Origin of the sequence: Pseudomonas sp. NPDC012596 (assembly GCF_042902325.1) — a bacterium.
Classification (GTDB): domain Bacteria; phylum Pseudomonadota; class Gammaproteobacteria; order Pseudomonadales; family Pseudomonadaceae; genus Aquipseudomonas.
The window spans coordinates 1-112,249 of the sequence record NZ_JBIBEB010000011.1 but is presented as its reverse complement, the minus strand read 5'-3'; the positions used below and the strand labels follow the sequence as shown (position 1 = coordinate 112,249).

The following is a 112,249-nucleotide window of genomic DNA, read 5'->3' as shown; positions in this document are numbered from 1 at the left end:
TTTGCAGCCGGTGCCGTCGGTTATCTGCATGAGGTTCTGGTTCTGCAGGACAACAGCGCGGCCGTAGTCGGATGTGGGAGCAGCGGCTACTGCTGCGTTGGGTGCAGGGGTAGCCGGGGCGGCAGGCGCTGCTGCGGGGGCTTGGGCAACGGGGGCTGGCGCGGGCTCTGCGACGACGGCTGGGGCTGGAGCTGGAGCTGGGGCCGGAGCAGGAGCAGGAGCAGCCTCTACTTTCGCGGGCGCGGCTTCTGCGACAGCCGGGGCGGGATCAGGGGCCGGTACCGGTGCCGCGGCAGCAGGTGCTGGCGCCACAGCAGGTGCAGCAGGTGCAGGTGCAGGTTCCGGCGCGACAGGCGCGGCAGCCAGGGTCACCAGGCCAAGGTTGGAGGCATTGCCTGAACCGCTGGCGTAGAGGGCACCTTTGGCGTCAACTGCCTTCCAGCTCACCTTGGCCGTCGAGCAGTCCTTGGCGAACACGAACGGCAGCTTGGTCAGCAGGCCGGACAGCAAATCCTGGTTGTCCCACACCGGACGCGTGATGGTCAGCTCAACCTCGGGTTTGCACCAGGTGGTGGCATCCCCGGGCACTTCGACCTTGATGTTTTCTTTCTTCGAGAAGGCCAGCTCGTGAGCGAACGCCTGCGGTACCAGACCGCAAGCGCCGAACACTGCCAGCGCGAGCGCGTGCTTTTTCATGGAGTTCCTCAGATCAGTTCCCAGGTGCCGTTGGCTTGTTTGCAGAAGGTGTTCTGCTCCTGCTCGGTCTGGCCGGTTTTCGACTTCAAGCTGACGGTGACCGGCCGGCAAGCGGCCTCGGCGGCAACTGTCTCGGTCGGCAGCGACTGGATCGAATCAAGGTCGAAGCCTTGGGTTTCCTTGTTCGCGGCAACATCCAGGTCGTCCAGGTTGATGGCCGGAGCGGCGCGCTTGGCGATGGCCTGAGCCTTGGGCTCGACGTAGTTCTTGTGCACGTAGCCAACCGTCACGCCCTTGCGGCCCACCAGAATCCAGTCACCGGTGGAGCCCACGGCGGTGAACTCGGTGTGGCTCTTCAGGCTGCCGACTTTTTCGCCACTGGCGTTGGGTGCGGCGCGCACGTTCAGGTTGTCGCTGATGGTGACGTAAGGCTCGTTGATCAGCTTCATCGATGGCACCGCCTGAATCTTCGGCGCACGTTTCACCTCGACCTTCTTGGTCTGGGTGTATTCCTTGCCCGGGGTGATCTGCGCCGTGGCACCGGAGTGATCGGACTTCCAGGTCACCGGCTGGGCGCTGGCGGTGGTCGGCTGGCTCAGCACTTCCTGGGTGCGCAGCGCCAGCGCCTGCTGGTCCTTTTCATCGAGCATGTGGCCGATGCGGTTGCCGACGTAGGCGCCGATACCGCCGGCGATCAGTGCTGCGGCGATCTTGCCGTTGCCACTGCCCATGGTCGAGCCGATGGCTACACCGGCCAGGCCACCGATCACGGTGCCCGCTTGCTCTTTGCTGATCCCGAGCTGTGCACAGGCGGTGGTCGTGGCGATGGCGACCGCCAAGAGGGATGCGACGAATTTCTTACGCAAGTGGAGCACTCCATTTCCGGTGGGTCACTCTGCTCAAGGCAGAGGCCTGGTTTGTGTGTAAAGGATCGACAGGCGCACGCGCGCCGCAGCCGATGGCAGGCCGCAGAGGTCGAGGCTGTTTGAGGGGCATCAAGAGGATGGCGGCACTGGCCGGGTTCAACGGCTGGGCGTTGAACAGGGTTTCACCCTGCAAGCCGAGGGCGTTGAGCGAAGCCAGTACGACGGGGAGCATCCAACCAATCCATGTCAGAAAAGGGTCATCGTCCAGCGCGCGTATTCATTACGGCGGGGCCTGGACGAGAGTGGCGTTTTGCCGCCGCATTGTAACGCAAGGTTACATCGGCAATACAAGGCAAAAAATTGGATTTGGAAGGGGGAAGTGGTAGCGCGTCCTACATTTTTAACTCAGATTTTTCCCATTCCTTGTAGTCCATTTCCGAATCATACTGCTGCCGCTGCCAAACCATTGCGACTGGAAAGATTGCGGCCTAGGCTCGGTCCGTCGTTGCCAAATCAACGACCGGCTTTGACAGGCTGACTATTCAAGTTTCCGTTGCAGCGCTTCATGGCAGCTGTGCATGGGGCACATTCGTGTGCGCCGGGTTCTTGGGTAACCGGTCTGTCAATCCATGTACAGCTGCCTCCATTCGTTTGACAGCGTTGCCAGGCGGCTCCACTTACCCAGGAGCTATCATGCGCAAAATAGTCCCCGATCCACCCTACTCCCTCGATTCCTCGTACATGCTGCAGGACACCCTGGTCCAGACCTCGGAATACGTCACCTGTGCTTTGTCCGTCGCCCGCCAATCGGTGCAACTGAAACCCACCTCCCCCAGCTCGATCGTGATGCAGGCGGTCATCCATGAAATGGAAGTTGCCCATGCACTGGTGGAATCGGCGCTGACGCAGCTGCAGCGCCAAGTGCAGTTGCCGGCTGAACCTAGATCGTTGCACTAAGGCTCAGATGATGGGCTGCTCATGCCGGCCTCTTCGCGGGGCAAGCCCGCTCCCACAGGTCCTGCGGCGCCACCCCCGCAACCTGTGGGAGCGGGCTTGCCCCGCGAAGAGGCCGGCCCAGGCAACAGAAAATCCGGGAGAAAAAACAATGACCACAGATGACACCCAGCGCCACACCACAGTTGGCAAAACCCGCTTCTACCAGGCAGAAGGCCAGACCCAACCCCTGTTCCGCATCGAACCCGGCATTCCCTGCCAAGCCGCCCGCGAACAGGCATCTGAACTCATGGGCTATGTGCGAGACATGACCTTGACCGGCGTGATGGAGAGAGATGAGAAGCTGATCTGGGCTGCACACTACTTAAGCGCAATGGCCAAGGCGCTGCTGGATGATGCAGAGCTGGGGATGACGACTAAACCCCATTAGTCAGCAAGCCATGGGCAGCAGGCAGCCCCAACTTTGCAAGGCCATAATTTTTATGAACTTTCGCGAAAAAAGGCGTCTCGAAACCGCCGTTGACCTTTTCTTGTACATGTCATGGAGACATTTCGCGAATGTTCACTGCAAAAATGTTGCGTCACGCCTGCGCTCTAGCCCTGCTCGGTTCTCCCTTGGCAGCCATGGCCGCCCCGAGCACCGATCCCCTGTTCACCTTCGGCCTCCTGGGCTCCTACGACAACTTCAAGTTCGAAGGCGGCAGCGACTCCGACAAGGAGCATTTGGGCCAAGGCGGCGTGTTCGCCAACTTCGGTAACAAGATGACCGCTGAATCCGGTTTCGTTTACCAGGTAGGCGCCGAAGCCAAGTACGCCAAGAAGAACGACAACAAACTCAAAGAAGCCCAGGCTGACCTCGACCTGGGCTGGCGTGCCGCGCTGGATGCACGCAACTTCGTAGACATCATCGTCGGCGGTGGCTATAGCTGGACCCGCTTCGAGCCCGAGATCAACGACCTGGATACCAGGCTGACCTACAAGTCGCCGTTCGCCAAGGCAGCACTTGGGTACAACCACCAATTCGATGCGTCGACCCTGCGGGTGGAAGTCGGTGCCCGCCACACCATCGATGGCCGCGCACGCCTGAAGGTCGACGACTTCGGCAGCGACAGTGTCGATATGAAAGACCGCACCAACCCCTACGCAGAAGTCACGCTGCTGATGAACCAACAGGGCGGCATGCCGATCCAGGCGGGCGTTTACTACACCCGCACCGAGTACAAGCTCGATGGGGACTCGCCTGTTGCCGACAACACCAAGCTCAAGCGTGACGAGTTTGGCGTGAAGCTGGGCCTGGCGTTCTAAGCGGGCCTGCACGCCGCGCAGTTGGCGGTGGCCTGCATAGGGCCCCGCCGCATCACGCGGCCTGGACTGTCGCCAAAACGAAAAAGCCCCTGGAAACTTTCGCTTCCAGGGGCTTCATCATGTATGGCGGAGAGATAGGGATTTGAACCCTAGGTACTGTTGCCAGTACAACGGATTTCGAATCCGTCCCGTTCGACCACTCCGGCATCTCTCCAATGCCGCGCATCATACCAGCGAATTCTGAAAACGCAAACCTTTATTTTCAAAAAAAACGCGTGGTATCAGGCGCTTGCGTGAACAGGCCGCTTACAGCGGCACGCCCAGGCGCTTGGCAACTTCTTCGTAGGCTTCGATCACGTCGCCCAGGCCCTGACGGAAGCGGTCCTTGTCCATCTTCTTGCGGGTTTCCTTGTCCCACAGGCGGCAGCCGTCCGGGCTGAACTCGTCGCCAAGGACGATTTGGCCGTGGAACACGCCGAACTCCAGCTTGAAGTCGACCAGCAGCAGGCCGGCGTCATCAAACAGCTTGTTCAGCACTTCGTTGACCTTCAGCGACAGCTTCTTCATCTCTGCCAGCTGCTCGGCGGTGCCCCAGCCGAAGGCGACAACGTGCGATTCGTTGATGAACGGGTCGCCCTTCTCGTCGTTCTTCAGGAACAGCTCGAAGGTGGACGGCTCGAGCTTGATGCCCTCTTCCACGCCCAGGCGCTTGACCAGGCTGCCGGCGGCATAGTTACGCACCACGCACTCGACCGGGATCATGTCCAGCTTCTTGACCAGGCACTCGTTGTCGCCCAGCAGCTTGTCGAACTGGGTCGGCACGCCGGCTTCTTCGAGTTTCTGCATGATGAAGGCGTTGAACTTGTTGTTCACCATGCCTTTGCGGTCGAGTTGTTCGATGCGCTTGCCGTCGAACGCCGAGGTGTCGTTACGGAACAGCAGGATCAAGCGGTCGGCGTCGTCGGTCTTGTAAACCGATTTGGCCTTGCCGCGGTAGAGTTCTTCGCGTTTTTCCATGATTGGGCTCCGCTTGCTTGAGTGGTTGGGCTAGGCGATTTCGCGCCAGTCGAGCCCGTGTTCCTGATTCGCCAGCTGGAGCCAGTCCGGGTCGCACCCAAGGGTGTCGACGAAGCACTGGCGGGCCAGATGTGGCAGGTTGTTCTTGCTACTGAGGTGGGCCAGCACCAGGTGCTGCAGGTTGCTCCAGCCCAACTCGTTCACCAGGGTTGCAGCCTGGTGGTTGTTCAAATGGCCTTGCATGCCACCAACCCGCTGCTTGAGAAAGCGTGGGTAGTGCCCGCGCGCCAGCAGGTCGCGGCAATGGTTGGCCTCGATCAGCAGTGCGTCCAGGCCCTGGTAGCGTTCCAGCAGCAGCGCGTCGTACGAGCCCAGGTCGGTGAGCATGCCAAAGCGCCGGCGGCCGTCACTGATGACGTACTGCAGCGGCTCGTAGGCATCGTGCTCGACCCGCGCCGCGCTCACTTGCAGGCTACCGATGCGCAGGCTGTCGCCACAGGCGAGAAAACCGGCCACCTCCACCGGCTTGCGCAGGCCGCGCAAGGTCCCTTGGCTGAGGTAGACCGGTACATTGTAGCGCCGCGACAGCAAGCCCACCCCATGCACGTGGTCGGCATGTTCGTGGGTGACCAGCACCGCGCTCAGTTGCGCCGCCGACACCCCGAGCAGCGCCAGGCGCCGCTCGGTTTCACGCAGGGAGAACCCGCAATCGACCAGGATGTACGTGTCACCACTGGCGATCAGCGTGCCATTTCCCTGGCTGCCGCTTCCAAGTACCGCGAAGCGCACTTAACCCAGGTGGTCCTGAATGGCACTCAGCACGCGGCGAGCGACATCGGCCGGGGCCACGGTGTTGATGTTTTTCTCGACGGTAACCTGCACGCTCTCGCCGACCTTGCTCAGGCGCACCTGATAACGCTCGGCACGGGCTTCACGCTCTTCCTTGGTCGGCGCACTGCCGAACATGCGGCTGAAGAAGCCAGGCTCGTTCTGCTTGTCGTCAGGTTTTTCCGACAGGTTGATGTAGTACAGGCCCAAGCTGCGGTTGATGTCCTCGACGCGCCATTCGCCGCCCTGCTCCAGAGCGCGGCCCACGCCGGACCAGGCACGGTCCAGGTCGGAGCCGAGGAACAGCACCGGGTTGCCGCTGCCGTCTTCGCTCAGGCTGACGCGGCTCGGCGCATCGAAATCGCGCGCGGCCAGCAGCGAGACCGAACCGCCCTTCTCGGCGCTGCGGTTCATGCTGGCGAGCATTTCGTCGACCAGCAGCGCATCGGCGCCGGTGTTCGCGGAGGTGGACGGGAACGCCGTGTCGGCGGTGCTGCCGGCCGGGCGCTCGACGCTGACGATGTACACCTCGGAGGTGTTGCGCTGCACGCCAGGCTCCATGCGCACACGTACGCGCACTTCGCTGTCACCGCTGCTGGCGGTGCTCGCCAGGCGCTGGCCGAGCGAGGCCGACAGTTCGTCGAAACGCTGCCAGCTGGTGCTGAATTCGCCGGTTTGCGGGCGCTCTTCGACGATGCGGAAGCCGTTGTCCTCGAAGAACTGATGCGCCACAGGCCAGACTTCGGCCGGCGAACGCTGGGCCAGCACCCAACGGCTGCTGCCGCTGCGCTGCAGGCTGAAGTCGCTGACTTCGGCACCGCCGGTCAGGGGTTGCGGGCGCGGCACTTCGAACTCGCCCTTGGCGTTGTCGTCGGCGACGTTACGTGGGATCGGCAGCAGCGGGTCAAGGCGCTTGACGTTGCTGGCGTCCTGCGGCAGCTGCATTGGCGCGGTGGGGTGCGCCTGCAGGTAATCGCTGCCGCGGTCGCGGAAATAGCCATCCTCGCCCCACAGCCAGCCACACCCACTGGTGCTGGAAATGATCAGGGCGAGCGCGGAAAGACCAGCCAGTCGCTTCATGCGGTGTACTTCCTCTTAAACCAGTACGCCGGACTGGCGCAAGGCAGTACGGACTTTTTCGTGACAGCCTTCGCTCAGCCAGGTCAGCGGCAGGCGAATACCCTTGTGCATCAGGCCCATTTCAACGAGCGCGAACTTAACCGGGATCGGGTTGGCTTCGCAGAACAGGTCTTTGTGCAGCGGCATGAGTGTTTCGTTGATTGCGCGGGCCTTCTCGGCATTGCCCTCAAGGGCGGCCTCGCACAGGTCGGCCATTTCGCGCGGGGCGACGTTGGCAGTAACGGAGATGTTGCCTTTGCCGCCCATCAGGATCAGCTCGACGGCAGTCGGGTCATCGCCAGACAGCACGATGAAGTCTTTGCTGACGCCATCGAGGATGGCCTTGGCCCGCACCAGGTCGCCGGTGGCTTCCTTGATGCCGATGATGTTCGGCACGCTCGACAGGCGGATCACGGTCTCGGCCTGCATGTCGCAGGAGGTGCGGCCGGGTACGTTGTAGAGGATCTGCGGGATGTCGACGGCTTCGGCGATGTGCTTGAAGTGCTGGTACAAGCCCTCTTGGGTCGGCTTGTTGTAGTACGGCACTACCAGCAGGCAGGCGTCGGCGCCAGCGTTCTTGGCGTTCTGAGTCAGGTGCACGGCTTCGGCAGTGGAGTTTGCACCGGTACCGGCGATTACCGGCACATTACGCTTGCTGCGCTTGACGCGCTCGACGACGTGCTTGATGACCAGGATGTGCTCTTCGACATCCAGCGTGGCGGACTCACCGGTGGTGCCGACAGCGACGATCGCGTGGGTGCCATTTTCCAGGTGGAAGTCTACAAGTTTGTCGAGGCTGTCCCAATCAAGACGCCCTTGTGCATCCATGGGTGTGACCAATGCCACCATACTGCCCGCAATCATGTAACTGCTCCTGCCGGAAAAAGAGAGCGGTAATGGTACTGGGGGCATCGACCTTGCACAAGCGAAGCAGGCGGGCGGAGCATTCCCCTCGGCGCCTTATTTCGCTACCCTTGCCCCTTTGATCGGTGCAGCGCGGCCCGCCGGGCCGTCGACCTTGCTCCCCGGCCAGCGTCCACGTCCTCGCATGCGAGCCCCGGGCCCTGCCGACAGGAGGCTTTCGCCCGTCCTGTGCCGACCGCTCATCGCTTTAGGAATGCTGCATGTCCACCCCCACCGTCCGCGAACAATTCCTTGTCATCAGTGCCTTGGGCCCCAACCCGATGGAGCTGGCCAACGTCCTCAGCCGCGCTGCCTTCGAAAACCGCTGCGCGGTCGTCACTTCGCGCCTGAGCCGCCATGGCGAGACCAGCGCCCTGGTATTGCAGGTAGGCGGCAGCTGGGATGCCCTGGCCCGCTTCGAGTCCACCCTCCCGGGCCTTGGCAAGAAGCACGGCCTGACCCTGGACGTGGTGCGCAGCGCCGACCAGGAAGTACGCCCGCAGGCCCTGCCATACGTGGCCTACGTCAGCGCCGCCTACCGCCCGGACATCATCAACGAGCTATGCCAGTTCTTCCTTGACCACCGTGTCGAGCTCGAAGCCATGACCTGCGATACCTACCTGGCGCCGCAAACCGGCAGCAGCATGCTCAATGCCCAGTTCACCGTGATCCTGCCGGCCGGCACCCAGATCAGCTGGCTGCGCGACCAGTTCCTCGACTTTGCCGACGCCCTCAACCTGGACGCGCTGATCGAACCTTGGCGCCCACAGAACCCTGTGTAAGGAATGCACCCATGGCAGTAGCACTCGACCAACCCGTCGCCGACTTCCAGGCCCAGGCCACCAGCGGCCAGTCCGTTAGCCTGGCCGAGCTCAAGGGCCGCCAGGTGGTGGTGTACTTCTACCCCAAGGACAGCACACCAGGCTGCACCACCCAAGGCCAGGGTTTCCGCGACCAGCATGCGGCCTTTGCGGCGGCCAACACCGTGGTGTTCGGCGTGTCGCGTGACGGCCTCAAGTCGCACGAGAACTTCAAGGCCAAGCAGGGCTTCCCGTTCGAGCTGATCAGCGACAAGGACGAGGCGCTGTGCCAGCTGTTCGATGTGATCAAGCTGAAAAAGCTGTATGGCAAGGAATACATGGGCGTAGACCGCAGCACCTTCCTGATCGACAAGGACGGTGTGTTGCGCCAGGAATGGCGTGGCGTGAAAGTGCCGGGGCATGTGGATGCCGTGCTGGCAGCCGCTCAGGCGCTGAACAAGGCTTGAGAATGACTGGGGCCGCTTTGCGCCCCATCGCCGGCAAGCCGGCTCCCACACTGTTCGGTGTTGCACCGCGGTTGTGGGAGCCGGCTTGCCGATGATGGGGCGCAAAGCGGCCCCGGTTTCATTCAGAGAATCGGTGAAACACTTGGCTCCTGCCGCGGCCAGGCATCCAGCACCGCCTTGATCAGCGTTGCCAGCGGGATGGCGAAGAAGATCCCCCAGAAGCCCCACAACCCACCGAACAGCAACACCGCGCAAATGATCGCCACCGGATGCAGGCTCACTGCCTCGGAGAACAGCAGCGGCACCAGCACGTTGCCATCCAGCGCCTGGATGATCGCGTACACCGTCATCAGGTAGATGAACTGGTCACCCCAGCCCCACTGGAACAGCGCGATCAGCGTCACCGGCACGGTCACCACCACCGCCCCTACATACGGCACCACCACCGACAGCCCCACCAGCAAAGCCAGCAGCGCGGCATAGTTGAGCCCCAGGCTGATGAAGGCAATGTAGGTGGCAATCCCGCAGATCAGGATCTCGATGCCCTTGCCACGGATGTAGTTGGCAATCTGCCGGTTCATTTCGCTGCCTACCCTGTTGAGCAACGTGCGCTGGCGCGGCAGGTAACCGCTGACCCAGCGGCCGATCAGCTCGCGGTCCTTGAGGAAGAAGAACACCAGGATCGGCACCAGCACCAGGTAGATCATGGCGCTCACCAGCAGCGGCAGGCTCGACAGCGAGAAGGTCAGCGCCCACTGGCCAAACTTGCCGATTTCGCCACGCACCGACTCGATGGCATGCAGCACCTGCTCGTCCGACACCAGGTGCGGGTAGCGCTCGGGCAGCAGCAACAGCAACGACTGCCATTTGCCGAGCATGCCCGGCAGTTCGTTGAACAGGGTGATCAGCTGGTGCCAGAGCAGCGGCACCAGCACCAGCAGGAACACCGCCAGCGCCCCCATGAACAGGGTGAACACCAGCACCACGGCCAGCCGCGTCGGCACGCGAATCCGCTCCAGGGCATTGACCAGCCCCTGCATCAGGAACGCCAGCACCATACCGGCCAGCACCGGCGCGAGCATGCCGCCGAGGGTAAGCACCGCGGTAAAGGCCAGGAACAGCAGGACCGCCAACACCACGGCTTCCTCATCGGAGAAGTAGCGGTGTATCCAGTCGCGAAGCACTTTGAACATTGACGATCCTTGGTTGGACTCAGGCCTTGCGCAGCCAGTAGGTATAGGTGCCGGCCTCGGCCGTTTCCTGCAGCAGCGTATGACCGGCCAGCTGGGCGAAAGTGCGGAAGTCGCGCTGGGAGCCGGCATCGGTGGCGATCACCTTGAGCACCGCGCCACTGGCCAGGCGGTTGAGTTCCATCTTCGCCTTGAGCAGCGGCAGCGGGCAGTTCAGCCCGCTGGCGTCGAGTTCGGCGTCGCAGGTCAGGGTGTCACTCATCAGGGGTTCTCCACGCGTGGGGCAGACGTCTTTGGTAACAGGGCAGCTAGGATACCGCCACTGGTCGTCTACGTGCGAGCGGGCTACAGTAGGCGCTTTGACCCGACGCGAGCTTCGTGCATGAATCTACTGCGCCCTACCCTGCTGACGCTGGCCTGCCTGATGGCCCTCCCCGGCCATGCTGACGACCTGCCATCACTGGGCGACGCCAGTTCTGCGATCGTCTCGCCGCAACAGGAGCACCAGCTCGGGCGCGCCTGGCTCAGCCTGCTGCGCGGCCAGGTCAACCAGTTGAACGACCCACAGCTCAAGGACTACGTCGAAACCACCGTGTACCGGTTGGCCGAAACCAGCCAGCTGCAGGACCGGCGCCTGGAATTCATCCTCATCGACAGCCGTGAACTCAACGCCTTCGCAGCCCCCGGCGGCATCGTCGGGGTAAACGGTGGGCTGTTCCTCAATGCCCGCACCGAAGGCGAGTATGCCTCGGTGCTGGCGCACGAACTGGCGCACTTGTCGCAACGCCACTTCGCCCGCGGCGTCGAGGCCCAGCAACGCATGCAGCTGCCGATGATGGCGGCTTTGCTCGCGGGTATCGTGCTGGCTGCCGGCGGCGCCGGCGATGCGGGTATCGGGATGATTGCCGGCACCCAGGCGGCGGCCATCCAGGAACAGCGGCGCTTCTCGCGGCAGAACGAACAGGAGGCCGACCGCATCGGCATCCAGAACCTGGAAAAGGCCGGTTACGACCCTCGCAACATGCCCACCATGTTCGAACGCCTGGCGCAGCAGTACCGCTACGGCGCCAAGCCGCCGGAATTTCTGCTGACTCACCCGGTGACCGAATCACGTATTGCCGACACCCGCAACCGTGCCGAGCAGGCGCCCAAGGGCGGCGTCGAGGACAGCCAGCGCTACCAGCTGATTCGCGCTCGCGTGGCCCTTACCTATGAAGAAACGCCAGGCCTGGCCGCCAAACGCTTTCGCACCCAGCTCGATGACGACCCTAAACTCGACCCTGCTCGCTACGGCCTGGCCCTGGCGCAGATCAAGGGTGGCCAGCTGAACGAAGCGCGCGAAAACCTCAAGCCGTTGCTGGCAAAGGCCCCCAACGACATCACCTACAACCTGGCGCAGATCGACCTGGACATCACCAACAACCGCCTGGCAGACGCGCAGCAACGGGCCGAGCGCATGCAGGGCTTGTATCCGGGCAACTACCCGCTGAAACAGGTACGCGCCGATTTGCTGGTCAAGCAGAACAAGCCCGCCGAGGCCGAAAAGGTGTTGAACGACCTGCTCAAGAGCCGGCCTGATGACCCGGACGTGTGGTACGACATGGCCGAGGTGCGGGGGCTGTCGGGCAATACCATTGGCCTGCACCGGGCGCGAGCCGAGTACTTCACCTTGGTTGGGGATTTTGACCAGGCGATCCAGCAGCTGGATTACGCCAAGCGCCGCGCGGGCAGCAACTTCCCGCTGGCGTCACAGATCGACCAGCGCCAGCGCGAGATCCTCGAGCAGCAGCGGATGGTCAGGGAAATGATGGGGCGTTAAGGGCCCTTCGCGGGCAAGCCCGCTCCCACAGGGCCCGCGTGATACCTGTAGGAGCGGGCTTGCCCGCGAAGACGTCGGCGCGGACCAACGTCAGGCGTTACCAGACAACTTCAGCCGAGCCGCCTGGGTAAAGTCCAGCATCCGGTTCAAAGGCTTGATCGCCTTCGGCACCAGCGCCGGGTCGACAAAGATTTCATTGGTGCCTTTACGCAGGCAATCCAGCACCCGCTCCAGGGTGTTCATCGCCATCCACGGGCAGTGCGCACAGCTGCGGCACGCCGCGCCGTTGCCGGCGGTCGGGGCTTCGACGAATTCCTTGTCCGGGCACAGCTGCTGCATCTTGTAGAAGATGCCGCGGTCGGTGGCGACAATGAAGGTCTTGTTCGGCAGCGTCTGCGCGGCCTTGATCAGCTGGCTGGTGGAGCCCACCGCATCGGCCAGGTCGATCACCGACTCCGGGGATTCGGGGTGGACCAGGATGGCGGCATCCGGGTACAGCGCTTTCATGTCGGCCAACTGGCGCGACTTGAACTCTTCGTGGACGATGCAGGCACCGTCCCACAGCAGCATGTCGGCACCGGTCTGCTTCTGGATATAACGGCCCAGGTGCTGGTCCGGCCCCCAGATGATGGTCTCGCCGTTGTCCATCAGGCTTTCGACGATCTCCAGCGCGCAGCTGGAGGTCACCACCCAGTCGGCACGGGCTTTGACCGCCGCCGAGGTGTTGGCATAGACCACGACGGTGCGCTCGGGGTGTTGGTCGCAGAAGGCCGAGAACTCTTCGACCGGGCAACCCAGGTCGAGCGAGCAGGTGGCCTCCAGTGTCGGCATCAGCACACGCTTTTCGGGGGTGAGGATCTTGGCGGTTTCGCCCATGAAGCGCACACCGGCGACGATTACCGTCTGGGCGGGGTGGTTCTTGCCGAAGCGGGCCATTTCCAGCGAGTCGGACACGCAGCCGCCGGTCTCTTCGGCCAGCGCCTGGATAACCGGGTCACAGTAGTAGTGGGCAACCAGCACGGCATTCTGCGCCTTCAGCTCGGCAGCGATGGCCGCACGGTATTCGGCCTCCTGCTCGGCTGTCAGCGGGTTGGGCTGCTTGGCGTCGAGGTGGGCCTGTACCAACAGGCGTTCGGAAATCTGGGTCATGATCGCTGGACCTGCAGGCGCGCGTGCGCATCAAATCGAGTGTATCACCCGGCCCTGGCAGATCGGCTAAGGGTGCCGGACGGCAGGCATGCCGCCACGGCCCTCTGCGGGCGCGGATTATTATCGGACGCCGAAGGCTACAGACAATCAAGGGATTTCTAAAGCGGTTTTTATGTGGCCTGTATCGGCCTCATCGCCGGCAAGCCGGCTCCTACAGGTACAACACCATTCTCAAGGCAGTGTTGTACCTGTAGGAGCCGGCTTGCCGGCGATGAGGCCGGTACAGGCTCGATCAATCAGCCCTGCGGCTGCATCGCAGCAAAGTGCGCAGCCAGGATCATGGCGAACTCCTCGACGGTCATCTTCTTGCCGTTGAAGTCGACCATACCATCGGCATAGTGCAAGCTCGACACCACATCATCACCCTGCACCGTGGCCATGCCGCTCTGCAGCGCCATCATGCCGACCATCTCACCGGCCTGGCTGGACTGCATGGCAATCGCCTGGGCATCGCTCTGGCCTTCCAGCAGGGCCTGCAAGGTCGCCAGGTCACCGATCATCGGTTTGGACAACGACAGCTTGCTCTTCACCTGGGTAATCAGCTGCTTGCTCAGCTGGTCTGGCGGCAGGTCGAAAGACGTCGGGCTGGCAAAGTCCATCGACAGGTTGAAGCGGCTCTCGCCATTGGCAGTCTTGAACGACAGGTTCTCCACCGCCACCTGCGGCTTGGACGCCAGCAGTTGCTTGAGGTCGCCCTGGAACTTGGCCTTCTCCGCTTCACCCATCTGGATTTGCGGCAACGGCTGGCCGGCAGCGGCGGCCTGCTGAAACTCCGGCATATGCGCCTGGTACCACTGCGACAGCGATTGCAAGGCCGGGGCGTTGATCGACTTGATACTCACCGCCATCTGCCCGCTGCCTACCGCGCGCCCATCCCAGGTGATGTCCGCCACCTTGTAATCCACGCGCCCGCCCACGGTGTCGGGGCCGTCCAGCGTTTGCAGCGCGTTTTGCTCCAAGCCTTTGAGCAGCAGCACCTGCTGCTTGGGCCCGAGCGTTACCTTGGCTTCAGCCAAACGTAAATCCACATTACCGACATAGATCGCGTCGTGCTGGGTGGATGCCAGGTTGCCGCCGACTTCCAGGCCCTTCAACTCGAACGTGGCCGGGGGGTGATCGTCGCCCACCAGCTTCATCTCGAAGCGGTCGGCAGTACCCTGAAATTTCGACGCCTTGCCTTCGTTGTCGCCGCTTATCGCCAGGCGCATACCCGAGAAATCAAGGGTGCTGCCGTTGTCCTCGGTCAGCTTGACCGGCGCAAACAGGATATTGCCATCGACATTGCCGCCAAAGCCCAGGCTGGTCTGCGAGGTAATCGGGGCCTTGTCGCCCGCTGCGGCGAACCACGGCGCGGTGAAGTCGTCCTTGTCCAGCGCACTGTTACTGGCCGCCAGCACCGGCATCAGCTTGAACGCTTTGACCCGCGACCAGGGGAATGGGCCGTGCTCGATCTGGTCGGTGACGCCCACCTCGAAGTTGACCGTCTGGCCATCGGACAAGTGGATGTCGCTGGCTTTGACGCGGTAGTGCGCGGTGCTGGTGAAGAAGTGCTGCTCCAGCGAGGCCACTTCGATGGTCATGTTGCCACCCACACCGACCAGGGCCTTCTTCAGCTGGGCATTGGCACGGCTGACGGAGTGTTCCAGCTCCGCAGGCAGTTGCTTGCCGGTGTACCAGGCGCCAGCGGTGGTGACGACGGCGATGGCGATGGCCAGGCCGGAGAGGATGCCTACTGATTTCTTCATGAATTGAACCGATTGATGTCCATATGGGAGGGTGGGCAGCCAGCGGGCCGCGCGGGTGCAAAATAGTATCACCACGGCTTTGGCCAAGTGCTCGCCACCGAGGCGAATTCGCATATTTAGGAAGCATCCGACACGCCAAGACGAAACGCCCTATTCGTAAAATTTTACGAACATTCACATCCATCGAAATCGCAAAAAACCGCGCATAAAGCGAACAAAACGGCCTTTAAATCGATAAATATTTCAATTTAGTAACATCTTGTCATGTTTAACTTGACACCCACCTACCCATCGTTTTTTATTTTCACCACCTTGCCCAGCGCCACTCCACGAAGAAGAACAGACGCGCCGACATGACGCCTCACCGCCCCTGCCCGCACGCTCCACCTTCCTAGCCCCGGCTCTGCCAGCTCGACAGCGGCGCATCGCCTGCGCCTATCTCTGCTCCAACAATAAAATACAGGTGAACACATGGAGCCCACCCGCTCGCCCTTGTCGCATGCGCATACCCCCTCGCCCGCCGTTCACGCTCAGCAGGAGCCATGCCAGCATGCAGCCTGATCACAGCGCCACCGGCAACGGCCAACTCCGTAAAACCCTGCGCCTCTGGCACGTGATCATCATCGGCCTCGCCTACCTGACGCCGATGACCGTGTTCGACACCTTCGGCATCGTTTCCGGGATTACCGCAGGCCACGTGCCCAGCGCGTACCTGCTGGCGCTGGCCGGCATCCTGTTCACTGCAGTGAGCTATGGCACCCTGGTGCGCCGCTTCCCGCAGTCCGGCTCGGCCTACACCTACACCCAACGCGCGATCAACCCGCATGTGGGCTTTCTGGTCGGCTGGTCGTCGCTGCTCGATTACCTGCTGCTGCCAATGGTCAATGCCCTGCTGGCAAAACTGTACCTGTCGGCGATGTTCCCCGAAGTGCCGGCGTGGATCTGGGTAGCCGCCTTCGTCACGCTGATCAGCCTGATCAACATGCGCAGCGTCAACCTGGTCGCGCACTTCAACCTGCTGTTCGTGGCGGTGCAGGTGGCGATCATCGCCGTGTTCATCTACCTGTGCGTGCGCGGCCTGGACCACGGTGAAGGCCTGGGCACGGCGTGGAGCCTGCAACCGTTCGGCGACGGCCAGACCCAACTGAGCGCCCTGGCCGCCGGTGCGACCATCCTGTGCTTCTCGTTCCTGGGCTTCGACGCGGTCACCTGCCTGTCGGAAGAAACCCGCGACCCGAGCAAGACCATCCCGCGGGCGATCTTCCTCACTGCGCTGATCGGCGGCCTGGTGTTCATCACCGTGTCGTACTTCATCCAGGCTTACTTCCCGACCATGTCGCGCTTCCACGACCAGGAAGCCGCCCTGCCGGAAATCGCCCTGTATGTGGGCGGCAAGCTGTTCCAGTCGGTCTTCATCGCCTGCACCGTGATCAACACCATCGCGTCGGGCCTGGCCTCGCAGACCAGCGTCTCGCGCCTGCTGTACGTGATGGGCCGCGACAAAGTGATCCCGGCCGGCATCTTTGCCCGCCTGCACCCGCGCTACAAAACCCCGGTCATGAACATTGCGGTCGTCGGGGTGATTTCGCTGTCGGCGATCTTCTTCGACCTGGTCACCGCCACCTCGATCATCAACTTCGGTGCACTGGTGGCGTTCAGCTTCGTCAACCTGTCGGTGATCAACCATTGCTACCTGCGTGAAGGGAATCGCCGGGGCCTGATGAACAAGCTGAAGTACCTGGTGCTGCCGACCATCGGCTTTTGCATCATCGTCTCGCTGTGGCTTGACCTGAACGAGCATTCATTGATGTTCGGTGGTATCTGGGCGGCGCTGGGCCTGGCGTACCTGGCCTGGCTGACCAAAGCCTTCACCGCCGCGCCACCAAAGTATGTCGCTGAATGACCACCGCTGAATGACCCTTGCTGCCGACAACGCCCGCGCCTGAACGCGGGCGTTGTTCATGATCGAAAAGGAAAAGCCCACATGCCGCTGCGTCGCCTCTCCATCCAGTGGAAGATCACCCTGCTCGCCGGCCTCTGCCTGCTGGCCATCGTCGCCCTGCTGGTGGCCACCTCGCTGGCCCAGGCGCAGCGCAGTGCAGCCCTGGTCAGCCAGGCCAACAGCGAAATGCTCGAACACAGCGCGCGCCTGCGTCTGCAGGCCCATGCCGAAACCCAGGCACTGCGTATCCAGCGCTACTTCATGGACGCCTACCAGTACGCCAACGGTTTTGCCCGCCTGGTGCAGGTGCTCAAGGCGCAAGGCGGCAACGACCTGCGTGCCGAACTGACCCGTCAGGCCCGCGCCAGCCTGGCCGGCAACCCGGATGTGATCGGCCTGTACCTGGTGTTTCAGCACAACGCGCTGGACCAGCAGGACAGCCAGTTCGTCGCCCAGCAAGCCCTGGGCAGCAACGACAGCGGGCGCTTCTCGCTGTACTGGTCGCAACCCTCCCCCGGCACCCTGGAGCGCGAGGCGATGCCTGAGTCGATGCTCGCTGACAGCACGGTAGGTGCCAACGGTGCGGCGCAGAACCGTTGGCTGACCTGCCCGCAGGAAACCGCCAAGGCCTGCGCGCTGGAGCCGTACCTCGACGAGGTCAATGGCCGCCAGGTACTGATGACCAGCATCGCCCTGCCCCTGCTGGAAAACGGCAAGGTGGTGGGCGTGGTCGGCCTGGATATCGGCCTGGACAACCTGCAGCAACTGAGCCTGGAGGGCCGGCAGGAACTGTTCGACGGCCAGGGCGAGGTCAGCATCGTCAGCAATAGCGGCCTGCTCGCCGGGCACAGCCGCGATGCCAGCAAGCTGGCCAGGCCACTGGCCAACGACGTGGCGCAGGGCCTACTGCGTGTCGGCCGCCCGTTCGCGCCAATCCCCGGCGCGGCGCCCTGGCAGGTGCTGCTGGAGCTGCCAGAGGCCGTGCTGCAAGCGCCTGCCGCGGCCCTGAACCAGCGCCTGGACGAACACAACCAGGGCGCCAACCTGACCAGCCTGCTGATCGGCCTGAGCGCTGCCGTGGTTGGCCTGCTGCTGGTGTGGCTGACCGCGCGCGGGGTAACCCGGCCGATCCTGGCCGTGGCCGCACGCCTTGAAGACATCGCCAGCGGCGAAGGTGACCTGACCCGCCGCCTGGACTACGCCCGCCAGGACGAACTAGGCCAGCTGAGCGGCTGGTTCAACCGCTTCCTCGACAAGCTGCAACCGGTGATCGCCCAGGTCAAAGGTTCGCTGCATGAAGCCCGCGGCACCGCCGACCAGTCTGCAGCCATTGCCAGCCAGACCAGCAACGGCATGCAGCAGCAACAGCGCGAGATCGAACAGGTTGCCACGGCTGCCAACGAGATGAGCGCTACCGCCCAGGATGTCGCCCATAACGCGGCGCAAGCGGCCCAGGCCGCACGGGGCGCCGACCAGGCCAGCCGTGAGGGCCTGCAGTTGATCGCCAGTACCCGCCAGGCCATCGACAACCTGGCGGTGGGGATGAATGCCGCCATGGACGAGGCCCGCGCCTTGGAGAACCGCAGCGAGCAGATCGGTTCGGTGCTCGAGGTCATCCGTGCGATTGCCGAGCAGACCAACCTGCTGGCACTCAATGCCGCCATCGAAGCCGCCCGCGCAGGTGAGGCCGGGCGCGGTTTTGCCGTGGTCGCCGACGAGGTACGCAGCCTGGCCCAGCGCACCCAGGTGTCGGTGGAAGAGATTCGGCAGGTGATCGAAGGCCTGCAGCAAGGCACCCAGGATGTGGTGGGTGCCATGCATGAAGGCCAGCGCCAGGCACAGGCCAGCGCAACACGCATGGAGCAGGCGCTGCCGGCGCTGCAGCGGATCGCAGAAGCGGTGGCGGTGATCAGCGACATGAACCTGCAGATCGCTTCGGCGGCCGAAGAACAGAGCGCGGTGGCTGAAGAAGTGAACCGTAACGTGGCTGGCATTCGCGATGTGACAGAATCGCTGTCGGGCCAGGCGGATGAGTCGGCGCGGATCAGCCAGGCGCTGAACCGGCTGGCCAATCAGCAGCAAGCATTGATGGAGCAGTTTCGCGTCTAGTCTGCACTGGCCCTATCGCCGGCAAGCCGGCTCTCATAGAACAAACGCTAACTTACTGATTTGCCGGGGATCCTGTAGGAGCGGCTTCAGCCGCGAACACCGGCGAAGCCGGTGCCATCCACCGCAGCGCCTGCTTCGCGGCTGAAGCCGCTCCTACAGGGTATGCGGCGCGCTCGCGGGCTTTGTTCTCTGCGCGACAGCGCAGCCCGGAGGGCTGGGTAATCTCCCGCAGGAAACCACAGCCTTCAAGGCCGGCGTTGTACCTGTGGGAGCCGGCTTGCCGGCGATAGGGCCAGTACAGTCACCCCACCTTTAGAAAGAGTTTTACCCATGGATAGACCAAACAAATCACCCTTCTTCGACATCACCAGCGAACAGGGCCTGCTACGCACCTCGATCGCCGTCACTCTATTCATCGCCACCATCGGCATCGCCTTCGGCCTGGCCTCCGGGTCGTTTTCGATCATCTTCGACGGCGTCTACTCGCTGGTCGATGCCAGCATGAGCGGCCTGTCGCTGGTGGTGGTCAAGCTGATCACCTCGCACGCCACCAGCCTGCAACTGTCGCGCAAGCTGCGTGAACGCTTCACCATGGGCTTCTGGCACCTCGAGCCGATGGTGCTCGCGCTCAACGGCATCCTGCTCAGCGGCGTTGCCCTCTACGCCCTGATCAACGCCGTCAGCAGCGTGCTCGAAGGCGGCCGCCACCTGGAGTTCGGGATTGCCATGGTGTACGCGGTACTGACCGTGATCGCCTGCGCGACCATCGCCGTGGTCGAGGCCCGCGCCAACCGCAAGTTGAACTCGGACTTCGTGCGCATGGACGTCAAGGGCTGGGTGATGTCGGCCAGCATCACCGCGGCCTTGCTGATCGCCTTCTGCTTCGGCTTTGCCGTGCAGGGTACGCAGTGGGAATGGGTGTCGCCGTACATCGACCCAGCGGTGCTGGCGCTGGTGTGCCTGGTGATCATTCCGCTGCCGCTGTCGGTGGTGCGCCAGGCCATGTCGGAAATCTTCCTGGTGACCCCCAACGACCTCAAGCAGCACGTCGATAACGTCGCCCAGCAGTTCGTCCTCAAGCACGGCCTGCAGTCGTACAAGGCCTACGTGGCCAAGGTTGGGCGCTCGCGGGAGATCGAGCTGTACTTCATCGTGCCGGCCTATATGCCTGCGCGGTCCATCGCGCACTGGGACGCCTTGCGCGACGAAATTGGCGATGCGGTCGGCGGCGAGGGCCCGGACCGCTGGATCACTGTGGTTTTCACCGGCGACCCGGCCTGGGCGCAGTGACCTACCGGCCCAGCTCGCCCAGGTCGGCGGCCAGCTGCAGCCGGGCGGTGTACCAGTCCACCACCGACCCGACCCGCCGCTGCTGCGCGGCGGCCAGGTCGTTCTGGGCATTGAGCAGCTCGATGATGCTGCCGACGCCAGCCTTGTAGCGCCCCAATGCCACCCGGTGCGACTGGCTGGCACTGGCGACCAGGCGCCGGCTGATGGTCAATGCCTGGGTCCGCGCCGCCAAGGCCTGACGGCTGCGCCAGACGCTCAGGGCGATGGTCCGCTCGGCGGTACGCACGTCCTGTTCACGCGCCCCGGCCTCCTCCTCGGCGGCACGCGCTCGGCGCCGGGAGAGAAAGCCGTCGAAGATCGGTACGCTGACCTGCACACCGACCGTCCAGGTTTCGATCTGTTGGCGTGAAGCCACCTGGTCGACCGGTGTGTCGTCATGCCGGTAATTGCTGTACAGCGATACCGTCGGGCGCCCCTGGGCCCGCTCCGCCTCTGCCCTGGCCAGGCTGGATGACCACTGGGCACGCGCTGTTTCAACGGACGGATGGTTTTGCCGCGCCTGCTCCATCAGTGCATCCACGCTCTGCATGAAGCGTTGCTCCTCGCCGTTCGGTTCATCCAGCGCCTCCAGCCGCAGCGGCGCCGAAGGCGAGAGGTTGACCGCGCTCGCCAGCGCACCCTCGGCAGTGGCCAGGTCGCCTTCGGCCAGCACCCGTTCAAGCTGCGCCTGCTCGTAGGTGGTCTGCGCCTGCAGGCGGTCGGCCTGCTCGCCTGCGCCCGCCTGGTGCTTGGCCGTGGTGACCCGCAGGCTGTCTGCAGCCAAGGCTTCGATGCTTTGCCGCGCCTGCAGCAACGCGCGGCTGGCCTGCACCTGGTAGAACGCCTTGCTGGTATTGAGCACCACCGCCTGGATCTTCTCCACCCGGCTGCTGCTGGCTGCGTTCAACAGTTGCCGGGCGCTTTCCACCCTCGCCTCGCGCAAGCCGAAGTCATACAGCACCCAGTTGAGGCTCAGGCCGTAGCCGCTGGTACGGGCATTCAGGCTGGAGTCTGCCTCAGGAAAACCGTCGTAGCGCGTCTTGCGGTTGGCCCTGCCGCTGCTGGCCACGCCTTGCAAAGTGGGCCAGTACGCCGAGCGCTCGGCCTCCATGCTGGCCTGGCTGCTCAATTGCGTGCGCCAGGCTGCCGCGACCTCAGGGTCTGCGCACAGCGCCATGGCCACGGCCCGCGCCAGTGCCAGCGCTTCATCAGGGCGCAATGGCCCGGGGCAGGCCTGAAGCGGCTGCTCGGCCACGCAGTGCATGCTCAGCAGGGCAAGCCCGGCTGCCAGCGCCCATTGCCTGATCATGGCGCGGCGCCCGGCTCACGGCTGTCACTCGTCACCCTGCCATCGGCCAATACCAGCACGCGCTGCGCCGAACGGATGGTGTCCGGCCGATGGGCAACGATCACCCGGGTGATGTTCAACGCCTGCAGGGCCTGGTTGACCGCAGCTTCGCGCTGGATGTCCAGGTGGCTGGTCGCCTCGTCGAGAAACAACAGCCGCGGCCGACGGTACAGCGCACGGGCCAGCAGGATGCGCTGCTTCTGCCCACCGGACAGCACCGTGCCCATGTCGCCGACCAGGGTGTTGTAACCCATGGGCATGCGCGCGACATCGTCATGCACCGCTGCCATGCGGGCGCACTGTTCGACCCAGGCCTGGTCGGCATCGTTGGCGAAGAAGCTGATGTTGTCGCCGATCGAACCTGCAAACAGCACATCGTCCTGCAACACCGTGGCACTGATACGCCGCAGCCGGTCGACGGTCGCCGCATCGATCGGCTCGTCGTCCAGCAGCACCTGCCCGTCGACAGGGGGCAAAATGCCGAGCATCACATTGAGCAACGTGGTCTTGCCGCAGCCTGAAGGTCCGACGATGGCCACCGACTCGCCCGGCTCGATCACCAGGGACACCCCGTCGAGTACCCAGGGCTCGTGATCGGAATAGCGAAAGCGCAGTTGGCGCACTTCCAGGCGCGGCACTCGGTCGGTGGCAGGCACAAGTGCCGGCGCCGATTGTGGCTCTGCTGTTTCCAGCACGATATCCGCCAGCCGCTCGCCATGCAGGCGCAGCATGATCACATCCACCAGCTTGTCGATAAGGCCGGCGACGCGGCTGTTGAACTGGTCCTTGTAGGCATTGAAGGCGATCAGCATGCCAGCACTGAACACGCCGTCGATCACCTGCCTGGCACCGAGCCAGAGCACCAGCAGGGTGACGCTGCCGAACAGCAGGCCATTGAAGGCGCGGTACAGCAACTGCAGTTTCTGCGGCTGCAGGCCAGCATTGATTTCGTCCACCAGCAAGCCGCTCCAGGCCGTGGCACGCTGCTCCTGGTGGGCGAACAGCTTGAGCGTACGCACGCCACGCATCGTCTCGAGGAAGTAACTTTGCTGCTTGGCGGCGCGCACCAGTTCGTCTTCGCTGGCCCGCCGCAACGGCCCGAACCAGGCCCAGCGCGCCAGCGCATAAAGCACCATGGCGGTAACGGCGATCATCGCCAGCGGCGGGCTGTAGACGAACATCAACACCAGCGTTACCACAGTCATCACCCCATCAAGCAACGCCTCGATGAATGAGGTGGTCAGTGTGCGCTGGATCGCCTTGAGCGAGCCGAAACGCGAAATGATGTCGCCCAGGTGCCGCCGTTCGAAGTACGCCACCGGCAGGCGCACCAGGTGGTTGAAGACATTGATCTGCCACTGGCTGCCGAGCAGTGTGCCCAGATACATCAGCGCCCAGGAGCGGCCCAGCGACAACACCTGCTGGGCAACCAGCAGCAGGCCGAAGCCCAGCGCCAGCACCGCCAGCAGGTCGAGGTCGGCGCTGACCAGTACTTTGTCGATGACTGTCTGCAGAAAGAACGGCGCAAGGATCATGCACAGCTCCAGCGCCATGCCCAGCAGCAGCACGTGCCCGAGCACCCCGCCGAAGCCCTGGACCTTGCCCAGCAGCCGGCGCAGGGAAACCTGGCTTTTCACTTCGCCTGGCTGAAAGTCACTGTGTGGCCAAAGCTCCAGGGCAATACCGGTAAACGAAGCCGACACCTCGGCAAGGCTCAGCTTGCGTATGCCCCGGGCCGGGTCGTGCAGCACCACGCCGCGTGGGCCGACCTCCTTGAGCACGACGAAGTGGTTGAATTCCCAGTGCAGGATGCAGGGCAACCGCAGCTGCGCCAGCGCCTCCAGCTCCAGGCGCAGCGGCCGCGTAGCCAGGCCAAGCTGGCCAGCCATGGCCATCAGTTGCTTGAGCGTTGCGCCCTTCATTGACGGCGACAGCTTGTGCCGCAGCGAATGCATGTCATGCACCTGGCCATGGTAAGCGGCGATCATCGCCAGGCAGGCCTGGCCACACTCTGCGGCCTCGACCTGAAGCATCACGGGCAGCTTGCGGCCCATGCCGAAGCTAAGGGACTGGGAGATGGTCACAGGCGTTTTCCTATGCCGCGCAAGGGTTCGAGCAGCCATTCGTAGAGCGGCAGGTTTTCCAGCATGATGTCGGCGTCCAGTTGCATGCCGGAGCGCAACCGCTCTTCCCTGCCCCTGGCAAACAGGCTCTGCCGGTCGAGTGAGACCTTGACCCGATACAACGGCCCCTGCTCGCGCAAGGCATCGGTGGCGGCGCCCACGGTCATGATCTCGTCGGCCGGCAACGCACTGCGCGATACCGAGGCGACAGTGCCGCGGGCGAGGCCGAAGTGCTGGTAGGGGTAGGCCTGGTAACGCAGCAACACTTCATGCCCGGGGCGCACGAAGCCCGCCGAACGGCTTGGTACGTACAGCTCGGCATAGAGCGGGCTGTCTTGCGGCACCAGGCTGAACAGCGGGCGGCTGACATCGGCGCGTGAACCATTGACCACGCCCATGGCCGTCACCTCACCGGCAGCTGGCGCGGTAATCACCACCTGGCGCTTGACCTCGCTCTCGAGCAGGTTGCTTTCGCTGTCGATCAACCGGCGCTCCAGGTCGGCCAGCTGTTTGGTCTGGTTGTAGGGCAGCTCGGCGATTTCGGCGCGCAATGCAGCGCTGTCGTTGCGCAGTGCCAGCAGTGAGCGGTGCAGCTCCTCGGCGCGCAGGCGCATCTCCAACACGGCGTCCTGCTTGGCCTGCAGCAGGTCACGGGAGACAAAATCCTGACGTTGCAATTCGGCATACCGTTCGGCGATGCCTTGCGCCAACGCCAGGCGCTGGCGCGTCAGCGCGATCTGCGCGGTAACCTTTTCCTGTTCGCCCTGCAGCATGCTCAAACGGCGCTGCTTGCCCTCACGCTCCTGCTGGTGGAGCACGCGGGTCTCGGCCATCTCGTCAGCCAGGCTGCTGTTGCGCCGCGCGATCAGGCGGCTGATGGCAACCTGGTTGGCGCCAGCGTCGCCGCTTTGGGTATCGCTGACCAGCGTCAGCAAGGTCGCCCCAGCCTGGACGTGCTGGCCATCACTGACCAGCAAACCCTGAACCACCCCGACCTGGGGTGCGAACACCTTGATCAGGCCGCCCTCGGGCACCAGCACCCCAGTCACGGCTTCGCGCCGGGTATAACTTGCAAACGTCAGGAACAGCACCAGCACCACACAAAACAGCAGCGCGCAGGCACTGGCCACCCGCAACGATGGCGGCGATATCAAGATGACGCTGCCCAGGTCTTTCTGCGCCCCTGATTGCAGTGCTTCCTTTCGAAATAGCATTCCCTGGCCTACGGTGCTGGCAGATGCGAAGTGGCCTCGCTGCAGATCCGGCTGCGAGGCACCGCCAGCCTAAACAAGCTGGCCTGCGCTAACACTAGTACAGATGTGCTAGCCGAGCTGCGCACCGCGCAGTGGCACCTGGACATTAGGCCACCCGTTCTATTGCCCCTCGGTACTGTACGTCCACATGATTCCTCAAGCCCATTGCCTGGGCTTCCCCATGACGGAACAACAAAACTGGAACGAGGACGCAATCATGAACACCGCATCGAGTGCCCTGCGCGCGCTGAATGATCAGGAACTGGATCAAGTCAGTGGCGGCCTGTCAGCCTTTGGCTATTACGTGGACGTCGACCTGGTCAATTATGGCGACGGCGAAAAGGTCCATGTGAGCTGGGGCGAGGAAGGGGGCTCCTACAACTACGTCGAAGTCAACGTCGGCTGCTGATCGGCCAATGGCTGATTACCGAGAGGGCACAAGGCATGAACTGCACGACGCATACAACCCGAACGCTTGGCGAAGAGGAACTGCAACAGGTCAGCGGTGGGGCTTCACTGTTTGGCTACTTTGTCGAAGTCGACACGGTCAACTATGGCAATGGCGACAGCCTGGTAGTGAGCTGGGGGAAAGAGGGCGAATCCTGGGACTACGCCGAATTTGAATTGGGAACCAACAAACCGGAGTGATCCAGGCCGCACGTTCTGCCAACCCAGAACGACAAAGCCCGCCACCGTTTCCGGTAGCGGGCTTTGACTTGTTGCGTATGGTGGGTCGTGTAGGATTCGAACCTACGACCAATTGGTTAAAAGCCAACTGCTCTACCAACTGAGCTAACGACCCGTTGGATGGCGCGTATAATACTGATTTCTAACGAGAAATCAACACCCCATCAAAACTTTTTTCAAAAATACCGCGTCGGGTCGTCTACGCCGGCGGCCTTGAAGCCGTCAGCGCGCAAGCGGCAGCTGTCACACTTGCCACAGGCGCGGCCTTGATCATCGGCCTGGTAGCACGAAACGGTAAGGCTGTAGTCAACGCCACGGGCCAGACCGGCCTGCACGATCTGCGCCTTGCTCAGGTTCTGCAAGGGTGCCTGGATACGGAAGCCCTGCCCCTCGACACCGGCCTTGGTCGCAAGGTTTGCCATGCGCTCGAACGCCTCGACGAACTCCGGGCGGCAATCGGGGTAGCCGGAATAGTCGACGGCATTGACCCCGATGAAGATGTCACGGGCTTCCAGCACTTCTGCCCAGCCCAGGGCCAAGGACAGGAATACCGTGTTGCGTGCCGGCACGTAGGTTACCGGGATGCCCTCGCCTGGGGTTTCCGGCACATCGATGCTGCTGTCGGTCAGGGCCGAGCCGCCGATACCATCGAGGTTCAGGCCGATCACCTTGTGCTCGACAACGCCCAGGTCGCGGGCGACGCGTGCGGCGGCGTCCAGCTCGGCACGGTGGCGTTGGCCATAGTCGAAGCTCATGGTGTAGCAGCTGTAGCCTTCGGCCTTAGCCATGGCTACGACGGTGGCCGAATCGAGGCCGCCAGACAGCAGGATTACCGCGCGTTTCTCAGTCATGTGCTTTTACTCTCAATCAACGTCCGGGTTCATCGTTCCACAGCAGCTTGTGCAACTGCAGCTGGAAACGCACGGGCAGGTTGTCGGCAACGATCCAGTCGGCCAGGTCGCTTGCGCTCACCTGGTGATGGCTTGGCGAAAACAGCACCTCACCGGCGCGCTCGGCCAGGTTGTACTGGATGAGCTTGGAGACGGCCCAGTCATAGTCCTCCCGCGAACAGATGACGAACTTGACCTGGTCATTGCGGGTCAGCTGCTCGATGTTCTCGTAGCGGTTGCGGTGGGACTCTTCGGACCCTGGGGTCTTGAGGTCGACCACACGGCTGACGCGCACATCGGTGCCCGAGATATCCAGGGCACCACTGGTTTCCAGCGAAACCTCGTAACCGGCATCGCACAGGCGCTGCAGCAGCGGCAAGGCATTGGGCTGGGCCAGCGGCTCGCCACCCGTCACGCAGACAAAGCGAGGCTTGAAGCCAGCCACCTGCTCCATGATCGAATCGAGGGTGCGGATAGTGCCGCCGGTGAAGGCATAGGCACTGTCGCAGTACTGGCAGCGCAGGGGGCAACCGGTCAGGCGCACGAAAACCGTGGGCAGCCCAGCCGTTCGTGTTTCACCCTGCAAAGAGTAAAAGACTTCGGTGATGCGTAATGTGTCTTGCATGATCGCCACGGGCGAGACAGCTGAACAGGCTGTCCGCCTCCGTCAGGCACTGTCGCGGACTCGACATGGCGTTATCCGCGGCAGCGTGTTTAAGAAAAGGGCAGTGATTCTAACGAAAAAACCCGCGACTGGCGCGGGTTTCTTTCGAACGGTGCTGCTTAGAGCTTCTGCAGGTCGCGTTGCGCCAGTTGCGCGGCAGAGGTGCCGGGGTACTGGGTGATGACCTGCTGCAGGATGCCTTTGACCTTGTCGGTGTGGCCCATACGGCGCTCGACATCGGCCAGCTTGTACAGCGAATCCGGCACCTTGCTGTGTTTCGGGTACTTCTGGCTGACCTGGGCAAAGGCCTGGCTGGCGGCTGGCAGGTCGCCCTTGGCCAGGTTCACTTCACCCAGCCAGTACTGCGCGTTGCCGGCGTACTGGCTGTTTGGGTACTTGCGCAGGAAGGCGTTGAACGCCTGGCTGGCCTTGGCGAAGTCCTTCTGCTTGATCAGGTCGAAAGCCGCGTCGTAATAGAGCTTCTCTTTCGCCGGATCACCCGGTTCGCTGTTGGCGGCCGGTTGTTGCGCAGCAGCGCCAGCGGCGCCTGCTGCTGCACCGGCGGCGGCATCGGGTGCACCACCGGTGGGGGAATTGTCGGGGGTCGCGGCAGGCGCGCCACCACTGTTGATGCGACGGTCCAGGTCCTGGTATCGCTCCAGGTTTTCCTGCTTCATGCGCGACACATCGTTTTGCAGCTCTTCGATGATGCCTTGCTGGCGGGAAAGCTGGTCCTGCATCTGTTGCAGCTGCATGAACAGCTGGCCCTGTGCTGAGGCAGGGGTCGAAGCCCCTGCCCCGGCATAGGCGCCGCTCGTGCCATAACCCGAAGGTGGATACCCACCTGCGTTGTCATCTACTACAGGAACCGCAGCCCACGCTGAAAGCGGAAGGCTGAGTGCGAGGACGGTTACAACACGACGGCACATTCGCATGGGAACTTACTTACGCAGTTCTACGCGACGGTTCTGAGCCCAGGACTGCTCGTCGTTGCCGGTGGCAACTGGACGCTCTTCGCCGTAGGAGACCAGTTCCAGCTGAGCAGGGGAAACACCCTGCAGAACCAGGTAACGCTGAACGGCTTTGGCACGACGCTCACCCAGAGCCATGTTGTACTCGCGGGTGCCGCGCTCGTCAGTGTTGCCTTCCAGAACAACACGGTTGCCGTTGGACTTCAGGTCCTTGGCGTGAACGTCCAGAGCGCGCATGGCTTCTGGCTTCAGGTCCGAGCTGTCGTATTCGAAGTAGAAGGTGGTGATTGCGCGCAGGGCGGCTTCTTCGCTCAGGGAGCCGTCGACAGCGCCAGTGTTGGCACCGTAGCCAGCGTTCGGGTCAACAGCGCCTTCACCAGCATTGTCACCGCCCTTCGAGGAGCAACCTACAGCTACAGCCATGGCCAGAGCCAGCGCAGCAAATTTACCAAACTTCAGCATTTCCATCGTGAAACTCCTAATGAAACCCCAGTGTGTTAAGCAAAACGTATTACGCCGCAATCAGTTCAGGTAAGGGGACCAGGACGGTTCTCTGACTTCGCCTTGAGCGGTAGGAAGTGGGAGCCTCACGCGGCCATTAAGCGACACGAGCATCAAGACTCCCCGGCCCTGCTGGCGGGTGGCGTAGATTAGCATGGTGCCGTTTGGCGCAACAGTGGGAGACTCATCAAGACTTGTTTCCGTGAGAATCTTTACACTTCCGCGCTGCAAGTCCTGTGCCGCCACTTTGAAGTTGGTGAAACCCTGCTGGCGATGGATCATTACCAGGGTCTTTTCGTCCGCCGACAGTTTGGGGTTGGCGTTGTAGTTACCGACGAAAGTCACGCGCTCTGCACTACCACCGCTGACCGACTGTTTGTAGATCTGCGGCTTGCCGCCACGGTCGGAGGTGAAGTACAGGGTGTTGCCATCCTTGCCCCAGAACGGTTCGGTATTGATACCCGGGCCGGCAGTGACACGGCTGATCTGGCGCGAGGCCACGTTCATGACATAGATGTCCGGGTTGCCGTCTTTCGACAGCACGAATGCCAGGCGCGAACCATCAGGCGACCAGGCCGGCGCACCGTTCAGGCCTTCGAAGTTGGTGACCTGCTCGCGGCGACCGGTATCGATGTGCTGAACGAAGATGCGCGGGCGCTTCTGCTCGAACGAGACATAGGCGATACGCTTGCCATCCGGCGCGAAGCGCGGCGACAGGATCGGCTCGCGCGACTGCAGCAGGGTCACTGCGCGCGCACCGTCGTAGTCCGAACGCTGCAGGGTGTAGCGGGTGTTGTTGGTCGAGAAGCGCTCGGCAGTCACGTACAGCATGCGGGTGGAGAACGCACCCTTGATGCCGGTGAGCTTCTCGAACGACTGGTCGGCAATATAGTGCGACATGTCGCGCAGCTGGTCGGCGGTGCCGGCGACGCTACCGGTCAGCACTTGCTGCTCGGTGGCGACGTTGAACAGCGCGTACTGCACCTGCAGGCGGCCACCCGACGGGGTGATGCTGCCGACCATCACATACTGGGCGCCCAGGGCTTTCCAGTCACGGAAGATGACTTCGCTGGCCTGGGAAGGCTGGCTGATCATGTTCTGCCGCGGGATCGGCGAGTAGTAGCCGGAGTTGCGCAGGTCGTTGCCGATGATATCGGCCATGTCTTCTGGCAGCACACTGCCACCCTGCACACCGAACGGCACTACCGCGATGGGCGTGGCCCGATCGCTGCCGCTGGTGACCAGGATGTTCTTTTCGTCTGCCATGGCCATGCCTGCCACGCAGCACAGCATGACCAGCAGTCCTCGAAGGAGTGTAATCACAACGCTAGATCCTCAGGAGTAAATGTCATCTTGAACGAACGATACCTGTTGAAATCGCTCGGCTTCATACCCTGCATTTCGGTCAGACGACCGATGTTCTTCATTGCTGCCACCGCCGAACTGTCAAACGGGCCGTCGCCACTGGAGCGCAACACACTGACATTGGTAATGGTGCCATCCGGCAGCATGTTGACCTGCAGGACTACCGTCATGCCTTTACGCGCAGAAGGTGGACGCGCCCAGCCTTCAGCCGCGCGCATACGGATCAGGTCGTCGAAATCGCCGGCCACCTGGTCTCCTTGCTCGTCGGCCAGGGCCTGCTGCCGCTCGGTGGTGTCGGACAACAGCTCGGCCAGGGCCTGAGCTTTCTTGTCTTCCGCCGACTTGCGAGCCGCTTCCTGTGCCTTCTTTTTCTGGGCATCTGCCGCGGCCTTTTTCTTGGCCTCTTCAGCTGCCTTCTTCTTCGCATCCTCGGCCGCCGCTTTTTTCTTGGCGTCTTCGGCTGCTTTCTTCTTGGCCTCCTCGGCCGCCTTTTTCTTGGCGTCCTCGGCGGCTTGTTTCTTGGCTTCTTCCTCGGCCTGCTTCTTGGCCTCTTCCTCAGCCTTCTTCTTGGCGATGTCGGCCTGCTGCTTTTCAGCCGCCTTCTTCGCTTCGTCAGCCTTCTTGGCTTCGGCGGCTTTTTTGGCCTCGGTGGCCTTGGCAGCTTCCTCGGCTTTTTTGGCCTCGGCAGCTTCGCGGGCCTCCTCGGCCTTTTGAGCGGCGTCGGCTTTCTTTTGTTCCGCAGCCTTCACGGCTTCCTGCTCGACCTTCTTCTGCTCCAGCTGCTCGACTTCCGTCTGGCGCGAGGCGGTTTTCTTCGCTTCCCCGGCAATCTTCTGATTGGTCTGGGTAGTCGCCTGGCTCTTGGACTTGAGCTGATACAGGGTAGCCTGAACGATCGGCTTGGAAGGCGGCAATTCTGGCGTCATGGCAAAACTGACGAACAGCATTGCGAACACCAGTACATGCAGGCCGATGGCCCAGACACTGGGCCAGAAGTAGCTTTCCGAGGCGGATGGCTCTCGCTGTTGCATCAGGGCGCCTCGGTAATCAGGCCAACGTTACCGACACCGGCCTTCTGCAACCCGCCCATGGCGCCCATGACGGCGCCGTAGTCGACAGCCTTGTCGCCACGAATGAAGACCTGGGTCTGCTTGCCCTGGTCGCGACCGGCGGCAATGATCTTGGTCACCGCGTTGGTCATGTCGGGCAAGGTCATGGCCTTGTCCATCTGCTTGTCGGTATCGACTTCGCTGCCGAGGTTCCAGTAATAGGTCTTGTCGGCCTTGATGGAGATGGTAAGGATCTGGACGTTGTTGTCCTGCGGCAAGGCTTCGCTGGAAACCTTGGGCAGGTCGACCTTCACGCCCTGGTTGAGCATGGGAGCCGTCACCATGAAGATGACCAGCAGTACCAGCATCACGTCGATGTAGGGCACCACGTTCATCTCGGCGACCGGCTTGCGTTTGTGGCGAACTCGGGCCATGGGCTTCTACCTGATTACTCTTCGCTGGTGTGCACTTTGCGGTGCAGGATCGCCTGGAACTCGTCGGCGAAGGTGTAGTAACGACCGATCAGCACTTCACTGCGTGCGGCGAAACGGTTGTAGGCGATGACCGCCGGGATTGCCGCGAACAGGCCGATGGCCGTGGCGATCAGCGCTTCGGCGATACCCGGAGCAACGGTGGCCAGGGTGGCCTGCTGAGCACTGGCCAGGCCGCGGAAGGAGTTCATGATGCCCCATACGGTACCGAACAGGCCGATGTACGGGCTGGTCGAACCGACGGTGGCAAGGAACGGCAGGCTCTGCTCGAGCTTTTCTTCCTCACGGGAGATCGCCACGCGCATGGCCCGGCCTACGCCTTCCATGACTGCGTCCGGGTCCACGCCCGGCTGCTGACGCAGACGCGAGAACTCTTTAAAGCCGGCACGGAAGACCTGCTCCACGCCCGAATCCGGGTCTGGGTTGCTGCCTGCCTGACGATACAGCTTCGACAGGTCGATGCCCGACCAGAAGCGCTCTTCAAAGGCATCCAGCGCACGACGACCGGCGCGCAGCATGGTGCTGCGCTGGAAGATCATGATCCATGAGGTGACCGAGGCGGCCACGAGGATCAGCATTACCAGCTGTACCACCACGCTGGCATTGCTGACCAGACTCCACATGGAGGTATGGTCGACGACGTTAGCTTCCACGCTTATTCTCCTGCATTCGATTGAGTACCCGAGCCGTCCGCCATAAAGGCGTCGCGCAGCTGGGGGGGTATGGCTCGGGGTTTGAAAGTGTCGGCGCGCACGGCGGCCACCAGGAACTGCCCCTCGCAGAGCAGTGTTTCATCCTTTTCCCGCCAGACCTGCTGTACGAAACGCAGGCTGGCGCGATTGAGTTCAAGTACTTGCGCGGTTACCCGCAGCTCATCGTCCAGCCGCGCCGGCGCGTGATAGCGCGCCTCGCTGGAATGGACGACGAACAACAGGTTCTCGCCGGCCAGCTGCTGCTGGGAAAACCCCAGGTGTCGCAGCCGCTCGGTGCGCGCGCGCTCCATGAATTTCAGGTAGTTGACGTAATACACCACGCCACCGGCGTCGGTATCCTCGTAATAGACGCGACAACGGTGTGCGAAAGATTCCAGGCCATTTTGCGCGCGCATACTCTAGTGCTTACTCCTCAGCTTGCCAATCCGCTGCGGCAACTGTTTTTTCTTCATTAATGTCTTATTGCCAGCAACCCTGAGGCATGCCAGCGGTAGGACCACGAAAAGCGGGTTTCGATCTGTCATTCATCGCCTGCTTCGGAAAAATCTGCCCCCTCGCCCAGGCGCCCGGGAACATTCAGACCAAAGTGCAGGTAGGCGTGCCGGGTGACCACGCGCCCGCGAGGGGTGCGCATGATATAGCCCTGCTGAATCAGGTACGGCTCGAGTACATCCTCGATGGTATGGCGTTCCTCGCTGATCGCTGCCGCCAGGTTGTCCACGCCCACCGGGCCACCGTCGAATTTCTCGATCATGGTCAGCAGCAGGCGGCGGTCGGAATGGTCGAAACCACGCTCGTCGACGTCCAGCAGGTTGAGCGCCATGTCGGCCACGGCCTTGGTGATCTGCCCCTTGCCGCGCACTTCGGCGTAGTCACGTACACGGCGCAGCAACCGGTTGGCGATACGCGGCGTACCACGGGCGCGACGGGCGATCTCGTAGGCACCGAGGTCTTCGATGACCAGCCCCAGAATGTGGGCGGACCGGCTGACGATGGTCGCCAGGTCTTTGTCGCTGTAGAACTCCAGGCGCTGGACGATACCGAAACGGTCACGCAGCGGGTTGGTCAGCATGCCGGCGCGGGTGGTGGCACCGACCAGGGTAAAGGGCGGCAGGTCGAGCTTGATCGAACGGGCGGCCGGGCCTTCGCCGATCATGATGTCGAGCTGGAAGTCCTCCATGGCCGGGTACAACACCTCTTCGACAACCGGCGACAGCCGGTGGATTTCGTCGATGAACAGCACGTCATGCGGCTCGAGGTTGGTGAGCATGGCCGCCAGGTCGCCCGGGCGCTCGAGAATCGGCCCCGAGGTGCTCTTGACCGATACCCCCATCTCCTGGGCAATGATGTTGGCCAGGGTGGTCTTGCCCAAGCCGGGCGGGCCGAAGATCAGCGTGTGGTCGAGCGATTCGTTGCGACCGCGGGCAGCCTGGATGAACAGCGCCATCTGCTCGCGCACCACCGGCTGGCCAATGTATTCGTCCAGGCGCAGCGGGCGGATCGCGCGGTCCTGGACTTCTTCACGGTCGCGGCCACTGGCGGCGATCAGGCGGTCGGCTTCGATCACTTGGTAATCATCCCTTTCAGGCTGCGGCGGATCAGCTCTTCACTGCTCAGGCCTGCCTTGTCCTTGATCGCGGATACTGCCTTGCTGGCTTCCTGCGGCTTGTAGCCCAGGGACACCAGCGCACTGACCGCATCGGCCTCGGCCGTGGAGGCGCCGCTGACCGGCACAGGGCCGTCGGAGACCAAGGTGAACATGGCTGGCGAGGTTTCCCACGCCTTGAAGCGGTCCTTGAGCTCGACCAGCAGGCGCTCGGCGGTCTTCTTGCCAACGCCGGGCACACGGACCAGTGCCGACGTGTCCTGGGCCTGCACGCAACGCACCAGCTCGTCGGCTTCGAGGCCCGACATCAAGGCCAGCGCCAGCTTCGGGCCCACGCCATTCAGGCGAATGAGTTCGCGGAACAATTCGCGCTCGCGCTTTTCGTGGAAACCGTACAGCAGGTGAGCATCTTCACGCACCACCAGATGGGTGTGCACGGTGACGGTCTCGCCGAGCCTGGGCAGGCGGTACAAGGTGGTCATGGGGACTTCCAGCTCGTAGCCCACGCCATTCACGTCGATAATCAGGTGCGGCGGTTGCTTTTCCGCCAGGGTGCCGCGCAAACGTCCAATCACGTTCCGATCCTTCCTCTCGGGGAGCCGATCAAAGACCGCTCAACCCTATCAGCAAATGCAGCGGGTGAACGATTCACCCGGACAAAATGTGTATCAGCGCATGAAGCGCCTACAGACGCAAGCGCCCACCGCGCCGACGGGCCGTTGACAGGCCATGTGGTACCAGGCTGGAACGGGTATGGGCATGGCACAGGGCAATGGCCAGGGCATCGGAGGCATCGATCTGCGGTTTCTGGGTCAACTTGAGCAGGTGCATGACCATCAGCATTACCTGCTCCTTGTTGGCCCCGCCCGTGCCGGCCACGGCCTGCTTGACCTGGGTCGCGCTGTATTCGGCGATTTCCAGGCCGGCCTCGGCTGCGGCGACGATGGCCGCGCCGCGGGCCTGGCCAAGCTTGAGCGCCGAATCGGGGTTGCGGGCCATGAATACACGCTCGATGCCCATGGTCACGGGGCCATGCTGAGCAATGATTTCACTGACACCGCGAAAAACGATCTGCAAGCGCTCGTGCAGCTCACCGCTGCCGGTGCGGATACAACCCGACGCCACGTATTCGCAACCACGGGCTGTCTGGCGCACAACGCCATAGCCGGTGATGCGCGAACCGGGGTCGATACCAAGAATAAGCGTCATAGTGCCTGTCGTTCAAAGCTCACGATTCAAGACCATTAGGGCCGCTGCGCGACCCATCGCCGGCAAGCCAGCTCCCACAAGTACAGTGCAGGCCCGAAGAAATGCACTGTACGTGTGGGAGCTGGCTTGCCGGCGATGGGCTGCGCAGCGGCCCCAATAGAAGCCTTGACGCGAAGGGTCAGGAGACCTTAGCCGATATTTTCCATGATCTCGTCGGAAATCTGGGCATTGGAGTAGACGTTCTGCACATCATCCAGGTCTTCGAGCATGTCGATCAGCTTCAGCACCTTTTCGGCACCCTCCTGATCCAGCTCGGCACTGGTGGTCGGCTGCATGACGATCTCCGCGTCCGCCGCCTTGAAGCCAGCTTCTTCCAAAGCATTACGCACCGCGTAGAAGCTGTTGAACGAGGTGAACACTTCGAAGGAGCCATCTTCGTTGGCGACCACGTCATCAGCATCGGCCTCCATCGCGGCTTCCATCAGGGCGTCTTCGTCGATACCCGGCGCGAAGCTGATCTGCCCCTTGCGCTCGAACAGGTAGGCGACCGAACCATCGGTGCCGAGGTTGCCGCCACACTTGGTGAAGGCATGACGCACGGCGGCGGCGGTACGGTTGCGGTTGTCGGTCATGGCTTCGACCATGATCGCCACGCCGCCCGGGCCGTAACCCTCGTAGCTGAGCTCTTCGACGTTGTCGCTTTCGTTGGTGCCCGCACCCCGTGCCACCGCGCGATCAATGATGTCGCGGCTCATGTTGGCACCCAGAGCCTTGTCCAGCGCCAGGCGCAGGCGCGGGTTGGAAGCGGGATCGCCACCACCCTGCTTGGCCGCGACGGTCAGTTCACGGATCCACTTGGTGAAGATCTTGCCTCTCTTGGCATCCTGGCGCTCTTTGCGGTGCTTGATGTTCGCCCACTTGGAATGACCCGCCATAACAACTCCAAATCCTTGAAACACAAACAATTGCGCCCCACTCGGGGCGCAACGACAAAATTCCTGCGCCGTAACGCAAAGGCGCATCCATGTGGATGCGCCCGGGGTCCGCTTACTCGACCTTGGTCTGTTCGCGCAGACGGATGTGCAGCTCGCGCAGGGCCTTGGCGTCGACCAGGCCAGGGGCCTGAGTCATCACGCACGCAGCGCTCTGGGTTTTCGGGAAGGCGATCACTTCACGGATGGACTGGGCGCCGGTCATCAGCATGACCAGACGGTCCAGGCCGAAGGCCAGGCCACCGTGGGGTGGCGCGCCGAACTTCAGCGCGTCGAGCAGGAAGCCGAACTTCTCTTCCTGTTCTGCCGCTTCGATACCCAGCAGGCGGAACACCGCCTGTTGCATCTCTTTACGGTGGATACGGATCGAACCGCCACCCAGCTCGGTGCCGTTCAGCACCATGTCGTAGGCACGCGACAGCGCGGTAGCCGGGTTGGCTTCGAGCTCTTCCGGGCTGCACTTCGGCGCGGTGAACGGGTGGTGCAGCGCGGTGAAGCTGCCGTCGTCGTTCTCTTCGAACATCGGGAAGTCGACGACCCACATCGGTGCCCACTCGCAGGTGTGCAGGTTGAAGTCGTTACCAACCTTGATACGCAGCGCGCCCAGGGCCTCGCTGACGATCTTGGCCTTGTCGGCGCCGAAGAACACGATGTCGCCATCGACCGCACCCACGCGATCGAGGATCACGTTCAGGTTGGCCTCAGGGATGTTCTTGACGATCGGCGACTGCAGGCCTTCAACACCCTTGGCGCGCTCGTTGACCTTGATGTACGCCAGGCCTTTGGCACCGTAGATGCCAACGAACTTGGTGTACTCGTCGATCTTGCTGCGCGGCATGCTGGCGCCGCCTGGCAGGCGCAGCGCGGTAACGCGGCACTTCGGATCGTTGGCAGGGCCTGCGAAGACCTTGAAGTCGACGTCCTTGAGCTGGTCGGCAACGTCGACCAGTTCCAGCGGGTTACGCAGGTCTGGTTTATCGGAACCGTAGCGGCGCATGGCTTCTTCGAAGGTCATGTGCGGGAACTCGCCGAACTCCAGGTCCAGGACTTCCTTGAACAGCTTGCGGATCATGCTTTCGGTCAGGCCCATGATCTCCGATTCATCGAGGAAGCTGGTCTCGATGTCGATCTGGGTGAACTCCGGCTGACGATCAGCACGCAGGTCTTCGTCACGGAAGCACTTGGCGATCTGGTAGTAGCGGTCGAACCCGGCCACCATCAGCAGCTGCTTGAACAGCTGAGGCGATTGCGGCAGAGCGAAGAAGCTGCCGGCGTGGGTGCGGCTCGGTACCAGGTAGTCGCGCGCGCCTTCAGGCGTGGCACGGGTGAGGATCGGCGTTTCGACGTCAAGGAAGCCGTTTTCGTCGAGGAAGCGACGGATGCTGCTGGTGATGCGCGAACGCAGGCGCAGCTTGTCGGCCATTTCTGGGCGACGCAGGTCGATGAAGCGGTAGCGCAGGCGGGTTTCTTCGCCGACGTCGGAGTATTCGTTCAGCGGGAACGGCGGGGTTTCAGCTTCGTTCAGCACGTTCAGCTGGTAGCCGAGGATCTCGATGGCACCGGAGGCCATGTTGGCATTTACCGCGCCGTCCGGGCGCTTGCGTACCTTACCGGTGATCTGCACCACGAACTCGCTGCGCACGCGGTCGGCGGCGGCGAAGGTTTCAGCGCGGTCCGGGTCGAACACGACCTGGGCCATGCCTTCGCGGTCACGGATGTCGAGGAAGATCACCCCGCCGTGGTCGCGGCGACGATGGACCCAGCCGCAAAGGGTGACTTCCTGGCCGTCCAGGCTCTCGTTCAGTTGGCCGCAATAATGGCTGCGCATCATGATGGTGGTTTCGCTTCTCGTGATTCGTGTATTCGATGGAGGCCTTGGCCGCCCCAGAGGGCTAATACTGCAAGACCCGGCTACTGCAATTCAACTCAGTCGGCTTTGTCGCCGCCTGCCAGATTCTTTTTTGCCCCAGTCTTGAAGTCGGTTTCGTACCAGCCGCTACCGCTCAGGCGAAAGCCAGGGACCGACAGCAATTTCTTCAATGCCGGCGCCTGGCAGGCCGGACAGTCGGTCAGCGGCGCGGCGCTGATCTTCTGCAGCGCTTCCATCTGGTGATCGCAGGCTGCACATTGATAGTCATAAAGGGGCATGGGTGTCTCTCGTCAACCATAACAATGCTTCGCTGCCGAGGCAGCAAAAAGCGCGATTATATATGGTTAGCAGGCACTGCGCAGCCCGCCAGGCGATCAGCGTACACCGGGTGGTTGCTGTAGCCAGGCAACGCAGATCACCCGGATCAGGCCGCTGAAGTTACGCACCCCGCCCTGGCGCAGGTGCACCTCGCGGTCCACATAGGAAAGCACGGCGCTGACCGAGCACTCATTGGCCTCGGCGATGCGCTCGAGGATACCCCAATAGACCGCCTCCAGGCGTAAGCAGGTAGAAAAACCGTTGAGCCGGACCGAACGTGATACCGGCCGAATCTGCAACATGTCGAAATCTTCCCTGAAGGGATCGATGCACTGCTTGCCAGGGCAGCGCCCCTGATTTCCCACACGCTTGCTCGCTTGAATCATGCGCGTCACTTCCTCACCACAGGTATTCCTCCCTGCGCCGCCAGACAGACATAAGCACAGGAACCAGGGGCTCAATGAAGCGCGCACACGCGGGCACAAAGCAGCGGCAAAGCCTTCCCGCACAAACCAGAAAGCCCGGCCGAGTGTGGCTCGGCCGGGCTTTCAACCGCATTCAGGCGTTACATCCGATCACTTGCCGTCCAGCAGCACCCGCAGCATCCAGGCAGTTTTTTCGTGCACCTGCATACGTTGGGTCAGCAAGTCGGCAGTCGGCTCGTCACTGACCTTGTCCACCACAGGGAAGATGCTGCGCGCGGTACGTACCACCGCCTCCTGCCCCTGAACAAGCTGACGGATCATCTCATCCGCCACAGGCACGCCCTCTTCCTCCTTGATAGAGGAATGCCTTGCATAAAAGGCATAGGAGCCCGGCGCCGGAAAGCCCAACGCGCGAATGCGCTCGGCGATCGAGTCGACCGCCAGGGCCAGCTCGTTGTATTGCTCTTCGAACATCAGGTGCAGGGTGCGGAACGAGGGGCCGGTGACGTTCCAATGAAAGTTGTGGGTTTTCAGATACAGCACGTAGGTATCCGACAACAGGCGGGAAAGCCCTTCGACGATGGACTTGCGATCTTCTTCACTGATACCGATATCGATTGCCATGAAGTTCCCCTTTTGCAAATGGCTTGATGACCAAGCAGGCCCCACACACTGTACCAACACTTGGCGGAACACGCCCATGACGCAGGGCAATACGATGCCATCGGCCGACTGCGGTTTGAGAAGGCCCCGCCTTTGCTGTTAAATAGGCACCGTGCCACCCGTGCGGACTGTTATTGCCGGGTGCATAGGCTGGCCTACCACGTGTTCGCGCTCTACACCTCATGCGCACCGTGCTGCCAGCTCTTCCTGTGATCGGCCTTATCAACTGTGAGCCAACCCCATGTTCAAGATCGTCCATCTGGTGACGGGCGCTGCAGCTTTGCTGCTATCGCTCATACCCAGCCTGAAAACCGATGCAACACCCTTCCTGCAGCAACCCGACGCGGTCTACCTGGCCCTGCTCGGCCTGCTCAACCTGCTGCTGGCGCCGGTCGTGCCCCTGTATTACCGAGGCGCCCGTCAGCAACTGCAACACCTGGCCTGCGCCCTGCTGGTGGTGGCCGTGGTACTGCAAACCCTGACCTTGCTGGCCCGCCCGGAAATGGGCAACCTCGCTGCGCTGGTCTGCGCGGCACTCGCCGTCGTGCTGCACCTGGCCGCAGGCTTTGCCCGCACTGCCAGAAAAGCACGCCCAAGCCAAGGTGCCCCACTGGAGACCGGCATGCGTGATACCGGCACCGTGAAGTGGTTCAACACATCCAAGGGCTTTGGTTTCATTTCCCGGGATTCGGGGGACGATATTTTCGTCCACTTCCGTGCCATCCGCGGCGAAGGCCATCGCATCCTGGTCGAAGGCCAGCGCGTGGAGTTCTCGGTGATGCACCGTGACAAGGGCCTGCAGGCCGAAGATGTGGTCGCGGTAACCCGCCGCTGACCCGGAGCAGCCCTGGGGCAACCCCAGGGCTGTATCACTCAGTAATGAGGCGGCGGCGCCTCTTCCCCCTCGCTGCCGTATTGCCCGACCATCTCTTCGTAGCGCTTGATCAGCTCGGCCATCTGCAATTGAAGGCGCTGGATCACCCGCCCCTGCTCGACCACCACGTCATTGAGTTCCTGAATACTGTCGTCCTGAAACGCCTGACGGGTTTCCAGCTCGATGATGCGCGCTTCCAAAGACATGTCAGGCCTCCTGATAATCGGCGAGGGATAACGCACGCAGGCGCTGACGAATGGCGTCGACCTGGCCAGGGCCATACTCGACAGCAGGCACCCTGCCCCAGACCGGCGCTGGCCAGGCGGCGTCGCCGTGACGGCGGACGATGACATGCATGTGCATCTGGCTCACCACGTTGCCCAGCGTCGCTACATTCATCTTGTCGGCCGCAAATTCACCCTTGAGCGCTTCAGCCAGCCCCGTGGTTTCTTTCCACAGCTGGGCCTGATCCTCCTGGCTCATGTCGAACAACTCGCTAACGCCTTCACGTTTGGGCACCAGGATGAACCAAGGGTAATTGGCATCCTTGCTTAATAGCAGACGGCACAGTGGAAACTCTCCAAGCACCAGCGAGTCCTGCTGCAAACGCGAATCCATCTCAAACACTACAAACCTCCAACACACAAGATCGAGCCCGACCAACGCGGGAATACGCGCAAGGATACCTTGCTTCGCCTGTCCCGGCATGCAACAGCGGGTTGCGCTGCACAGTTTAAGTTCATGGAGGGCACCTGCTTGCACAATCGCGGTAACACCCCGCTACTTTTCGCACCAAAATGAGGCCGCAAACGAGTACACCACTACGCTTTTACACACACGAATGACTCAGCATGAACAGTTGCCGGTAACACATTGACTTTTATGGCCGCTATTGCGTTTGGAGGACACTGAATATCTGGTACACCATCAGACAAGTCTCAGCCCATGTTTTCGGGGCATTTCGACCTGCCACCGGGGTGTTTGTGAAAATTTCATGAACCGTTGTTAATTTTGAGCACGCTTGTTGCATTCTCCCCACACCAAGTCGGCACGACATCTGCATCAGGCGATGTACGCGACAAATAACAACAGCCGCTTTGGATAGACCAGGGAGTTTCCCCAACCCTAACCTGTAGTTACAGAACCGTTACGGTGAAAGGAACAGCGCTGGCGTTGTACGCCCCGGAAATCCGGGACGTGATTTGCGACATGGAAATACCTGAAAGCGACATGGCCATAAAGTTCCCGAAAGGTTGTATATGCCCATATCGCCAACAACAGTCAGCGTGCTATACATTTCCGCCGACATAACAAGAAAGAGCTGCCCCATATAACTAAAAGACTTGGGCGCAGCGGTACTCTTCCTAAAAACCAAAGGAGCAAATCACGATGCGCGTGATGAAGTGGAGCATGATCGCCCTGGCCGTTTCGGCAGGGACCTCGCAATTGGCCTTCGCCTCTGCACAGGACGAGTCCAAGGGTTTCATCGAAGATAGCCAGCTGAACGTCAAAACTCGCATGCTGTACTTCAGCCGCGACTTCCGCAACAACCCCGCTGGCACCCAGAGCCGCGTTGAAGAAACCGGCTTGGGCTTCCTCGGCACTTACGAGTCGGGCTTCACCCAGGGCACTGTAGGTTTCGGCGTAGACGCCATTGGCATGCTCGGCGTGAAACTGGACAGCGGCCGTGGCCGTGCCGGTACCGGCCTGTTCCCACAAGGCTCCGATGGCCGTTCGCAGGATGATTACTCCGAGGGCGGCGGCGCTGTCAAAATGCGCATTTCCGATACCGTGCTGAAGTTCGGTGACCAGTTTACCGCCATGCCGGTATTCGCCACTGACGACAGCCGACTGCTGCCGGAAGTAGCCCAAGGCGGCCTGATCACCAGCAACGAGATCAAAGGCCTGACCCTGAACGCCGGCCACTTCACCTCGCTGAATGCCCAGGCCCAGACTTACCACGACAGCCTGAACCTGACCGAAGCCAACATCTTCGGCGGCACCTACGCCTTTACCGACAGCCTCAGCACCAGCGTCTACTACTCGCGCGTCGAAGATCACTTCCGCAAGTGGTACGGCAACATCAACTGGGCGCTGCCGATCAGCGACAAGCAAGGCCTGGTGTTCGACTTCAACATCTATGACACCAAATCCATCGGCGACAACCGCACTGGCGCGTTCGTCACCAAGTCCGACGGCAGCAACGAACTCGACAACATCGCCGCCAGCCTGTCGGCCGCCTACAACGTCGGCGCCCACACCTTCACCCTGGCTTACCAGAAAGTCAGCGGTGACGGCGACTACGCCTACGGCGTAGACGGTGGTGGTACCGTGTTCCTGGCCAACTCCATCGCCCGTTCCGACTTCAACGCTGAAGACGAGAAGTCCTGGCAGGCTCGCTACGACCTGAACTTCGCCGAGTTCGGCGTGCCAGGCCTGACCTTCATGACCCGTTACGCTCGCGGTACCGGTGCAACCACCCGCACCACCGACGACGGCAAGGAATGGGAACGCGACATCGACGTCAAGTACGTGATGCAGAGCGGCCCGGCGAAAGACCTGAGCTTCCGCGTCCGTCAAGCCACCTACCGCTCCGCCGACGGCGTGTACTACGGTTCGAGCTCGATCGACGAACTGCGCCTGATCGTCGAATACCCGCTGAGCATCCTGTAAGCCTCGCTTATAGTGCCCCGCACCTGATAAAGCCCGGCACGCTTGCCGGGCTTTTTCTTGGCTGACATTTGCCACGCCCTGGGGCATCCTGTACGCCTTCGTTTCGCCCCCGTACAATGCGGGGTCATTTCAATGTCTTAGGCAATCGACACGGCTAACCATGCGCACCAGTCAATATTTGCTCGCCACCCAGAAAGAAACCCCTGCCGACGCAGTGGTCATCAGCCATCAGCTCATGCTGCGTGCCGGCATGATCCGCAAACTGGCCTCCGGCCTGTACAACTGGCTGCCGATGGGCCTGCGAGTAATGCGCAAGGTCGAAGCCGTGGTGCGCGAGGAAATGAACGCCGCCGGCGCCCTGGAAGTGCTGATGCCTAGCATCCAGCCCGCCGAGCTATGGCAGGAATCCGGCCGCTGGGAGCAGTACGGCCCTGAGCTGCTGCGCCTGAAAGACCGCCACAACCGTGATTTCTGCGTTGGCCCGACCCACGAAGAAGTCATCACCGACCTGGCCCGCAACGAGCTGTCCAGCTATAAACAGCTGCCGCTCAACATGTACCAGATCCAGACCAAGTTCCGTGACGAAATTCGCCCACGCTTCGGCTTGATGCGTGGCCGCGAGTTCATCATGAAGGACGCCTACTCCTTCCATGCCGACCAGGCTTCCCTGCAGGAAACCTACGACCGCATGCACCAGGCGTACTCCAACGTATTCACCCGCCTGGGCCTGGACTTCCGCCCAGTGCAGGCCGACACCGGCTCCATCGGTGGCAGCTACTCGCATGAGTTCCACGTGCTGGCCGACTCCGGTGAAGACGACGTAATCTTCAGCGACAGCTCCGATTACGCTGCCAACATCGAGAAAGCCGAGGCCATCCCGCGCGAAACCGTGCGCCCTGCCCCTACCGAGGAGCTGCGCCTGGTCGACACACCCGATGCCAAGACCATCGCTCAGCTGGTCGAAAACTTCGGCCTGGCGATCGAGAAGACCGTCAAGACCCTGATCGTGCGCGGCGCCGAAGAAGGCAAGCTGGTCGCCCTGATCGTCCGTGGCGATCACGAGCTCAACGAAATCAAGGCTGCCAAGCTGGAGCAGGTTGCCGACCCAGTGGTCATGGCCACCGACGCAGAACTGCGCGAGGCCATTGGTGCCGGCGCAGGCTCGCTCGGCCCGCTGAACCTGCCGCTGGAATGCATCATCGACCGCTCGGTCGCACTGATGAGCGACTTCGGCATCGGCGCCAACATCGACGACAAGCACTACTTCGGCGTCAACTGGGAACGCGATCTGCCGGTCCCTCAGGTTGCCGACCTGCGCAACGTCGTCGAAGGCGACCCGAGCCCGGATGGCCAAGGCACCCTGGTGATCAAGCGCGGCATCGAAGTGGGCCACATCTTCCAGCTCGGCACCAAGTACAGCGAGGCCCTCAAGTGCCAGGTACTGGGCGAGAACGGCAAGCCAGTGGTGCTGTCCATGGGCTGCTACGGCATCGGCGTGTCCCGCGTGGTCGCTGCTGCCATCGAGCAGAGCTATGACGACAAGGGCATCATCTGGAACGACGCCCTGGCGCCCTTCCAGGTTGCACTGGTGCCGCTGCGCTACGAAACCGACGTGGTACGCGAAGCCACCGACAAGCTGTACGCCGAACTGACGGCCGCCGGCTTCGAAGTGCTGCTGGACGACCGCGACAAGAAGACCAGCCCAGGCATCAAGTTTGCCGATATGGAGCTGATCGGCATCCCCCACCGCATCGTCGTCAGCGACCGCGGCCTGGCCGACGGCAACCTGGAATACAAGCACCGCACCGAACAGGATGCTCAAGCGCTGCCACTCAATGAAGTGCTCAGCTTCCTGCAGGCCCGCGTTCGCCGCTGATAATCAATGCACGAGTGATCATGTCCAAGCGAAGTACCTTTACCCTGGGGGGCGCCGCACTGTGCGGCGCCCTGCTCGTCAGCGGTTGCGCCAACCAGATGTCCCAGCGCAGCGAGCATGAGGAGCGCGTCGAGCGCAAACTGCTCGAACATACCCTGCAGATCGATGTCGGCGAGCCGAAGGTGATGGAGCTTCCGCAGCGGCGTGTGCGCGTACATGAACAGAAGCGCTTCGAGCTCACAGAGTTCGAAGTGACCCGCCGCTACGACCGCTACACGCCTTACCAGCCCTGGCGGGAGGTCTACGAGATCCCGCTTGGCGCGGTAGCGGTAGTGGCCGGCGTTGGCGCCAACGTGGTCAACATATTCGCCTTGGGCAACCTGCCCGAAAGCGTGACCCACGACTGGCTCAGCTATGGCGTTGCCGGGCTCAACCCGTTCATGAACGTGCAGTCCAACGGTCGCGCCCAGCAGAACCTGGCCGGGATCAGCGAAGTGCAAAAAGACAAGCGCGAAGAATTCACCAGCCTGCCCTGGAGCGAACGCCTGGTCGAGGTCAAGGCCGGCAAGATGACCCACGAGCTGACCACCGACAGAAACGGCGTACTGCGCCTGAACCTGCTCGACAGCCCGTTCTCCGAGCAGCACCTGAACCATGTTGGCACACTGCACTTGCAGGTAGTCGATGAAGACAACGCAGTACGTGGGGATGCCAGCCTGTTGGTCAGCGCCACCCTGCGCAACAAGCTGCGCGAAGCCCATGAACTGATTTTCGACGACCTTGAAGACGACGATGTCGGCCAATGGGTACACCGGGTCAAGCGCCTTTCGGAGCTGGGCCTGGAAGAGGAAGCCAGCGAGATGGAGCAGAGCCTGATCGAGCTGACCCGCAACGATCCGGAACTGCAACAAGAGTTTCTGCAAGCGCTGACCAAATCCACTGGCCGGCTGGTGGCGGATCCAGGCGCGCAATAATCGCGTGCTTATATAAAGAGGGGCTGCCTAGGCAGCTCCTTTTTATTTATCGGCAAACAATTCCAGTTGCTCGTGCGCCCCGCGCAAATCCCGCAACCTCACCCCCACCCCCAGCAAGCGCACCGGTTTGCCACCCCGGGCAAACGCCTGCTTCATCAATTGCCGATAGCTTTCCAGGTCTCTGCCCGCCCCTGCCTGCTCAAGCGTGGTCTGGCTGAAATCATGGAACTTGACCTTGACGAAGGGTTTGTCCGGTCGGTAACTGCTGTCCATGCGGCCGATGCGTTCATTCAGGCTACTCAGCAACTCAGGTAAACGCTCCAGGCAACTGGCCAGGTCGGGCAGGTCCGTGTCGTAGGTGTTCTCCACGCTGACCGACTGCCTGCGGCTGTCATTGTGCACCGCCCGCTCGTCGACACCCCGCGCCAGCCCCCACAGGCGCTCGCCAAAACTGCCGAACTCGCGCACCAGCGCCAACCGCGACCAGTCTCGCAAGTCCAGGCAGGTCACGATACCCAGCCGGGCGAGCTTGTCTGCAGTCACCTTGCCCACACCGTGCAGCCTGGCGACGGGCAAAGCAGCCACAAAGGCCTCTACCTGGTCTGGGGTAATCACGAAAATCCCATTGGGTTTGCGCCAGTCACTGGCAATCTTGGCCAGGAACTTGTTCGGCGCCACCCCAGCCGACACCGTGATGTGCAGGGTTCGGGCAACTCGCCGGCGAATATCCTCGGCGATGCGCGTAGCGCTGCCGGCAAACCATTGGCTATCACTCACGTCGAGGTAGGCTTCATCGAGCGATAGGGGCTCGATCAACTCGGTGTAGTCTCGGAAAATGCCGTGGATCTCACGCGAGGCTTCACGGTAGGCCTCAAAGCGCGGTTTGACGATCAACAAGTCTGGGCAAAGTTTGAGCGCGTGCCGGGAAGACATGGCCGACCGCACGCCGTAGGCCCGCGCTTCATAATTGCAGGTAGCGATCACCCCGCGATGATCCGGCGAGCCACCCACCGCCATCGGCCTGCCGGCCAGGCGCGGGTCGTCACGCATCTCGATCGCGGCGTAAAAGCAATCGCAGTCGATGTGGATGATCTTGCGCAATGACATGGATGGCCGTGAGCACTGTAAATTCATACAGATAGTAACGCATGCTCCCACACGGAGACAGCCACCCACTTGTACTGTACGACAATTGGCCTGAAAGCCCCGCCACAGCTGAGCTGCCTGCCTTGATCAACCGCTAAGGGTTTGAAGGAAAAAGGTTTTTTGAATGAAAAGCTTGACACAGGGAAGAAAATCCGTAGAATTCGATCTCACAGGCGCGGGATGGAGCAGCTTGGTAGCTCGTCGGGCTCATAACCCGAAGGTCGTCGGTTCAAATCCGGCTCCCGCAACCAGATTCGAGAAAAGGCCACTGTTAACGCAGTGGCCTTTTTCTTTGCCCTGAAAAAAGGCACTCCGCAAAAAGTTTCGTTAAATCAATAACTAACAGTTGACACTCGGCGCTTAAGCTGTAGAATTCGATTCCACAGGCGCGGGATGGAGCAGCCTGGTAGCTCGTCGGGCTCATAACCCGAAGGTCGTCGGTTCAAATCCGGCTCCCGCAACCAGATTCGAGAAAAGGCCACTGTTAACGCAGTGGCCTTTTTCTTTGGCCTCGAAAAAGTACGAACCGAAGAAAAACGTGGCCGAACAACATTTAGTACTTGACCGCCAAGTTCAAAGCTGTAGAATGCGCCCCTCTGACGCGGGATGGAGCAGTCTGGTAGCTCGTCGGGCTCATAACCCGAAGGTCGTCGGTTCAAATCCGGCTCCCGCAACCATATTCGTCAGAACAAACCCCGCCTGTGTAACAGCAGCGCGGGGTTTGTTGCTTTTCGTCACCTGAAAAATCCCTTCTGCAGTCGGCAACCCCCGGGCTTGAGATGCTCTCCTTTGGATGAACTATCTTTAACCCTGCCGGACGACTGAAAGTAACGTTGCCCGGAGTAATATCTGGATACGTTTCCAAAGGGACTTTCACTTGGCCGCACCTTCCCCCTACCTCGCGCTGAATGCCCGGGGTAACCCATGACCTCCCATAACCCAGAACCCCAAGCGCCCCTTGCCTCGGCGTTGCCTGCGGCTGCGCAGCGTTTGCCCTGGCTGGAGCGGCTAAGCCGGTATCGGCAACCGATCGGGCTCGGCGTGACCTTGGTGTTGTTCGCCATGGCACTGATCGCCTGCCGCCATTTGCTCAGCGAGCTGGACATCTACGCCTTGCACGATGCCATGCTCAGCGTGCCACGGCAGTCCCTGTTCGGTGCCTTGCTGGCCACGGTCATCGGGTTCGTGATCCTGCTCGGTTATGAATGGTCGGCCAGCCGCTATGCCGCCGTTAAGCTCCCTGCGCGCACCTTGCTGCTCGGCGGCTTCAGCGCGTTCGCCATCGGTAACGCGATTGGTCTGTCGATGCTCTCTGGCGGCTCGGTGCGTTATCGCCTGTACGCCCGCCAAGGGCTGGGCGCCGCCGAAGTCGCGCGCATGACGGTATTCGCCAGCCTGTCCCTGGGTTGCGCCCTGCCCCCGCTCGCCGCGTTGGCAACCTTGAGCAACCTGCCGGCCGCATCTGTGGCCTTGCGCCTGCCCGCGCCCGTATTGGGCGGTATCGCCATTGCCGTACTGGCTCTGACTGCCGTGCTGGTGGTCGGGCTGTACCGCCGCCGCCTGGCAGAACAGCCACTGGCCGACAGCCTGCTGGTACAAATAGGTCGCCGCACCTTGCGCCTGCCCGGCGCGCGCCTGACTGCACTGCAACTGGCCATCACCGCACTGGACGTAGCCGCCGCCGCCACCGTGCTCTACCTGCTACTGCCAGAAGCCCCACCGTTCGGTGCGTTTGTTCTGGTCTACCTGCTGGCCCTGGCCGCGGGCGTGCTCAGCCATGTGCCCGGCGGTGTCGGGGTATTCGAGGCAATCCTGCTTGCCGCTTTCGCCGACCAGCTCGGCGCTGCACCGCTGGCCGCCGCGTTGCTGCTGTATCGCTTGATCTATGTGGTCCTGCCGCTGCTGGTAGCCTGCGTGCTGTTGCTGGCCAACGAAGCGAGGCGTCTGCTGTTCGCGCAACAGGCACTGAAAGCCGCATCGGGGCTAGCCGCCCCGGTCCTGGCGATTTTGGTGTTTCTCTCGGGGGTCGTGCTGCTGTTCTCGGGCGCCACCCCGGAAATCGACACCCGCCTGGAGCACATGGGCTTTCTGGTGCCACACCGCCTGATCGACGCCTCGCACTTCGGCGCCAGCCTGATTGGCGTGTTGTGCCTGTTGCTGGCCCAAGGCTTGCGCCGTCGCCTCTCCGCAGCCTGGCTACTGACTACTGTTTTGCTGCTGGTGGGCGCATTGCTGTCACTGCTCAAAGGCTTCGACTGGGAAGAGGCCAGCCTGCTGATCTTCACTGCTGCCCTGCTCGCCCTCTTCCGCCGCTCGTTCTACCGCCCAAGCCGGCTGCTGGAGCTGCCGTTCTCACCGGTGTACCTGGTGGCCAGCGCGTGCGTGGTCGGCGCGTCGGTATGGCTGCTGCTGTTCGCCTACCAGGACGTTCCGTACAGCCATCAGCTGTGGTGGCAGTTCACCCTCGACGCCGATGCCCCGCGGGGCCTGCGTGCGGCCATGGGCAGCGCAGTACTGCTGGTGATCGTCGCCCTGACCTGGCTGCTGCGCACCGCCCGGCCAGTCATCCACCTGCCTGACGATGACGAACTGCAGCGCGCCAACCGTATCCTGCTGGCGTCCGAACAGCCCGACGGCGGCCTGGCACTGACCGGTGACAAAGCCCTGCTGTTCCACCCCAACGACAACGCCTTCCTCATGTACGCCCGCCGCGGCCGCAGCCTGGTGGCGCTGTACGACCCGATCGGCCCGGCCCAGGAACGCGCCGAGATGATCTGGCAGTTCCGCGACCTGTGCGACTTGCACCACGCCCGCCCGGTGTTCTACCAGGTGCGCGCGGAGAACTTGCCGTTTTATATGGACATCGGCCTGACCGCACTCAAGCTCGGTGAGGAAGCCCGGGTCGATTTGCGCCGCTTCGACATCGAAGCCAAGGGCAAGGAGATGAAAGACCTGCGCTATACCTGGAACCGTGGCGGTCGCGATGGCCTGAGCCTGGAAATCCACGAGCCCGGCCAGGCCCCGCTGGCCGAGCTCAAGGAAATTTCCGATGCCTGGCTGGGCGGCAAGAACGTGCGCGAAAAAGGCTTCTCGCTGGGCCGCTTCAGCCCCGAGTACTTGCAGCACTTTCGCATCGCCCTGATTCGCTTCCAGGGCCGGCCGGTGGCGTTTGCCAACCTGCTGGAAACCCACGGCAACGAACTGGCCAGCCTCGACCTGATGCGCGCCCACCCCGAGGCTCCGAAGCTGACCATGGAATTCATGATGATCGGCCTGATCCTGCATTACAAAAGCCACGACTACAGCCGCTTCAGCCTGGGGATGGTGCCGCTTTCCGGCCTGCAACCGCGGCGCGGTGCACCGTTGACCCAGCGCCTGGGCTCGATGGTGTTCCGCCGCGGCGAACAGCTCTATAACTTCCAGGGCCTGCGGCGCTTCAAGGACAAGTTCCAGCCGGACTGGGAACCTCGTTACATGGCCGTGCCGGCCGGGCTCGACCCGCTGGTTGCACTGGCCGACACCGCCGCCCTGATTGCAGGCGGCCTGACTGGATTGGTGAAACGTTGATGATCCGACGCTATTGGCTGTACGTATTGATACCTCTGCTCCTGGCTGCCGTGGCTGGAGCGGCAGGCTTCTGGTTGTGGACCCGCCCGGCCCCCGAGGCACGCCTGGAACAACTGACCCTCAACGACACCAGCATCACCCGCGTCAGCCCCGGCGTGCATGCCAAGGCTCGGGTCGCCATTGGCGTCCCCCAGGACCAGGCCTTGACCGACAAGCAACTGCTGGACCTGAGCCAGGCCGGTGAGGCACAGCTGGTGCAGGTCATCCTGCCGCCAGGCGACTGCAGCAAGCAGCAGCAGGCAATGGACCAGGCATTGGCGCAACTGGCCGAGAGACCGACGCTGGTGGCCGGCATCGGCCCGGGTGCCGCCCAAGCCTGGCGCTGGCTGGCCACACAGACCGACGACAAGGCCCGCGCCATTTCCGTCGATTTCAACGTGGAGCAGCCCGGCTGCACCGTCGCCCTGCCGAAGACCGCCGCCCATGGCCACTGGAACGTCGCCTGGAACGACAACCCGGATGACGCCAGCGCGGCATTCGTACGCGACCAGGCCAACGCCGAAACCAGCATCAGCGACTACGACATCCACCTGCCGCAAGTGCTCAAGTCTCAGTTGACCCAAGCCCTGGTGGGCCGCGACGGCAACGCCCTGGCGATTCCGGTGGTGGAAGTGCCAGCCGGGCAGACCACCGATACCGTCACCCTGTTCCTCTCGGGCGATGGCGGCTGGCGCGACCTGGACCGTGACGTTGCCGGTGAAATGGCCAAGCTCGGTTACCCGGTCGTAGGTATCGACACCCTGCGTTACTACTGGCAGCACAAGACGCCTGAGCAAAGTGCCGCCGACCTGTCAGAACTGATGCAGCACTACCGCCAGAAATGGGGCACCAAGCGCTTTGTGCTAACCGGCTATTCGTTTGGTGCCGATGTGCTCCCGGCCATCTACAACCGCCTGCCGGCCGAAGACCAGCAGCGCATCGATGCCGTAATGCTGCTGGCCTTCGCCCGCAGTGGCAGCTTTGAAATCGAAGTCGAGGGCTGGCTGGGCAAAGAAGGCCAGGAAGCGCCTACCGGGCCAGAAATGGCCAAGCTGCCTGCGGCCAAGGTGGTGTGCGTGTACGGCGTGGAAGAAACCGATGAAAGCGGTTGCACCGACCATACCGCGGTCGGTGAGCGCCTGAAGCTGCCAGGCGGGCACCACTTTGACGAGAACTACCCGGCACTTGCCAAGCGGTTGATTGGCGAGATCGAGACACGCCAGGGCAAGTCCAGCGTGGCAGAGCAGAACTGAGACAAACCAGGGGCCGCATAGCGGCCCCTTTTTCACTCAGATCTCGACCTGTGTTCCCAGCTCGATTACCCGGTTGAGCGGCAGGTTGAAGAAGCGCAGGTTACCGTTGGCATTCTTCAGCAAGAACGCGAACAGGTTGCCGCGCCAGCGTGACATCCCTTCCAGGCGCGACGCGATCACGGTTTCACGGCTCAGGAAGTAGGTCGTACGCATCGGGCTGAAATCCAGCGCGTCCAGGTGGCACAGCTTGAGCGCCGCCGGCACATCCGGCTCATCCATGAAGCCAAAGTGCAGCAGCACGCGGAAGAAGCCATCACCATAGGCCTCCACTTCAAAGCGCTCCTGGTCCGGCACCCGTGGCCGATCCTCACTCACCACCGTCAGCAGCACCACCTGGCTGTGCAGCACCTGGTTATGCAGCATGTTGTGCAACAGCGCATGCGGCACCGCATCCGGGCGCGCAGTGAGGAACACGGCGGTCCCTTCAACCCGGTGCGGTGGCTGGACACGGATGCTGCTGATGAACACCGGCAGTGGCAAACCACCCTCATCTATACGCTCTACGAGGATCTGCTTGCCGCGCTTCCAGGTGCTCATCAGCAGGAACAGCACGCCGCCTGCAAGCACCGGGAAGGCACCGCCCTGTACGATCTTCGGCACGTTGGCGGCGAAGAACAGCCCGTCGACAAACAGGAAGCCCAGCAGAATCGGCACCGCAAGCACCGGCGGCCACTTCCACAGCAGCAGCATCACCACCGATACCAGAATGGTGGTCATCAACATGGTGCCGGTCACCGCCACGCCGTAGGCCGCAGCCAGCGCACCGGATGACTCGAAACCGATCACCAGCAGCACCACACCGACCATCAGCGTCCAGTTCACCGCCCCGATGTAGATCTGCCCCTGTTCATCACTGGAGGTGTGCTGGATCTGCATACGCGGAATATAACCGAGCTGGATGGCCTGGCGCGTCAGGGAAAAGGCACCTGAAATCACCGCCTGCGATGCAATCACCGTGGCCATGGTCGCCAGCCCCACCAGCGGCAACAGCGCCCAGCTCGGCGCCAGCAGGTAGAAGGGATTGCGCGCGGCCTCAGGGTTTTGCAGCAGCATTGCGCCCTGGCCGAAATAGTTGAGCACCAGCGCCGGCAACACCAGGGCGAACCAGGCACGGGCTATCGGCTTGCGGCCGAAGTGCCCCATGTCGGCATACAGCGCCTCGGCACCCGTCAACGCCAGCACCACCGCGCCCAGAATCGCCACGCCCATGCCCGGATGGACGATGAAGAAGTTCACCGCCCAGCCCGGGTTGAATGCCTTGAGCACTTCCGGGGTCTGCGAGATGCCATGCACCCCCAGCGCGCCCAGCACCACGAACCAGGTGACCATGATCGGGCCGAACAGCTTGCCGATCTTTTCGGTGCCGTGCTTCTGCACCAGAAACAGCGCCACCAGCACCACCAGCGATATCGGCACCACCCAATGGTCGATACCGTCGAACGCCAGGCCCATGCCCTCCACCGCCGACAATACCGACACCGCCGGTGTGATCATGCTGTCGCCGTAGAACAACGAGGCGCCGATCAGGCCGCAGATGACCATCAGCGTGCGCAACCGTGGGTAAGCCGCAGTGGCCCGTCGCGCCAGGGCCGTGAGCGCCATGGTGCCGCCCTCGCCCTGGTTGTCGGCGCGCAGGATGAACATCACGTACTTGAACGACACCACCCACAACAGCGACCAGAGGATCAGCGACAGGATCCCCAGCACGCCATCATGGTTGACCGGCACCCCATAACCGCCGGTAAAGACTTCCTTGAGGGTATACAACGGGCTGGTACCGATATCGCCATAGACCACCCCAACAGCTGCCACCAGCAGGCTCAGCGACTTTGCCGCCCCATGCCCGCCTTCGGCGTGACTGCTTGCCTGAACCATCGACCACTCCCGCAAACGGCCACTAAGGCCGATAGAATTCACCTCAGCGCCGGGGCATCGCAGATACCCGGACGCAACGGCGCGAAGCATAGCGCAGCGTTCGTCGCATTTCTGCTAGTCAAGCGACCTTGCGCTCGCAGGAATTGCGCAATTGTTGATCAGCTGCGCCAAAAACCGCCCGTTGACACCGCACCCGTTTAAGCCCGGGGCGACCTGCGTTTTTCCTATGCCGCTCGTCCCCTGATCAAGAAAAATCACATGCTGACACAAGCGCTACCTTGAACATCGTAGATGAACCCCCTATCATCCAACTACGCCAATGACGCACAACAGGGACTGCATGATCTTCATCGAAACTCCAGTATTCACCTCCGATCTCAAGGAGCATCTGGATGATGAAGAATACCGGGCTTTACAGGCCTATCTGGCTGAGCATCCGGAAGCCGGCTCTCTCATAGAGGAAACCGGCGGCCTCAGAAAAGTTCGCTGGGCGGCCAAGGGCAAGGGCAAGAGTGGGGGTGTGCGAGTGATCTACTACCACGTCACTGCAGCCCACCAGATCCGTTTGATTCTGATCTATCGCAAGGGAATCAGGGATACCTTGACAAATAGTCAGAAAGCGCAGCTTCGCGCACTAAACAAAGGGTGGAAATAATGGAAAAGAATCTCTTCGATCGTCTTGTGGAAAGCATGACTCAGATGGATGAGATCGATCGCGGGGAGCGTCAGCCTTCGCGTGAATTCCACGTGGACGCAGTTCAAGTCAAAAAAATTCGTCAAGCCACTGGCCTCTCCCAGGCGATGTTCGCCAAACGAATTGATGTCGCAGTAGGCACTTTACGAAATTGGGAACAAGGCCGTCGCGAACCTGAGGGACCAGCTCGTGCCTTGCTCCGTGCAATCCATAACGATCCTGAGCATGTACTTGCAGCCTTGAGCTGAGTGCACAAAAGCCCGCAATAGCGGGCTTTTTTATGCACGGAGTTCCGATAGGAGACTGACCTTTTCCCACCTTGTCGGTTAGCGTCTCTGGGCGATCCATCTTTTGCCATGCAGCAACCTGGCGAGAGCTGAGTGTCCATTTGAACTGCATCACAAACTCCTCAAGATGATTCAGGACAACGCGCAAGAGGGTGACCAGGTCGCAGTTAAAGGGGTCCAGCAGCGTTCGTCGCATTTCTGCTAGTCAAGCGACCTCGCGCTCGCTAGAATTGCGCACTTTTTGATCAGAGGCGCCAAAAAGCGCCCGTCAAGACCGCCCCCGTTTCCGCCCGGGCGGCCTGCATTCAATACCGAGGTTAGTCATGTCCACCACGCCCGCCACCCCCAAGGTAGGATTCGTAAGCCTGGGTTGCCCCAAAGCCCTGGTCGATTCCGAGCGCATTCTGACCCAGCTGCGCATGGAAGGTTATGAAGTCGTGCCCACCTACGAGGACGCCGACGTGGTGGTGGTCAACACCTGCGGCTTCATCGACAGTGCCAAGGCCGAGTCGCTGGAAGTCATCGGCGAAGCGATCAAGGAAAACGGCAAGGTCATCGTCACCGGCTGCATGGGCGTCGAAGAAGGCAGCATCCGTGATGTGCACCCCAGCGTGCTGTCGGTCACCGGCCCGCAGCAGTACGAGCAGGTAGTCAATGCCGTGCACGAAGTGGTGCCACCGCGCCAGGACCACAACCCGCTGATCGACCTGGTGCCGCCGCAAGGCGTCAAGCTGACGCCGCGCCACTACGCCTACCTGAAGATTTCCGAAGGCTGCAACCACAGCTGCAGTTTCTGCATCATCCCGTCGATGCGCGGCAAGCTGGTCAGCCGCCCGGTCGGTGAAGTGCTGAGCGAGGCCGAGCGCCTGGTCAAGGCTGGCGTCAAGGAGATCCTGGTGATTTCCCAGGACACCAGCGCCTACGGCGTCGACGTCAAGTACAAGACCGATTTCTGGAATGGCCGCCCGGTCAAGACCCGCATGCTCGAGCTGTGCGAGGCGCTGAGCAGCCTGGGTGCCTGGGTACGCCTGCACTACGTATACCCCTACCCGAATGTCGACGACGTGATCCCGCTGATGGCCGCCGGCAAGATCCTGCCGTACCTGGACATCCCGTTCCAGCACGCCAGCCCCAAAGTGCTCAAGTCGATGAAGCGCCCAGCCTTCGAAGACCGTACCCTGGCGCGCATCAAGAACTGGCGCGAACAGTGCCCGGAACTGGTGATCCGCTCGACCTTCATCGTCGGTTTCCCGGGCGAAACCGAAGAAGACTTCCAGTACCTGCTGGACTGGTTGACCGAAGCCCAGCTCGACCGCGTCGGCTGCTTCCAGTACTCGCCGGTCGAAGGCGCCCCGGCCAACGACCTTGGCCTTGAAGAAGTACCGGATGACGTCAAGCAGGCGCGCTGGGACCGCTTCATGGCCCACCAGCAGGCCATCAGCAGTGCACGCCTGCAGCTACGCATCGGCAAGGAAATCGAAGTGCTGATCGACGAAGTCGAAGAGCAAGGCTCGGTGGGCCGCAGCTTCTTCGATGCGCCGGAAATCGACGGCAGCGTGTTCATCGATGGCGACCACGGCTTCAAGCCGGGTGACAAGGTCCGCTGCCGTGTCGTCGATGCCGATGAGTACGACATGTGGGCCGAGCCAGTCTAAAGGCTGCGCACCTGTTCACTTAGGAACGCCAGGGCCGCTTTGCGGCCCCAGCTTTATTGAGTGAACAGCATTACGCCCCACTGGCGGGGCCTTTTTTTGCATCTATGGTTTCCTCAACGGCCAACGAGGAACACCGGCATGCACTTGATGCTGCAAACACCCCACCTGAGCGACTACCCCGAACTAGCCCAGGTCTGGGAAGACTCGGTGCGCGCGACCCACGATTTCCTGCCCGACGCCTATATCACGCTGCTGCGTGAACATGTTCTGGGCAAGTACCTCGACGCCGTCATGCTGGTCTGCTGCAGGCATGGCCAGCGCATCTGCGGCTTCGCCGGTGTCGCCAACGGCCGCGTGGACATGCTGTTCGTTGCCCCGCAGTACCGTGGCCAAGGCGTCGGCAAGCGCTTGCTGCGCTACGCCATCAGCGAGCTGAATGCCGAACGCCTCGACGTCAATGAGCAAAATCCCCAAGCCTTGGGTTTCTATCTGCACGAAGGTTTCGAAGTCATCGGCCGCTCGGAAACCGACGGTTTGGGGCAGCCTTACCCATTGCTTCACATGAAGCTGGTTCCTACAGCTGGCTAGGAGCGCACTGTAGGATGCCGTCCGATACTTCCGAAATGGCGCATTTGACACAGATTCCCGTCATCAACTGCGCATGGGCAGGTACAATGCAAGACTTTCCCTGCCTTGCGAATTGCCCGCCATGTCCGAACCCATCCGCCTGTCCAAACGCCTCATCGAGCAGCTCGGCTGCTCCCGCCGTGAGGCCGAGCTGTATATCGAAGGGGGCTGGGTCACGGTCGATGGCGTGGTCGTCGAGCAACCTCAGTTCAAGGTCGACAACCAGACCGTGGAACTGTTGCCAGGCGCCAATGCACAGGCGCTGGACCCAGTTACCCTGCTGCTCAACCAGCCGGCCGGGATCGATATCGACACGGCACGCGCCAGCATGAACCTGGCCAGCCTCAGCGAAGCGCACCGCGAGGGTGTGCGGCCCCTGCACGGGCATTTCGCCCGGCTGACCTGCTCTGCCCCACTGGAGCGTGGTGCCAGCGGCCTGCAGATATTCACCCAGGACTGGAAGGTAACCCGCAAGATCGAGGCCGATCTGCGCAAGCTGGAGCAGGAATACATCATCGAAGTTCGCGGCGAGACCACCCCACAGGCGCTGGAGCGCCTGGCACGCGGGGCGACGCGCAACGACCGGGAGCTGCCCAAGGCCAAGGCCAGCTGGCAGAACGAAACCCACCTGCGCCTGGCCTTGAAAAACCCACAACCCGGGCAGATTTCCGAGATATGCGCTTACCTGCGCCTGGAAGTGCTCAGCATGCGCCGTATTCGCCTGGGTGGGGTATCCATGGGCAAGCTGCCTGTGGGCCAGTGGCGTTACCTGGCCGGCACTGAACGTTTCTAAGCAATGCGCCACGCCGTTGCGTGGCTTCTGAACAGGATTTTGCAGCAATGAACCACAATGATGTCCTGCGCAGCCTGCGCTACATGCTCAAGGTGAACGACGCCAAGATGGCCGAAATCATCGCGCTGTCGGGCCTGGAGGTAAACCCGGTGGTGCTCGCCACCTACCTGAAGAAAGAAGACGAGCCCGGTTTTGTGCGCTGCCCCGAGCGGGTCATGGCGCACTTTCTGGACGGCCTGGTCACCCACCGCCGCGGCAAGGATGACAGCCGTCCGCCACAGCCGGTCGAGCTGCCGGTGACCAACAACACCGTGCTCAAGAAGCTGCGCGTGGCCTTCGAGCTCAAGGAAGACGACCTGCATGCAATCCTCAAGTCGGTCAACTTCCCGGTGTCCAAGCCCGAGCTCAGCGCGCTGTTCCGCAAGGTCGGCCACGACAACTACCGCCCCTGCGGCGACCAGTTGCTGCGCAACTTCCTCAAGGGCCTGACCCTGCGCGTGCGCGGCTGAGTGACCATGCAGCATACGGTTTCGCCTGTCGGCATCGTGCGCTCCTGCTTCAAGGAGAAGTTCGCCATACCGCGCCAGCCCCAGCTGGCGCCGGCGGCCCGTGGTGTATTGGAACTACTGCCACCGTTCGACCAGGGTGATGCGGTGGCAGGCCTGGAGCAGGTCAGCCATGTCTGGCTGCTGTTCCTGTTCCACCAGGCACTGGAAGACAAACCACGCCTGAAGGTGCGCCCGCCGCGCCTGGGCGGCAACAAGAGCATGGGCGTGTTCGCCACGCGTGCCACCCACCGGCCAAACGGCATCGGCCAGTCGGTGGTCCGGCTCGAGGGCGTTGAACCGGGGCGGCTGCTGTTGTCCGGGATCGATCTGCTCGACGGCACGCCGGTGCTGGATATCAAGCCCTATGTGCCCTACGCCGATAGCATCGCCGGGGCCAGCAACCTGATGGCCAGCGAAGCCCCTGAGGCGATCGCCGTGCAATGGGCGGACAGCGCGCTGCCGCAGGCCCACGAGCATGCGTTGCGCCTGGGCGAGCCGCTGGTGGAGCTGATCGAGCAGTGCCTGGCACAGGATCCGCGGCCTGCCTACCAAGTGCCGCCAGCGGAGCGTGTATATGGGGTGAAGTTCTGGGACGTACAGGTCAGGTGGCATTACCCGCAACCGGATGTGATTCGGGTGCTTGAGGTTGTGGGCGACTGACAGCGCATAAGCTGCAGGCATAAAAAAACGCAGACCTGGGTCTGCGTTTTTTTTCAGCGCTGGCGTTACTTCTCGACGAAAGCGCGCTCGATCAGGTAGTCACCTGGCTCGCGCATCCGCGCAGAAACCTTCAGGCCGAAGCTGTCGAGCACTTCGCTGGTCTCGTCGAGCATGCTCGGGCTGCCGCAGATCATGGCGCGGTCGTCCTGCGGGTTGATAGGTGGCAGGCCGATGTCGCTGAACAGCTTGCCGCTGCGCATCAGGTCGGTCAGGCGGCCCTGGTTCTCGAACGGTTCGCGGGTCACTGTCGGGTAGTAGATCAGCTTGTCACGTACCGCCTCACCGAAGAATTCGTTCTGCGGCAGGTGCTCGGTGATGAACTCGCGGTAGGCCACTTCGTTCACGTAGCGCACGCCGTGTACCAGGATCACCTTCTCGAAACGCTCGTAGGTTTCCGGGTCCTGAATGACGCTCATGAACGGCGCCAGGCCAGTGCCGGTGCTCAGCAGGTACAGGTGCTTGCCAGGGTTCAGGTCATCGAGCACCAAAGTACCGGTAGGCTTCTTGCTGATGATGATCTCGTCGCCTTCCTTCAGGTGCTGCAGCTGGGAAGTCAGCGGGCCGTCCGGCACCTTGATGCTGAAGAACTCCAGATGCTCTTCCCAGTTCGGCGAAGCGATGGAATAGGCGCGCATGAGCGGACGGCCGCTTTCCTGCTGCAGGCCGATCATCACGAACTGACCGTTCTCGAAGCGCAGGCCCGGGTCGCGGGTGCACTTGAAGCTGAACAGGGTGTCGTTCCAGTGATGCACACTGAGGACACGTTCGTGGTTCATGTTGCTCATCGATGGGGCTCCTGAAGAAAACGCAGCGCGCAAAGCGCACAGTTGCGCAATAGTTTAGGGGCAGCGACAATATCTGTTAACTGAATTATCAAGATATGTGTTATCGGTTATATCGATATGCGATTCACACTCCGCCAGCTCCAGGTCTTCGTCGCCGTGGCCCAGCATCAGAGCGTCTCACGGGCCGCCAGCCTGCTGGCCCTGTCGCAGTCGGCCGCCAGCACTTCCATCACCGAACTGGAGCGCCAGTCGAGCTGCCAGCTGTTCGACCGTGCGGGCAAGCGCCTGGCCCTCAACGCGCTTGGCCATCAGTTGTTGCCACAGGCAGTTGCGCTGCTTGACCAGGCCAAGGAAATCGAAGACCTGCTCAACGGCAAGTCCGGTTTCGGCTCGTTGGCCGTCGGTGCCACGCTGACCATCGGCAACTACCTGGCCACCTTGCTGATCGGCAGCTTCATGCAGGTGCACCCGGAGAGCCAGGTAAAGCTGCATGTACAGAACACAGCCCATATCGTGCACCAGGTGGCGCAGTACGAAATTGATCTGGGTCTAATCGAGGGCGACTGCAACCACCCGGACCTGGAGGTGCAGCCGTGGGTCGAAGACGAGCTGGTGGTGTTCTGTGCGCCACAGCATCCGCTGGCCAACGTGGGCCGTGCCAATATCGAAAGCCTGTCGCAGGAAGCCTGGATCTTGCGCGAGCAGGGCTCCGGTACGCGCCTGACCTTCGATCAGGCCATGCGCCATCATCGCGCCAACCTGAATATCCGCCTGGAGCTGGAGCATACCGAAGCGATCAAGCGTGCCGTGGAGTCGGGCCTGGGCATTGGCTGCATCTCGCGCCTGGCCCTGCGCGATGCGTTCCGCCGTGGCAGCCTGGTGCCGGTCGAGACCCCGGAGCTGGACCTCATGCGCCAGTTCTACTTCATCTGGCACAAACAGAAATACCAGACCTCTGCCATGCGCGAGTTTCTCGAGCTCTGCCGCAACTTCACTGCGGGCTTTACCCGCAGTGACGAGATCGTTTTGCCACCGATTGCCTAGAGCAGGATAACGCCCCAAACCAGGGCCACCATGGTCAGCGCTACCAGCTGTGCGGCGCTGCCCATGTCCTTGGCGTTTTTCGACAGCGGGTGGCGCTCGAGCGAGATGCGGTCGATCGCTGCCTCCACTGCCGAGTTGAACAGCTCGACAATCAGGCCGAGCAGGCAAACGGCAATCATGATCGCCCGCTCTGCGCGGCTGACCGGCAGCCAGAAGGCAATCGGAATCAGCAGTACGTTGAGCAGCACCAGCTGGCGGAAGGCAGCCTCACCCTTGAAGGCTGCGCGCAAGCCATCCAGCGAATAGCCGGCGGCGTTGAAGATACGTTTGAGGCCCGTCTGGCCTTTGAATGGCGACATGTGCGTCACTTTACCGATGAAAGGCCAGCAGACTAGTTGAAAAAGCATCAAAAAAGCGTGAAGGCGCAGGCAGTTAGCTGCTCGCAACCGATTCCAGTTGTTGCAGCAGCAAGGCCGCCTGGGTGCGGGTACGCACACCCAGCTTGCGGAATATCGCTGTCACGTGGGCCTTGATGGTAGCTTCCGAGACACTCAGTTCATAGGCGATCTGCTTGTTCAGCAAGCCTTCGCAGACCATGGTCAGCACGCGGAACTGCTGCGGCGTAAGGCTGGCGAGGCCTTCGCTGGCGGCCTTGGCCTCGGCCGACACATCGACTTTCTCGAACGCCTGTGGTGGCCACCAGACTTCACCGTCGAGCACTTTTCTCACCGCGTCCTGAATCACTTCGAGGCCGCTGGACTTGGGTATGAAGCCACTGGCGCCAAACTCGCGGGACTTGACCACCACGGCAGCTTCTTCCTGAGCCGAAACCATCACCACCGGGATTTGCGGGTACTGGCCGCGCAACAGCACCAGCCCGGAGAAACCGTAGGCACCTGGCATGTTCAGGTCCAGCAGGACCAGGTCCCAGTCGGCTTTCTCGCTCAGCCGGGTTTCAAGCTCGGCGATGCTCGCCACTTCAACCAGGCGTACATCCGGGCCCAGGCCAAGGGTAACGGCTTGGCGCAGAGCGCTGCGAAACAGCGGGTGGTCATCGGCAATCAGGACTTCGTAAGTGGCCATCGATCTATGGATCCTGTTCTGTGCCAGGCGCATGCGCAGGAGTAATAGCGCCGGGCGGGGAATCGGCGCCAAGGGTGGCGAGCACGCAGGCGCTGGTCAAACCGATCGCTCTGCCGCCTCGCCGCACTCCGGCTGCCAGCCCCGTCATTATGAACCAAAGCGGGGCTTATGCCCCTTGGACTATAGGAAGGTATGCAAACGCTGGTGGATATCATCCTGCTCATCCAACGGCAAACGACGTTTGCCACTGAGGTAATGCAGGCTGAACACGTCCAGATACGCATCCAGTGCCTGAGAGGCCTGGCTGTCCCCCGCGAGGTCCAGGCACATGGCAGCCACCTCTGCGGTACAGAAGTGATCGTCACGTTTGGAGCGACGCAGCCGATAGCGCGACATCTGCTCGGCCTGCAGGCTCAATACCGGGAAGCGCTCAAGATAGGGGCTCTTGCGGAACATCTTGCGGGCTTCGGTCCAGGTGGCATCCAGCAGGATGAACAACGGGCGCTTGCCCGGTGTACGCACCACTTCGCTGACCACCCGTTCCTGCGCAACGAACTCACCGGGGAAGACGATGTACGGCTGCCACTGCGGATCATCCAGCAGCGCCAGCAAACCTTCGTCCACCGATGTACGCAGCCAGCCGAACGCTGAGGTGTCTTCGATCAGGTCGGCGATCAGCCAGCCGGTGTTGGTCGGTTTCAATGGCTCGGTGTCATGCATCAGCAGGCATACACCGGAGTCTGCCTGCACCCTGGGCTTCCAGGCGCACAGGCAATGCGTGGCGATCACCCGACAGTCTGGGCAGCGCTCGGCGCGTGAACCACGGGCAATGAACGGCTTGATGCTGCGAGCCAGGCGTTCGGCGCGCAAGCGCGCTACCGCGTGGCTCATGCTGGCAAGCCTCGGGAGAGGATGTGACTGGACACTGCGATAACTCGGAGAAAACAAAGCGCCAGTTTAACAGAGCAGGCGTCATTTGCCGTGCAGCAGGACGGGTTGGTCCCTTATAATCTGCGCTTTGGCGGCCGCGAAGTTGCCTGTGAACATGCCCGATTCAGGGAACGCCTGCTGCCAGCGCATGTCAAAGCGCCAGTCATCGAACCAGGAGAGATTCATGCTGCGTCTTATTGTCCCGACCCTGAGCCTGTTGCTCACCCTGCCACTGGCAGCCCACGCGGCCTCCAAGCAGGAATTCGAACTGAACAAGACGCTGCAGAAGGTCGCCAAGGAAAGCAGTGTCGGTACCCCGCGGGCCATCAACGAAGATATTCTCGACCAAGGTTATACCGTCGAAGGCAAAGCCTTGGTCAACCACCTGAGCGTACGCCCTGAGCACGCCGAGCGGATGCAGGCAAACCCGGAGCAAGTACGCAGCCAACTGGGTGACAGCGTGTGCCGCAACAGCGGCTACCGTAACCTGATGTCCAAGGGCGCCGTGATGGTCTATCGCTTCACCGTCTACAAGACCAATCAGCCGGTCATGGACCAGGCATTCGACGCTGCCAGTTGCACTGCCGGCAACAAGAAGAAGTAATCAGCTGACCCGCTCATCCTCCGCGCGCCGCGGCCCTTCGTCGGCGCGCATCTCCGCCAGTAGCGCCTGCAGATAGGGTGACTGGCACTCAAGCGCAGCCAACCGCCGCCGACACTCCACCTCCAGGCTCACATGGTGAACCTGCGCCGCATTTTCCAGCTGCTGATAGAGCTGCCGGTCTACCTCGATGACCAAGCGATGCATACCGCCACCTCCTGCATCGACACGTTTCGCTTCACCAGTTAATCAAACCCTCGCCATCAATGGTCATGCGCCGACGAGCGGCCACGCAGATCACAACGGCACGAACGGTCGCGAGGGTCTAGATTGATAGCGAAGACTGTGAAAACAACACGATGAATTTGCGCAACTGCATCAGGGCCTGAAGGCCTACTGCAATGCTTGGGTTGCACACTCGAGCCAGAGCAGCCAGCGACGCACGTAGTGTCGCGGCCAAGCCGGACCCTCGGCTCGGTCAGAGGTTTTGCTGCAGAAGGAGACGTTGAATGCCTTACCAACCCAGTGAGTATCTATTCAATCACTTCAGGGACAGCGGTATCGACCTGAGCAAGATCGACCAGCAACTGCAACTGGTCGCCCCCGACAGCCCCAACCTGCCACTGTACCGTGACATGCTGCTGACCGTCCTGCGCATGGCCCACGATGACGGCGACCGCTGGAACGCCAAGATCACCTTGCAGGCACTTCGCGAACTGGACCAGTCGTTCCGCACCCTGCAACGCTACAAGGGCCGGCGCAAGGTCACTGTATTCGGTTCGGCGCGTACACCGCTGGAACACCCGATGTATGCTTTGGCCCGCGAATTGGGGGCCACGCTTGCCCGCTCCGACCTGATGGTCATCACCGGTGCGGGCGGCGGCATCATGGCGGCCGCGCACGAAGGTGCGGGCAGCGATCACAGCCTGGGGTTCAATATCACATTGCCCTTCGAACAGCACGCCAACCCCACCGTCGATGGCACTGACAAGCTTTTGCCTTTCCACTTCTTCTTCATTCGCAAGCTGTTCTTCGTCAAGGAAGCTGACGGCCTGGTGCTCTGCCCTGGAGGCTTTGGTACGCTCGACGAGGCACTGGAAGTACTCACATTGATCCAGACAGGCAAGAGCCCACTGGTACCTGTGGTTCTGCTCGACTCACCGGGTGGCAGCTTCTGGCGTGACTGCCTGGACTTCATCAGCCGCCAGCTGGAAGAAAACCGCTATATTCTCCCCACCGACCTCAAGTTGGTGCGCCTGGTACACAGCGCCGACGAGGCCGTAGAAGAGATCAACCAGTTCTACAGCAACTACCACTCCAGCCGCTGGCTCAAGAACCAGTTCGTGATTCGCATGCACCACCGGCTTAGCGACGCCGCACTGCATGAAATTGAGGAGGGATTTGCCGATTTGCGCCTGAGTGGCAAGTATCACCAGCACGCAGACAGTGGCGCAGAGCATGAGGTAGGCAACTACAGCCACCTTACGCGCTTGACCTTTGCGTTCAATGGTCGCGACCAGGGACGCCTGCGTGAACTGGTGGACTTTATCAATCTGCCGGAGAACTGGGCCAAACCACAGCCGATGCACACCACTCAGCGGGCGCGTGAGGCGTTGAAGGTCAGCTAGGCAAGTTTAATCGTACAAATCCCGGCCGCTGAGCAGGCGGCCGATCATGTCCATGGGGAAGCCACGGTAAGCGAGAAACCGGGTTTGCTGTGCACGGCTGCGAGGGTCTTGCGGGCGCTGCCCGGCATACTTGCGCTGCCAGGCTTCCTGTAACCGCTCCGCCCAATCGACCCCGCTGTCACGCAGTGCCTGGTCGACATCGCCACGGTTCAGGCCACGCTGGCCAAGCTCTTCGCGAATCCGCGCAGGGCCATAGCCAGCATTGGATCGGTACCTGATGAAGCTTTCGAGATAGCGGGCTTCGCTAAGCAACCCTTCTTCGGCGAGCCGATCGAGCGCAGGCTCGATCAGCTCATCCGTCGCGCCGCGCTGACGCAATTTGCGCGTCAGCTCTACGCGACCATGCTCGCGTCGCGCGAGCAGGTCCATGGCTGTCCGTCGAACGGCGACGGGGGTGTCGAGTACGGCGGACATGATCGGCCAAGCAGCTATCAGTAACCGGCGTCGGCGTCAGCCACATCGTCAGCGTTGGCGTCGGCAGCAGCAGCCTTGCCAGCTTCAGCAACAACACCCGCCTTGAGCAGCTTCTCGCGGATCTGCTTCTCGATCTCGGCACCAATAGCCGGGTTCTCGTGCAGGTACTTGGCAGCGTTAGCCTTGCCCTGGCCGATCTTGTTGCCTTGGTAGGCATACCAGGCACCGGACTTCTCGACCAAGCCTTGAGACACGCCCAGGTCGATGATTTCGCCGTTGCGGTAGATGCCCTTGCCGTAAAGGATCTGGAACTCGGCCTGACGGAATGGCGGCGAGACCTTGTTCTTGACGATCTTCACGCGGGTTTCGCTGCCCACCACTTCGTCGCCTTCCTTGACCGCGCCGGTACGGCGGATGTCCAGGCGCACCGAAGCGTAGAACTTCAGGGCGTTACCACCGGTGGTGGTTTCCGGGCTACCGAACATCACGCCGATTTTCATACGGATCTGGTTGATGAAGATGACCAGGCAGTTGGCGTTCTTGATGTTACCGGTGATCTTGCGCAGCGCCTGGGACATCAGACGGGCCTGCAGGCCGACGTGCATGTCACCCATCTCGCCTTCGATTTCGGCTTTAGGTACCAGGGCAGCCACGGAGTCGACGATGATCACGTCAACGGCGTTGGAGCGCACCAGCATGTCGGTGATTTCCAGCGCCTGCTCACCGGTGTCCGGCTGAGAAACCAGCAGGTCGTCGACGTTGACGCCCAGCTTGCCGGCGTATTCAGGGTCGAGGGCGTGCTCGGCGTCGACGAAGGCGCAGGTGGCGCCGCTCTTCTGAGCTTCAGCGATGACCGACAGGGTCAGCGTGGTTTTACCCGAAGATTCCGGGCCGTAGATTTCGACGATACGGCCTTTTGGCAGGCCGCCAATGCCGAGGGCGATGTCCAGGCCCAGGGAGCCGGTAGAGATAGCCGGGATGCCTGTGCGCTCGTGGTCGCCCATGCGCATGACCGCGCCTTTGCCGAATTGGCGTTCGATCTGACCCAGGGCCGCAGCCAAGGCGCGCTTCTTGTTGTCGTCCATTGAAATCCTCACGTGTTCGACTTGGCCCTGATGGCCGGAATACCTGTATAAGTAGCCAGTATTATTCCACAGGGAAGCGCTTGAGCAAACCCCTGTCGTCGAATTACTCGGTACCGAGCTGTAACAAGCCGTCTAACGCGGCGATCACCGTTTGTCGGCGCACCGCTTCGCGGTCGCCCTCGAAGTGGCGACGCTCACTCAACAGGTGTTCACCATCGGCCCACGCCAGCCACACGGTACCCACCGGCTTGGCTGCAGAGCCGCCATCAGGCCCGGCCACCCCACTGACAGCCACGGCAAAGCGCGCGCCACTGGCACGCTGGGCGCCACGGGCCATGGCCTCGACCACTTCCTGGCTGACCGCGCCGACCTGGCTGAACAGCGGTTCAGGGACGCCAAGCTGGCGGGTTTTCTGCGCATTGGAGTAGGTGACATACCCAGCCTCGAACCAGGCGGAGCTACCGGGTACCCGGGTGATGGCTTCTGCAATGCCACCACCGGTGCAGGATTCGGCAGTGGTGACCTGAGCGTTCAAGCGGCGCAAGTGTTCGCCCAGACGGGTGGAGAGAGCGGTGATCGAGTCCATGGTCGGTTCCTTGGGGAGATGGATGACACCGTAGCACTTGAGCTGGCATAGCGGGATAGGCGTTGCAATGCGCAGTGCGCAGCCTGTTACTGGCTATCCGTATCACGCAGCCCCAGCCGCCTGATCGCCCACCGCTCATACATACGCATTGCAACATCCGCTCCCCCCACAGCGGTCAGGCAGCCCACCCCGCTGGCCGCCCAGACCGACAAGCCGGCGGCGTACAGCAGCATCCCGGTCGAAACCCCACAAATGACGCAAGCGCCGGAGCGCAACACCAATCGCCGCAACAGCGACCATCCGGTGGCGCCGGCCTTGTCCGCCCGCCACATTTCGCCACTCAGGCCGGCCAGTAATGCCAGGGCGATCACCACCCAGAGCGGCAACTCCAGCAACACTTGCTGCTCGTTGATCACGGCGCTGCCTCCTGTGAAATGGCCGTCGACACTGATCGGCAGGCGAAAATGGGGGAAAAAGAGCAAAACCCGCCGAAGCCAATTTATGCATTTATGCATAACAGGTCAATGCACCGGTTCACATTTCCATGCGGCAACAAAAAACCGCCGAAGCGGTTTTTGTAGAGAAACAGCCCCTCAGCGGGCGTACATGCCCCACCAGAACACATGGCCGAGCAGACTGATCTGCTCCTCCTGCAGTTGCTGGAAGCTGTAGTCTTCATCGGGATGCTCATCGCGGTTGAAGCTGCGCAGGCGGATGCCTGTGGGCAGTCGATAAACCTGCTTCACCCGTAACTGGCCGTTATGGTTGATGGCGTATAGGTCGCCATCGATGATGTCGCCAATCGAGCACTTGCCGGTATTGACGCCGACGGTAGCCCCGTCGCGCAGTACGGGAAGCATGCTGTTACCGCGCACGGTCACGCATTTGGCCTGGTCGAACTGCACACCGTTATGGCGCAAGCTGCGCTTGCCAAACCGCAGACGGGCACGCTCGCTCTCTTCGATGACGAATCTTCCTGACCCGGCTGCCAATTCGACCTCGCGAAGAAAAGGGACCGACACCTCGTCGTCCTCGACGGGTGTTTCATCATCCCAGAGGCTGATGTCGCGCAGGTCCGCATGGCCATTAACGGGCAGCGTGGCTTCATGCGGCGCGCCCAACTCGGCACGGCCGCGCAGCTGCTCGGTGCTGACGCCGAAGTAGCTGGCGATCTTCGACACGTGCTTGTCCGAGGGGTCGACGATCTTTTCACCGAGAATGCGCGACAAGGTGGACTGGGGCACGCCCGTGCGCCGGTGCAGCTCTGTCGGGGACAGGCTGTGGCGGTCGAGCAGTACCCTGAGCACGGTGGCTATATTGCGTTTTTGCATAGCATGCATAATGCCGCTACACCGCACGTAATGCAATGCAGGTGCAGGCCGCCGGGCTTAACCCGCTTTCATGCTTTCGAGAGCAATCGCAGTGAATGCGCGCTCATCGTTGCGCCCCAGGCGCGGCAAACCCTCGGGCCACGCTTGCGACCACTCGAAACCGTCGAGCTGACGCATGTCCTCTATCGCCGAGCGCCACCAGATAACCTTGCAGGCGCGCTGATACTCGTCGCCACCGATACCGCTGCCATACAACAGTTTGCGCCCGATGCCGCGTAACTCGGGTGGAACACGCTTCAAGCTCCATTTGACTGAAAGCCGGCCAAACCAGGAAGGGACCGGGCGCTGCATCGGTACCTTGAGCGCCTGCTTGCACAGGCTCGGGTCGAACTGGTCGCCGCAACGCTGGAAGAAAATCTCAAGAATGGCGTGAATGTACTGCTTCATCGCAAAATAGTGGCTGATGACGCCACGCGCCTCGTTGATCTGCGCGCCATGCAGCTCGAACGAAAAAGCAATCTGCTCGATGGTATGCAGGGCCGAGGCGTACTGCGTCCAGGCATCGATGCGCTGGATGGCACGCTCGGCAATCGCGGCGTTCTCGAGGGCAAAGCCCATGACGCCGCTGTTGCACAGGCGCAGGTCATCCACTGGCGCCTCGCCAGACAACGCCAGACCGCGGGTAAAGCCTGCGTAATAGGCGCTATGGGATGCCTCGGCCCAGCTCATCTCGACTTCGTCCACCAGAAAGTGCTGGGCATCCACCTGCTGGAACAGCTTCTGCGGCGATTGCAGGAAGACTGTGTCGGTATCGATGAAGATGGTCTTCTCTGCCCAGCGGGACGCATGGGCAATGGCGCAGGCCTTGCGCCGGTGGCTGTAGCCGCCCTCTCCGGTCCAGTCCGCGAGCCGCTGTGCATCCAGCACCACCACGTCCACGGGCCAGCCCTGGAACGCCTGTGGCTGGTCGGTCAGCACGCGGATGGTAGGCAGTTCGCCCGGCTTGCAGCGGGCAAGCGCAGTAAGGATGCTGAACTTGGCCTCAAGCTGATAGATGCGGCGCTCTCCATAAAGGAGGTAGATCAGTTGCTGCTTTACGAAGGGGACACTGCTAGGCACTTTCATTACACATCGCGTGGAGCGGGCTGGCCGGGGGCGGGCATTGTAGTGAAGTGTTCCGTGCATCACCACAATTGCCCGCCGAACTGCGCCAAACCGGCGCACACGTCGCTCCCTACCGCCGCCTGCATCTCGATGAAAAAGCCTGTACCATTGCCGGTTTCAAAATCGCCAACCAGATCACCCGCTGTAAGGCCCTGAATGTCTGATCTTTCCGCACACACCCCGATGATGCAGCAGTACTGGAAGCTGAAAAACCAGCACCCGGACCAGCTGATGTTCTACCGCATGGGCGACTTTTACGAAATCTTCTACGAAGATGCAAAAAAAGCCGCGAAACTGCTGGATATCACCCTGACAGCGCGCGGTCAGTCGGCCGGCCAGTCGATCCCCATGTGCGGGATTCCGTTCCATTCGCTGGAAGGGTACCTGGCCAAACTGGTCAAGCTTGGCGAGTCGGTGGTGATCTGCGAGCAGATTGGCGACCCCGCCACCAGCAAAGGCCCGGTGGAACGCCAGGTGGTGCGCATCATTACCCCAGGTACGGTCAGCGACGAAGCGCTGCTGGATGAGCGCCGCGACAACCTGATTGCCGCGCTGCTGGGCGACGAGCGCCTGTTCGGCCTGGCGGTGCTGGATATCACCAGCGGCAACTTCAGCGTGCAGGAGATCAAAGGCTGGGAAAACCTGCTGGCCGAGCTCGAGCGCCTCAACCCGGTCGAGTTGCTGATCCCGGACGACTGGCCGCGTGACCTGCCGGCCGAAAAGCGCCCAGGCGCACGCCGCCGTGCCCCTTGGGACTTCGACCGCGACTCGGCACGCAAGGCGCTCTGCCAGCAGTTTGCAACCAAGGACCTCAAGGGTTTTGGCTGCGACAAGCTGACCCTGGCCATCGGCGCCGCCGGCTGCCTGCTGACCTATGCAAAGGAAACCCAGCGTACCGCCCTGCCGCACCTGCGCAGCCTGCGCCACGAGCGGCTGGACGACACGGTGATCCTCGACGGCGCCAGCCGCCGCAACCTGGAGCTGGACATCAACCTGGCCGGCGGGCGCGATAACACCCTGCAGTCGGTGATCGACCGCTGCCAGACCGCCATGGCCAGCCGTTTGCTGAGCCGCTGGTTGAACCGCCCGCTGCGCGACCCCAAGGTGCTGCAGGCGCGCCAGGATTCGATCCGCTGCCTGCTCGATGGCTACCGTTTCGAGAAGCTGCAGCCGCAACTCAAGGAAATTGGCGATATCGAGCGGATCCTCGCCCGTATCGGCCTGCGCAACGCCCGGCCACGCGACCTCGCGCGCCTGCGCGATGCCCTCGGCGCTCTGCCCGAGCTGCAGAACGCCATGACCGAGCTGGAAGCGCCGCACCTGGCGCGCCTGGCCGCGATCACCGGTACCTACCCGGAGCTTGCCAGCCTGCTGGAGCGGGCCATCGTCGACAACCCGCCAGCAGTGATCCGCGACGGCGGCGTACTCAAGGCCGGCTACGACAACGAACTGGACGAGCTGCTGGCGATCAGCGAGAACGCCGGCCAGTTCCTGATCGACCTGGAAACGCGCGAAAAGGCCCGTACAGGCCTTGCCAACCTGAAGGTCGGCTACAACCGCGTACACGGCTATTTCATCGAACTGCCGACCAAACAGGCCGAACAGGCCCCAGGCGATTACATCCGCCGGCAGACCCTCAAAGGTGCCGAGCGCTTCATCACGCCGGAGCTCAAGGCTTTCGAGGACAAGGCGCTGTCGGCCAAGAGCCGCGCCCTGGCCCGCGAGAAAATGCTCTACGACGCGCTGCTGGAAACCCTCATCAGCCACCTCGCGCCGCTGCAGGACAGCGCCGCCGCGCTTGCTGAGCTGGACGTGCTGAGCAACCTTGCCGAGCGCGCGCTGAACCTCGACCTGAACTGCCCGCGCTTCGTCGACGAGCCTTGCCTGCGCATCGACCAGGGCCGTCATCCGGTGGTCGAGCAGGTGCTGACCACCCCATTCGTGGCAAACGACCTGGGCCTGGACAACAGCACCCGCATGCTGATCATCACCGGCCCGAACATGGGTGGTAAGTCCACCTACATGCGCCAGACCGCCTTGATCGTGCTGATGGCGCATATCGGCAGTTTCGTGCCGGCGGCAAGTTGCGAGCTGTCGCTGGTCGACCGCATCTTTACCCGTATCGGCTCCAGCGACGACCTGGCCGGCGGGCGCTCGACCTTCATGGTCGAGATGAGTGAAACCGCCAACATCCTGCACAACGCCACCGACCGTAGCCTGGTGCTGATGGATGAGGTGGGCCGCGGCACCAGTACCTTCGACGGCCTGTCGCTGGCTTGGGCTGCCGCCGAGCGCCTGGCGCAGCTGCGCGCCTACACGCTGTTCGCCACCCACTACTTCGAGCTGACCGTACTGCCGGAGAGCGAGCCGCTGGTGGCCAACGTTCACCTGAACGCCACCGAGCACAACGAGCGCATCGTGTTCCTGCACCACGTGCTGCCTGGCCCGGCCAGCCAAAGCTATGGCTTGGCCGTCGCGCAGCTGGCAGGTGTGCCGTCGCCGGTCATCCAGCGTGCGCGCGAGCACCTGAGCCGCCTCGAGACCAGCAGCCTGCCGCATGAACTACCCGTTTCGCAAAAAGCCAAGGGCGAGCCACAAGCACCGCACCAGAGCGATTTGTTCGCCAGCCTGCCACACCCGGCCATCGAGAAGCTGGGCAAGCTGGACCTTGACGACATGACCCCTCGTCAAGCTATCGAAATGCTATATCAACTAAAGAACCTGTTATAACGGCGCCCACTACAAGCTGGTAGAATCCGCCGCGGTTTGCTGGTGCTGCAGGTTATTAGCCTGGCCTGCAGCCACATGCCCGTAAACCGCGCGGCCCTGAGAGGAAGGGCCGCCGCCGTTGCCTGAGGAGAGAACTAGAAATGACCTTCGTCGTCACCGACAACTGCATCAAATGCAAATACACCGACTGCGTGGAAGTCTGTCCGGTGGACTGCTTCTACGAAGGCCCGAACTTCCTGGTCATTCACCCGGACGAGTGCATCGACTGTGCACTGTGCGAGCCTGAGTGCCCGGCCCAGGCCATCTTCTCGGAAGACGAGGTGCCTGCCGGCATGGAGAACTTCCTCGAGCTCAACGCGGAGCTGGCGGAAATCTGGCCGAACATCACCGAGCGTAAGGATGCCCTGCCGGACGCTGAAGAGTGGGATGGCAAACCTGGCAAGATTGCCGACCTGGAGCGCTAAGCGCCCAGATACGAAAAAGGCCCTCACAGGGCCTTTTTCATTTTCTGCAGGCAAAAAAAAGGGGCGGTTTGACCCGCCCACATTTTTTCCGTAGTCCCTGCTTGTCCCTAACATCGTCCGTAATGAAATCGCGTCTTGCGATGTCCTTGGCCTTCTCCCTGAAAGCCTGTGCATGTCCGTGTGCACAGTTCGAATACTAGCGACTTCCCCAACGCAGGCAACTGCCACACCTCTCAAAACATTACCGGGGACACATTTCCACAAATCTGAAATCCTCATTGATTTCAATATGTTATGAAAATTACGATTCTGGAAACGACAATGATTTACTAGTCCTTACACAAATGGCTTACACCACGAGTAAGAAAAGGCTTACACGCCATGCATCAAGGGTAGCGCCGGACACATGAAAGCCCTGTTTGCGGGTAACCAGGCACATACTGCACAAACGAAAACGCCCCGAACTTATCGGGGCGTTTTGCATGCCGGGTTGACGCTTACTGGAACAGCGACTCGCTGGACAGGCCGTTCTTCTCGAGAATCTCGCGCAGGCGCTTGAGCCCCTCTACTTGGATCTGCCGTACCCGCTCACGGGTCAGGCCGATCTCCAGGCCAACATCTTCAAGGGTGCTGCTCTCATGCCCGCGCAGGCCGAAGCGACGCACTACCACTTCACGCTGCTTGTCGGTCAGCTCGCCGAGCCACTGATCGATGCTCTGGGACAGATCGTCATCCTGCAACAGTTCACAGGGGTCGGTTGGCCGGTCGTCGGTCAGGGTGTCGAGCAGGGTCTTGTCTGAATCTGGCCCGAGGGATACGTCAACCGACGACACCCGTTCGTTAAGGCCAAGCATGCGCTTGACTTCGGCAACAGGCTTCTCGAGAAGGGTGGCGATTTCTTCGGGGGAAGGTTCGTGATCGAGCTTCTGAGTCAGCTCCCGAGCAGCACGCAGGTAAACGTTCAGCTCCTTGACCACGTGGATCGGCAGGCGAATGGTGCGGGTCTGGTTCATGATCGCCCGCTCGATGGTCTGGCGGATCCACCAGGTCGCATAGGTCGAGAAGCGGAAACCGCGCTCCGGGTCGAATTTCTCGACCGCACGGATCAGCCCCAGGTTGCCTTCCTCGATCAGGTCGAGCAACGACAGGCCGCGGTTCACGTAACGACGGGCAATTTTCACAACCAGGCGCAGGTTGCTTTCGATCATGCGCTTGCGGCCAGCAGGGTCGCCCTTCTGCGACAAGCGCGCGAAGTGCACTTCCTCTTCTGGCGAAAGCAGAGGCGAGAATCCGATCTCGTTGAGATACAACTGGGTCGCGTCGAGCGCCCGGGTGTAATCGATGTACTTATGCTGCTTGAGCGAAGAGCCTGATTTGGCCCTGGTCCGAACCGACGGTACAGCAGGTTCGTCTGACACCACATCCGTTTCCAAAACGATGCCCGTCTCCATCAGGAGGACGTCATCGTCGATGTCAAACTCCGGCGCTTCTTTATTGAGAGCCATTGTTATAGTCCTTTGCTGAGTTCGAACTCAGACTCGAGCGGCGCCTGCATCCCTGGCAACGCTAGAGCCTGTCCCCTCTACATCACAGGAACAGGCCGGGTACAACAATCAACGGCGTGGCAGGAACTGGAGTGGATCGACGGGTTTGCCCTGGCGGCGAATCTCGAAATGCAGCTTCACCCTATCAGTGCCCGTGGACCCCATTTCAGCAATCGACTGCCCTGCCTTGACCTGCTGCCCCTCCCGAACCAACAGCCTGCGGTTATGGCCGTAGGCACTGACATAGGTATCGCTGTGCTTGATGATGATCAGCTCGCCGTAGCCCCTCAAGCCACTCCCGGCGTAGACCACCGCACCATCAGACGCAGCAAAAACAGGCTGTCCCAAATCACCGGCGATATCAATGCCTTTATTCAAACTACCGTTTGAAGCGAATTTTCCAATCAACACACCGTTGGCTGGCCAGGTCCAGCCGCCCACCGCCCGCTCTGCGGCGGGCACCGTGGTAACCACCGGCGTAGGCGTGGTTGGCGAATTTGGCGTCGCTTTTCCGCCGCTGGCGGGCGGGGCAATAGCTGTTCCAACAGGGCGACGAATGACCGTTGTCTTACTCGAGGACGACGGGTTGGAAACTACCGTGGTACTGCCAGTCGAGCCGCTGCTGAAGCGGATGGCCTGACCGGGGCGAATGGTATAGGGAGCGGGGATGCCGTTGCGTGCCGCCAGTTCCTTGTAATCCCACCCGTAACGGAAAGCGATTGAGAACAGGGTGTCGCCAGGCTTGACGACATATTGGCCGGAGGTCACCGTCGGCCGCTTGGGCGCCGCCGTGTTGCGATCGACCACGCGTGCGCCGCTCGAGCTGGTGCTGGAGCAACCCGTCAGCAGGGTGCCCATGGCCAAAGCAATCACCAGAAGCTTGAAACCCGCCCAATCCTTGCGCTGCCGAATGACTGTGTGCCCCACCCGCGCTCCCCTCATGGTGCCGAAAATCGATAATACGATATGAAATGCAATAATGTTGCAATTATAACCGAGCGCCACTGCATTGGCAGGTTCGGTGCAAAAGGCTCACTGAAGAGCCGGGATACCCCGCCAGATAGACAGGGCCGAACGGCAAGAATTCGTCGTCACCGCAAATATTCCCTGTCGCTCAGGCCAACGGACCATTGAGCAGCGGCACGAAGCGCACGGCGCCCAGCACGCGCCGAGAGAACCCGTGCTCTTCGCGGACGATCAGCATCAGTTGCTGAACCTCCCCGGCCGGCCCAACCGGGATCACCATGCGGCCGCCCGGTGCCAGCTGGTCAAGCAGAGCCTGGGGCACTTCCGGCGCTACAGCGGTGACGATAATGGCATTGTAGGGCGCCAGCGCCTGCCAGCCATCGCAACCGTCCCCCCAGCGAAACACCACATTGCGCAGGTTCAGCTCGACCAGGCGCTCCTTGGCGCGGTCCTGCAGCACCTTGATGCGCTCCACCGAGAACACCCGCTCGACCAACTGGGCCAGGATCGCCGTCTGGTAGCCGGAACCTGTGCCAATCTCCAGCACCTTGTCCAGCGGCCCTGCCTCCAGCAGCAGCTCGCTCATGTGTGCGACCATGAACGGCTGGGAGATCGTCTGGTTGTGCCCGATCGGCAGCGCGGTGTCTTCGTAGGCACGGTGGGCGAGCGCCTCGTCGACGAACAGGTGGCGCGGCGTACGGCGGATGGCATCGAGCACCTTGGGGTTCGATACGCCCTCCTCGCACAGGCGCTGGATCAGCCGCTCCCGGGTACGCTGGGAGGTCATGCCAATACCGCGGCGCTGCAGATCGTCCTGTTCGCGCATCAGAGCAGGCCCTCCAGCCAACCGTCGAGCTGTTCGAAGGCATCGTTGAAGGTGCGGTCCAGCTGCAGCGGGGTAATTGAAACGTAGCCCTGCAGCACCGCGTGGAAGTCGGTACCCGGCCCGCCGTCCTCGGCATCACCCGCCACGGCAATCCAGTAGCCCTCCTTGCCGCGCGGGTTGACCACCTTGGTCGGCGCTGCCGCCCGGGCCCGGTGACCGAGGCGGGTGAGCTGGATGCCGCGGATGTGCTCCAGCGGCAGGTTGGGAATGTTGACGTTGAGCACGGTGCGCGGGGGCAGCTGCAGACGCGGCTGCGCCTCCACCAGGCGGCGGGCGATGAAGGCCGCGGTCGGCAGGTTGTCAGGCAAGCGCGACAACAGCGAAAACGCCAGCGACGTGCCGCCCAGGAAGCGCCCTTCCAGCGCGGCGGCAACCGTACCGGAATAGATCACGTCATCCCCCAGGTTGGCACCCAGGTTGATCCCCGAAACGACCATGTCCGGCGGTTCCGGCAGCAGGCCGTTGAGCCCCAGGTGCACGCAATCGGTGGGCGTGCCATTGAGGCTGATGAAACCGTTGGCCAGCGTCTGCGGATGCAGCGGCCGGTCCAGCGTCAGCGAACTGCTGGCGCCACTCTTGTCCTGGTCCGGGGCGATTACCACGCACTCGGCATAATCCGCCAGCGCGCCATGCAGCGCGGCCAGGCCTGGTGCCGTAACACCGTCATCATTCGAAATCAGAATACGCATGGGCTGTCCGTCTGCCCTGCCGGCACCAGATCGACGAGTTCGCGCACCACCACGGTGGCGAAGCATCCGGCCGGGAGGACGAATTCCAGTTGCAGGATATCAGGCTCGGGATAATGCCACGTCAGCCCGCCAATAGGGAGCCGCAGGATGCGCCGTTCGTGACTCATGCCCGCATTGGCGAGCCATTGGCACAATGACGGATGCTGCTCGGCGACCGCCGACTCCAGGGCCAAGGCCGCGCCGGCTGCGGGCGAAGGGCCTTCGCCCCACATTGGGCCGGTGGGATGCAAGTCGAGAATACCCAGGCGCGGATCGGAACATTCCAACTCGCCCGCCGGGAAGAAACTGCGGCTATCGGTGAACGCCAACAGGTCACCGACCTGGGCGCGCTGCCAACTGCCGTCGGCAACGCGGGCGGCCAGTACCTGGTTGAAGACATAGCTGCGCGCGGCGGAAAGCAGCCGCGAGCGCACGTTGCGCTGCTCTGGCAGGGCCTTGCGCGCAGCCCAGTCCTCGGCATCCTGAACGTTGCCGCCGCCAAAGCCGAAGCGCTGACTGCCAAAATAATTCGGCACACCGTGCTGCTTGAGGGCCTCCAGGCGGGCATCGAGGGCCTGGTGGTCGGCCGCCAGCGCGGTCAGGCGCAGGGTGAAGCCATTGGCCGAATGGGCGCCACGCTGCAGCTTGCGCGAGTGGCGCACCTGCTTGAGCACGCGCAGGGTGGCATCCTCGGCACGCGCCAGGTCGGGGTCGGCCTTGCCTGGCAGGTGCAGGCTGAACCACTGACGGGTCAGCGCCTGACGGTCCTTGAGGCCGGCATAGCTGATCGAACGCACCGGCACACCTGCGGCACGTGCCAGCCGGCGGGCTGCCTCTTCGGTGTTGAGGTCACGCTTCTCGACCCACAGCCACAGGTGCTCGCCTTGACCGGATAACGGAATGTCCAGCACTTCGTCGACCTGAAAGTCTTGCGCCACAGCCTTGAGCACCGCAGTCCCCAGTGCTTCACCCGATGCGCGCGGGCCCAGCAGTTCCAGTTCGGTCATGCGGGCAGCAGCAGGGCGACAGCGTGCACGGCAATCCCCTCCTCACGGCCGGTGAAACCCAGCTTCTCGGTGGTGGTGGCCTTGACGTTGACCTGGTCGAGTTCGGCCTGAAGGTCTTCGGCGATCAGTTGGCGCATGGTCTCGATATGCGGGGCCATTTTCGGTGCCTGGGCAACGATGGTGGCGTCGACGTTGCCGATTTTCCAGCCCTTGGCCTGGACGATGCCGACCACATGGCGCAGCAGCACGCGGCTGTCGGCCCCCTTGAACTGGGGGTCGGTGTCGGGGAAGTGCTTGCCGATATCGCCCAATGCCGCCGCGCCGAGCAAGGCATCGCTCAAGGCATGCAACAGCACGTCACCATCGGAATGGGCCAGGAGGCCGTATTTGTGGGTGATACGCACCCCACCCAGGGTAATGAAATCACCGTCGCAGAAACGGTGCACATCGTAGCCGTGGCCAATACGCATAGAAAAACGCCCTGATTGAGTCAGGGCGTGATTCTACCTGCTTTGCAGGTGGTTGGGCGGCTTTTGGACCGGATCGTTAAACCCGCCCCAGTGCCGCTGCGTGATGGCGCAGATGGTCGTCGATGAAGCTGGCGATGAAGTAGTAGCTGTGGTCGTAGCCAGGTTGCAAGCGCAAGCTGAGCGCATGCCCACCCTTGCGTGCCGCCTGCTCCAGCGCCTCGGGCTTGAGCTGCTTTTCGAGGAAGTCATCACGGTCGCCCTGATCCACCAGCAATGGCGGACACTGGCCAGCCGGCGTCTCGGCCAGCAGCACGCTGGCATCCCACTCACGCCAACGCGCGCGGTCTTCACCCAGGTAACGGCTGAAGGCCTTTTCGCCCCATGGGCAATCCATTGGGTTGCTGATCGGCGAAAACGCTGAGACCGACCGGTAGCGCCCCGGGTTGCGCAGCGCACAGACCAGCGCACCATGCCCGCCCATCGAGTGGCCACTGATGCTGCGCTGATCCGAGGCCGGGAAGTGCGCCTCGATCAGCGCCGGCAACTCGTCCACCACATAGTCATGCATGCGGTAATGCTGTGCCCAGGGCTGCTGGGTGGCATTGAGGTAGAACCCCGCACCCAGGCCGAAGTCCCAGGCACCCTCAGGGTCGCCCGGCACCTGCTCGCCACGCGGGCTGGTGTCGGGTGCGACGATGATCAGGCCAAGCTCGGCAGCCAGGCGCTGGGCGCCGGCCTTCTGCATGAAGTTCTCATCGGTGCAGGTCAGGCCGCTGAGCCAGTACAGCACCGGCAGCTTCTCGCCCTGCTCTGCCTGCGGCGGCAGGTAGACGGCAAAGACCATGTCGCAGCCCAGCACCTTGGAGTGATGCCGGTAACGCTTGTGCCAGCCGCCGAAGCTCTTCTGGCAGGAGATGTTATCCAGGCTCATGGCAAACCTCAGAAGTGGATCACGCTGCGGATGCTCTTGCCTTCATGCATCAGGTCGAAGGCTTTGTTGATGTCCTCCAGGCCCATGGTATGGGTGATGAAGGTGTCCAGCGGAATCTCGCCTTTCTCGGCCATGTCCACATAGCTTGGCAACTCGCTACGGCCGCGCACGCCACCGAAGGCAGAGCCGCGCCAGACGCGGCCGGTCACCAGCTGGAACGGGCGGGTAGCGATTTCCTGGCCGGCGCCGGCGACACCGATGATCACCGATTCACCCCAACCTTTGTGGCAGCACTCCAGGGCGGCGCGCATCAGCTGCACATTGCCGATGCACTCGAAGGAGAAGTCCACGCCGCCGTCGGTGAGGTCGACGATCACTTCCTGGATCGGGCGGTCGTACTCCTTCGGGTTGATGCAGTCGGTGGCACCCAGCTGGCGGGCGATCTCGAACTTGGCCGGGTTGATGTCGATGGCGATGATGCGCGAGGCCTTGGCCTTGACTGCGCCGATGATCGCCGACAGGCCGATGCCGCCCAGGCCGAAGATGGCCACGGTGTCACCCGGCTTGACCTTGGCGGTATTGATCACCGCGCCGATGCCGGTGGTGACGCCGCAACCGAGCAGGCAGACTTTCTCCAGCGGTGCTTCCTTCTGGATCTTGGCTACGGAAATTTCCGGCAGCACGGTGTACTCGGAGAAGGTCGAGGTGCCCATGTAGTGGAACAGCTGCTGCCCCTTGTAGGAGAACCGGGTAGTGCCGTCCGGCATCAGGCCCTTGCCCTGGGTGGCGCGGATGGCCTGGCACAGGTTGGTCTTGCCGGAGCGGCAGAATTTGCACTGGCCACATTCCGGGGTGTACAGCGGGATCACGTGATCACCGACAGCCACCGAGGTAACGCCCTCGCCTACTGCCTCGACGATCGCACCACCTTCATGGCCAAGGATCGACGGGAAGATACCCTCCGGGTCTGCACCCGAGAGTGTATAGGCGTCGGTGTGGCAGACACCGCTGGCGACAACGCGCAGCAGCACTTCGCCAGCCTTGGGCATGGCCACGTCCACTTCGACGATGTCCAGGGGTTTCTTGGCCTCGAAGGCAACGGCAGCACGGGACTTGATCATCAATGGTCTCCAGACAGAGGGTCGATTCAGTCCAACAGTGTAATTCACGTGCTTTTGATGAATAATCCAGGCAAACGCAAAACATTATTGCTGTACAGGGACAATCAATGAGCAGCCGTTGGGAAGGTATCGATGAATTCGTCGCGGTAGCGGAATCGGGCCAGTTCACCGCAGCGGCCGAGCGCATGGGTGTCTCGTCATCGCATATCAGCCGGCAGATCGCTCGCCTGGAAGAGCGCCTGCAGACCCGCCTGCTGTACCGCAGCACCCGCCGGGTGACTTTGAGTGAAGCCGGGCAGACCTTCCTGCAGCACTGTCAGCGCCTGCAGGACGGCCGCGAGGAGGCGCTGCGCGCCATGGGTGACCTGGCCAGCGAACCGAAAGGCCTGCTGCGCATGACCTGCGCCGTGGCTTATGGCGAACGCTTCATCGTGCCGCTGGTGACGCGCTTCATGGCGCTGTACCCGCAGCTGCGGGTCGAAGTGGAGCTCAGCAACCGGACCCTGGACTTGCTGCACGAAGGCATGGACCTGGCGATCCGCCTGGGGCGGCTCGCTGACTCCCGGCTGGTGGCCACACGTTTGGCGCCACGGCGCATGTACCTGTGCGCCTCGCCCGCTTACCTGGAGCGTTATGGCCGCCCGCACAGCCTGTCCGAACTGGCGCGGCACAATTGTCTGGTGGGCAGTTCCGACTTATGGGCGCTGCAACAGGACGGCCGTGAGATCAGCCAGCGGGTGCAGGGCAATTGGCGCTGCAACAGCGGGCAGGCGGTGCTGGATGCAGCCTTACTGGGGATGGGGTTGTGCCAGCTGCCGGATTACTACGTGCTGGAGCACCTCAATAGCGGCGCGCTGGTGTCGTTGCTGGAGGCCCATCAGCCGCCCAATACAGCAGTGTGGGCGCTGTACCCACAGCAGCGGCACCTGTCGCCCAAGGTTCGGCGGCTGGTGGATTATCTGAAGGAAGGGTTGGCAGGGATGCCGGCGTATCGGGTGGCCTGACAGTATGGCGGGGCCGCTTTGCGGCCCAATCGCCGGCAAGCCGGCTCCCACCGGGACAACACAGCTTTCGGATACTGCGCGTCATCTGTGGGAGCCGGCTTGCCGGCGATTGGGCCGCGCAGTGGGCCCGGCGATCTCAACCGCGCCCGGCCCAACGCTGGCGCAGCCACTCAAGGTCTTCCGGCCGGGTCACCTTGATGTTATCGCTGCGCCCCTCGATCAGCCGCGGCGCCTGCCCGGACCACTCGATGGCCGAAGCTTCATCGGTGACAACCACGTCGGAAACCAGGCACTCGGCCAAGGCCCGATGCAATGCGCCCAGGCGGAACATCTGCGGCGTGTAGGCCTGCCAGATAGTGCTGCGATCCACGGTAGCGCTGACTCGCCCATTGGCATCCGCCCGCTTCAGGGTGTCGCGTGCAGGCACAGCCAGCAGCCCACCTACCGGGTCGTCAGCCAGTTCCGACAGCAAACGGTCCAGATCCGTACGCGCCAGGTTCGGCCGCGCCGCATCGTGCACCAGCACCCAGTCATCGTCAGCAGCACCCTGCGCATGCAGCAGCAACAGGGCATTGAGGACGGAGTCGGCGCGCTCACGCCCACCCGACGCACGCTGGATGCGCGGATCGCTGGCGCAGCGCAAGCCAGGCCAGTAAGGGTCATCTTCAGCAACGCTGACCACCACACCTTTTAGCGTGGGGTGGCCAAGAAAACAGTCCAGGCTATGCTCGAGAAGCGTCTGCCCACCCAATTGCAGATATTGCTTGGGGCGGTCGGCAGCCATGCGGGCGCCTACACCCGCAGCAGGAATCACGGCCCAGAAAGCCGGCAGGGTATTCATCATTTTTGCGGCAGCTGGAAGAGGGTTTCGCCCTCTTTGACCATTCCCAGTTCATGACGAGCCCGCTCTTCGACGGTCTCCATGCCTTTCTTCAACTCCAGCACCTCGGCGTCGAGCACGCGATTACGCTCCAGCAGCCGCTCGTTCTCGGCATGCTGCTCGTCGATCTGCTGCTTGAGCTCGGCCACTTGCGCCAGGCTGCCGTTCCCCACCCAAAGGCGGTACTGCAGGCCACCCAGCAGCAGGAGCAGGACAAGAAACAACCAATAGGGACTGCGCATCAAGGTATCCAGGTTAAAAAGACCGCCAGCTACGGGCAGGCCTCAAATAGCACAAAGCCTGGCCAAGGCCAGGCTTCGTTGACAGAAACCCGCATGAAGCGTCAGAAATTTCAGAGCGAAAGTTCCGACAGCCTCGGCTGCTGTCTTTTTACCATCTCTTGCTTAGCCGCGAAACTCGTCACGACCACGGTACACCGCTTTGGCGCCCAGTTGCTCTTCGATGCGCAGCAGCTGGTTGTACTTCGAGACGCGGTCGGAACGGCACAGCGAACCGGTCTTGATCTGGCCAGCAGCGGTACCCACGGCCAGGTCGGCAATGGTCGAGTCTTCGGTTTCACCGGAGCGGTGCGAGATCACAGCGGTGTAGCCGGCAGCCTTGGCCATCTGGATGGCTTCCAGGGTTTCGGTCAGCGAGCCGATCTGGTTGAACTTGATCAGGATCGAGTTACCGATGCCCTTCTCGATGCCTTCCTTGAGGATCTTGGTGTTGGTCACGAACAGGTCGTCACCGACCAGTTGCACCTTCTTGCCAATCTTGTCGGTGAGGATTTTCCAGCCAGCCCAGTCGGACTCGTCCAGGCCGTCTTCGATCGAGATGATCGGGAAACGCTCGGTCAGGCCTTTCAGGTAGTCGGCGAAGCCTTCGGCATCGAACGACTTGCCTTCGCCGGACAGGTTGTACTTGCCGTCTTCGTAGAATTCGGAAGCCGCGCAGTCCAGGGCCAGGGTCACGTCGGTGCCCAGCTTGTAGCCGGCTTTTTCAACGGCTTCGGCGATGGCAGCCAGCGCGTCTTCGTTGGAAGCCAGGTTCGGGGCGAAACCACCTTCGTCACCCACGGCAGTGTTCAGGCCACGGGCCTTCAGTACAGCCTTGAGGTGGTGGAAGATCTCGGTGCCCATGCGCAGGCCGTCGGAGAAGGTCTTGGCGCCAACCGGCTGAACCATGAACTCCTGGATGTCGACGTTGTTGTCGGCGTGCTCGCCACCGTTGATGATGTTCATCATCGGAACCGGCATCGAGTACTGGCCCGGGGTGCCGTTCAGGTTGGCGATGTGCGCGTACAGCGGCAGGTCCTGGTCCTGGGCAGCAGCCTTGGCGGCAGCCAGGGAGACAGCCAGGATGGCGTTGGCGCCCAGCTTGGCTTTGTTCTCGGTACCGTCCAGGTCGATCATGGCGCGGTCCAGGGCCTTCTGGTCGGACGGGTCCTTGCCCAGCAGCAGCTCACGGATCGGGCCGTTGATGTTGCCGACGGCTTTCAGCACGCCCTTGCCCAGGTAACGGCTCTTGTCGCCATCACGCAGCTCCAGCGCTTCGCGCGAGCCGGTGGAAGCACCGGACGGCGCGCAAGCGCTGCCGATGATGCCGTTGTCGAGCAGTACATCGGCTTCCACGGTGGGGTTGCCACGCGAATCGAGAACTTCACGACCTTTGATGTCGACGATTTTTGCCATTGTTGTAAGCACTCCAGAATTGACGAAAACAACGCAGCTTTAGGAAATTCTTGCCTTCCACCAGGCGGACATGCAGCAGGCAGGCCTGGCAGAAGCAACCCCTGACCGGCAGGTCAGGGGCAGAACGGGCGGTACTTTACCCGAGAAATGAGCTTTGCGCGGTTTATACCGTCGGAAAACTCATCAAAGCCTGAGCTCAGGCCTTGTTCTTCTGAGCCAGGGCAGCCTTGACGAAGCCGCTGAACAGCGGGTGGCCGTCACGCGGGGTCGAGGTGAACTCCGGGTGGAACTGGCAAGCGACGAACCATGGGTGGTCCTTGGACTCGACCACTTCCACCAGCGCGCCGTCTTCGGAGCGGCCGGAAACCACCAGGCCGGCGTCCATCAACTGCGGCAGCAGGTTGTTGTTCACTTCGTAACGGTGACGGTGACGCTCGGTGATCACGTCCTTGCCGTAGCAGTCGTGCACCTTGGAACCGGCAGCCAGTTGGCAGTCCTGAGCACCCAGGCGCATGGTGCCGCCCAGGTCGGAAGCTTCGGTACGGGTCTCGACGGCACCGGTGGCATCGGCCCACTCGGTGATCAGGCCGACTACCGGGTGGCCGCTGTTGCGGTCGAACTCGGTGGAGTTGGCGTCTTTCCAGCCCATCACGTTGCGGGCGAACTCGATCACGGCAACCTGCATGCCCAGGCAGATGCCCAGGTACGGCACCTTGTTCTCACGGGCGTATTGCACCGCAGTGATCTTGCCTTCCACGCCACGCAGGCCGAAACCGCCCGGTACCAGGATGGCATCGGCGCCTTCCAGCAGGCTGGTGCCCTGGTTCTCGATGTCTTCGGAGTCGATGTAGCGCAGGTTGACCTTGGTACGGTTGGTGATGCCGGCGTGGCTCATCGCTTCGATCAGCGACTTGTACGCGTCCAGCAGCTCCATGTACTTGCCGACCATGGCGATGGTCACTTCCTGCTCCGGGTTGAGCTTGGCATCGACCACTTTGTCCCATTCGGACAGGTCGGCGCCATTGCACTGCAGGCCGAAGCGCTCGACGACGAAGTCGTCCAGGCCCTGTGCGTGCAGTACGCCAGGAATCTTATAGATGGTGTCGACGTCTTCCAGGGAAATGACCGCACGCTCTTCGACGTTGGTGAACAACGCGATCTTGCGACGCGACGAGGCATCGACCGGGTGGTCGGAACGGCAGATCAGCACGTCAGGCTGCAGGCCGATGGAGCGCAGTTCCTTGACCGAGTGCTGGGTCGGCTTGGTCTTGGTTTCGCCAGCGGTGGCGATGTACGGGACCAGGGTCAGGTGCATCAGCATGGCGCGCTTGGAGCCCACTTCGACACGCAGCTGGCGGATCGCCTCGAGGAACGGCTGCGACTCGATGTCGCCCACGGTACCGCCGATTTCCACCAGGGCCACGTCGGCATCGCCGGCGCCCTTGATGATACGACGCTTGATCTCGTCGGTGATGTGCGGAATGACCTGGATGGTAGCGCCCAGGTAATCACCACGACGCTCCTTGCGCAGCACGTGCTCGTAGATACGGCCGGTGGTGAAGTTGTTGTTCTGGGTCATGGTCGTGCGGATGAACCGCTCGTAGTGGCCCAGGTCAAGGTCGGTCTCGGCGCCATCGTGGGTGACGAATACTTCACCGTGCTGGAACGGACTCATGGTGCCAGGATCGACGTTGATGTACGGATCCAGCTTGAGCATGGTGACCTTGAGCCCCCGCGCTTCCAGGATGGCCGCCAGGGAAGCCGAGGCAATGCCTTTCCCCAATGAAGAAACAACACCGCCCGTGACGAATATGTAGCGCGTCATGAAAAACCCTAGAAGTCTGCGTTAAGGCGGCCAGCGCCGCCGGAGAAAGCGAAGGAAGGCCGAAGCCCCCGATCACCCGCGTCAATCACAGTGCATCTCGAAAAACTGCCGCGTCTGTACAGACCAGGGGTATCCCCGGTATGGAGTTCGCTCGTCATTTCCAGAATCAGCCCAGCAAAAAACTGCTTGGTAATCGGCAACTGCCGTGTTTCCGAGGAACGCACAGAAGTTGTATCAAGAAGGGAGGGTAGTCTACCGGAATGTACCCTTCAGCTCAAACCTTGCGCGTTCGTCGGAGGCTGCCAGTGCAGCTGGCAATCCGCCTGCCCCAGTTCAGGCAGGTTGGCCACCGCCAGCAGGCGCTCGCCGCAGTACAGCAACGGTAGCCGCGAACGCACGAAGTGCGGGACTTGCAGCTCGTTGAGCAGGCGTTTCAAGTCGCGCTTGCCGCGGCCGGTAATGTTCAGTACTTCGCCCCCCTGGCGGTAGGCAATGTGCAACTCACCCTGAGGGCGGCCCTGCAGGCGCACACTGCCGTTGCCGGGCAACACCAACCGGCCATCGGGCTGCTCCCAGCGCAATACGCCGCCGACAGGCTGCAACCAGTCACCACTCAACCACCAGACGCGCCCGTTGCTGCGTTCCAGCTTGCCGTCGGTCAGGTGCCAGGCTGGCCGAGCATCGATTGCCGCGTCGCGCAGGGCTGCCCAGCCGGCCCAATGGCGGCTGTCGGGCAAACGCGTGCGCAGGCTCAGCCAGTGCTGCAGGGCATTGCGCTGACGAGCCGGCGACAGCGCCACGAGGGTAGCCAGATCGAGCGAGTCCAAGCCAGGCCAAGCAACACACCCGCCCTCCCCGGCCTCGGCCAGGTCAGCCTGCGCCAGCTCATCCAGCAGCCCGAGCGCCTCGCCCAGGTGGTCGGCACTGCGTGCAAGGTTCTGGCTGGCCTGCGGCCAACGCTGTTGCAACAACGGGAACACCTCTGCGCGCAGGAAGTTGCGGGTATACGCCGTGTCGTTGTTCGAGGGGTCTTCGATCCAGGCCAGCCCATGGCCTTGCGCATAGGTATGCAACTGCGTGCGTGAGACCGCCAGTAACGGCCTGACCAGCTGGCCATGCCCCAAAGGGCGCTGTACCGGCATGGCGGACAACCCGCGCAGGCCCGCACCGCGCAAAAGGCGGAACAGCAGGGTTTCGGCCTGGTCATCACGGTGCTGGCCGGTAAACAGCACATCGCCCGGGCCAAGCACGCCCTTGAAGGCCGCGTAGCGGGCATCGCGCGCGGCCTGTTCGAGGCTGGCACCCGGGGTTATGTGAACGTGGATGACGGTGAGCGGGATACCCAGGCGGTCGCAGACAGCTTTGCAATGCGCTGGCCAGGAGTCGGCAGCCGGTTGCAGGCCGTGGTGAATGTGGATGGCTTGCAGCGGAGGCGTTGGGTGACTGCGGGCGTGGTTGGCCAGCAGGTGCAGGAGGACGGTGGAGTCGAGGCCGCCAGAGAAGGCGATGTGCCAGGCGGGGGCGGTGAGCCAGGGGGTGAGGTTGATCATTGAAGCCTCACTGTTTTGAAAACGCCGGGGCCGCGTTGCGCCCCTTTCGCCGGCAAGCCGGCTGCCACATTGTCCGCGTTGTCGCCGAATATTGTGGGAGCCGGCTTGCCGGCGAAAGGGCCGCAACGCGGCCCCAAGGCTACATCAGATGCCGTAGCTCATCAGGCGCTCGTAACGGCGGGCAAGCAGCGCGTCATTGTCGAACTTGCCCAGCATGTCCAGCTGCTCAACCAGGTCGGCGCGAATGCTTTCGGACATCTGCGCCGGGTCACGGTGGGCGCCGCCCAGCGGCTCCTGAATGACCTTGTCGACGATGTTCAGGCTCTTCAGGCGCTCGGCAGTGATGCCCATGGCTTCGGCAGCGTCGGCAGCCTTGTCGGCCGTCTTCCACAGAATCGAGGCACAGCCTTCCGGCGAGATCACCGAGTAGGTGGAGTACTGCAGCATGTTCAGCTGGTCGCACACACCAATGGCCAATGCACCGCCGGAACCACCTTCACCGATTACGGTGGCAATGATCGGGGTTTTCAGGCGCGCCATGACGCGCAGGTTCCAGGCGATCGCTTCGCTCTGGTTGCGCTCTTCGGCGTCGATGCCCGGGTAGGCACCCGGGGTGTCGATGAAGGTCAGGATCGGCATCTTGAAACGTTCGGCCATTTCCATCAGGCGGCAAGCCTTGCGGTAGCCTTCCGGGCGAGGCATGCCGAAGTTGCGGCGAACCTTTTCGCGCACTTCACGGCCCTTCTGGTGGCCGATGACCATTACCGGCTTGCCATCCAGGCGCGCGGTACCGCCGACGATGGCAGCGTCGTCGGAGAAGTGGCGGTCGCCGTGCAGCTCTTCGAACTCGGTGAAGATGTGCTCCAGGTAGTCCAGGGTGTAAGGACGACGTGGGTGGCGCGCCAGGCGCGCGATCTGCCAGCTGGTCAGGTTGCCGAAGATGCTTTCGGTCAGAGTGTTGCTCTTGTCTTGCAGACGGGCAATTTCATCGCTGATATTCAGCGAGTTGTCGTTACCCACCAAACGCAGCCCTTCGATCTTGGCTTGCAGGTCGGCAATCGGCTGTTCGAAATCGAGAAAATTCGGGTTCATAGTCATCCGTCTTGGGTCTACGGCCAGGCGGCCGGCCGGTTGATCCGTTTGGCGCCCTACCTTAAGGGATCAGGCGCATTCAGGTCGAGCGTAAATTTCGTCGGTTCAACGATATTGCAGGAAGACGTTCTCACGCCCGAACTGGTCACGCAGCGCCTGAATCAGGCCATCGGCCGGGTCGATCGACCACTGCTCGCCGAACTGCAACATGGCCTTGGCATCGCTGCCCGTGTATTCGAGGGTGATCGGGCAACCGCCGCGGTGGCGGGTGATCAGCTCGCCCAGCCAGTTCAGGCGGTCACCCTTGAGCGCCTCGTGGGTGATCTTCAGGCGCAGGCTCTCGGCCAGCTTGGTCCGGGCATCTTCCATGGTCATCACCTGCTTCACGCGCAGGCGCAGGCCACCCGAGAAGTCGTCATTGCTGACCTCGCCTTCAACCACCACCATGGCATCGTTCTGCAACAGCGCTTGAGCGCCCATGAAGGCATCGGCGAACAGCGACGCCTCGATGCGCCCGGACCGGTCATCGAGGGTGACAAAGCCCATCTTGTCGCCCTTCTTGTTCTTCATCACGCGCAGGGCAATGATCATCCCGGCGATGGTCTGCGTTTCGCGCGAAGGCTTGAGGTCGATGATCCGCTGGCGGGCGAAGCGGCGGATCTCCCCTTCGTATTCGTCGATCGGGTGGCCGGTAAGGTACACACCCAGGGTGTCTTTCTCACCCTTCAGGCGCTCTTTGAGCGTCAGCTCGCGCACCTTGCGGTGGTTGGCGTAGACATCCGAGTCGGCTTCGACGAACAGCCCGCCAAACAGGTCGACATGGCCGCTGTCGGCCGTGCGCGCGGTCTGTTCTGCAGCCTTGATGGCTTCTTCAAGGGCCGACAGCAAGGTCGCACGGTTGATGTCGATGCTGGCGTGGTACGCCTTGATCTCATCATGGAAGTGCGGGCCGAGACGGTCCAGGGCCCCGCTGCGGATCAGCGCATCGAGGGTCCGCTTGTTGACGCGCTTGAGGTCGACCCGCTCACAGAAGTCGAACAAGTCCTTGAACGGCCCGCCCTGGGCGCGCGCTTCGACGATGGCTTCCACCGGGCCTTCACCGACACCTTTGATGGCACCCAGCCCATAGATGATGCGGCCGTCATCGTTGACCGTGAACTTGAACTCGGAGGCATTCACGTCCGGCGCATCGAGGCGCAGTTTCATGGTGCGCACTTCTTCGATCAGCACCACCACCTTGTCGGTGTTGTGCATGTCCGCCGACAGTACCGCAGCCATGAACGGCGCCGGGTAGTGAGTCTTGAGCCAGGCGGTCTGATAGGAGACCAGGCCATAGGCTGCCGAGTGGGATTTGTTGAAGCCGTAGCCGGCGAACTTCTCTACCAGGTCAAAGATGTTACCGGCGAGGTCTGCCTCGATGTTGTTGGCGACACAACCCTCGATGAAACCGCCGCGCTGCTTGGCCATCTCTTCGGGCTTTTTCTTACCCATGGCTCGGCGCAGCATGTCGGCGCCGCCCAGGGTATAGCCGGCCATGACCTGGGCAATCTGCATCACCTGTTCCTGATACAGGATGATGCCGTAGGTCGGTGCCAATACCGGTTTGAGGCCTTCGTACTGGTAGTCCGAGTGGGGATAGGCCAGCTCGGCGCGCCCGTGCTTACGGTTGATGAAGTCGTCCACCATGCCCGATTGCAACGGGCCAGGGCGGAACAATGCCACCAGTGCGATGAGGTCTTCCAGGCAGTCGGGCTTGAGCTTCTTGATCAGCTCTTTCATGCCCCGCGATTCAAGCTGGAACACCGCCGTGGTTTCGGCCTTCTGCAGCAGCTCGTAGGTCTTGCGGTCGTCCAGCGGGATGAAGTCGATGTTCAAATCGGGCAGGTTGTTCTTGGCCTGCTCGCGGTTGATCGTCTCCATTGCCCACTTGATGATGGTCAGGGTACGCAGGCCGAGGAAGTCGAACTTGACCAGGCCTGCGGCCTCGACGTCGTCCTTGTCGAACTGGGTAACCAGGCCGCCGCCTTCTTCGTCACAGGCGATCGGCGAGAAGTCGGTAAGCTTGGTCGGGGCAATGACCACGCCACCGGCGTGCTTGCCGGTACCCCGGGTGACACCCTCAAGCTTGAGCGCCATCTCCCAGATTTCACGGGCGTCTTCATCGCCCTTGAGGAAGTCGCGCAGGATCTCTTCCTGCTCGTACGCCTTCTCCAGGGTCATGCCCACTTCGAACGGGATCATCTTCGACAGGCGATCGGCCAGGCCATACGACTTGCCTTGCACCCGCGCCACGTCGCGCACCACCGCCTTGGCGGCCATGGTGCCGAAGGTGATGATCTGGCTGACTGCGTTGCGACCATAGGCCTCGGCCACATAGTCGATCACCCGGTCACGCCCATCCATGCAGAAGTCGACGTCGAAGTCGGGCATGGAAACCCGTTCAGGGTTCAGAAAACGCTCGAACAGCAGGTCGTAGGCCAGCGGGTCGAGGTCGGTGATCTTCAATACGTAGGCCACCAGCGAGCCGGCACCCGAGCCCCGCCCTGGGCCTACCGGCACGCCGTTGTTCTTGGCCCATTTGATGAAGTCCATCACGATCAGGAAGTAGCCGGGGAAGCCCATCTGGATGATGATGTCCAACTCGAACTTCAGGCGGTCCAGGTAGACCTGGCGCTTCTCTTCGTAATTGGGCGTGGTCTCTTTCGGCCAGAGCACCGCAAGGCGCTCCTCGAGCCCTTCATGGGAGACGTGGCGCAGGTAGTCATCGATGCCCATGCCGTTGGGCGTCGGGAAGTCGGGCAGGAAGTATTTGCCCAGCTGGACCTGGATGTTGCAGCGTTTGGCGATTTCGACAGTGTTGGCGACGCCGTCGGGCAGGTCGCTGAACAGCTCGGCCATTTCGTCCGCGCTCTTGAGGTACTGCTGATCGCTGTACATCCGCGGGCGCCGCGGGTCGTCCAGGGTCCAGCCTTCACCGATGCACACGCGGCTTTCGTGGGCGTCAAAGTCGGATTGCTTGATGAAACGCACATCGTTGGTCGCCACCAGCGGCGCACTGAACTTGTCGGCCAGTGCCACGGCGGCATGCACGTACTCTTCGTCACCGGCGCGGTTGGTGCGCTGCACTTCGACGTAAAAGCGATCGGGGAACATGCCCATCCAATCGTGCAGCAGCGCTTCGGCCTCGTCGGCCCGGCCCGCCATCAAGGCCATGCCGATATCGCCTTCCTTGCCTGCAGACAGGGCGATCAACCCGTCGCTGGCCGGGGCGATCCAGTCACGCTGAAGAATCACCAGGCCGTTGCGCTGGCCATCGGTCCAACCCCGCGAGATCAGCTCGGTGAGATTGCGATAACCCGCAGGGTTCATGGCCAGGAAGCAGATGCGCGACAGTGGCGCCTCCGGGTCGGCACCCGCCAGCCACAGGTCGGCACCACAGATCGGCTTGATGCCAGCGCCCATGGCGGCCTTGTAGAACTTCACCAGCGAGCACATGTTGCTCTGGTCGGTGATCGCCACTGCCGGCATGTTCATCCCCGCCAGCGCCTTGGCCAGCGGTTTGATCCGCACCAGGCCGTCTACCAGCGAGAATTCGGAGTGGACGCGCAGGTGAACGAAGGGTACCGACATGGAAGATCCTGTAGCAGTGCTGAACGACGAGGCGGGATTGTAACGTAAATGCGAGGGGGGTTTGGGGCTGCTTTGCAGCCCCTTCGCTGGGGGCGCCGCCGAACCCTGTGGGAGCTGGCTTGCCGGCGATGGGCCGCAAAGCGGCTGCTGGCCTAGATCAGAGAATCGGTAATGCCTTCACGGGCTTCCCAGGCGGCACGCACCGGCGCAAACGAGCGCCGATGAATCGGCGTAGGCCCCAGCCGCGCCAGGGCCTCAAGGTGCACCGGGGTCGGGTAGCCCTTGTGCCCGCCAATCCCGTAGCCCGGATAGATCAGCTCGAATGCGCTCATTTCGCGGTCACGGGTGACCTTGGCCAGGATCGACGCGGCAGCGATGGCCGGCACCTGGCTATCGCCCTTGACCACTGGCGCAGCCGGCACCGCGAGCTTGGGGCAGCGATTACCATCGATCAGCGCGAGCTTGGGCGTGATGTGCAGGCCCTCGACCGCACGCTGCATGGCCAACAGGGTGGCGTGAAGAATATTCAGCCGGTCGATTTCATCCACTTCGGCCCGGGCGATGCAAAAGCTCAGGGCTTTTTCGCAAATTTCGTCGAACAGCGCTTCGCGCTTGGCTTCGGTGAGCTTTTTCGAATCATTCAGGCCCAGGATAGGGCGTGCCGGGTCGAGAATCACCGCTGCCGTTACCACCGCGCCGCACAGCGGGCCACGGCCAACTTCATCGACGCCGGCGACCAGCTCCTCGACCAGGTTGAAGTCCAGTCCTATCTGCATGTCAGCGGTCCTTCAGCAAAGCGAGCACCGCGTCTGCCGCCTGGTTGGAGGCGTCGCGGCGCAGGGTACGGTGGATCTCGTCGAAGCGCTCGGTCTGCTGGCTGCCATCGGTTACCAGCGGCGCCAAGGCCTGCGCCAGGGCTTCACTGGTAGCGGCGTCCTGCAGCAGCTCGGGCACCAGCTCGCGCTGGGCCAGCAAGTTGGGCAGCGACACGTAGGGGCTTTTTACCAGACGTTTGAGTATCCAGTAAGTCAGCGGCGCAAGGCGGTAGGCGACGACCATGGGGCGCTTGTACAGCATGGCCTCCAGCGTAGCGGTACCGGAGGCTATCAGCACTGCATCACAGGCAGCCAGGGCCTGGTGCGATTGGCCATCGAGCAACGTCAGGGGCAAGTCACGTCCCTCGATCATCTGCTCGAGCTGCGCACGCCGCGCCGCATTGGCGCAGGGCAATACGAAGCGTACACCCGGCACCCGTTCGCACAGGCGCTGCGCTGCGTCGAGGAACAGCGCGCCGAGGCGGCCGACCTCGCCCCCCCGGCTACCCGGCATCAATGCCACTACCGGTCCGCCGCCCAGGCCAAGGGCAACGCGCGCCGCCTGGCGATCAGCCTCTAATGGAATGGTATCTGCCAAGGGGTGGCCAACGAAGCGCACCGGCACGCCCTGCTCTTCATAGAAGCGCGCCTCGAAGGGCAGCAGGGTCAGCATCAGATCGCAGCCCTCACGGATCTTCAGCACACGCTTCTGCCGCCAGGCCCAAACCGAAGGGCTGACATAATGCACGGTCTTGATACCGGCCTGGCGCAGTTTCAACTCGATATTGAGGGTGAAATCAGGGGCGTCGATGCCAATGAACACATCGGGCTTTTCGGCAATCAGCGTCTGGATCAACGCCTTGCGCCGCTTCAGCAGCTCGCGCAGGCGCCCCAGCACCTCGACCAAGCCCATGACCGCGAGACGCTCCATGGGGAAATACGACTGCAGGCCTTCGGCTTCCATCAACGGGCCGCCGACACCAATAAAACGCACATCGGGATGGCGCGCCTTCAAGGCGCGCATCAGGCCGGAACCGAGAATATCGCCGCTGGCCTCACCCGCGACCAGGGCTACGCAAAGCTGCGCCATGTCAGCGGGTGATGCCGCGGGCGGAATTCACGATCGACTGACGGAACAGGTCGACCTCGGGGTGCTTGCCGGCCAGCTCGTCCAGCTCCTTGATCGCCTCTTCGACGGTCAGGCCCTGACGGTAGACGATCTTGTAGGAACGACGCAGGGCATGGATCACCTCGTCGCTGAAACCGCGACGGCGCATGCCTTCGAAGTTCATGCTGCGGGCTTCGGCGGGGCTGCCGAACACCGTGACGAACGCCGGGACATCCTTGCCGATCGCCGTACCCATGCCCGAAAACGCATGGGCACCGATGTGGCAATACTGGTGCACCAGGGTGAAACCGGACAGGATCGCCCAGTCGCCCACGTGCACATGCCCGGCCAGCGCCGTGTTGTTCACCAGGATGCAATGGTTGCCGATCACGCTGTCATGGCCGATATGGGCATAGGCCATGATCAGGTTGTGGTCACCCAGGGTCGTTTCCGCGCGGTCCTGGACCGTGCCACGGTGGATGGTCACACCCTCGCGGATCACATTGTGATCACCGATCACCAACCGCGTCGGTTCACCCTTGTACTTGAGGTCAGGGGTGTCTTCGCCGATAGAGGAAAACTGGTAGATGCGGTTGTGCTTGCCGATCCGGGTCGGGCCCTTCAGCACCACATGGGGACCGATGACGGTACCCTCCCCGACTTCTACGTCGGGGCCAATGATCGACCACGGGCCGACCTCGACGCCGTCGGCCAGCTTGGCCGACGGGTCGATGATCGCTCGCGGATCAATCGAATTCATAGCTCACGTTCCGCACAGGTGATCTCGGCCGAGCACACAGGCTTGCCATCGACCAACGCCCGGCACTCGAACTTCCAGATGGTCTTCTTGCGGCCGATGAACTTCGCTTCCAACACCAGCTGGTCACCCGGCAATACCGGCTGACGGAAACGCAGTTTGTCGGAACCGACGAAATAGTACAGCGTGCCATCGGCGGGTTTGGTATCGAGCATCTTGAAACCGAGAATGCCTGCAGCCTGCGCCATGGCTTCGATGATCAGCACGCCTGGCATTACCGGGTGCTCCGGGAAATGCCCGTTGAAGAACGGCTCGTTGATGCTGACATTCTTGTAGGCACGAATGCTCTGGGCCTCGAAGTCCAGATCCGTCACACGGTCTACCAGCAGGAACGGGTAGCGGTGAGGCAGGTATTCGCGAATCTCGTTGATGTCCATCATTTCGGGGGGAAGCCTGTAATAAGAATAGGGAGCGCAGGTGCTGACCACACGCTCCTTTTGCAATCCAAAGAGGAGCCAGCTAGCGACTGTTCACTCTTGCTCAGGAAATGGTATCAGCCTTCTGATGCCGGCTGGCCACCTGAGGTCACGGTATCGACACGTTTTTCCAGCTGCTGGAGACGCTTGGACATGTCATCCAGCTGGCGGATACGCGCGGCGCTCTTGCGCCAGTCAGCCAATGGCTGCATGGCAGTACCGGAAGAATAGGCGCCCGGTTCGGTGATAGAACGGGTCACCATGGTCATCCCGGACACGAATACGTTGTCGCAGACATCGATGTGGCCAACCATGCCGACGCCGCCGGCGATGGTGCAGTGCTTGCCAATGCGCGTGCTGCCGGAAATCCCGACACAGGCGGCCATGGCCGTGTGCTCACCGATCTGGACGTTGTGTGCGATCTGGATCTGGTTGTCCAGCTTGACGCCGTCGGCAATCCGCGTGTCGGACAGCGCACCGCGGTCTACCGCGGTATTCACGCCGATCTCGACGTCATCACCGATGGTGACCCCGCCGATCTGGGCAATCTTGCGCCATACACCTTTCTCGTTGGCGAAACCGAAGCCTTCGCCACCGATCACGGCGCCCGACTGGATGACCACGCGCTTGCCGATGGTCACGTCGTGATACAACGTGACCCGTGGCGCCAACCAGCCGCCCTCGCCGACCACGCAACGGGCACCGATCACGCAATGCGCGCCGATGCTCACATTTGCGCCGATGCGTGCGCCGCTCTCGATAACCGCGAACGGCCCGATGCTGGCACTGGCATCGACCTGCGCGTCCTCGGCCACCACGGCGCTGGGATGTATTCCCGCCACAGCCTTGGGTTTCGGGTCGAACAGGTGGGAAATGCGCGCGTAAGCCAGGTACGGGTCGGCCACGATCAGGGCGTTGCCGGTGAAGCTTTCGGCATCCGCAGCCTTGAGCAGCACCGCAGCGGCCTGGCTGTTATCCAGGAATTTGCGGTACTGCGGGTTGGCGAGGAAGCTCAACTGCCCGGGCCCTGCCTCCTGCAAGGTGGCAAGCCCGGTAATCTGCAGCGCCTCGGAGCCTTTCAGAGTGGCCCCAAGGGCCTCGGCCAGCTGGCCGAGCGTCATGGTCACGGTCATATCAACGGGCTTGGTTCATGCGCTCGATGACTTGGCGGGTGATGTCGTACTGAGGCTTGACATCGATGACCGCACCACGCTCGAGAACCAGGTCGTAACCGCCTTTCTTGATCACTTCCTCGACAGCGCCATCAAGCTTGGGCTTGAGCTGCTTGAGCATGTCACGGTCGGCGACGGCCTTGGCTTCGTTCAGCTCCTTGGACTGGAACTGGAAGTCACGGGCCTTTTGCTTGAATTCAAGCTCCAGGCGCTCGCGCTCTGGCTGGGCCATCTTGTCGCCGCCCTTGATCAGGCGGTCCTGGATGCCCTTGGCGCTGCTTTCCAGGCCTTTGAGCTTGGTCAGTTGCGGGCCGAATTTTTTCTCGGCATCCACCGCGTACTTCTTGGCGGCATCGGATTCGAGCAGGGCCATCTGATAGTTCAGTACGGCAACCTTCATTTCGGCGAACGCCGGGGTGGCGACCAGCGCCGCGGCCACTACGGCCAGTTGAGCCAATTTACGCACGATGCACTCCTGGATAAACCGTTGTCATTAAGCTAGGGCCGACCTTAGAAGGTCTGGCCCAGAGAGAATTGGAACACCTGGGTATCGGCATCGTCCGGCTTCTTGACCGGCATCGCCAGGCTGAAGCTCAACGGGCCCAGGGCAGTAATCCAGGTGACGCCCAGGCCGACCGAACTGGCCATGCCCGAGAAGCCGACCTTTTCGCAATCCGGCTTGCTGCCGCAATTGGTGTCGAACACGTTACCCACATCCCAGAACACGGAGGTGCGCAGCGAACGCTGGTCCTTGACGAACGGCAGCGGGAACAGCAGCTCGACGCCACCTTGCACCAGCACGTTGCCACCGAATGGCAGCGGATCCTGATCCGGGTCGGCAATCGTGCCTGGGTTCCTGCCGGTACTAGGCGTACTGCGCGGCCCCAGGCTGCTGTCCTTGAAGCCACGGACGGAGTTGAAGCCACCCGCGTAGTAGTTCTCGTAGAACGGCAGGCCCGAAGTACCACCGAAACCATCACCATAGCCCAGTTCGGTGTGCAGGCGCAGGGTGTAGTCGTTGTTGATTGGCTTGAACAGCTGGCCGCGGTAGTCGAGCTTGTAGAACGACAGGTCGCTGCCCGGCACGGTGGTTTCCAGGGTCAGGCTCTGGGAGTGACCACGGGTTGCCAGTACGCCTTTGTTAAGGGTCGATTCGGACCAGCCTACCGACGCCTTGAAGTTCAGGAAGCTATCGCCCTCTTCTTCGAGGAAGTCGAAGATCTCGTCGACGGTATAACGGCCGGTCTTGATCTTGTCCTGCTGCACGCTCAGGCCGTAGGTCAGGCGCGAGGTTTCGCTGATCGGGTAGCCGAGGCTGACACCCGCACCCAGGCTGTCGACCGCATAGCTGGCCACGTCGACGTCGAGGTCGTCGTAGTCGGTGCTGCGGTAGAACGCGTTGTAGCCCAGGCTGACGCCGTCAGCAGTGAAGTAGGGGTCCACGAAGCCGAAGTTGTAGCGGGTCTGGTATTCGGAACGGGTCAGGCCGATGGAGACCTTGTTACCGGTACCGAGGAAGTTGCTCTGGCTGATCGAACCACCGAGGATCAGGCCGGCGCTCTGGGCGAAACCGACGCTGGCGGTGATCGAACCGGAGGCTTGCTCTTCAACGCTGTAGTTGACGTCGACCTGGTCGTCAGTGCCTGGCACCGGCGGGGTCTCGACGTTGACTTCCTTGAAGAAGCCCAGGCGCTCCAGACGGGTCTTGGACTGGTCGATCAGGTAGGTCGACGCCCAGCCGCCTTCCATCTGGCGCATTTCGCGGCGCAGCACTTCGTCTTCGGTCTTGGTGTTGCCGCGGTAGTTGATGCGGTTGACGTAAGCACGTTTGCCCGGGTCCACGACGAACATGATGTCGACGGTGTGGTCCTGGTCGTTCGGTTGTGGCACGCCGTTGACGTTGGCGAAGGTGTAGCCTTCGTTACCCAGGCGACGGGTGATCAGCTCGGACGTGGTGGTCATCACCTTGCGCGAGAACACCTGGCCCGGCTGCACCAGCAGCAGCGACTTGACCTGGTCTTCCGGCACCTTCAGGTCACCGGACAGTTTCACGTCGCGAACGGTGTACTTCTCGCCTTCGTTGACGTTGACGGTGATGTAGACGTGCTTCTTGTCCGGGGTGATCGACACCTGGGTAGAGGCGATATCCATGTTGATGTAGCCGCGGTCCAGGTAGTAGGAACGCAGGCGCTCCAGGTCACCGGAGAGTTTTTCGCGGGCATACTTGTCGTCGTTCTTGAAGAACGACAGCCAGTTGGTGGTCTTCAGCTCGAACAGCTGCGACAGCTCTTCATCGTCGAACACGGTGTTGCCAACGATGTTGATGTGCTGGATGGCGGCGACGGTGCCTTCGTTGATCTTGATTTTCAGCGCGACGCGGTTGCGCGGCTGCGGCACCACTTCGGCGTCGACCTCGGCCGAGTAGCGGCCCTGGGCGACATATTGGCGCTGCAGTTCGTTACGCACACCTTCGAGGGTGGCACGCTGGAAGATCTCGCCTTCCGCCAGGCCCGACTGTTTCAGGCCCTTCATCAGGTCTTCGGTGCTGATCGCCTTGTTGCCTTCGATCTCGATGCTCGACACCGACGGGCGCTCGACCACGTTGATGATCAGGACATTGCCATCGCGGTTCAGCTGAATGTCCTGGAAGAAGCCAGTCTTGAACAGCGAACGGGTCGACTCCACCAGGCGCCGGTCATCGGCCTGGTCGCCCACGTTCAGGGGCAAGGCGCCGAATACGCTGCCAGCGGATACCCGCTGCAGGCCGTTGACACGAATATCGGAGATGGTGAAGGACTCGGCGTGAACTTCAGCGATCATCAGTGCGGAGAGGACCGCAGTTAGCAGCAGACGTTTCATGAAGTCCTTTTATTCCAACTGGCAATAAACAACCTGCCGCGAAAGGGCGGCAGGTTCGCAATGCGAAGCTTTTATAGTCGACCCAGATCGTTGATCAGGGCGAGCAACATCACCCCTACGACCAAACTGATACCGATCTGGACCCCCCAACCTTGTACTCGATCGGACAGCGGACGACCGCGCGCCCACTCGACCAGGTAAAACAGCAAATGCCCCCCATCCAGTACCGGAATGGGCAGCAGGTTAAGAACCCCCAGGCTTATGCTCAGGTAGGCGAGGAAATTCAGGAAATCCCCGACGCCGGACTGGGCTGAAGCGCCCGCCACTTTAGCAATGGTTATCGGTCCGCTCAAGTTTTTTACCGAGAGCTCACCGAACAGCATTTTCTTCAGTGATTCGAGGGTCAGGACGCTCATGTTCCAGGTCCGCGAGATGCCCTCGCCCACCGCGTCCAGCGGCCCGTAGCTCACCTCGCGCAGCATGCTGGCAGGCCATTCGGCGCCTTTGACACCGGCGCCCAGGTAACCACCGGCGGCCTTGCCTTCACCCTTGCGGGCCAGGGTTACCGGCACATCCAGCGCAGCGCCATCGCGCTCGACACGGACCACCACATTGGCCTCGGGGCGCGCGCGCACGCTGTCGACCACTTGCTGCCAGTCGCTCAATGCAACGCCATCAAGGGCCAGCAGCTTGTCCCCGGTCTTCAGGCCGGCGGCAGCAGCCGGGCCCTTGGGGTCGATCTCGGCCAGCACAGGCTGCACCGCGGGGCGCCAAGGGCGCAGCCCGAGGGACTGAATCGGGTCAGGCTCATCAGCGCCTTTAAGCCAGCTATCAAGCTTCACCTGCAACTGACGTTCGGCGCTGGCGCCTTCATCGCGCACGCCAACTTGCAAGGTTCCGCTTTCGCCAAGGCGGCGAACCAGCTGCAAATTGACCGCCGACCAGCCATTGGTCGGCTTGCCATCGATGGAGACAATTTCCTGCCCCGGCACCAGCCCAGCCAACGCCGCCAGGCTGCCGGACTCTACCGCACCGATTACCGGGCGGATCTGCTGGGTGCCAAGCATCGCCAGCACCCAGAAAAACACGATGGCCAGGAGGAAGTTGGCAATCGGCCCCGCTGCAACGATGGCAATACGTTGGCGAACCGACTTGCGGTTGAACGATTGGTCGACCAGTGCCGGGGGCACATCGCCCTCGCGCTCGTCGAGCATCTTGACGTAACCGCCCAGGGGGATCGCCGCCACCACGAACTCGGTGCCATGGCGGTCATGCCAGCGCAACAGACCAGGCCCGAAGCCTACGGAAAAGCGCAGCACCTTCACACCGCAACGCCGGGCAACCCAGAAGTGGCCGAATTCGTGGAAAGTGACCAGTACACCCAGGGCCACCAGGGTGCCGATAATCATGTACAACGCAGTCATGTCTTTCTCCGAATGACGTTCAGCGGAACGACTTTTCGTACAAACCCTGGGCCGGTCGCAATCAACGGCCGTGGCGCCTCAACCACTCACGAGACAGCTCGCGGGCGCGCTGGTCGGCAGCGAATACTGCATCCAGCGACGTCACTGGAACCACAGGCTCCTGGTCGAGCACCTGTTCGATCATACCCGCGATCTCCGGGAAGCGGATACGCCGCTCGAGAAATGCCTCGACCGCGATCTCGTTGGCCGCATTGAGCACCGCAGGGGCACTATTACCAGCCTCGGCAGCCTGCCGCGCCAAACGCAGGCAAGGAAAGCGCAGTTCGTCGGGGGCCTGGAAATCCAGACGGGCAATGGCGAACAGATCCAGCGGTGCAACCCCGGAATCGATCCGCTCGGGCCAGGCCAGGGCGTTGGCAATGGGCGTGCGCATATCCGGGTTGCCCAATTGGGCCAATACCGAACCATCGACGTAATCCACCAGCGAGTGGATCACGCTCTGCGGGTGCACCACCACCTCAACCTTGGCCGGCGCCGCATCGAACAGCCAGCAGGCTTCGATCAGCTCCAGCCCCTTGTTCATCATGCTCGCCGAGTCCACCGAAATCTTGCGCCCCATGGACCAGTTAGGGTGGGCGCAGGCCTGTTCCGGCGTGACATCGGCCAGCGCCGCTTGCGGTGTTTCGCGGAACGGACCACCCGATGCGGTCAGCAAGATCCGACGTACGCCAACCTGGCTCAGGCCGCGCTCGTAATCGCCCGGCAGGCACTGGAAGATCGCATTGTGCTCGCTGTCGATCGGCAGCAGCACGGCGCCGCTACGACGCACGGCATCCATGAACAGTGCGCCGGACATCACCAGCGCTTCCTTGTTGGCCAGCAGCACCTTCTTGCCTGCCTCGACAGCAGCCAACGTCGGGCGCAGGCCGGCAGCGCCGACGATAGCCGCCATCACCGCATCTACTTCAGGGGCACAGGCGACTTCGCAGAGGCCAGCCTCCCCTTCCAGCACTTCGGTGGCGCAACCCGCAGCCGCAAGGCCAGCACGCAAGCGTGCGGCCGCTTCGCCATTCGGCACCACGGCAAAGGCCGGACGATGCTGTACGCACAAGCCCAGCAGCTCGTCGATGCGCGAATAACCACTCAACGCGAACACCTGATAGCGCTCGGGGTGACGGGCGATCACATCCAGGGTACTGAGGCCAATCGAGCCGGTGGCGCCCAGCACGGTAATGCGCTGTATGGCAGTCACATCACACCCCATTCGGCAGCCCACAACAGCACCGCAAAGATCGGGATGGCCGCTGTCAGGCTGTCGATGCGATCAAGCACACCACCATGGCCAGGCAACAGGTTGCTGCTGTCCTTGATACCGGAACGGCGCTTGAACATGCTTTCGGTCAGGTCACCGATCACCGACGACATGACCACCAGCGCGGCGCCCACAAGGCCCAGCAGGATCTGGCCGATACCCCAGTCGCGGCTGATGCCGACCCCCAGGGTAATCAGCAGGCTGACAGCCAGGCCGCCATAAACGCCTTCCCAGCTCTTGCCCGGGCTGACCTGCGGCGCAAGCTTGCGCTTGCCAAAGGCACGACCGGAGAAATAAGCGCCGATATCGGCAGCCCACACCAGCACCATGACCGAGAGAATCAGCCAGTTGCCCAGCGGCCAGTGCTTGAGCAGCACCAACCCCTGCCAGGCCGGCAGCAGTATCAGCAGGCCGATCAGCAGGCGGCAGGCGGCGCTGGCCCACAATTCACTGCTGCGCGGATAGGTCAGCACCAGCCAGGTGGCCAGCGCCCACCAGATCACCGAAGCACCCAGCACCCAGGGCGCAAGGTCAGGCATCAGGTAGAGCAGCATCAGCGCCCCGGCGACCACGGCGGCGTAGGCGATGCGCAGCGGCTGAGCCATAAGCCCGGCCAGACGCGCCCACTCCCAGGCACCCAGGGTGACCACGAAGCCGATGAAGAGGGCGAAGTCCCCGCCGTTGAGCAGGAAGAAACCACCCAGCGCGACCGGCAGCAGGATCAGCGCGGTAATGATGCGTTGTTTAAGCATTAAGCACGAGCTCCAGCCTCGACCTGCTCGCTGGTCTTACCGAAGCGGCGCTGGCGCGAAGCGAAATCGGCCAGGGCATTGCGCATGGCCTCGTGTTTGAAGTCCGGCCAGTACAGGTCGGAGAAGTACAGTTCGGCGTAGGCCAGCTGCCACAGCAGGAAGTTGCTGATACGGTGCTCGCCACCGGTGCGGATGCACAGGTCCGGCAACGGCTGCTCGCCGGTGGCCAGGCATGTCTGCAACAACCCCGGCGTGATGTCGTCCGGGCGCAGATGGCCGGCCTGAACTTCACGCGCCAGCCGTTGCGCGGCTTGGGCGATATCCCACTGCCCACCGTAGTTGGCGGCGATCTGCAGGATGAAGCGGTTGTTGCCGGCAGTCAGCGCCTCGGCCTCGCGCATGGCGGCCTGCAGCTCCGGGTGAAAACGCGAACGGTCACCAATGATACGCAGGCTGATGTTGTTCTCGTTGAGGCGCCTGGCCTCACGGCGCAGTGCCGAGAAGAACAACTCCATCAGCGCACCGACCTCTTCGGCCGGGCGCTGCCAGTTCTCGCTGGAGAAGGCGAACAGGGTCAGCACCTCGACCCCAGACTTGGCGCAGACTTCGATGACCGCACGCACCGCATCGACGCCGGCCTTGTGCCCGGCGACACCGGGCAACAGGCGCTTCTTTGCCCAGCGATTATTGCCATCCATGATGATCGCGACGTGACGCGGCACCGATGACGGTGCCGCCAGCTTGGTCTTTTCCATTAAAAAACCTCGGCCTTAAACGGCCAACAGGTCCTTTTCCTTGGCTTTGAACGCAGCGTCGATCTCGGCGACGAATTTGTCGGTCAGCTTCTGGATCTCGTCAGCGGCGCGACGCTCTTCGTCTTCGCTGATTTCCTTGTCCTTGGTCAGCTTCTTGAGGTCGGCCAGTGCGTCACGACGCACGTTGCGCACGGCAACCTTGGCGTCCTCGGCAACAGCGCTGGCCTGCTTGGTGTAACCCTTGCGGGTTTCTTCGGTCAGGGCAGGCATCGGCACACGAATGGTGGTACCGGCGCTGGACGGGTTCAGGCCCAGGTCGGACGTCAGGATGGCCTTTTCGATGGCAGCGCTGAGGTTCTTGTCGTGGGCGACGATCTTCAGGGTACGGGCATCTTCAACGGACACGGCAGCCACCTGGTTCAGCGGCATTTCGCTACCCCAGGCAGGAACTTTGACGCTGTCCAGGATGCTTGGGTGGGCGCGACCGGTACGGATGGACGCCAGGTTGCGACCCAGTGCCTCGATGGACTTGCCCATGCGGTCCTGGGCGTCTTTCTTGATGTCGTTGATCATTTTTGAACTTCCTCGATCAGAGTTCCTTCCGCGCCGCCATGCACGATGTTCAGCAGGGCGCCGGGCTTGTTCATGTTGAAGACGCGCAGCGGCATCTTGTGGTCGCGGCACAGACAGATTGCCGTCAGGTCCATCACGCCCAGCTTGCGATCCAGCACTTCATCGTAGGTCAGATGATCGAACTTCTCGGCATGCGGGTCTTTGAATGGATCTGCAGTGTATACACCATCGACCTTGGTTGCCTTCAATACCACGTCGGCATCGATTTCGATGGCACGCAGGCAAGCGGCAGAGTCGGTGGTGAAGAACGGGTTGCCGGTACCGGCAGCGAAGATTACGACTTCTTTGGCGTTCAGGTGGCGCATGGCTTTGCGGCGATCGTAATGATCGGTCACACCCACCATGGAAATGGCCGACATCACGATGGCAGTGATGTTCGCCCGCTCCAGCGCATCGCGCATGGCCAGGCCATTCATGACGGTTGCCAGCATGCCCATGTGGTCGCCGGTGACACGGTCCATGCCGGCTGCACTGAGCGCCGCACCACGGAACAGGTTGCCACCACCGATAACGAGACCTACCTGAACACCGATGCCGACCAATTGGCCGACTTCAAGTGCCATGCGATCCAGGACCTTGGGGTCGATCCCGAACTCTTCCGAGCCCATCAGGGCCTCGCCGCTAAGTTTGAGTAGAATGCGTTTATAGCGAGCCTGATAACCACTGCCCTGCTGAGCCATTGCGAATCTCTCCTGCGGCGTTTGTAAAATTCTGGCGGGCTGCTTCGAGCCTGCGTGTAACTCTAACGTGACGCAGCGACTGCGTCAGCGAACAACGGTTCGAAAACCGCTCCCGCTTTGACAAAGAGGCTGCGCGCGTGAGCGGGCAGCCTCTTTGGGGCGACAGACGAGTCTGTCTTACTGCTTGGCAGCTGCTACCTGAGCGGCTACTTCAGCAGCGAAGTCGTCGACCGGCTTCTCGATGCCTTCGCCTACCTTGAAGTAAGTGAAGGAAACGATTTCAGCACCGGCTTTCTTGGCCAGTTCGCCGACTTTGACTTCCGGGTTCATGACGAAGGCTTGCTCTTTCAGCGAGGCTTCGGCCTTGAACTTGGTGATACGGCCGTTGATCATGTTCTCAACGATGTTTTCCGGCTTGCCGGCGATCTTATCGGCGTTCAGCTGCAGGAAGACATTCTTCTCGCGCTCGATGGCCTCGGCGGAGATTTCCGAAGCATCCAGGAACTCTGGGTTCGAGGCTGCAACGTGCATGGCGATGTTCTTGGCCAGCTCGACGTCGCCGCCTTTCAGGACAACAACGGCACCGATCTTGTTGCCGTGCAGGTAAGCACCGACAACGTCACCCTCAACGCGCACCAGGCGGCGGATGTTGACGTTTTCGCCGCACTTGGCAACCAGGGCTTCACGAGCAGCTTCACGCGAGGCGATCAGCGGAGCTGCGTCAGTCAGCTTCTGGGCGAAGGCTTCTTCGATGCTTTCGGCAACGAAGTTCTTGAAGTCGTCTTGCAGGGCCAGGAAGTCGGTCTGCGAGTTCACTTCCAGCAGAACGGCGGATTTACCGTCGGTCTTGACTGCGATCGCGCCTTCAGCAGCGACGTTGCCAGCCTTTTTGGCGGCCTTGATGGCGCCCGAGGCACGCATGTCGTCAATGGCTTTTTCGATGTCGCCGCCGGCCTTTTCCAGGGCCTTCTTGCAATCCATCATGCCTTCGCCGGTACGCTCGCGCAGTTCTTTGACCAGCGCTGCAGTAATTGCTGCCATTTCAAAATCCTCTTGGAAAGTTTTTCAACCATTCCACCCGCTCGTCACGGGCGTTCAATTCTGCGAATCCGCTGTTGTTGTCTCAGCCAGCCCATGATGCGGGGGCATTGCTGACAGCAGGATTTCAAGGTGGCAAAAAGGGGGCAAAGCCCCCTTTTTGCGTGCCAAGTAGACGCTAGCGCCTATTACTCAGCAGCAGGTGCAGCCGCTTCTTCAGCGTAGACTTCGGTGCCGCCAGCAACGTTGTTGCGGCCGCGGATGATGGCGTCGGCCATCGAAGTCATGTACAGCTCGATGGCGCGGATGGCGTCGTCGTTGCCTGGGATGATGTAGTCAACACCTTCCGGGCTGCTGTTGGTATCGACAACGCCGATTACCGGGATGCCCAGCTTGTTGGCTTCGGTGATAGCAATGCGCTCGTGGTCAACGTCGATCACGAACAGGGCATCAGGCAGGCCGCCCATGTCCTTGATACCACCCAGGCTGCGGTCCAGCTTTTCCAGATCGCGCGAACGCATCAGGGCTTCTTTCTTGGTCAGCTTGGCAAAGGTGCCATCTTCGGCCTGGGTTTCCAGGTCGCGCAGACGCTTGATCGAAGCACGGATGGTTTTGTAGTTGGTCAGCATGCCGCCCAACCAGCGGTGATCAACGTATGGCGAACCGGCGCGAGCAGCTTGCTCGGCAACGATCTTGCCGGCGGAACGCTTGGTGCCGACGAACATGATCTTGTTCTTGCCCTGAGCCAGACGCTCTACGAAAGCCAGAGCTTCGTTGAACATTGGCAGGGTTTTTTCCAGGTTGATGATGTGGATCTTGTTGCGCGCGCCGAAAATGTACTTGCCCATTTTCGGGTTCCAGTAACGGGTCTGGTGGCCGAAGTGCACACCGGCCTTCAGCATATCGCGCATGTTGACTTGGGACATGATAGTTCCTTGATTAAGTCGGGTTGGGCCTCCACGTATCCCAATGACCAACCCGCAAATTCGAGAACTCGGGGCACCCAGGTCATCGTGTCGACACGTGTGTGGGTTTATGCTCACGGGGTCGTCCCCGAAAGCGGCGCATTTTATACCACAGACCGCGACCGAACGGAACCAGGATAATCGCTCGTCCGTCAGCGGTTTTTGCAGCACCCCGCCAAACAGGCCAGAATGCCCCCTATAGACAGCAGCATGGCCGCCTTTATCCCGACAGAATGCCGCCCTGCTCTGCTAGAATCCGGCCTTTCCCGTTTGTTCGCGCCGCCCGCGGCGCCGTAGAGAGCCTGTAATGACCGTTACCATCAAGACCGCAGAAGACATCGAGAAGATGCGCATCGCCGGCCGCCTGGCCGCCGAAGTGCTGGAAATGATCGAAGAGCACGTCAAGCCCGGTGTCACCACCGAAGCGCTCGACCGCCTGTGCCACGACTACATCGTCAACGTCCAGCAGGCGATCCCGGCACCGCTCAACTACAAAGGCTACCCGAAGTCGATCTGCACCTCGATCAACCATGTGGTCTGCCACGGCATCCCCAACGACAAGCCGCTCAAGGACGGTGACACGCTGAACATCGACGTCACCGTGATCAAGGACGGCTACCACGGCGACACCAGCCGCATGTTCCACGTCGGCACCGTGCCGGTATGGGCCGAGCGCCTGTCCAAGGTCACCCAGGAATGCATGTACAAGGCCATCGAACTGGTCAAGCCGGGCTGCCGCCTGGGCGACATCGGTGAAGTGATCCAGAAGCACGCCGAAAAGAACGGTTTCTCGGTGGTGCGCGAGTTCTGCGGCCATGGCATCGGCAAGGTGTTCCACGAAGAACCGCAGATCCTTCACTACGGCCGTGCCGGCACTGGCATGGAGCTCAAGGAAGGCATGACCTTCACCATCGAGCCGATGATCAACCAGGGCAAGGCCGATACCAAGGTGCTGGGCGACGGCTGGACGGCCATCACCAAGGATCGCAAGCTCTCGGCCCAGTGGGAGCACACCCTGGTGGTGACCGCGACCGGCTACGAGATCTTCACCCTGCGCAAGGACGACACCATCCCGCGCACCTCGGCCTGATTTGACGCCAAGGCTTCTACGACAGGAACGCGACGCATGCCCCAGGTGGATCCCGAGCTGTTCGACCGCGGCCAGTTCCAGGCGGAACTGGCCCTCAAGGCGAGCCCAATCGCCGCCTTCAAGAAAGCCATCCGCCAGGCCGGCGAGGTGCTCGACAAGCGTTTTCGCGAAGGCCGTGAGATCCGTCGGCTGATCGAGGACCGCGCCTGGCTCGTCGACAACATCCTGCAGCAGGCATGGAACCAGTTCGACTGGGGCGACACCAGCGGTATCGCCCTCGTCGCGTGCGGGGGTTACGGGCGCGGCGAATTGCACCCGCACTCGGACATCGACCTGCTGATCCTGCTCGGCGCCGCCGAGCACGAGCAGTACCGCGACGCCATCGAACGGTTCCTGACCCTGCTATGGGATATCGGCCTGGAAGTGGGCCAGAGCGTGCGCACCGTCGATGAATGTGCCGAGCAGGCGCGTGCCGACCTGACGGTCATCACCAACATGATGGAAAGCCGCACCATCGCCGGCCCCGAAGCCTTGCGCCAGCGCATGCTCGATGTCACCAGCACCGCGCACATGTGGCCGAGCCGGGAGTTTTTCCTGGCCAAGCGCGCCGAACTCAAGGCCCGCCATCACAAGTACAACGACACCGAATACAACCTCGAGCCCAATGTCAAAGGCTCGCCCGGCGGCCTGCGCGACATCCAGACGGTGCTGTGGGTGGCCCGGCGCCAATACGGCACCCTGAACCTGCACGCCCTGGCCGGCGAAGGTTTTCTGCTGGAGAGCGAAAACGAACTGCTGGCCTCCTCCCAGGACTTCCTGTGGAAAGTGCGCTACGCCCTGCACATGCTGGCGGGCCGCGCCGAGGACCGCCTGCTGTTCGACCACCAGCGCAGCATCGCCGCGCTGCTGGGCTACACCGATGAAAACCCCAAGCGCGCCATCGAACAGTTCATGCAGCAGTACTACCGGGTGGTGATGAGCATCAGCCAGCTGTGCGACCTGATCATCCAGCACTTCGAGGAAGTCATCCTCGCCGATGACGACAGCGGCACCACCCAGCCGCTGAATGCGCGCTTCCGCCTGCACGACGGCTATATCGAGGCGGTCAGCCCGAACGTGTTCAAGCGCACGCCGTTCGCCATGCTGGAAATCTTCGTGCTGATGGCCCAGCACCCCGAGATCAAGGGTGTGCGCGCCGACACCGTGCGCCTGCTGCGCGAGCATCGCCACCTGATCGACGACACCTTCCGCAACGACATCCGCAACACCAGCCTGTTCATCGAGCTGTTCAAATGCGAAATCGGCATCCACCGCAACCTGCGGCGGATGAACCGCTACGGCATCCTCGGCCGCTACCTGCCGGAATTCGGCCTGATCGTCGGGCAAATGCAGCATGACCTGTTCCACATCTATACGGTCGATGCGCATACCCTCAACCTCATCAAGCACCTGCGCAAGTTGCAGTACACGCCGGTGTCCGAGAAATTCCCGCTGGCCAGCAAGCTCATGGGCCGCCTGCCCAAGCCGGAGCTGATCTACCTGGCCGGCCTTTACCACGACATCGGCAAAGGCCGCCAGGGCGACCATTCCGAGCTGGGCGCCGTGGATGCGCAGAAGTTCTGCGAACGCCACCAGCTGCCGGCCTGGGACAGCCGCCTGATCGTCTGGCTGGTGCTGAACCACCTGGTGATGTCGACCACCGCCCAGCGCAAAGACTTGTCCGACCCGCAGGTGATCAACGATTTTGCCCTGCATGTTGGCGACGAAACGCGCCTGGACTACCTCTATGTGCTGACCGTGGCCGATATCAACGCCACCAACCCCAGCCTGTGGAATTCCTGGCGCGCCAGCCTGCTGCGCCAGCTGTACACCGAGACCAAGCGCGCCCTGCGCCGCGGCCTGGAAAACCCGCTCGATCGCGAAGAACAGATCCGCCAGACGCAAAGCTCGGCACTGGACATCCTCGTGCGCGAGGGCACCGACCCGGACGACGTCGAGCAACTGTGGTCCCAGCTGGGCGACGACTACTTCCTCAAGCACAACGCCGCCGATGTGGCCTGGCACACCGACGCCATCCTCCAGCAACCCGCTGACGGCGGGCCGCTGGTACTGATCAAGGAAACCACCCAGCGCGAGTTCGAAGGCGGCACGCAGATCTTCATCTACGCCCCCGACCAGCACGACTTCTTTGCCGTGACAGTGGCGGCCATGTCGCAGCTCAACCTGAACATCCATGACGCGCGGATCATCACCTCGAGCAGCCAGTTCACCCTCGACACCTACATCGTGCTCGACAACGACGGCGGCTCGATCGGCGACAACCCGCAGCGGGTCAAGCAGATCAGGGACGGCCTGACCGAAGCGCTGCGCAAACCCGAGGACTACCCAACGATCATCCAGCGTCGGGTGCCGCGCCAGCTCAAGCACTTCAACTTCCCGCCGCAGGTGACCATTCTCAACGATGCCCAGCGGCCGGTGACCATCCTCGAGATCACCGCACCCGACCGCCCCGGCCTGCTGGCACGCATCGGGCGAATCTTCCTGGAGTTCGACCTGTCGCTGCAAAATGCCAAGATCGCCACCCTCGGCGAACGCGTGGAAGACGTGTTCTTCATTACCGACGCCGATAACCAGCCGCTGTCCGACCCGCAACTGTGCAGCCGCCTGCAGGAAGCCATCGTGCAGCAGCTGCAGGCCGGCCAGGCCAGCGACACCAGCCCGAACCGCGTGACCTTTTAACGATTAGACGATTGACGAGACCTTGCGCCGATGAACCCTGCCCTGACCCAGCTTCAGCCCTACCCGTTCGAGAAACTCCGCGCCCTGCTGGGCAGCGTGAAGCCTGCAGCGGACAAACGCGCCATCGCCCTGTCGATTGGTGAGCCGAAGCATGAATCGCCTGCGTTCGTCGCCCAGGCCATGGCCGACAACCTCGACAAGCTGGCGGTCTACCCAAGCACCCTCGGCCTGCCAGCCCTGCGCCAGGCCATTGGCCAATGGTGCGAACGCCGTTTCGGCGTGCCGGCCGGCTGGCTGGATGCCGACCGCCACATTCTGCCGGTCAACGGTACCCGCGAGGCGCTGTTCGCCTTCACCCAGGCCGTGGTCAACCGCGACAATGATGGCCTGGTGGTCAGCCCCAACCCGTTCTACCAGATCTACGAGGGCGCAGCCCTGCTCGCCGGTGCCACCCCGCACTACCTGCCGTGCCTGGAAGCCAACGGGTTCAACCCGGACTTCGATGCCGTGCCTACGGAAGTCTGGAAGCGTTGCCAGATCCTGTTCCTGTGCTCGCCGGGCAACCCCACCGGTGCGTTGGTGCCAATGGACACCCTGAAGAAGCTGATTGCCCTGGCCGATGAGCACGACTTCGTGATCGCCGCCGACGAGTGCTACAGCGAACTGTACTTCGACGAAGACGCGCCGCCACCGGGCCTGCTCAGCGCCTGCGCCGAGCTGGGCCGCAACGACTTCAAGCGTTGCGTGGTGTTCCACAGCCTGTCCAAACGTTCCAACCTGCCGGGCCTGCGCTCGGGCTTCGTCGCCGGTGACGCCGCGATCATCAAGCCGTTCCTGCTGTACCGCACCTACCATGGCTGCGCCATGCCGGTGCAGACCCAGCTGGCCAGCATCGCCGCTTGGCAGGACGAGGCGCATGTGCGCGAGAACCGTGACCAGTACCGCGCCAAGTACGATGCCGTGCTGGATATCCTGCAGCCGGTGATGGATGTGCAGCGGCCGGATGGCAGCTTCTACCTTTGGGCCAAGGTGCCGGGCTGTGATGCCGCGTTCACCCGCGACCTGTTCGAAGCGCAGCATGTGACCGTGGTGCCGGGCTCGTACCTGTCCCGTGAAGTAGAGGGTGTCAACCCCGGTGCCGGCCGCGTGCGCATGGCGCTGGTTGCGCCGCTGGCCGAATGCATCGAGGCGGCCGAGCGGATTCGCGCCTTCCTGCAAAACCGCTGACGGAACTGGGGGCACTTTGTGCCCCATTCGCGGGTGTACGACCGGAGACATCGTTTACATAGTAAACCGGGGACATGGTTTACACATTTGAGGCTTGGACGCGGTTTTCGCCTCGTC

109 protein-coding genes, 5 tRNA genes and 2 pseudogenes (1 of these 116 cut by a window edge) are annotated in these 112,249 nt (G+C 62.1%); 37 read left to right on the top strand and 79 right to left on the bottom strand.

Translation table 11 applies throughout. The features are described 5' to 3' along the window. A protein-coding gene (locus ACFY68_RS15150; RefSeq protein WP_387528641.1) for a hypothetical protein crosses the window boundary here: on the bottom strand, window positions 1-696 show its 5' end (the start). Its footprint begins 1,182 nt before the window's first position; the window shows 696 of its 1,878 coding nt (coding positions 1-696); it begins with the start codon at window positions 694-696; the stop codon falls past the left edge of the window. A gap of 8 nt (window positions 697-704) precedes the next feature. After that, a complete protein-coding gene (locus tag ACFY68_RS15145) occupies window positions 705-1,562 on the bottom strand; it encodes an SH3 domain-containing protein (RefSeq protein WP_346611708.1) in 858 nt (285 codons plus the stop codon). A gap of 693 nt (window positions 1,563-2,255) precedes the next feature. Between ACFY68_RS15145 and ACFY68_RS15140 the strand changes: the two genes are divergently transcribed. The 3 genes from ACFY68_RS15140 (at window position 2,256) to ACFY68_RS15130 (ending at window position 3,821) form a co-directional block, all read left to right on the top strand. Beyond that, window positions 2,256-2,519: a hypothetical protein gene (locus ACFY68_RS15140; RefSeq protein ID WP_387528638.1), complete on the top strand. Its 264-nt coding sequence runs from the start codon at window positions 2,256-2,258 to the stop codon at window positions 2,517-2,519. Window positions 2,520-2,667: 148 nt separating this feature from the next. Next, on the top strand, window positions 2,668-2,946 hold the full coding sequence (locus ACFY68_RS15135; protein ID WP_346611710.1) for a DUF3077 domain-containing protein: 279 nt from the start codon (window positions 2,668-2,670) through the stop codon (window positions 2,944-2,946). 119 nt (window positions 2,947-3,065) lie between these two features. Next, complete coding sequence (locus ACFY68_RS15130) at window positions 3,066-3,821, top strand: outer membrane beta-barrel protein (RefSeq protein ID WP_387528834.1); 756 nt, start codon at window positions 3,066-3,068, stop codon at window positions 3,819-3,821. A gap of 124 nt (window positions 3,822-3,945) precedes the next feature. Here ACFY68_RS15130 and ACFY68_RS15125 read toward each other — a convergent pair. The 5 genes from ACFY68_RS15125 to dapA form a co-directional block, all read right to left on the bottom strand. Then, window positions 3,946-4,035, bottom strand: a tRNA-Ser gene (locus ACFY68_RS15125). Between the two features lie 92 nt (window positions 4,036-4,127). Next, complete coding sequence (gene purC / locus ACFY68_RS15120; RefSeq protein ID WP_012315794.1) at window positions 4,128-4,838, bottom strand: phosphoribosylaminoimidazolesuccinocarboxamide synthase; 711 nt, start codon at window positions 4,836-4,838, stop codon at window positions 4,128-4,130. Window positions 4,839-4,868: 30 nt separating this feature from the next. Then, a complete protein-coding gene (locus ACFY68_RS15115; protein ID WP_387528634.1) occupies window positions 4,869-5,627 on the bottom strand; it encodes an MBL fold metallo-hydrolase in 759 nt (252 codons plus the stop codon). Further along, complete coding sequence (bamC, locus tag ACFY68_RS15110) at window positions 5,628-6,746, bottom strand: outer membrane protein assembly factor BamC (protein ID WP_346611713.1); 1,119 nt, start codon at window positions 6,744-6,746, stop codon at window positions 5,628-5,630. Window positions 6,747-6,761: 15 nt separating this feature from the next. Then, window positions 6,762-7,649 (bottom strand): 4-hydroxy-tetrahydrodipicolinate synthase, encoded by an 888-nt coding sequence (gene dapA, locus ACFY68_RS15105; protein ID WP_387528631.1) that lies wholly within the window; start codon window positions 7,647-7,649, stop codon window positions 6,762-6,764. Window positions 7,650-7,909: 260 nt separating this feature from the next. On the opposite strand from dapA, the gene ACFY68_RS15100 reads away from it, so the two are divergent. Beyond that, complete coding sequence (locus tag ACFY68_RS15100) at window positions 7,910-8,470, top strand: glycine cleavage system protein R (RefSeq protein ID WP_346611715.1); 561 nt, start codon at window positions 7,910-7,912, stop codon at window positions 8,468-8,470. Window positions 8,471-8,481: 11 nt separating this feature from the next. Next, window positions 8,482-8,955 carry a peroxiredoxin gene (locus ACFY68_RS15095; protein WP_346611716.1) on the top strand — a complete coding sequence of 158 codons (474 nt, stop codon included), beginning with the start codon at window positions 8,482-8,484 and terminating at the stop codon, window positions 8,953-8,955. A 122-nt stretch (window positions 8,956-9,077) separates the two neighbouring features. Here ACFY68_RS15095 and ACFY68_RS15090 read toward each other — a convergent pair whose 3' ends face one another. Both ACFY68_RS15090 and ACFY68_RS15085 read right to left on the bottom strand, forming a co-directional pair. Beyond that, the gene (locus tag ACFY68_RS15090) at window positions 9,078-10,148 is read right to left on the bottom strand and encodes an AI-2E family transporter (RefSeq protein ID WP_346611717.1); all 1,071 of its coding nucleotides are present in this window, start codon (window positions 10,146-10,148) and stop codon (window positions 9,078-9,080) included. 19 nt (window positions 10,149-10,167) lie between these two features. Beyond that, complete coding sequence (locus ACFY68_RS15085; protein ID WP_012273752.1) at window positions 10,168-10,407, bottom strand: sulfurtransferase TusA family protein; 240 nt, start codon at window positions 10,405-10,407, stop codon at window positions 10,168-10,170. A 120-nt stretch (window positions 10,408-10,527) separates the two neighbouring features. Here ACFY68_RS15085 and ACFY68_RS15080 point away from each other — a divergent pair, with 120 nt between their 5' ends. Further along, complete coding sequence (locus ACFY68_RS15080) at window positions 10,528-11,964, top strand: M48 family metalloprotease (RefSeq protein WP_346611718.1); 1,437 nt, start codon at window positions 10,528-10,530, stop codon at window positions 11,962-11,964. 90 nt (window positions 11,965-12,054) lie between these two features. Here ACFY68_RS15080 and nadA read toward each other — a convergent pair whose 3' ends face one another. Beyond that, complete coding sequence (gene nadA, locus ACFY68_RS15075) at window positions 12,055-13,113, bottom strand: quinolinate synthase NadA (protein WP_387528625.1); 1,059 nt, start codon at window positions 13,111-13,113, stop codon at window positions 12,055-12,057. A 296-nt stretch (window positions 13,114-13,409) separates the two neighbouring features. Then, the gene (locus ACFY68_RS15070; RefSeq protein ID WP_387528622.1) at window positions 13,410-14,918 is read right to left on the bottom strand and encodes a YdgA family protein; all 1,509 of its coding nucleotides are present in this window, start codon (window positions 14,916-14,918) and stop codon (window positions 13,410-13,412) included. A 550-nt stretch (window positions 14,919-15,468) separates the two neighbouring features. Here ACFY68_RS15070 and ACFY68_RS15065 point away from each other — a divergent pair. The 4 genes and pseudogenes from ACFY68_RS15065 to ACFY68_RS15050 all read left to right on the top strand — a co-directional run bounded on the left by ACFY68_RS15065 (window position 15,469) and on the right by ACFY68_RS15050 (window position 20,259). Beyond that, entirely contained in the window at window positions 15,469-16,821 is a 1,353-nt protein-coding gene (locus ACFY68_RS15065) for an APC family permease (protein ID WP_387528619.1), read from the top strand. 81 nt (window positions 16,822-16,902) lie between these two features. Continuing rightward, window positions 16,903-18,111 (top strand): annotated as a pseudogene (locus ACFY68_RS15060) (HAMP domain-containing protein); the annotation flags it as partial. A gap of 102 nt (window positions 18,112-18,213) precedes the next feature. Beyond that, window positions 18,214-18,969, top strand: a complete 756-nt coding sequence (locus tag ACFY68_RS15055) for a methyl-accepting chemotaxis protein (protein ID WP_387528831.1) — start codon at window positions 18,214-18,216, stop codon at window positions 18,967-18,969. 330 nt (window positions 18,970-19,299) lie between these two features. Beyond that, window positions 19,300-20,259: a cation diffusion facilitator family transporter gene (locus ACFY68_RS15050; RefSeq protein ID WP_387528617.1), complete on the top strand. Its 960-nt coding sequence runs from the start codon at window positions 19,300-19,302 to the stop codon at window positions 20,257-20,259. Between the two features lies 1 nt (window position 20,260). Here the strand turns inward: ACFY68_RS15050 and ACFY68_RS15045 are convergent, their stop codons facing one another. From ACFY68_RS15045 to ACFY68_RS15035, 3 genes are read right to left on the bottom strand one after another with little or no spacing between them, the layout of a single operon-like run. Then, window positions 20,261-21,607: a TolC family protein gene (locus ACFY68_RS15045; RefSeq protein ID WP_387528614.1), complete on the bottom strand. Its 1,347-nt coding sequence runs from the start codon at window positions 21,605-21,607 to the stop codon at window positions 20,261-20,263. After that, a complete protein-coding gene (locus tag ACFY68_RS15040; RefSeq protein WP_387528611.1) occupies window positions 21,604-23,730 on the bottom strand; it encodes a peptidase domain-containing ABC transporter in 2,127 nt (708 codons plus the stop codon). The genes ACFY68_RS15045 and ACFY68_RS15040 overlap by 4 nt, the downstream gene beginning before the upstream one ends. Further along, window positions 23,727-24,983, bottom strand: a complete 1,257-nt coding sequence (locus tag ACFY68_RS15035; protein WP_387528608.1) for an HlyD family secretion protein — start codon at window positions 24,981-24,983, stop codon at window positions 23,727-23,729. The genes ACFY68_RS15040 and ACFY68_RS15035 overlap by 4 nt, the downstream gene beginning before the upstream one ends. 256 nt (window positions 24,984-25,239) lie before the next feature. Between ACFY68_RS15035 and ACFY68_RS15030 the strand changes: the two genes are divergently transcribed. After that, window positions 25,240-25,431 (top strand): hypothetical protein, encoded by a 192-nt coding sequence (locus tag ACFY68_RS15030; RefSeq protein WP_387528605.1) that lies wholly within the window; start codon window positions 25,240-25,242, stop codon window positions 25,429-25,431. A gap of 35 nt (window positions 25,432-25,466) precedes the next feature. Continuing rightward, window positions 25,467-25,670, top strand: a complete 204-nt coding sequence (locus ACFY68_RS15025; RefSeq protein ID WP_387528602.1) for a hypothetical protein — start codon at window positions 25,467-25,469, stop codon at window positions 25,668-25,670. A gap of 78 nt (window positions 25,671-25,748) precedes the next feature. Here the strand turns inward: ACFY68_RS15025 and ACFY68_RS15020 are convergent. The 18 genes from ACFY68_RS15020 to ACFY68_RS14935 form a co-directional block, all read right to left on the bottom strand. After that, window positions 25,749-25,824 (bottom strand) — tRNA-Lys (locus ACFY68_RS15020). Between the two features lie 61 nt (window positions 25,825-25,885). Next, entirely contained in the window at window positions 25,886-26,560 is a 675-nt protein-coding gene (gene queC, locus ACFY68_RS15015) for a 7-cyano-7-deazaguanine synthase QueC (protein ID WP_387528599.1), read from the bottom strand. 16 nt (window positions 26,561-26,576) lie between these two features. Next, a complete protein-coding gene (queE, locus tag ACFY68_RS15010) occupies window positions 26,577-27,224 on the bottom strand; it encodes a 7-carboxy-7-deazaguanine synthase QueE (protein WP_387528596.1) in 648 nt (215 codons plus the stop codon). A 158-nt stretch (window positions 27,225-27,382) separates the two neighbouring features. Further along, complete coding sequence (gene ybgF, locus ACFY68_RS15005) at window positions 27,383-28,198, bottom strand: tol-pal system protein YbgF (RefSeq protein ID WP_387528593.1); 816 nt, start codon at window positions 28,196-28,198, stop codon at window positions 27,383-27,385. Window positions 28,199-28,204: 6 nt separating this feature from the next. After that, a complete protein-coding gene (gene pal, locus ACFY68_RS15000) occupies window positions 28,205-28,702 on the bottom strand; it encodes a peptidoglycan-associated lipoprotein Pal (protein WP_008090230.1) in 498 nt (165 codons plus the stop codon). Between the two features lie 54 nt (window positions 28,703-28,756). Further along, the gene (gene tolB, locus ACFY68_RS14995; RefSeq protein ID WP_346611732.1) at window positions 28,757-30,058 is read right to left on the bottom strand and encodes a Tol-Pal system beta propeller repeat protein TolB; all 1,302 of its coding nucleotides are present in this window, start codon (window positions 30,056-30,058) and stop codon (window positions 28,757-28,759) included. After that, a complete protein-coding gene (gene tolA, locus ACFY68_RS14990) occupies window positions 30,055-31,131 on the bottom strand; it encodes a cell envelope integrity protein TolA (protein ID WP_387528589.1) in 1,077 nt (358 codons plus the stop codon). Before tolA ends, tolB begins: the two co-directional genes overlap by 4 nt. Beyond that, on the bottom strand, window positions 31,131-31,583 hold the full coding sequence (tolR, locus tag ACFY68_RS14985; RefSeq protein WP_012273765.1) for a protein TolR: 453 nt from the start codon (window positions 31,581-31,583) through the stop codon (window positions 31,131-31,133). Before tolR ends, tolA begins: the two co-directional genes overlap by 1 nt. Window positions 31,584-31,597: 14 nt before the next feature. Next, window positions 31,598-32,293, bottom strand: a complete 696-nt coding sequence (gene tolQ / locus ACFY68_RS14980; RefSeq protein ID WP_008090219.1) for a protein TolQ — start codon at window positions 32,291-32,293, stop codon at window positions 31,598-31,600. A gap of 2 nt (window positions 32,294-32,295) precedes the next feature. Continuing rightward, window positions 32,296-32,748, bottom strand: a complete 453-nt coding sequence (ybgC, locus tag ACFY68_RS14975; RefSeq protein WP_387528584.1) for a tol-pal system-associated acyl-CoA thioesterase — start codon at window positions 32,746-32,748, stop codon at window positions 32,296-32,298. Between the two features lie 125 nt (window positions 32,749-32,873). Further along, complete coding sequence (ruvB, locus tag ACFY68_RS14970) at window positions 32,874-33,920, bottom strand: Holliday junction branch migration DNA helicase RuvB (RefSeq protein ID WP_346611735.1); 1,047 nt, start codon at window positions 33,918-33,920, stop codon at window positions 32,874-32,876. Then, a complete protein-coding gene (gene ruvA / locus ACFY68_RS14965) occupies window positions 33,917-34,534 on the bottom strand; it encodes a Holliday junction branch migration protein RuvA (RefSeq protein ID WP_387528581.1) in 618 nt (205 codons plus the stop codon). The genes ruvB and ruvA overlap by 4 nt, the downstream gene beginning before the upstream one ends. Window positions 34,535-34,643: 109 nt before the next feature. Further along, window positions 34,644-35,168 (bottom strand): crossover junction endodeoxyribonuclease RuvC, encoded by a 525-nt coding sequence (gene ruvC, locus ACFY68_RS14960; protein WP_387528578.1) that lies wholly within the window; start codon window positions 35,166-35,168, stop codon window positions 34,644-34,646. Window positions 35,169-35,356: 188 nt separating this feature from the next. Beyond that, window positions 35,357-36,103, bottom strand: coding sequence for a YebC/PmpR family DNA-binding transcriptional regulator (locus ACFY68_RS14955; protein ID WP_346611738.1), 747 nt, complete (start codon window positions 36,101-36,103; stop codon window positions 35,357-35,359). A 112-nt stretch (window positions 36,104-36,215) separates the two neighbouring features. Further along, window positions 36,216-37,991 carry an aspartate--tRNA ligase gene (gene aspS / locus ACFY68_RS14950; RefSeq protein WP_346611739.1) on the bottom strand — a complete coding sequence of 592 codons (1,776 nt, stop codon included), beginning with the start codon at window positions 37,989-37,991 and terminating at the stop codon, window positions 36,216-36,218. Window positions 37,992-38,086: 95 nt separating this feature from the next. Further along, window positions 38,087-38,308 (bottom strand): zinc ribbon domain-containing protein, encoded by a 222-nt coding sequence (locus ACFY68_RS14945; protein WP_346611740.1) that lies wholly within the window; start codon window positions 38,306-38,308, stop codon window positions 38,087-38,089. A 96-nt stretch (window positions 38,309-38,404) separates the two neighbouring features. After that, the gene (locus tag ACFY68_RS14940) at window positions 38,405-38,734 is read right to left on the bottom strand and encodes a ribbon-helix-helix domain-containing protein (protein ID WP_387528573.1); all 330 of its coding nucleotides are present in this window, start codon (window positions 38,732-38,734) and stop codon (window positions 38,405-38,407) included. 189 nt (window positions 38,735-38,923) lie between these two features. After that, window positions 38,924-39,397, bottom strand: coding sequence for a Dps family protein (locus ACFY68_RS14935; RefSeq protein WP_016392255.1), 474 nt, complete (start codon window positions 39,395-39,397; stop codon window positions 38,924-38,926). 280 nt (window positions 39,398-39,677) lie between these two features. Between ACFY68_RS14935 and ACFY68_RS14930 the strand changes: the two genes are divergently transcribed. Then, window positions 39,678-40,271 carry a cold shock domain-containing protein membrane protein gene (locus ACFY68_RS14930; RefSeq protein ID WP_387528570.1) on the top strand — a complete coding sequence of 198 codons (594 nt, stop codon included), beginning with the start codon at window positions 39,678-39,680 and terminating at the stop codon, window positions 40,269-40,271. A 38-nt stretch (window positions 40,272-40,309) separates the two neighbouring features. Here the strand turns inward: ACFY68_RS14930 and ACFY68_RS14925 are convergent, their stop codons facing one another. Together ACFY68_RS14925 and ACFY68_RS14920 are read right to left on the bottom strand one after the other, a co-directional pair. Further along, window positions 40,310-40,516, bottom strand: a complete 207-nt coding sequence (locus tag ACFY68_RS14925; RefSeq protein WP_387528567.1) for a SlyX family protein — start codon at window positions 40,514-40,516, stop codon at window positions 40,310-40,312. Between the two features lies 1 nt (window position 40,517). Continuing rightward, window positions 40,518-40,937: an HIT family protein gene (locus ACFY68_RS14920; protein ID WP_387528564.1), complete on the bottom strand. Its 420-nt coding sequence runs from the start codon at window positions 40,935-40,937 to the stop codon at window positions 40,518-40,520. Between the two features lie 762 nt (window positions 40,938-41,699). On the opposite strand from ACFY68_RS14920, the gene ACFY68_RS14915 reads away from it, so the two are divergent. From ACFY68_RS14915 to ACFY68_RS14905, 3 genes are all read left to right on the top strand, one after another. Beyond that, window positions 41,700-42,983 carry an OprD family porin gene (locus tag ACFY68_RS14915; protein WP_346611745.1) on the top strand — a complete coding sequence of 428 codons (1,284 nt, stop codon included), beginning with the start codon at window positions 41,700-41,702 and terminating at the stop codon, window positions 42,981-42,983. A 160-nt stretch (window positions 42,984-43,143) separates the two neighbouring features. After that, the gene (locus ACFY68_RS14910; protein WP_387528561.1) at window positions 43,144-44,859 is read left to right on the top strand and encodes a proline--tRNA ligase; all 1,716 of its coding nucleotides are present in this window, start codon (window positions 43,144-43,146) and stop codon (window positions 44,857-44,859) included. A 20-nt stretch (window positions 44,860-44,879) separates the two neighbouring features. Then, window positions 44,880-45,833 carry a hypothetical protein gene (locus ACFY68_RS14905; RefSeq protein ID WP_387528558.1) on the top strand — a complete coding sequence of 318 codons (954 nt, stop codon included), beginning with the start codon at window positions 44,880-44,882 and terminating at the stop codon, window positions 45,831-45,833. 42 nt (window positions 45,834-45,875) lie between these two features. On the opposite strand, the gene dinB is transcribed toward ACFY68_RS14905, so the two are convergent. Continuing rightward, window positions 45,876-46,934: a DNA polymerase IV gene (dinB, locus tag ACFY68_RS14900; RefSeq protein WP_387528828.1), complete on the bottom strand. Its 1,059-nt coding sequence runs from the start codon at window positions 46,932-46,934 to the stop codon at window positions 45,876-45,878. 219 nt (window positions 46,935-47,153) lie between these two features. On the opposite strand from dinB, the gene ACFY68_RS14895 reads away from it, so the two are divergent. From ACFY68_RS14895 to ACFY68_RS14875, 5 genes are all read left to right on the top strand, one after another. Further along, window positions 47,154-47,230 (top strand) — tRNA-Met (locus ACFY68_RS14895). A 136-nt stretch (window positions 47,231-47,366) separates the two neighbouring features. Continuing rightward, window positions 47,367-47,443: transfer RNA gene (locus ACFY68_RS14890), tRNA-Met, on the top strand. A 136-nt stretch (window positions 47,444-47,579) separates the two neighbouring features. After that, window positions 47,580-47,656 (top strand) — tRNA-Met (locus ACFY68_RS14885). Window positions 47,657-47,903: 247 nt separating this feature from the next. Beyond that, window positions 47,904-50,546: a bifunctional lysylphosphatidylglycerol flippase/synthetase MprF gene (gene mprF, locus ACFY68_RS14880; RefSeq protein ID WP_387528556.1), complete on the top strand. Its 2,643-nt coding sequence runs from the start codon at window positions 47,904-47,906 to the stop codon at window positions 50,544-50,546. Further along, window positions 50,546-51,838 (top strand): virulence factor family protein, encoded by a 1,293-nt coding sequence (locus tag ACFY68_RS14875; RefSeq protein ID WP_387528553.1) that lies wholly within the window; start codon window positions 50,546-50,548, stop codon window positions 51,836-51,838. Before mprF ends, ACFY68_RS14875 begins: the two co-directional genes overlap by 1 nt. Before the next feature lie 36 nt (window positions 51,839-51,874). Here the strand turns inward: ACFY68_RS14875 and ACFY68_RS14870 are convergent, their stop codons facing one another. Next, window positions 51,875-53,773, bottom strand: coding sequence for a potassium transporter Kup (locus tag ACFY68_RS14870; RefSeq protein ID WP_387528551.1), 1,899 nt, complete (start codon window positions 53,771-53,773; stop codon window positions 51,875-51,877). A gap of 340 nt (window positions 53,774-54,113) precedes the next feature. Between ACFY68_RS14870 and ACFY68_RS14865 the strand changes: the two genes are divergently transcribed. Both ACFY68_RS14865 and ACFY68_RS14860 read left to right on the top strand, forming a co-directional pair. Then, window positions 54,114-54,428, top strand: a complete 315-nt coding sequence (locus ACFY68_RS14865; protein ID WP_387528548.1) for a hypothetical protein — start codon at window positions 54,114-54,116, stop codon at window positions 54,426-54,428. Further along, window positions 54,428-54,715 carry a helix-turn-helix domain-containing protein gene (locus ACFY68_RS14860; RefSeq protein ID WP_346611752.1) on the top strand — a complete coding sequence of 96 codons (288 nt, stop codon included), beginning with the start codon at window positions 54,428-54,430 and terminating at the stop codon, window positions 54,713-54,715. The genes ACFY68_RS14865 and ACFY68_RS14860 overlap by 1 nt, the downstream gene beginning before the upstream one ends. Before the next feature lie 73 nt (window positions 54,716-54,788). On the opposite strand, the pseudogene ACFY68_RS14855 reads toward ACFY68_RS14860, so the two are convergent. After that, window positions 54,789-54,926 (bottom strand): annotated as a pseudogene (locus ACFY68_RS14855) (DNA adenine methylase); the annotation flags it as partial. A 151-nt stretch (window positions 54,927-55,077) separates the two neighbouring features. Here ACFY68_RS14855 and rimO point away from each other — a divergent pair. The 5 genes from rimO to tsaA all read left to right on the top strand — a co-directional run bounded on the left by rimO (window position 55,078) and on the right by tsaA (window position 59,037). Then, complete coding sequence (gene rimO, locus ACFY68_RS14850) at window positions 55,078-56,409, top strand: 30S ribosomal protein S12 methylthiotransferase RimO (RefSeq protein ID WP_387528544.1); 1,332 nt, start codon at window positions 55,078-55,080, stop codon at window positions 56,407-56,409. Between the two features lie 138 nt (window positions 56,410-56,547). Continuing rightward, window positions 56,548-56,997 carry a GNAT family N-acetyltransferase gene (locus ACFY68_RS14845; protein WP_387528541.1) on the top strand — a complete coding sequence of 150 codons (450 nt, stop codon included), beginning with the start codon at window positions 56,548-56,550 and terminating at the stop codon, window positions 56,995-56,997. Window positions 56,998-57,118: 121 nt separating this feature from the next. Then, a complete protein-coding gene (locus ACFY68_RS14840) occupies window positions 57,119-57,829 on the top strand; it encodes an rRNA pseudouridine synthase (RefSeq protein ID WP_387528538.1) in 711 nt (236 codons plus the stop codon). Window positions 57,830-57,876: 47 nt separating this feature from the next. Continuing rightward, complete coding sequence (locus ACFY68_RS14835; RefSeq protein ID WP_387528535.1) at window positions 57,877-58,338, top strand: DUF1456 family protein; 462 nt, start codon at window positions 57,877-57,879, stop codon at window positions 58,336-58,338. 6 nt (window positions 58,339-58,344) lie between these two features. Further along, complete coding sequence (gene tsaA / locus ACFY68_RS14830) at window positions 58,345-59,037, top strand: tRNA (N6-threonylcarbamoyladenosine(37)-N6)-methyltransferase TrmO (RefSeq protein WP_387528532.1); 693 nt, start codon at window positions 58,345-58,347, stop codon at window positions 59,035-59,037. 65 nt (window positions 59,038-59,102) lie between these two features. On the opposite strand, the gene fpr is transcribed toward tsaA, so the two are convergent. Continuing rightward, window positions 59,103-59,882, bottom strand: a complete 780-nt coding sequence (gene fpr, locus ACFY68_RS14825) for a ferredoxin-NADP reductase (RefSeq protein WP_167069020.1) — start codon at window positions 59,880-59,882, stop codon at window positions 59,103-59,105. Window positions 59,883-59,999: 117 nt separating this feature from the next. Between fpr and finR the strand changes: the two genes are divergently transcribed. Continuing rightward, entirely contained in the window at window positions 60,000-60,926 is a 927-nt protein-coding gene (gene finR, locus ACFY68_RS14820; RefSeq protein ID WP_346611758.1) for a LysR family transcriptional regulator FinR, read from the top strand. On the opposite strand, the gene ACFY68_RS14815 is transcribed toward finR, so the two are convergent. The 4 genes from ACFY68_RS14815 to ACFY68_RS14800 all read right to left on the bottom strand — a co-directional run bounded on the left by ACFY68_RS14815 (window position 60,923) and on the right by ACFY68_RS14800 (window position 63,125). Then, on the bottom strand, window positions 60,923-61,285 hold the full coding sequence (locus ACFY68_RS14815) for a diacylglycerol kinase (protein WP_008094698.1): 363 nt from the start codon (window positions 61,283-61,285) through the stop codon (window positions 60,923-60,925). The two genes, finR and ACFY68_RS14815, sit on opposite strands and share 4 nt — an antisense overlap. Window positions 61,286-61,358: 73 nt before the next feature. After that, window positions 61,359-62,009 (bottom strand): response regulator transcription factor ErdR, encoded by a 651-nt coding sequence (erdR, locus tag ACFY68_RS14810; protein WP_346611759.1) that lies wholly within the window; start codon window positions 62,007-62,009, stop codon window positions 61,359-61,361. A gap of 180 nt (window positions 62,010-62,189) precedes the next feature. After that, window positions 62,190-62,900, bottom strand: coding sequence for a tRNA-uridine aminocarboxypropyltransferase (locus tag ACFY68_RS14805; RefSeq protein WP_387528526.1), 711 nt, complete (start codon window positions 62,898-62,900; stop codon window positions 62,190-62,192). A gap of 81 nt (window positions 62,901-62,981) precedes the next feature. After that, entirely contained in the window at window positions 62,982-63,125 is a 144-nt protein-coding gene (locus ACFY68_RS14800; RefSeq protein WP_387528523.1) for a hypothetical protein, read from the bottom strand. Here ACFY68_RS14800 and ACFY68_RS14795 point away from each other — a divergent pair. Next, the gene (locus ACFY68_RS14795; RefSeq protein ID WP_387528520.1) at window positions 63,124-63,543 is read left to right on the top strand and encodes a quorum-sensing-regulated virulence factor family protein; all 420 of its coding nucleotides are present in this window, start codon (window positions 63,124-63,126) and stop codon (window positions 63,541-63,543) included. The genes ACFY68_RS14800 and ACFY68_RS14795 overlap by 2 nt on opposite strands. Here the strand turns inward: ACFY68_RS14795 and ACFY68_RS14790 are convergent, their stop codons facing one another. Next, the gene (locus tag ACFY68_RS14790) at window positions 63,544-63,747 is read right to left on the bottom strand and encodes a hypothetical protein (protein ID WP_346611763.1); all 204 of its coding nucleotides are present in this window, start codon (window positions 63,745-63,747) and stop codon (window positions 63,544-63,546) included. A gap of 302 nt (window positions 63,748-64,049) precedes the next feature. Between ACFY68_RS14790 and ACFY68_RS14785 the strand changes: the two genes are divergently transcribed. Next, complete coding sequence (locus ACFY68_RS14785) at window positions 64,050-65,168, top strand: LOG family protein (RefSeq protein ID WP_387528518.1); 1,119 nt, start codon at window positions 64,050-64,052, stop codon at window positions 65,166-65,168. Between the two features lie 6 nt (window positions 65,169-65,174). Here ACFY68_RS14785 and recX read toward each other — a convergent pair whose 3' ends face one another. The 6 genes from recX to ACFY68_RS14755 form a co-directional block, all read right to left on the bottom strand. Further along, the gene (recX, locus tag ACFY68_RS14780; RefSeq protein ID WP_387528515.1) at window positions 65,175-65,642 is read right to left on the bottom strand and encodes a recombination regulator RecX; all 468 of its coding nucleotides are present in this window, start codon (window positions 65,640-65,642) and stop codon (window positions 65,175-65,177) included. 17 nt (window positions 65,643-65,659) lie between these two features. Then, the gene (gene recA / locus ACFY68_RS14775; protein ID WP_346611766.1) at window positions 65,660-66,727 is read right to left on the bottom strand and encodes a recombinase RecA; all 1,068 of its coding nucleotides are present in this window, start codon (window positions 66,725-66,727) and stop codon (window positions 65,660-65,662) included. 103 nt (window positions 66,728-66,830) lie between these two features. Beyond that, entirely contained in the window at window positions 66,831-67,313 is a 483-nt protein-coding gene (locus tag ACFY68_RS14770) for a CinA family protein (protein ID WP_387528512.1), read from the bottom strand. Between the two features lie 86 nt (window positions 67,314-67,399). Next, window positions 67,400-67,729, bottom strand: a complete 330-nt coding sequence (locus ACFY68_RS14765; RefSeq protein ID WP_387528509.1) for a phage holin family protein — start codon at window positions 67,727-67,729, stop codon at window positions 67,400-67,402. A gap of 177 nt (window positions 67,730-67,906) precedes the next feature. Further along, window positions 67,907-68,653 (bottom strand): S24 family peptidase, encoded by a 747-nt coding sequence (locus tag ACFY68_RS14760; RefSeq protein WP_387528506.1) that lies wholly within the window; start codon window positions 68,651-68,653, stop codon window positions 67,907-67,909. Between the two features lie 48 nt (window positions 68,654-68,701). Further along, complete coding sequence (locus ACFY68_RS14755) at window positions 68,702-69,769, bottom strand: hypothetical protein (RefSeq protein ID WP_387528503.1); 1,068 nt, start codon at window positions 69,767-69,769, stop codon at window positions 68,702-68,704. Window positions 69,770-69,964: 195 nt separating this feature from the next. On the opposite strand from ACFY68_RS14755, the gene mutS reads away from it, so the two are divergent. Further along, window positions 69,965-72,538: a DNA mismatch repair protein MutS gene (mutS, locus tag ACFY68_RS14750; RefSeq protein ID WP_346611771.1), complete on the top strand. Its 2,574-nt coding sequence runs from the start codon at window positions 69,965-69,967 to the stop codon at window positions 72,536-72,538. A gap of 140 nt (window positions 72,539-72,678) precedes the next feature. Further along, the gene (gene fdxA / locus ACFY68_RS14745; RefSeq protein ID WP_012315871.1) at window positions 72,679-73,002 is read left to right on the top strand and encodes a ferredoxin FdxA; all 324 of its coding nucleotides are present in this window, start codon (window positions 72,679-72,681) and stop codon (window positions 73,000-73,002) included. A 497-nt stretch (window positions 73,003-73,499) separates the two neighbouring features. Here the strand turns inward: fdxA and rpoS are convergent, their stop codons facing one another. The 8 genes from rpoS to ACFY68_RS14705 all read right to left on the bottom strand — a co-directional run bounded on the left by rpoS (window position 73,500) and on the right by ACFY68_RS14705 (window position 80,655). Beyond that, window positions 73,500-74,507 carry an RNA polymerase sigma factor RpoS gene (gene rpoS / locus ACFY68_RS14740; RefSeq protein ID WP_033700853.1) on the bottom strand — a complete coding sequence of 336 codons (1,008 nt, stop codon included), beginning with the start codon at window positions 74,505-74,507 and terminating at the stop codon, window positions 73,500-73,502. Between the two features lie 108 nt (window positions 74,508-74,615). Continuing rightward, the gene (locus ACFY68_RS14735) at window positions 74,616-75,473 is read right to left on the bottom strand and encodes a peptidoglycan DD-metalloendopeptidase family protein (protein WP_387528825.1); all 858 of its coding nucleotides are present in this window, start codon (window positions 75,471-75,473) and stop codon (window positions 74,616-74,618) included. A gap of 187 nt (window positions 75,474-75,660) precedes the next feature. Beyond that, entirely contained in the window at window positions 75,661-76,299 is a 639-nt protein-coding gene (locus ACFY68_RS14730) for a protein-L-isoaspartate(D-aspartate) O-methyltransferase (RefSeq protein WP_387528822.1), read from the bottom strand. A gap of 38 nt (window positions 76,300-76,337) precedes the next feature. Beyond that, complete coding sequence (gene surE, locus ACFY68_RS14725) at window positions 76,338-77,087, bottom strand: 5'/3'-nucleotidase SurE (RefSeq protein WP_387528499.1); 750 nt, start codon at window positions 77,085-77,087, stop codon at window positions 76,338-76,340. Further along, on the bottom strand, window positions 77,075-78,133 hold the full coding sequence (gene truD, locus ACFY68_RS14720; protein ID WP_387528496.1) for a tRNA pseudouridine(13) synthase TruD: 1,059 nt from the start codon (window positions 78,131-78,133) through the stop codon (window positions 77,075-77,077). The genes surE and truD overlap by 13 nt, the downstream gene beginning before the upstream one ends. After that, complete coding sequence (gene ispF / locus ACFY68_RS14715; protein ID WP_387528493.1) at window positions 78,130-78,603, bottom strand: 2-C-methyl-D-erythritol 2,4-cyclodiphosphate synthase; 474 nt, start codon at window positions 78,601-78,603, stop codon at window positions 78,130-78,132. The genes truD and ispF overlap by 4 nt, the downstream gene beginning before the upstream one ends. Before the next feature lie 76 nt (window positions 78,604-78,679). Continuing rightward, window positions 78,680-79,534, bottom strand: a complete 855-nt coding sequence (gene fghA, locus ACFY68_RS14710; RefSeq protein ID WP_387528490.1) for an S-formylglutathione hydrolase — start codon at window positions 79,532-79,534, stop codon at window positions 78,680-78,682. Between the two features lie 8 nt (window positions 79,535-79,542). Continuing rightward, the gene (locus ACFY68_RS14705) at window positions 79,543-80,655 is read right to left on the bottom strand and encodes an S-(hydroxymethyl)glutathione dehydrogenase/class III alcohol dehydrogenase (RefSeq protein ID WP_387528487.1); all 1,113 of its coding nucleotides are present in this window, start codon (window positions 80,653-80,655) and stop codon (window positions 79,543-79,545) included. A 107-nt stretch (window positions 80,656-80,762) separates the two neighbouring features. Between ACFY68_RS14705 and ACFY68_RS14700 the strand changes: the two genes are divergently transcribed. Then, window positions 80,763-81,659 (top strand): LysR substrate-binding domain-containing protein, encoded by an 897-nt coding sequence (locus ACFY68_RS14700; RefSeq protein WP_387528484.1) that lies wholly within the window; start codon window positions 80,763-80,765, stop codon window positions 81,657-81,659. A gap of 136 nt (window positions 81,660-81,795) precedes the next feature. On the opposite strand, the gene ispD is transcribed toward ACFY68_RS14700, so the two are convergent. The 22 genes from ispD to rpsB all read right to left on the bottom strand — a co-directional run bounded on the left by ispD (window position 81,796) and on the right by rpsB (window position 107,037). Continuing rightward, on the bottom strand, window positions 81,796-82,503 hold the full coding sequence (ispD, locus tag ACFY68_RS14695) for a 2-C-methyl-D-erythritol 4-phosphate cytidylyltransferase (RefSeq protein ID WP_387528481.1): 708 nt from the start codon (window positions 82,501-82,503) through the stop codon (window positions 81,796-81,798). Next, window positions 82,500-82,781: a cell division protein FtsB gene (gene ftsB / locus ACFY68_RS14690; protein WP_023534037.1), complete on the bottom strand. Its 282-nt coding sequence runs from the start codon at window positions 82,779-82,781 to the stop codon at window positions 82,500-82,502. Before ftsB ends, ispD begins: the two co-directional genes overlap by 4 nt. A gap of 162 nt (window positions 82,782-82,943) precedes the next feature. Beyond that, a complete protein-coding gene (gene eno, locus ACFY68_RS14685; protein WP_387528476.1) occupies window positions 82,944-84,233 on the bottom strand; it encodes a phosphopyruvate hydratase in 1,290 nt (429 codons plus the stop codon). Window positions 84,234-84,429: 196 nt separating this feature from the next. Continuing rightward, complete coding sequence (locus ACFY68_RS14680) at window positions 84,430-86,058, bottom strand: CTP synthase (protein WP_346611780.1); 1,629 nt, start codon at window positions 86,056-86,058, stop codon at window positions 84,430-84,432. A gap of 269 nt (window positions 86,059-86,327) precedes the next feature. Then, complete coding sequence (gene tilS, locus ACFY68_RS14675; protein ID WP_387528472.1) at window positions 86,328-87,608, bottom strand: tRNA lysidine(34) synthetase TilS; 1,281 nt, start codon at window positions 87,606-87,608, stop codon at window positions 86,328-86,330. A gap of 144 nt (window positions 87,609-87,752) precedes the next feature. Beyond that, window positions 87,753-88,700: an acetyl-CoA carboxylase carboxyltransferase subunit alpha gene (locus ACFY68_RS14670; protein WP_346611782.1), complete on the bottom strand. Its 948-nt coding sequence runs from the start codon at window positions 88,698-88,700 to the stop codon at window positions 87,753-87,755. A gap of 105 nt (window positions 88,701-88,805) precedes the next feature. Continuing rightward, the gene (gene dnaE, locus ACFY68_RS14665) at window positions 88,806-92,330 is read right to left on the bottom strand and encodes a DNA polymerase III subunit alpha (RefSeq protein WP_387528469.1); all 3,525 of its coding nucleotides are present in this window, start codon (window positions 92,328-92,330) and stop codon (window positions 88,806-88,808) included. Window positions 92,331-92,482: 152 nt separating this feature from the next. Continuing rightward, window positions 92,483-93,106, bottom strand: a complete 624-nt coding sequence (rnhB, locus tag ACFY68_RS14660) for a ribonuclease HII (protein ID WP_346611784.1) — start codon at window positions 93,104-93,106, stop codon at window positions 92,483-92,485. A gap of 1 nt (window position 93,107) precedes the next feature. Continuing rightward, window positions 93,108-94,235 carry a lipid-A-disaccharide synthase gene (gene lpxB, locus ACFY68_RS14655; RefSeq protein ID WP_387528466.1) on the bottom strand — a complete coding sequence of 376 codons (1,128 nt, stop codon included), beginning with the start codon at window positions 94,233-94,235 and terminating at the stop codon, window positions 93,108-93,110. A 1-nt stretch (window position 94,236) separates the two neighbouring features. Then, window positions 94,237-95,013, bottom strand: a complete 777-nt coding sequence (gene lpxA / locus ACFY68_RS14650) for an acyl-ACP--UDP-N-acetylglucosamine O-acyltransferase (protein ID WP_387528463.1) — start codon at window positions 95,011-95,013, stop codon at window positions 94,237-94,239. Then, on the bottom strand, window positions 95,010-95,450 hold the full coding sequence (fabZ, locus tag ACFY68_RS14645) for a 3-hydroxyacyl-ACP dehydratase FabZ (protein ID WP_346611787.1): 441 nt from the start codon (window positions 95,448-95,450) through the stop codon (window positions 95,010-95,012). The genes lpxA and fabZ overlap by 4 nt, the downstream gene beginning before the upstream one ends. A gap of 113 nt (window positions 95,451-95,563) precedes the next feature. After that, a complete protein-coding gene (gene lpxD / locus ACFY68_RS14640) occupies window positions 95,564-96,619 on the bottom strand; it encodes a UDP-3-O-(3-hydroxymyristoyl)glucosamine N-acyltransferase (RefSeq protein WP_346611788.1) in 1,056 nt (351 codons plus the stop codon). 1 nt (window position 96,620) lies between these two features. Next, entirely contained in the window at window positions 96,621-97,124 is a 504-nt protein-coding gene (locus ACFY68_RS14635; protein WP_167069119.1) for an OmpH family outer membrane protein, read from the bottom strand. 44 nt (window positions 97,125-97,168) lie between these two features. Further along, complete coding sequence (bamA, locus tag ACFY68_RS14630) at window positions 97,169-99,517, bottom strand: outer membrane protein assembly factor BamA (RefSeq protein WP_387528459.1); 2,349 nt, start codon at window positions 99,515-99,517, stop codon at window positions 97,169-97,171. A gap of 71 nt (window positions 99,518-99,588) precedes the next feature. Next, window positions 99,589-100,941, bottom strand: a complete 1,353-nt coding sequence (rseP, locus tag ACFY68_RS14625) for an RIP metalloprotease RseP (RefSeq protein ID WP_387528457.1) — start codon at window positions 100,939-100,941, stop codon at window positions 99,589-99,591. 61 nt (window positions 100,942-101,002) lie between these two features. Beyond that, window positions 101,003-102,205 carry a 1-deoxy-D-xylulose-5-phosphate reductoisomerase gene (gene ispC / locus ACFY68_RS14620; protein WP_387528819.1) on the bottom strand — a complete coding sequence of 401 codons (1,203 nt, stop codon included), beginning with the start codon at window positions 102,203-102,205 and terminating at the stop codon, window positions 101,003-101,005. Further along, on the bottom strand, window positions 102,190-103,005 hold the full coding sequence (locus ACFY68_RS14615) for a phosphatidate cytidylyltransferase (protein ID WP_346611792.1): 816 nt from the start codon (window positions 103,003-103,005) through the stop codon (window positions 102,190-102,192). Before ACFY68_RS14615 ends, ispC begins: the two co-directional genes overlap by 16 nt. Further along, the gene (gene uppS / locus ACFY68_RS14610) at window positions 103,005-103,760 is read right to left on the bottom strand and encodes a polyprenyl diphosphate synthase (RefSeq protein WP_387528454.1); all 756 of its coding nucleotides are present in this window, start codon (window positions 103,758-103,760) and stop codon (window positions 103,005-103,007) included. Before uppS ends, ACFY68_RS14615 begins: the two co-directional genes overlap by 1 nt. 15 nt (window positions 103,761-103,775) lie before the next feature. Further along, window positions 103,776-104,333: a ribosome recycling factor gene (frr, locus tag ACFY68_RS14605; protein ID WP_008094910.1), complete on the bottom strand. Its 558-nt coding sequence runs from the start codon at window positions 104,331-104,333 to the stop codon at window positions 103,776-103,778. Next, window positions 104,330-105,073 (bottom strand): UMP kinase, encoded by a 744-nt coding sequence (gene pyrH, locus ACFY68_RS14600; RefSeq protein WP_008094912.1) that lies wholly within the window; start codon window positions 105,071-105,073, stop codon window positions 104,330-104,332. The genes frr and pyrH overlap by 4 nt, the downstream gene beginning before the upstream one ends. A 177-nt stretch (window positions 105,074-105,250) precedes the next feature. Further along, complete coding sequence (gene tsf / locus ACFY68_RS14595) at window positions 105,251-106,114, bottom strand: translation elongation factor Ts (RefSeq protein ID WP_279805046.1); 864 nt, start codon at window positions 106,112-106,114, stop codon at window positions 105,251-105,253. A gap of 185 nt (window positions 106,115-106,299) precedes the next feature. Further along, entirely contained in the window at window positions 106,300-107,037 is a 738-nt protein-coding gene (gene rpsB / locus ACFY68_RS14590; RefSeq protein WP_027595792.1) for a 30S ribosomal protein S2, read from the bottom strand. A gap of 346 nt (window positions 107,038-107,383) precedes the next feature. Here rpsB and map point away from each other — a divergent pair, with 346 nt between their 5' ends. The 3 genes from map to dapC are packed head-to-tail and all read left to right on the top strand — an operon-like array spanning window position 107,384 to window position 112,132. Then, window positions 107,384-108,166, top strand: coding sequence for a type I methionyl aminopeptidase (gene map, locus ACFY68_RS14585; RefSeq protein ID WP_016712936.1), 783 nt, complete (start codon window positions 107,384-107,386; stop codon window positions 108,164-108,166). 36 nt (window positions 108,167-108,202) lie between these two features. Beyond that, entirely contained in the window at window positions 108,203-110,905 is a 2,703-nt protein-coding gene (locus tag ACFY68_RS14580) for a [protein-PII] uridylyltransferase (protein ID WP_387528448.1), read from the top strand. Between the two features lie 30 nt (window positions 110,906-110,935). Next, window positions 110,936-112,132 (top strand): succinyldiaminopimelate transaminase, encoded by a 1,197-nt coding sequence (dapC, locus tag ACFY68_RS14575; protein WP_387528445.1) that lies wholly within the window; start codon window positions 110,936-110,938, stop codon window positions 112,130-112,132. The last annotated feature ends 117 nt before the right edge of the window (window positions 112,133-112,249 follow it).

Excerpts from the sequence above, each read along its gene's own strand:
- rseP (WP_387528457.1), bottom strand. The coding sequence starts at position 100,941 with ATGACTGCGTTGTACATGATTATCGGCACCCTGGTGGCCCTGGGTGTA.
- dapC (WP_387528445.1), top strand. The coding sequence starts at position 110,936 with ATGAACCCTGCCCTGACCCAGCTTCAGCCCTACCCGTTCGAGAAACTC.
- aspS (WP_346611739.1), bottom strand. The coding sequence starts at position 37,991 with ATGATGCGCAGCCATTATTGCGGCCAACTGAACGAGAGCCTGGACGGC.
- ybgC (WP_387528584.1), bottom strand. The coding sequence starts at position 32,748 with ATGCGCGCGCAAAATGGCCTGGAATCTTTCGCACACCGTTGTCGCGTC.
- ACFY68_RS14875 (WP_387528553.1), top strand. The coding sequence starts at position 50,546 with ATGATCCGACGCTATTGGCTGTACGTATTGATACCTCTGCTCCTGGCT.
- fghA (WP_387528490.1), bottom strand. The coding sequence starts at position 79,534 with ATGAGCCTGGATAACATCTCCTGCCAGAAGAGCTTCGGCGGCTGGCAC.
- surE (WP_387528499.1), bottom strand. The coding sequence starts at position 77,087 with ATGCGTATTCTGATTTCGAATGATGACGGTGTTACGGCACCAGGCCTG.
- ACFY68_RS14760 (WP_387528506.1), bottom strand. The coding sequence starts at position 68,653 with ATGCATGCTATGCAAAAACGCAATATAGCCACCGTGCTCAGGGTACTG.
- lpxB (WP_387528466.1), bottom strand. The coding sequence starts at position 94,235 with ATGGCGCAGCTTTGCGTAGCCCTGGTCGCGGGTGAGGCCAGCGGCGAT.
- eno (WP_387528476.1), bottom strand. The coding sequence starts at position 84,233 with ATGGCAAAAATCGTCGACATCAAAGGTCGTGAAGTTCTCGATTCGCGT.
- tolR (WP_012273765.1), bottom strand. The coding sequence starts at position 31,583 with ATGGCCCGAGTTCGCCACAAACGCAAGCCGGTCGCCGAGATGAACGTG.
- ACFY68_RS14795 (WP_387528520.1), top strand. The coding sequence starts at position 63,124 with ATGCTGCGTCTTATTGTCCCGACCCTGAGCCTGTTGCTCACCCTGCCA.
- queC (WP_387528599.1), bottom strand. The coding sequence starts at position 26,560 with ATGACTGAGAAACGCGCGGTAATCCTGCTGTCTGGCGGCCTCGATTCG.
- ACFY68_RS15135 (WP_346611710.1), top strand. The coding sequence starts at position 2,668 with ATGACCACAGATGACACCCAGCGCCACACCACAGTTGGCAAAACCCGC.
- ACFY68_RS14905 (WP_387528558.1), top strand. The coding sequence starts at position 44,880 with ATGTCCAAGCGAAGTACCTTTACCCTGGGGGGCGCCGCACTGTGCGGC.
- ACFY68_RS14845 (WP_387528541.1), top strand. The coding sequence starts at position 56,548 with ATGCACTTGATGCTGCAAACACCCCACCTGAGCGACTACCCCGAACTA.
- ftsB (WP_023534037.1), bottom strand. The coding sequence starts at position 82,781 with ATGCGCAGTCCCTATTGGTTGTTTCTTGTCCTGCTCCTGCTGCTGGGT.
- fpr (WP_167069020.1), bottom strand. The coding sequence starts at position 59,882 with ATGAGCAACATGAACCACGAACGTGTCCTCAGTGTGCATCACTGGAAC.
- tolA (WP_387528589.1), bottom strand. The coding sequence starts at position 31,131 with ATGCAACAGCGAGAGCCATCCGCCTCGGAAAGCTACTTCTGGCCCAGT.
- ACFY68_RS15055 (WP_387528831.1), top strand. The coding sequence starts at position 18,214 with ATGCAGCAGCAACAGCGCGAGATCGAACAGGTTGCCACGGCTGCCAAC.
- rimO (WP_387528544.1), top strand. The coding sequence starts at position 55,078 with ATGTCCACCACGCCCGCCACCCCCAAGGTAGGATTCGTAAGCCTGGGT.
- rpoS (WP_033700853.1), bottom strand. The coding sequence starts at position 74,507 with ATGGCTCTCAATAAAGAAGCGCCGGAGTTTGACATCGACGATGACGTC.
- ACFY68_RS14930 (WP_387528570.1), top strand. The coding sequence starts at position 39,678 with ATGTTCAAGATCGTCCATCTGGTGACGGGCGCTGCAGCTTTGCTGCTA.
- erdR (WP_346611759.1), bottom strand. The coding sequence starts at position 62,009 with ATGGCCACTTACGAAGTCCTGATTGCCGATGACCACCCGCTGTTTCGC.
- ybgF (WP_387528593.1), bottom strand. The coding sequence starts at position 28,198 with ATGCGAATGTGCCGTCGTGTTGTAACCGTCCTCGCACTCAGCCTTCCG.
- ACFY68_RS15050 (WP_387528617.1), top strand. The coding sequence starts at position 19,300 with ATGGATAGACCAAACAAATCACCCTTCTTCGACATCACCAGCGAACAG.
- nadA (WP_387528625.1), bottom strand. The coding sequence starts at position 13,113 with ATGACCCAGATTTCCGAACGCCTGTTGGTACAGGCCCACCTCGACGCC.
- ACFY68_RS15140 (WP_387528638.1), top strand. The coding sequence starts at position 2,256 with ATGCGCAAAATAGTCCCCGATCCACCCTACTCCCTCGATTCCTCGTAC.
- ACFY68_RS14800 (WP_387528523.1), bottom strand. The coding sequence starts at position 63,125 with ATGAATCTCTCCTGGTTCGATGACTGGCGCTTTGACATGCGCTGGCAG.
- ACFY68_RS14670 (WP_346611782.1), bottom strand. The coding sequence starts at position 88,700 with ATGAACCCGAATTTTCTCGATTTCGAACAGCCGATTGCCGACCTGCAA.
- map (WP_016712936.1), top strand. The coding sequence starts at position 107,384 with ATGACCGTTACCATCAAGACCGCAGAAGACATCGAGAAGATGCGCATC.
- ACFY68_RS15080 (WP_346611718.1), top strand. The coding sequence starts at position 10,528 with ATGAATCTACTGCGCCCTACCCTGCTGACGCTGGCCTGCCTGATGGCC.
- lpxD (WP_346611788.1), bottom strand. The coding sequence starts at position 96,619 with ATGACCGTGACCATGACGCTCGGCCAGCTGGCCGAGGCCCTTGGGGCC.
- ACFY68_RS15030 (WP_387528605.1), top strand. The coding sequence starts at position 25,240 with ATGAACACCGCATCGAGTGCCCTGCGCGCGCTGAATGATCAGGAACTG.
- ACFY68_RS15085 (WP_012273752.1), bottom strand. The coding sequence starts at position 10,407 with ATGAGTGACACCCTGACCTGCGACGCCGAACTCGACGCCAGCGGGCTG.
- ACFY68_RS14615 (WP_346611792.1), bottom strand. The coding sequence starts at position 103,005 with ATGCTTAAACAACGCATCATTACCGCGCTGATCCTGCTGCCGGTCGCG.
- recA (WP_346611766.1), bottom strand. The coding sequence starts at position 66,727 with ATGGACGACAACAAGAAGCGCGCCTTGGCTGCGGCCCTGGGTCAGATC.
- uppS (WP_387528454.1), bottom strand. The coding sequence starts at position 103,760 with ATGGAAAAGACCAAGCTGGCGGCACCGTCATCGGTGCCGCGTCACGTC.
- ACFY68_RS15100 (WP_346611715.1), top strand. The coding sequence starts at position 7,910 with ATGTCCACCCCCACCGTCCGCGAACAATTCCTTGTCATCAGTGCCTTG.
- ACFY68_RS15065 (WP_387528619.1), top strand. The coding sequence starts at position 15,469 with ATGCAGCCTGATCACAGCGCCACCGGCAACGGCCAACTCCGTAAAACC.
- ACFY68_RS14860 (WP_346611752.1), top strand. The coding sequence starts at position 54,428 with ATGGAAAAGAATCTCTTCGATCGTCTTGTGGAAAGCATGACTCAGATG.
- truD (WP_387528496.1), bottom strand. The coding sequence starts at position 78,133 with ATGACCGAACTGGAACTGCTGGGCCCGCGCGCATCGGGTGAAGCACTG.
- ACFY68_RS14910 (WP_387528561.1), top strand. The coding sequence starts at position 43,144 with ATGCGCACCAGTCAATATTTGCTCGCCACCCAGAAAGAAACCCCTGCC.
- mutS (WP_346611771.1), top strand. The coding sequence starts at position 69,965 with ATGTCTGATCTTTCCGCACACACCCCGATGATGCAGCAGTACTGGAAG.
- pyrH (WP_008094912.1), bottom strand. The coding sequence starts at position 105,073 with ATGGCTCAGCAGGGCAGTGGTTATCAGGCTCGCTATAAACGCATTCTA.
- ACFY68_RS14730 (WP_387528822.1), bottom strand. The coding sequence starts at position 76,299 with ATGACCTCCCAGCGTACCCGGGAGCGGCTGATCCAGCGCCTGTGCGAG.
- rpsB (WP_027595792.1), bottom strand. The coding sequence starts at position 107,037 with ATGTCCCAAGTCAACATGCGCGATATGCTGAAGGCCGGTGTGCACTTC.
- ACFY68_RS14770 (WP_387528512.1), bottom strand. The coding sequence starts at position 67,313 with ATGGACTCGATCACCGCTCTCTCCACCCGTCTGGGCGAACACTTGCGC.
- bamA (WP_387528459.1), bottom strand. The coding sequence starts at position 99,517 with ATGAAACGTCTGCTGCTAACTGCGGTCCTCTCCGCACTGATGATCGCT.
- finR (WP_346611758.1), top strand. The coding sequence starts at position 60,000 with ATGCGATTCACACTCCGCCAGCTCCAGGTCTTCGTCGCCGTGGCCCAG.
- ACFY68_RS14865 (WP_387528548.1), top strand. The coding sequence starts at position 54,114 with ATGATCTTCATCGAAACTCCAGTATTCACCTCCGATCTCAAGGAGCAT.
- ACFY68_RS14955 (WP_346611738.1), bottom strand. The coding sequence starts at position 36,103 with ATGGCGGGTCATTCCAAGTGGGCGAACATCAAGCACCGCAAAGAGCGC.
- ispF (WP_387528493.1), bottom strand. The coding sequence starts at position 78,603 with ATGCGTATTGGCCACGGCTACGATGTGCACCGTTTCTGCGACGGTGAT.
- ACFY68_RS14680 (WP_346611780.1), bottom strand. The coding sequence starts at position 86,058 with ATGACGCGCTACATATTCGTCACGGGCGGTGTTGTTTCTTCATTGGGG.
- ACFY68_RS15095 (WP_346611716.1), top strand. The coding sequence starts at position 8,482 with ATGGCAGTAGCACTCGACCAACCCGTCGCCGACTTCCAGGCCCAGGCC.
- mprF (WP_387528556.1), top strand. The coding sequence starts at position 47,904 with ATGACCTCCCATAACCCAGAACCCCAAGCGCCCCTTGCCTCGGCGTTG.
- ACFY68_RS14925 (WP_387528567.1), bottom strand. The coding sequence starts at position 40,516 with ATGTCTTTGGAAGCGCGCATCATCGAGCTGGAAACCCGTCAGGCGTTT.
- fabZ (WP_346611787.1), bottom strand. The coding sequence starts at position 95,450 with ATGATGGACATCAACGAGATTCGCGAATACCTGCCTCACCGCTACCCG.
- ACFY68_RS14580 (WP_387528448.1), top strand. The coding sequence starts at position 108,203 with ATGCCCCAGGTGGATCCCGAGCTGTTCGACCGCGGCCAGTTCCAGGCG.
- ispC (WP_387528819.1), bottom strand. The coding sequence starts at position 102,205 with ATGGGGTGTGATGTGACTGCCATACAGCGCATTACCGTGCTGGGCGCC.
- dapA (WP_387528631.1), bottom strand. The coding sequence starts at position 7,649 with ATGATTGCGGGCAGTATGGTGGCATTGGTCACACCCATGGATGCACAA.
- ACFY68_RS14815 (WP_008094698.1), bottom strand. The coding sequence starts at position 61,285 with ATGTCGCCATTCAAAGGCCAGACGGGCCTCAAACGTATCTTCAACGCC.
- ACFY68_RS14805 (WP_387528526.1), bottom strand. The coding sequence starts at position 62,900 with ATGAGCCACGCGGTAGCGCGCTTGCGCGCCGAACGCCTGGCTCGCAGC.
- ACFY68_RS15090 (WP_346611717.1), bottom strand. The coding sequence starts at position 10,148 with ATGTTCAAAGTGCTTCGCGACTGGATACACCGCTACTTCTCCGATGAG.
- dnaE (WP_387528469.1), bottom strand. The coding sequence starts at position 92,330 with ATGTCGGTACCCTTCGTTCACCTGCGCGTCCACTCCGAATTCTCGCTG.
- tilS (WP_387528472.1), bottom strand. The coding sequence starts at position 87,608 with ATGATCAACCTCACCCCCTGGCTCACCGCCCCCGCCTGGCACATCGCC.
- ACFY68_RS14755 (WP_387528503.1), bottom strand. The coding sequence starts at position 69,769 with ATGAAAGTGCCTAGCAGTGTCCCCTTCGTAAAGCAGCAACTGATCTAC.
- ruvC (WP_387528578.1), bottom strand. The coding sequence starts at position 35,168 with ATGACGCTTATTCTTGGTATCGACCCCGGTTCGCGCATCACCGGCTAT.
- lpxA (WP_387528463.1), bottom strand. The coding sequence starts at position 95,013 with ATGAATTCGATTGATCCGCGAGCGATCATCGACCCGTCGGCCAAGCTG.
- ACFY68_RS15025 (WP_387528602.1), top strand. The coding sequence starts at position 25,467 with ATGAACTGCACGACGCATACAACCCGAACGCTTGGCGAAGAGGAACTG.
- pal (WP_008090230.1), bottom strand. The coding sequence starts at position 28,702 with ATGGAAATGCTGAAGTTTGGTAAATTTGCTGCGCTGGCTCTGGCCATG.
- tsaA (WP_387528532.1), top strand. The coding sequence starts at position 58,345 with ATGCAGCATACGGTTTCGCCTGTCGGCATCGTGCGCTCCTGCTTCAAG.
- ACFY68_RS14870 (WP_387528551.1), bottom strand. The coding sequence starts at position 53,773 with ATGGTTCAGGCAAGCAGTCACGCCGAAGGCGGGCATGGGGCGGCAAAG.
- ACFY68_RS15035 (WP_387528608.1), bottom strand. The coding sequence starts at position 24,983 with ATGCTATTTCGAAAGGAAGCACTGCAATCAGGGGCGCAGAAAGACCTG.
- ACFY68_RS15070 (WP_387528622.1), bottom strand. The coding sequence starts at position 14,918 with ATGAAGAAATCAGTAGGCATCCTCTCCGGCCTGGCCATCGCCATCGCC.
- ACFY68_RS14940 (WP_387528573.1), bottom strand. The coding sequence starts at position 38,734 with ATGATTCAAGCGAGCAAGCGTGTGGGAAATCAGGGGCGCTGCCCTGGC.
- ACFY68_RS14935 (WP_016392255.1), bottom strand. The coding sequence starts at position 39,397 with ATGGCAATCGATATCGGTATCAGTGAAGAAGATCGCAAGTCCATCGTC.
- ACFY68_RS14915 (WP_346611745.1), top strand. The coding sequence starts at position 41,700 with ATGCGCGTGATGAAGTGGAGCATGATCGCCCTGGCCGTTTCGGCAGGG.
- ACFY68_RS14705 (WP_387528487.1), bottom strand. The coding sequence starts at position 80,655 with ATGATCAAGTCCCGTGCTGCCGTTGCCTTCGAGGCCAAGAAACCCCTG.
- ACFY68_RS15045 (WP_387528614.1), bottom strand. The coding sequence starts at position 21,607 with ATGATCAGGCAATGGGCGCTGGCAGCCGGGCTTGCCCTGCTGAGCATG.
- fdxA (WP_012315871.1), top strand. The coding sequence starts at position 72,679 with ATGACCTTCGTCGTCACCGACAACTGCATCAAATGCAAATACACCGAC.
- ACFY68_RS14790 (WP_346611763.1), bottom strand. The coding sequence starts at position 63,747 with ATGCATCGCTTGGTCATCGAGGTAGACCGGCAGCTCTATCAGCAGCTG.
- queE (WP_387528596.1), bottom strand. The coding sequence starts at position 27,224 with ATGCAAGACACATTACGCATCACCGAAGTCTTTTACTCTTTGCAGGGT.
- tsf (WP_279805046.1), bottom strand. The coding sequence starts at position 106,114 with ATGGCAGCAATTACTGCAGCGCTGGTCAAAGAACTGCGCGAGCGTACC.
- ACFY68_RS14840 (WP_387528538.1), top strand. The coding sequence starts at position 57,119 with ATGTCCGAACCCATCCGCCTGTCCAAACGCCTCATCGAGCAGCTCGGC.
- purC (WP_012315794.1), bottom strand. The coding sequence starts at position 4,838 with ATGGAAAAACGCGAAGAACTCTACCGCGGCAAGGCCAAATCGGTTTAC.
- rnhB (WP_346611784.1), bottom strand. The coding sequence starts at position 93,106 with ATGCAGATAGGACTGGACTTCAACCTGGTCGAGGAGCTGGTCGCCGGC.
- ispD (WP_387528481.1), bottom strand. The coding sequence starts at position 82,503 with ATGATGAATACCCTGCCGGCTTTCTGGGCCGTGATTCCTGCTGCGGGT.
- ACFY68_RS14700 (WP_387528484.1), top strand. The coding sequence starts at position 80,763 with ATGAGCAGCCGTTGGGAAGGTATCGATGAATTCGTCGCGGTAGCGGAA.
- frr (WP_008094910.1), bottom strand. The coding sequence starts at position 104,333 with ATGATCAACGACATCAAGAAAGACGCCCAGGACCGCATGGGCAAGTCC.
- ACFY68_RS14835 (WP_387528535.1), top strand. The coding sequence starts at position 57,877 with ATGAACCACAATGATGTCCTGCGCAGCCTGCGCTACATGCTCAAGGTG.
- recX (WP_387528515.1), bottom strand. The coding sequence starts at position 65,642 with ATGTCCGCCGTACTCGACACCCCCGTCGCCGTTCGACGGACAGCCATG.
- ACFY68_RS14945 (WP_346611740.1), bottom strand. The coding sequence starts at position 38,308 with ATGCCCCTTTATGACTATCAATGTGCAGCCTGCGATCACCAGATGGAA.
- ACFY68_RS14785 (WP_387528518.1), top strand. The coding sequence starts at position 64,050 with ATGCCTTACCAACCCAGTGAGTATCTATTCAATCACTTCAGGGACAGC.
- bamC (WP_346611713.1), bottom strand. The coding sequence starts at position 6,746 with ATGAAGCGACTGGCTGGTCTTTCCGCGCTCGCCCTGATCATTTCCAGC.